Origin of the sequence: Fulvivirga imtechensis AK7 (assembly GCF_000331535.1) — a bacterium.
Classification (GTDB): Bacteria; Bacteroidota; Bacteroidia; order Cytophagales; family Cyclobacteriaceae; genus Fulvivirga; species Fulvivirga imtechensis.
In genome coordinates this window covers 1-81164 of the sequence record NZ_AMZN01000045.1, presented here as the reverse complement: position 1 = coordinate 81164, position 81164 = coordinate 1, and the positions used below count along the sequence as shown (strand labels likewise).

The 81164-nt window shown below is 44.0% G+C and carries 69 protein-coding genes and 1 pseudogene; 37 read left to right on the top strand and 33 right to left on the bottom strand.

The features are described 5' to 3' along the window. Window positions 1–240 precede the first annotated feature (240 nt). A complete protein-coding gene (locus tag C900_RS13240; protein ID WP_009580458.1) occupies window positions 241–1626 on the top strand; it encodes an MATE family efflux transporter in 1386 nt (461 codons plus the stop codon). A gap of 8 nt (window positions 1627–1634) precedes the next feature. Here C900_RS13240 and C900_RS13235 read toward each other — a convergent pair whose 3' ends face one another. Beyond that, entirely contained in the window at window positions 1635–2735 is a 1101-nt protein-coding gene (locus C900_RS13235; protein WP_009580457.1) for a glycoside hydrolase family 130 protein, read from the bottom strand. Window positions 2736–2804: 69 nt separating this feature from the next. Further along, complete coding sequence (locus tag C900_RS13230; protein WP_009580456.1) at window positions 2805–3194, bottom strand: DUF302 domain-containing protein; 390 nt, start codon at window positions 3192–3194, stop codon at window positions 2805–2807. 196 nt (window positions 3195–3390) lie between these two features. On the opposite strand from C900_RS13230, the gene C900_RS28445 reads away from it, so the two are divergent. Next, a complete protein-coding gene (locus tag C900_RS28445) occupies window positions 3391–3822 on the top strand; it encodes a rhodanese-like domain-containing protein (protein ID WP_051052841.1) in 432 nt (143 codons plus the stop codon). Window positions 3823–3939: 117 nt separating this feature from the next. Next, window positions 3940–4851, top strand: a complete 912-nt coding sequence (locus C900_RS13220) for a sterol desaturase family protein (RefSeq protein WP_009580454.1) — start codon at window positions 3940–3942, stop codon at window positions 4849–4851. A 144-nt stretch (window positions 4852–4995) separates the two neighbouring features. On the opposite strand, the gene C900_RS13215 is transcribed toward C900_RS13220, so the two are convergent. Together C900_RS13215 and C900_RS13210 are read right to left on the bottom strand one after the other, a co-directional pair. Further along, on the bottom strand, window positions 4996–5847 hold the full coding sequence (locus tag C900_RS13215) for an NmrA family NAD(P)-binding protein (RefSeq protein WP_009580453.1): 852 nt from the start codon (window positions 5845–5847) through the stop codon (window positions 4996–4998). Window positions 5848–6020: 173 nt separating this feature from the next. Then, window positions 6021–7328, bottom strand: a complete 1308-nt coding sequence (locus C900_RS13210) for an ABC transporter substrate-binding protein (protein WP_009580452.1) — start codon at window positions 7326–7328, stop codon at window positions 6021–6023. Between the two features lie 559 nt (window positions 7329–7887). On the opposite strand from C900_RS13210, the gene C900_RS13205 reads away from it, so the two are divergent. From C900_RS13205 to C900_RS13190, 4 genes are all read left to right on the top strand, one after another. After that, a complete protein-coding gene (locus C900_RS13205) occupies window positions 7888–8556 on the top strand; it encodes a response regulator transcription factor (RefSeq protein WP_009580451.1) in 669 nt (222 codons plus the stop codon). Next, window positions 8553–9911 (top strand): sensor histidine kinase, encoded by a 1359-nt coding sequence (locus C900_RS13200; protein WP_009580450.1) that lies wholly within the window; start codon window positions 8553–8555, stop codon window positions 9909–9911. Before C900_RS13205 ends, C900_RS13200 begins: the two co-directional genes overlap by 4 nt. 270 nt (window positions 9912–10181) lie before the next feature. Next, window positions 10182–14510, top strand: a complete 4329-nt coding sequence (locus C900_RS13195; RefSeq protein ID WP_009580449.1) for a CusA/CzcA family heavy metal efflux RND transporter — start codon at window positions 10182–10184, stop codon at window positions 14508–14510. 9 nt (window positions 14511–14519) lie between these two features. Continuing rightward, window positions 14520–15653 (top strand): efflux RND transporter periplasmic adaptor subunit, encoded by a 1134-nt coding sequence (locus C900_RS13190; protein WP_009580448.1) that lies wholly within the window; start codon window positions 14520–14522, stop codon window positions 15651–15653. A gap of 65 nt (window positions 15654–15718) precedes the next feature. Here the strand turns inward: C900_RS13190 and C900_RS13185 are convergent, their stop codons facing one another. Next, window positions 15719–16174 carry a DinB family protein gene (locus C900_RS13185; protein ID WP_009580447.1) on the bottom strand — a complete coding sequence of 152 codons (456 nt, stop codon included), beginning with the start codon at window positions 16172–16174 and terminating at the stop codon, window positions 15719–15721. A 140-nt stretch (window positions 16175–16314) separates the two neighbouring features. Here C900_RS13185 and C900_RS13180 point away from each other — a divergent pair, with 140 nt between their 5' ends. Beyond that, window positions 16315–18342 (top strand): dipeptidyl-peptidase 3 family protein, encoded by a 2028-nt coding sequence (locus C900_RS13180; protein ID WP_040496748.1) that lies wholly within the window; start codon window positions 16315–16317, stop codon window positions 18340–18342. Between the two features lie 438 nt (window positions 18343–18780). On the opposite strand, the gene C900_RS13175 is transcribed toward C900_RS13180, so the two are convergent. Both C900_RS13175 and C900_RS13165 read right to left on the bottom strand, forming a co-directional pair. Beyond that, window positions 18781–19530 carry a bleomycin resistance protein gene (locus tag C900_RS13175; protein WP_009580445.1) on the bottom strand — a complete coding sequence of 250 codons (750 nt, stop codon included), beginning with the start codon at window positions 19528–19530 and terminating at the stop codon, window positions 18781–18783. A 345-nt stretch (window positions 19531–19875) separates the two neighbouring features. After that, a complete protein-coding gene (locus C900_RS13165; RefSeq protein ID WP_009580444.1) occupies window positions 19876–20133 on the bottom strand; it encodes a hypothetical protein in 258 nt (85 codons plus the stop codon). Window positions 20134–20228: 95 nt separating this feature from the next. On the opposite strand from C900_RS13165, the gene C900_RS13160 reads away from it, so the two are divergent. Then, window positions 20229–20708, top strand: coding sequence for a MarR family winged helix-turn-helix transcriptional regulator (locus C900_RS13160; protein ID WP_083867494.1), 480 nt, complete (start codon window positions 20229–20231; stop codon window positions 20706–20708). A 21-nt stretch (window positions 20709–20729) separates the two neighbouring features. On the opposite strand, the gene C900_RS13155 is transcribed toward C900_RS13160, so the two are convergent. From C900_RS13155 to C900_RS13135, 5 genes are all read right to left on the bottom strand, one after another. Continuing rightward, on the bottom strand, window positions 20730–21071 hold the full coding sequence (locus tag C900_RS13155) for a response regulator (RefSeq protein ID WP_009580442.1): 342 nt from the start codon (window positions 21069–21071) through the stop codon (window positions 20730–20732). An 18-nt stretch (window positions 21072–21089) separates the two neighbouring features. Next, window positions 21090–23255: a sensor histidine kinase, YfiR-like protein-associated gene (locus C900_RS13150; RefSeq protein ID WP_009580441.1), complete on the bottom strand. Its 2166-nt coding sequence runs from the start codon at window positions 23253–23255 to the stop codon at window positions 21090–21092. Between the two features lie 2 nt (window positions 23256–23257). After that, window positions 23258–23851, bottom strand: coding sequence for a TOL_0243 family YfiR-like periplasmic protein (locus C900_RS13145; protein WP_009580440.1), 594 nt, complete (start codon window positions 23849–23851; stop codon window positions 23258–23260). After that, the gene (locus C900_RS13140; RefSeq protein ID WP_009580439.1) at window positions 23839–25650 is read right to left on the bottom strand and encodes a TOL_0244 family TonB-dependent receptor; all 1812 of its coding nucleotides are present in this window, start codon (window positions 25648–25650) and stop codon (window positions 23839–23841) included. Before C900_RS13140 ends, C900_RS13145 begins: the two co-directional genes overlap by 13 nt. 366 nt (window positions 25651–26016) lie before the next feature. Next, window positions 26017–26829, bottom strand: a complete 813-nt coding sequence (locus C900_RS13135) for a helix-turn-helix domain-containing protein (protein ID WP_009580437.1) — start codon at window positions 26827–26829, stop codon at window positions 26017–26019. Window positions 26830–27014: 185 nt separating this feature from the next. Between C900_RS13135 and C900_RS13130 the strand changes: the two genes are divergently transcribed. Both C900_RS13130 and C900_RS13125 read left to right on the top strand, forming a co-directional pair. Then, on the top strand, window positions 27015–27482 hold the full coding sequence (locus C900_RS13130; RefSeq protein ID WP_157494016.1) for a hypothetical protein: 468 nt from the start codon (window positions 27015–27017) through the stop codon (window positions 27480–27482). 304 nt (window positions 27483–27786) lie between these two features. Next, a complete protein-coding gene (locus C900_RS13125) occupies window positions 27787–28206 on the top strand; it encodes a hypothetical protein (protein WP_040496743.1) in 420 nt (139 codons plus the stop codon). Window positions 28207–28370: 164 nt separating this feature from the next. Here C900_RS13125 and C900_RS13120 read toward each other — a convergent pair whose 3' ends face one another. From C900_RS13120 to C900_RS13110, 3 genes are all read right to left on the bottom strand, one after another. Next, complete coding sequence (locus C900_RS13120) at window positions 28371–28787, bottom strand: globin (protein WP_009580435.1); 417 nt, start codon at window positions 28785–28787, stop codon at window positions 28371–28373. A gap of 387 nt (window positions 28788–29174) precedes the next feature. Then, complete coding sequence (locus tag C900_RS13115; protein WP_009580434.1) at window positions 29175–30212, bottom strand: zinc-dependent alcohol dehydrogenase family protein; 1038 nt, start codon at window positions 30210–30212, stop codon at window positions 29175–29177. Between the two features lie 56 nt (window positions 30213–30268). Continuing rightward, complete coding sequence (locus C900_RS13110; protein ID WP_009580433.1) at window positions 30269–30925, bottom strand: class I SAM-dependent methyltransferase; 657 nt, start codon at window positions 30923–30925, stop codon at window positions 30269–30271. Between the two features lie 141 nt (window positions 30926–31066). Between C900_RS13110 and C900_RS13105 the strand changes: the two genes are divergently transcribed. From C900_RS13105 to C900_RS13035, 15 genes are all read left to right on the top strand, one after another. After that, the gene (locus tag C900_RS13105) at window positions 31067–32836 is read left to right on the top strand and encodes an adenosylcobalamin-dependent ribonucleoside-diphosphate reductase (RefSeq protein WP_157494015.1); all 1770 of its coding nucleotides are present in this window, start codon (window positions 31067–31069) and stop codon (window positions 32834–32836) included. 118 nt (window positions 32837–32954) lie between these two features. Then, complete coding sequence (locus C900_RS13100) at window positions 32955–33950, top strand: GyrI-like domain-containing protein (protein WP_040496742.1); 996 nt, start codon at window positions 32955–32957, stop codon at window positions 33948–33950. A 113-nt stretch (window positions 33951–34063) separates the two neighbouring features. Continuing rightward, entirely contained in the window at window positions 34064–34468 is a 405-nt protein-coding gene (locus C900_RS13095) for a hypothetical protein (protein WP_157494014.1), read from the top strand. A 129-nt stretch (window positions 34469–34597) separates the two neighbouring features. Next, the gene (acsA, locus tag C900_RS13090) at window positions 34598–36340 is read left to right on the top strand and encodes an acetate--CoA ligase (RefSeq protein WP_221408133.1); all 1743 of its coding nucleotides are present in this window, start codon (window positions 34598–34600) and stop codon (window positions 36338–36340) included. A 35-nt stretch (window positions 36341–36375) separates the two neighbouring features. Continuing rightward, complete coding sequence (gene pdhA, locus C900_RS13085; protein ID WP_245558431.1) at window positions 36376–37338, top strand: pyruvate dehydrogenase (acetyl-transferring) E1 component subunit alpha; 963 nt, start codon at window positions 36376–36378, stop codon at window positions 37336–37338. Then, a complete protein-coding gene (locus C900_RS13080; RefSeq protein ID WP_157494013.1) occupies window positions 37325–37774 on the top strand; it encodes a DUF5655 domain-containing protein in 450 nt (149 codons plus the stop codon). Before pdhA ends, C900_RS13080 begins: the two co-directional genes overlap by 14 nt. Continuing rightward, window positions 37767–38771, top strand: a complete 1005-nt coding sequence (locus tag C900_RS13075) for an alpha-ketoacid dehydrogenase subunit beta (protein WP_009580421.1) — start codon at window positions 37767–37769, stop codon at window positions 38769–38771. The genes C900_RS13080 and C900_RS13075 overlap by 8 nt, the downstream gene beginning before the upstream one ends. Then, complete coding sequence (locus C900_RS13070; protein WP_040496739.1) at window positions 38758–39972, top strand: dihydrolipoamide acetyltransferase family protein; 1215 nt, start codon at window positions 38758–38760, stop codon at window positions 39970–39972. Before C900_RS13075 ends, C900_RS13070 begins: the two co-directional genes overlap by 14 nt. Beyond that, the gene (locus tag C900_RS13065) at window positions 39969–40223 is read left to right on the top strand and encodes an acyl carrier protein (protein ID WP_009580417.1); all 255 of its coding nucleotides are present in this window, start codon (window positions 39969–39971) and stop codon (window positions 40221–40223) included. Before C900_RS13070 ends, C900_RS13065 begins: the two co-directional genes overlap by 4 nt. Before the next feature lie 112 nt (window positions 40224–40335). After that, the gene (locus tag C900_RS13060; protein ID WP_083867491.1) at window positions 40336–40905 is read left to right on the top strand and encodes a DinB family protein; all 570 of its coding nucleotides are present in this window, start codon (window positions 40336–40338) and stop codon (window positions 40903–40905) included. Window positions 40906–41020: 115 nt separating this feature from the next. Continuing rightward, window positions 41021–41776: an SDR family oxidoreductase gene (locus C900_RS13055; protein WP_009580413.1), complete on the top strand. Its 756-nt coding sequence runs from the start codon at window positions 41021–41023 to the stop codon at window positions 41774–41776. 393 nt (window positions 41777–42169) lie between these two features. After that, window positions 42170–43558, top strand: a complete 1389-nt coding sequence (locus C900_RS13050; protein ID WP_157494012.1) for a DUF6799 domain-containing protein — start codon at window positions 42170–42172, stop codon at window positions 43556–43558. 126 nt (window positions 43559–43684) lie between these two features. Continuing rightward, window positions 43685–44581 carry a hypothetical protein gene (locus C900_RS13045; protein WP_009580409.1) on the top strand — a complete coding sequence of 299 codons (897 nt, stop codon included), beginning with the start codon at window positions 43685–43687 and terminating at the stop codon, window positions 44579–44581. A 137-nt stretch (window positions 44582–44718) separates the two neighbouring features. Continuing rightward, window positions 44719–45168: an Hsp20/alpha crystallin family protein gene (locus C900_RS13040; RefSeq protein ID WP_245558430.1), complete on the top strand. Its 450-nt coding sequence runs from the start codon at window positions 44719–44721 to the stop codon at window positions 45166–45168. A 56-nt stretch (window positions 45169–45224) separates the two neighbouring features. Then, complete coding sequence (locus tag C900_RS13035) at window positions 45225–45899, top strand: BON domain-containing protein (RefSeq protein ID WP_009580405.1); 675 nt, start codon at window positions 45225–45227, stop codon at window positions 45897–45899. Window positions 45900–46223: 324 nt separating this feature from the next. On the opposite strand, the gene C900_RS13030 is transcribed toward C900_RS13035, so the two are convergent. The 3 genes from C900_RS13030 to C900_RS13020 form a co-directional block, all read right to left on the bottom strand. Further along, on the bottom strand, window positions 46224–47660 hold the full coding sequence (locus C900_RS13030; RefSeq protein WP_009580403.1) for an MATE family efflux transporter: 1437 nt from the start codon (window positions 47658–47660) through the stop codon (window positions 46224–46226). Continuing rightward, window positions 47647–48492, bottom strand: a complete 846-nt coding sequence (locus C900_RS13025; protein ID WP_009580402.1) for a VOC family protein — start codon at window positions 48490–48492, stop codon at window positions 47647–47649. The genes C900_RS13030 and C900_RS13025 overlap by 14 nt, the downstream gene beginning before the upstream one ends. Before the next feature lie 466 nt (window positions 48493–48958). Further along, complete coding sequence (locus C900_RS13020) at window positions 48959–49678, bottom strand: aspartyl/asparaginyl beta-hydroxylase domain-containing protein (RefSeq protein ID WP_009580400.1); 720 nt, start codon at window positions 49676–49678, stop codon at window positions 48959–48961. Window positions 49679–49752: 74 nt separating this feature from the next. Here C900_RS13020 and C900_RS13015 point away from each other — a divergent pair, with 74 nt between their 5' ends. Then, window positions 49753–50742, top strand: a complete 990-nt coding sequence (locus tag C900_RS13015; RefSeq protein ID WP_009580398.1) for a sulfotransferase family protein — start codon at window positions 49753–49755, stop codon at window positions 50740–50742. Window positions 50743–50913: 171 nt separating this feature from the next. Here C900_RS13015 and C900_RS13010 read toward each other — a convergent pair whose 3' ends face one another. The 4 genes from C900_RS13010 to C900_RS12995 all read right to left on the bottom strand — a co-directional run bounded on the left by C900_RS13010 (window position 50914) and on the right by C900_RS12995 (window position 56463). Further along, window positions 50914–51678, bottom strand: a complete 765-nt coding sequence (locus tag C900_RS13010) for a class I SAM-dependent methyltransferase (RefSeq protein ID WP_009580396.1) — start codon at window positions 51676–51678, stop codon at window positions 50914–50916. Between the two features lie 452 nt (window positions 51679–52130). Further along, window positions 52131–54548, bottom strand: a complete 2418-nt coding sequence (locus tag C900_RS13005) for an FtsX-like permease family protein (RefSeq protein WP_009580395.1) — start codon at window positions 54546–54548, stop codon at window positions 52131–52133. Window positions 54549–54641: 93 nt separating this feature from the next. Then, window positions 54642–55427, bottom strand: a complete 786-nt coding sequence (locus tag C900_RS13000) for a LytR/AlgR family response regulator transcription factor (RefSeq protein WP_009580394.1) — start codon at window positions 55425–55427, stop codon at window positions 54642–54644. After that, a complete protein-coding gene (locus tag C900_RS12995) occupies window positions 55417–56463 on the bottom strand; it encodes a sensor histidine kinase (protein ID WP_009580393.1) in 1047 nt (348 codons plus the stop codon). The genes C900_RS13000 and C900_RS12995 overlap by 11 nt, the downstream gene beginning before the upstream one ends. A 617-nt stretch (window positions 56464–57080) precedes the next feature. Between C900_RS12995 and C900_RS12990 the strand changes: the two genes are divergently transcribed. Beyond that, window positions 57081–59357, top strand: a complete 2277-nt coding sequence (locus C900_RS12990) for an aconitate hydratase (RefSeq protein WP_009580392.1) — start codon at window positions 57081–57083, stop codon at window positions 59355–59357. Window positions 59358–59673: 316 nt separating this feature from the next. Continuing rightward, on the top strand, window positions 59674–60063 hold the full coding sequence (locus C900_RS12985) for a hypothetical protein (RefSeq protein ID WP_009580390.1): 390 nt from the start codon (window positions 59674–59676) through the stop codon (window positions 60061–60063). Between the two features lie 325 nt (window positions 60064–60388). Here C900_RS12985 and C900_RS12980 read toward each other — a convergent pair whose 3' ends face one another. Continuing rightward, complete coding sequence (locus tag C900_RS12980) at window positions 60389–61498, bottom strand: TolB family protein (RefSeq protein WP_009580389.1); 1110 nt, start codon at window positions 61496–61498, stop codon at window positions 60389–60391. 52 nt (window positions 61499–61550) lie between these two features. Here C900_RS12980 and C900_RS12975 point away from each other — a divergent pair, with 52 nt between their 5' ends. Further along, entirely contained in the window at window positions 61551–62813 is a 1263-nt protein-coding gene (locus C900_RS12975) for a M20/M25/M40 family metallo-hydrolase (RefSeq protein WP_009580388.1), read from the top strand. Window positions 62814–63132: 319 nt separating this feature from the next. Here the strand turns inward: C900_RS12975 and C900_RS12970 are convergent, their stop codons facing one another. From C900_RS12970 to C900_RS12960, 3 genes are all read right to left on the bottom strand, one after another. Further along, on the bottom strand, window positions 63133–63489 hold the full coding sequence (locus C900_RS12970) for a cupin domain-containing protein (RefSeq protein WP_009580387.1): 357 nt from the start codon (window positions 63487–63489) through the stop codon (window positions 63133–63135). A gap of 7 nt (window positions 63490–63496) precedes the next feature. Continuing rightward, window positions 63497–64192: a DJ-1/PfpI family protein gene (locus tag C900_RS12965; protein WP_009580386.1), complete on the bottom strand. Its 696-nt coding sequence runs from the start codon at window positions 64190–64192 to the stop codon at window positions 63497–63499. Window positions 64193–64276: 84 nt separating this feature from the next. Further along, window positions 64277–65065 carry a helix-turn-helix domain-containing protein gene (locus C900_RS12960; protein WP_009580385.1) on the bottom strand — a complete coding sequence of 263 codons (789 nt, stop codon included), beginning with the start codon at window positions 65063–65065 and terminating at the stop codon, window positions 64277–64279. Window positions 65066–65234: 169 nt separating this feature from the next. On the opposite strand from C900_RS12960, the gene C900_RS12955 reads away from it, so the two are divergent. The 7 genes from C900_RS12955 to C900_RS12920 all read left to right on the top strand — a co-directional run bounded on the left by C900_RS12955 (window position 65235) and on the right by C900_RS12920 (window position 77183). Then, window positions 65235–65471: a hypothetical protein gene (locus C900_RS12955; RefSeq protein ID WP_009580384.1), complete on the top strand. Its 237-nt coding sequence runs from the start codon at window positions 65235–65237 to the stop codon at window positions 65469–65471. 268 nt (window positions 65472–65739) lie between these two features. Next, window positions 65740–68031, top strand: coding sequence for a TonB-dependent receptor (locus tag C900_RS12950; RefSeq protein ID WP_009580383.1), 2292 nt, complete (start codon window positions 65740–65742; stop codon window positions 68029–68031). Between the two features lie 2 nt (window positions 68032–68033). Further along, a complete protein-coding gene (locus C900_RS12945; protein WP_009580382.1) occupies window positions 68034–69356 on the top strand; it encodes a sialidase family protein in 1323 nt (440 codons plus the stop codon). Between the two features lie 1046 nt (window positions 69357–70402). Next, window positions 70403–73144: a hybrid sensor histidine kinase/response regulator transcription factor gene (locus tag C900_RS12935; RefSeq protein ID WP_009580381.1), complete on the top strand. Its 2742-nt coding sequence runs from the start codon at window positions 70403–70405 to the stop codon at window positions 73142–73144. A gap of 196 nt (window positions 73145–73340) precedes the next feature. Beyond that, window positions 73341–74684 (top strand): sugar porter family MFS transporter, encoded by a 1344-nt coding sequence (locus C900_RS12930; protein ID WP_009580380.1) that lies wholly within the window; start codon window positions 73341–73343, stop codon window positions 74682–74684. Continuing rightward, window positions 74681–75577, top strand: coding sequence for a carbohydrate kinase family protein (locus tag C900_RS12925; protein WP_009580379.1), 897 nt, complete (start codon window positions 74681–74683; stop codon window positions 75575–75577). Before C900_RS12930 ends, C900_RS12925 begins: the two co-directional genes overlap by 4 nt. Window positions 75578–75644: 67 nt before the next feature. Next, window positions 75645–77183 carry a glycoside hydrolase family 32 protein gene (locus C900_RS12920; protein ID WP_009580378.1) on the top strand — a complete coding sequence of 513 codons (1539 nt, stop codon included), beginning with the start codon at window positions 75645–75647 and terminating at the stop codon, window positions 77181–77183. A 607-nt stretch (window positions 77184–77790) separates the two neighbouring features. On the opposite strand, the gene C900_RS12915 is transcribed toward C900_RS12920, so the two are convergent. The 7 genes and pseudogenes from C900_RS12915 to C900_RS12895 form a co-directional block, all read right to left on the bottom strand. Then, window positions 77791–78045 carry a DUF4287 domain-containing protein gene (locus tag C900_RS12915; protein ID WP_009580376.1) on the bottom strand — a complete coding sequence of 85 codons (255 nt, stop codon included), beginning with the start codon at window positions 78043–78045 and terminating at the stop codon, window positions 77791–77793. Further along, a complete protein-coding gene (locus C900_RS30615) occupies window positions 78042–78179 on the bottom strand; it encodes a hypothetical protein (protein ID WP_009580375.1) in 138 nt (45 codons plus the stop codon). Before C900_RS30615 ends, C900_RS12915 begins: the two co-directional genes overlap by 4 nt. A 30-nt stretch (window positions 78180–78209) precedes the next feature. Further along, window positions 78210–78344, bottom strand: a pseudogene (locus C900_RS31020) (cupin domain-containing protein); the annotation flags it as partial. A gap of 482 nt (window positions 78345–78826) precedes the next feature. Next, window positions 78827–79195: a helix-turn-helix domain-containing protein gene (locus tag C900_RS12910; protein ID WP_009580374.1), complete on the bottom strand. Its 369-nt coding sequence runs from the start codon at window positions 79193–79195 to the stop codon at window positions 78827–78829. A gap of 11 nt (window positions 79196–79206) precedes the next feature. Beyond that, entirely contained in the window at window positions 79207–79503 is a 297-nt protein-coding gene (locus tag C900_RS12905; protein WP_009580373.1) for a type II toxin-antitoxin system HigB family toxin, read from the bottom strand. A 298-nt stretch (window positions 79504–79801) separates the two neighbouring features. Further along, window positions 79802–80806 carry a DNA-methyltransferase gene (locus tag C900_RS12900; RefSeq protein ID WP_009580372.1) on the bottom strand — a complete coding sequence of 335 codons (1005 nt, stop codon included), beginning with the start codon at window positions 80804–80806 and terminating at the stop codon, window positions 79802–79804. A 1-nt stretch (window position 80807) separates the two neighbouring features. Then, window positions 80808–81164: hypothetical protein (locus tag C900_RS12895; protein WP_040496735.1), on the bottom strand; the 357-nt coding region annotated here is incomplete at its 5' end.

Sequence of the window (81164 nt, the reverse complement as noted above, 5' to 3'; positions counted from 1 at the left end):
TGACATGGGTGGTTTACAACCTCTGTTTCCTCAGTTTCTGCTATGGTAATGATGGTGTATTGTCATTACCCTCAAAATCAACTCAAAGTTGTTGGTTACCTCGGGATGACACCCTTAACTTTTAATAGCATTGTATGAGAGCAGGAATCTCCTGGTCTTTTACATCATGCTTATTTTAATTAACTTTTATTGTCCGGAACCTGTTAACTTTACAAAAAATTACATCTTTTCTTTCTGGCATTGGCACCTCAAAAAAAGAAAAAATTTACAGAAGGCAAGATCTTCCATTCATTGGCTACCCTGGCGTTGCCTATCATACTCGCCAATATCCTCCACACCGCCTATCAGTTGATCGACACTTTCTGGCTCGGAAGGCTGGGGGCCAATGCTGTGGCCGCAGTAAGCATCAGCTTTCCAATCCTTTTCCTTATTTTGTCGCTTGGAGGCGGCCTGACTCTGGCCGGAACGGTGATCGTTTCTCACCACAAGGGGGCGGATGACCAGCGACAGGTAAATTTCAGCTCATCTCAAACGGTGTTTGTTATTTTCTTTATCTCTATCCTGTTGGCTGCCACTGGCTACTTCGCGGCACCACCTTTGATGAAGCTGGTAGGTGCGGGGCCCGAGATCCTTGCTGATTCCGTGGCTTACTTCCAGGTCTCTTCTCTGGGCTTTGTATTTCTTTTCATGTTCTTCGTTTTTCAGTCGCTGATGCGGGGAATCGGCAATGTACTGCTCCCCATGTACATCATCCTTGTCACCGTATTCCTCAACCTGATCCTCGACCCGCTATTCATTTTCGGTTATGGTCCCATTCCAGGGTATGGCGTGGCTGGTGCTGCTATAGCCAGCATTATCACTCAAGGCCTGTCAGCGGCAGCAGGACTTTTCGTCCTCTTCAGGGGAAAGATGGGGATCAGGATCAAGTGGTCATATATGAAATTCGACTTTTTATGGACTAAAAAACTGTTTGAACTGGGCATTCCAGCCAGCCTGGAGCAATCATCAAGGGCCGCGGGGATGACCGTTATGGTGATGCTGGTAACCAGTTTCGGAAGTGATGTGGTGGCTGCCTATGGCATTGGCGCCAGGTTATTGAGCCTGGTGATCATACCAGCGTTGGGTTTTGCCATCGCTACCACCACCCTGATAGGACAGAATATCGGAGCTGCAAAGATCAAAAGGGCTGAAAAGATCGGCAACCTCAGCACTAAAATCGCCTTTTTCGGACTAACCGGAGTGGGTATGTTGCTATTCGCCTTTGCGGAACCACTCACCGCGTTCTTTGTTCCGAATGACCCCAAGGTGATCAAGGATGGCGCTCTTTTTATCAAAGTGATGGCGCCAAGCTTTGGCTTGCTGGGAGTTCAGCAAGTGCTCAACGGGGTATTCAACGGAGCCGGGTTTACCAAGGCTTCCATGCTCATCTCTATTTTCAGCCTGTGGATCATTCGCTTTCCCATCGCCTTTGTGATGTCATACAAAACACCTCTGGCGTTTGAAGGTATCTGGTGGGCATTTCCCATTTCCAACCTCCTGGCAGCCGCAGTGGCATTTATCTACTATAAAATGGGCTATTGGAAAGTCAGGGCCATCAGAAGAAGGCATCACAATGTAATCGCATGATGGGTGCTTCACTTGCCTGACACTACTCCCACCATACTATCGGCAGTGCCATAAAAGAGGTACCACTTGTCGTGAAAATATACTAAACCTTCTATGAAAGTAGTACCGTCTGCATACTGCCCCGACTTCTCAAAAGGCATTTCAGGTTTTATGAAAGGCCTATCCGTCCGGTCCAGGAGCTTCCAGGGCTCATTCGCATCAAACAAAGCCTGTCCACCAGTGTATATCCGATTTCCCAGCTCCTCAACACCAATCTCTTTTGAGTTACCAGCATTGTATAGCACTACTATCCCGCCATCAGTGAGCACAGGAGGCGGACCGGCTTCTACCAACCATGAGTCAAAATATCCGGGCCGGGGACTCATTACCGGTACAAGATTGCCCTCGTGATTTTCCACCGGTTCCCAATGAACCAGATCCTCGGAGCTGGCCAGCCAGATGTGCGGCACACCAAAGTACATCCAATACCGTCCCTTTATCCTGGCAGCTATCAGTTTGCCATCCTTCATCTCTGTAACTATGGCACCTGATTTCGTCTCACGATTGTGGTATTTCCCATTTTTCCAGTTTCTGAAAACAGGGCCATGCTTCACCCATTTTCTCAGATCTTTGGATGTGGCCACCGCCAGGCGCGGATATTCCCTGTTCCATTGCGTATATGTAAGCACAAAAGTACCATCAGTGGTCTCCACGATCCGCGGGTCCTCAGTACCTCCCGTCCATTCAAATTCCTTTTGGTTATCATTATCAGGAAAAAACACCGGTTCTTTTTCCCTGGTGTAGGTCTCTCCGTCTGCGCTTACCGCCATACCCAGCCTGGAGGTATGTCCCCCGATCTCCTTTTCACCCAGCCTTTCTTCCGCCCGGTACAACACATATATTTTTCCATCTTTTACTACGGCAGCAGGGTTAAATGTGGCCATAGACTCCCACTGCACTTCTTTTCCTGTCATGGGATCTTTAAAAACGGTGGATGTGGTAGGGGCTATGATGGGCTGCTGATCTTTTGTCCTTACGAAAGGACCCAGCATCCAATCTTTTTCCTGCGACAGGACATGCTGAAATGACAGGGTCCAGCCGAGTACCACCAGTGTAATAAGTTTTTTCATACCAGTAAAACGTTATACCATTAACAAATATAACCGAATTACTGTAATACCCTGACAGTCTTCAATTTACTACACCTTCTCCAGTACCAGCTTCAATTTATCCCTTACTTCACCGGCAATCCCTGCCAAATCTTCGTTTTCCACAGCCTGCATAGAAGCTATAGGATCTACCACTGCCACTTCAATAGTATCTACATCTTTCTGCTGTACAATAACATTGCATGGCAGCATAGTGCCTATCTTGTCTTCTGCGCGCAACGCCTTGTAGGCAAACTGCGGATTACAGGCTCCCAGGATCCTGTAAGGCTTGAAGTCTACACCCAACTTCTTCTTAAATGTTTCCCTGACATCAATCTCGGTCAGCACTCCGAAACCTTCCTCTTTCAAAGCTTCCGTTACCTTTTTGATGGCTTCTTCGAAGCTGATATCTTTAAATTCTTTGCTACTGTAATACTGCATACAACCTCCATTTTTTTACGTATAAAACCTATTAAACTCCAAAGTGTTCAGAGGACTCCTCTTGTTCTAATAGCGGCCCTACCACCATGTTAGTCGACTTAAAAATAAAGAGTCCACACGTTTAGGTAAGTAACAATAGTTACAATATACCACCGGCATTGTTGTACTTTTGCAGTAATCGTAAATTAGAAAGACTATGATAAGAACTCTGCTATTGATCATGATTACCACCAGCCTTTCCCTGGCAGGTTGTAATACAACCACCAATCCGTCAACAGAGGAAGAAAAACAGGCCGTACAATCGGCCGGCATTGAGCGGGTGAGCAGTGATAAATTTGAAAAAATGATACTGCGACATGGTGAGGCCGTTCAGTTGCTCGATGTGCGGACTCCCGAGGAGTATGCCGGTGGCTGCCTGGAAAATGCACGCAACATCGACTACTACGATCCTGATTTCAAGAATAAGGTGGCTGAACTTAAAAAAGATGAACCTGTGTTTATTTACTGTGCAGTCGGTGGCAGAAGTGCTGCGGCCGCCAAAGTTTTGCAAGAGCAAGGGTTCACCTGGGTAATAGACCTCGCAGGTGGTATTACCGACTGGAAAAGAAGTGGCAGGAGTGTTAAGTAGGCAGTTGGCAGAAGCAATAGGCAAACAAAAGGTCGTAATGAGTCGTGAGTACTTAGCAGAGAAGACTACGAGGCAAATGACTATCTCAGGACTCAAGACTCAAGACTAAAAACAGACATGAATTATTACCAACTTATCATCGATTCGTATTCGGGCTATGCCAACTATCTGTGGCAGGAGATCACCTCGCCTTCCTGGCATAACTATTTTTACTGGCTTATTGGTGTGTCTCTGGTGTTTTTTGGGGTGGAATGGCTCAGGCCATGGAGGAAAGACCAGCCTCCGTTTAGAAAGGATTTCTGGCTGGACGTATTCTACATGTTCTTCAATTTCTTTTTGTTCTCATTGATTATCTACAATGCAGCCTCCAATGTGGTGGTGCAGTTTTTTAATGATACACTGGCCTCCATCGGTATTACTAACCTGGTCGCCTTTGAGGTGATGAGCTGGCCGCTATGGGCTCACCTGCTGCTGGGTTTTGTAGTTCGCGATTTTGTACAGTGGTGGATACACCGGTTGCTACATCGCGTGCCTGCACTTTGGGAGTTCCACAAAGTACATCACTCCGTAGAACAGATGGGCTTTGCCGCGCACCTGCGCTTCCACTGGATGGAAAACGTGGTCTACCGTTCGATAGAATACATTCCGCTGGCCCTCATCGGCATCGGTTTGAGGGACTTCTTTATCATTCACATCTTCACACTGGCAGTAGGGCATTTTAACCACTCCAATTTCAGATTGAACCTGGGACCATTAAAGTACATCTTTAACAACCCACAGATGCACATCTGGCACCATGCCTATGACCTACCCAAAGACAAGCAGATGGGTGTCAATTTCGGCCTTACACTGAGTATTTGGGACTACCTGTTCCGCACCAGCTATATTCCCTACGAGGGACGGGATATCCGGCTGGGATTTCCTGGTGTGGAGCAGTTTCCAAAGGGGTTTGTGGGGCAGAATTTGCATGGATTGGTGAAGAGGAGAAAGGCTGGAGTTCCGACAAGAGCAGTTAGGAAAAAACAGTAGTCGGTAGTTGGCACCTAACGGAAGACGGGTGAATAAGCTCGATGCTGTAAGCGCTCAAAACTGCTCTACCCTCATTGGGTGGGCTCACGGTAAATACTTCAGCCAAGCCTCTAGCCAAGTTGTAGAGGCCTGGCGTCACTCAGGCTATTTTTCTAATTTTTCTTTTAGGTACTGGTATAAGGTCGTTGGTAAACAAACAGCATCCGGGTTTTCAGGCACCACAATATCGTCAATCACTGCTTGTGTCATATCCACTAGATTGGCTGTTGTGCTGGCTGTGAATCCCGCAGAGGCAAGCGTTTCATTCCACTTTTCTTTTGGAACAGGCTGTAGCTCCACATGCTTATCCAATAGCTTTGAAAATGTTTCAGCTACCTGGCGAGAGCTATATTTTTGCGGTCCCACAAGTTCAAAAACGTCACTGGATCGAGATTTGTGGGCGATTACTTTTGCTATGAATGTAGCCACATCAATGGGTGAATTCATATCAACTTCCAGGTCTTCCGGGAAAAAAGTAGGCAAAACACCGTATTGTTCAACAGTCTCTAAAAAACCCAGCCAATTACTGAAGTAGTAAGATGGACGAATAAATATTTTCTCGATATCCAGATCAGCAAATCCCTGCTCAAGCATTCTCGACATGAGAACATTCCCTGTGTTTGCTTCGACATGAGCGCCTATACACGATAATCCGACAACTCTCTTAATACCATTTGCATGAATGGCTTGCTTATAATTATTGATGATCTGCTGTGTTTCTCCAATAATGTCGTTGGAAGCCGGATCTTCTGGTGTCAGCAGAAATACCGTATTACCCCCTTCCAGAGCATCTGTTAACTGCTCCGGGTTAAAAAGGTCTGCCGTTCTAATTTCCACCTGGCTATCAAAACCCGGATTCCGACTTCGTATAACTGCCCTAACGGGTAAGTTATGGCTTATTAATTCTTTAACGATATTTGAACCAACTTGTCCTGATGCTCCTAAAATGATGTTCATATTCTGTCGTTTTTTGGTTTCACCCAAGATAGATGCACCAAATGACAACACTATGTCAGTAGCTGAATAAAAATTTTTACACGTATTCTAAAATTCTAGTGGGGGTGATGGAGAAAGTATTTAGCACCCTTGAACTGACGGGGCAAAGCTCAATATTTTAAATCAACAAAATGTCACTCCGTAATAGTAAATAGATCTCTTTCGAATTTGCCATTTACAATCTGCCATATCCAATATGTTCGGTCAGGCACATCTCCAAACTCGTCAAAGTCAAGGGAACTATTTATACCACTGTAGTTAATATCCTTTCCTTTTCTGATCAGTTTTTCAATTTCCTTAAAATCGTCAGCAGTGACCTTTTGACCCGATTGCGATACTTTACGTAAATGAGTAGCTATTGTATTCGGCACTGTTGATTGTCCGTCAAGCATCGCTAATGTCAATAGGTAGACGATGTCATATGCGTCAGCAGTTCCCTCTGCTACGGGTTTCCGGCCATACCACTTTTCGAATTTCCTTTCAAATTCCGTACCTGCCAAACTTTTAAAGGCAGTGCCATACATACCCTCTATCACAGTCAGATCTGCTTTTTCCAACAGTTGGCTATACTTGATGGCATCTGAGCCAATGAGCACCGGTTTATGATCCTTAAAAAGTCCGCCTTCTTCAATCTGATAAGACATATTTGAAATTCCATCAACGCTACAGACTACGTATAATACATCCGGTTTCTCTTTCAGAACTTTTCTTAGATGCGGAATCAGATCATAATTATCGGGATTAACAAGCGGACTAAGCCGGTCCTCACCAACTATTTTACCTCCGTATTTTTCGAAATTATTTCTAAACTCATTGGCAAGACCTTCGCCATGGTAATCATCCATATAAAAAAGCGCTGCTGTTTTAAGACCTAATTTGTTGGCAGCAAAAGAAGCTGCTATTTTTCCCTGCCGGATATCGGTAGACGTTGTTCTGAATATGAGATCTTTATCATCCAGCTTCGACACCCGAGTAGAGGTGGAGTTAGGCGAAATTAATACTGCAGGATACTCATGTAAGACCTCGCGTGCTATTTTTATGGTATTTGTAGAGCTCATTGGCCCAATCAAACTGGTTACCTGGTACTTCACAATAAGCTCTTTTGCCTTTTCCACAGCAAAATTCCCATCACCTCCGTCATCAGCCGAAATCAGATAGAGTTTCTTCCCTAATATCCCTCCTGAATCATTGATTTCATCGATAGCCATTTGGGCTCCTTGCTGCAACTCCTGTGTATATTCAGGGTCAGATGAAAAAGGCATTATTAGCCCCAGATTAATAGTTTTACCTGAAAAAGCAACTGTACTATCCACTTGTATGGGCATGCTAGATTTCTCAACATCTACAGCCGCAAGCTCACGAATATCAAGATCTGATATTTCGTTATCCTGAGAATAGAGATTCGAACATATAAAAAGTGTAATAATAAATAGCCTTCTCATTTCCCAGTAAATTTTTAAGTCAAGAATTTAAATTACCCGCGCCAACAAATTTGTAAGATACAAAATCTGAACGACAATGTAGAACTTCATTTTCTAGAACAGTACATTTTACTTTTTTAGTTTTCAAATTGAATAATCTGAAGTTATACTTCAATATGAGAACATACCATTTGTCTGGTATGCTATTCCTTGATGATATTTGAACCAACTTATCCTGATACTCCTAAATGAGATTCATATTTCTTATAGTTTATGGCTTTTGACTAAGATAAATCTACCCCATGGCAACGTCATGACCGTAGTTGAATAACCATTTTTTTACTACATCATTTTGAAATTTTATAGAGCCACACAGTTACGTATCCAGAATCTCCCGCTATGGTGCCTGTAAACTTGTTTTAGAGGGTTAAAATACATGATGCTGTCGCTATCTTCCTGAGACCATAGTAAGATACCTTGGGCAGGAGCTTTTTGCATCCAATTTAGGATTAAAGAATTTTAAGCAAATTTTAAGAAACCGCTAAAAAGAACTTAACTTATAAGAGAAGATATTTGTATTATGAGAATCCTGATCGTAGAAGACGAACCCGGCATAGCGAATTTCCTCAGGCAGGGTCTGGAGGAAGAATCTTTCGCTGTGGATGTGGCAGAAGAAGGCACTCATGGCCTGCAGCTCGCCCTCTCCGGCAATTATGATCTACTACTGCTCGACTGGATGGTACCGGGGATCAGTGGTATTGAGATCTGCCGACAGTTCAGAAAGGAACATCCTAATGTTCCTATCATCCTTCTCACAGCCAAAGACACCGTGCAGGAGACGGTTTTCGGCCTTCAGACCGGTGCCAACGACTACATTAAAAAACCCTTTCATTTCGAAGAGTTGCTGGAGCGCATCCGGGTACAGCTAAGACCAAAATCGGGTGAACATTCTAAATTTACCCTCGGTCCCATTATTCTGGATACGAGCACGCACCAGGTGCTCAAAAATGGAGAAGAAATACAACTGACACAGAAAGAGTTTGCCCTGCTGGAGTACCTGATGAGGAACAAAGGCAGAGTATGTCGCAGGACCCGGATCATTGAAAGTGTGTGGGATATCCACTTCGAATACAACACCGGGGTCATTGATGTGTACATTAATGCATTGAGAAGGAAGCTGCATCTCAGCGAAGACAAGAACTATATTCAAACCGTTAGAGGAGTGGGTTATATCGCCAAAGAAATATGAAATCTACTTTTAAAAACCGTATTGCACTGTATTACATGATAGCTACGGCAATTATCATCGCTTTTGTCTTTGGTATTGTTTTCTTCATTGTCAAGGGCACCGTATATCAAAACCTGGACAATGACCTGTCTATTGAAGCTCAAAAACATACTCAAGAAATCGCTTTCAAAGGCGATAGCATCTATTTTATAAATAAAGCGGAATGGGCAGAACGGGAACATCGCCAGGCGGAGGTCAATCCGGTGTTTATCCAGGTGCTGGATAGGCATGGTCGGCTTATGGATAAATCTCCGAACCTGAAGGAACAACGGCTCCCGTTTTCGAGAACGGATTTCGGTGTCCACTTCGATACCGAACTTAATGACAGGGCTATTCGTCAGGTACAACTTCCCGTTGAGAAGAACGGTGCCATGAAAGGATATATTCTGGCAGCCGTATCGTTAGAATCCTCCAAAACTGTTATTCAAGACCTGAAAAATGTCCTTCTCATCTCCTACCCTGTGGTACTGATCGGAGTATTCTTTATATCGCGCTTTCTTGCAGGCAGGAGTATTGTCCCGGTGAAGGAAATTACGGACACTTCAAAACGGATCACTCAAAAAAACCTGAAGGAGCGTGTGCCTCTGCCAGCCAACCGGGATGAATTATACGATATGGCCTCCTCTATCAACGCTTTATTACAACGTATTGAAAATGCTATGCTAAGAGAGCGGCAGTTCACATCTGATGCTTCACATGAGTTAAGAACGCCTCTGTCGTCTTTACGGGGCACTTTGGAGATCCTGATCAGAAAACCCCGGTCTCAGGCCGAATATGAAGAAAAGGTCCGGTACAGCCTGTCTGAAATAGACCGTATGACCTCCATCATCGAACAGCTTTTACTACTGGCCCGCTTTGACGAAAACGGCAAACCTGAACAAATAGCACTGGTCACTCTTATTGACGAGATCGTTGACAGGTATACAAAAGAAATAGTGCAAAAAAGGCTTAGAATAAATTTTACCTCTCAGGTTAAGGATGCTCTTGTCCCCCGGTATTATTCTAACCTGATCCTTGACAATGTAATCAACAATGCAATAAAATATTCCAAAGATAACTCAGAACTGCTCATTAACATTTACTCCGCAGATAACCACATCGTATGCCAGGTAAAAGACAACGGTATCGGTATCAAAAAAGAGGATCTTGAGCATTTGTTCAATCCCTTTTTCCGTTCCGATGCCCTCAACCACAGGCACATTTCCGGGACAGGCCTCGGCCTGTCTATTGCCGGTAAAGCAGCAGACGCCATCGGTGCCAAAGTATTAGTAAATAGTGAGTTGAATATGGGTACTACAGTGACGGTAAAGTTCTGAGAACTTAAAAACCATAAGCCTGAAGATGGAATGAAAAATGCTCTCTCCGATTGGTTTGTGCTATTAGACACACCTGTGATCTTCATTTTTACCTTCATAAAGTATGGCTAGTATTGAAAAAGAAAACAACTAAATACCTCATCATCTACAACAACGCTCATTGCTCCACCCTTACACACTACATATTTTTAAGGAAATCTTAAGAAACGGCTGAGCAAAGTCTTAGGCAACCGGAGCTACCTTTGATTGATCATTTAAAACTTCAAAAAAATGCTTGAGCGCATCATTAACTACAGCATTCACCACAAACTCATCGTATTTCTGTTCACCGCAGTCATTATAGGGTTTGGCATCTATTCGCTCATGAATATTCCTATCGGAGCAGTACCTGACGTTACTAACAACCAGGTGCAGGTGATCACGACTTCCCGCAACCTTGCTACTCAGGATGTCGAAAAGTTCCTTACCTACCCGGTAGAACTGGAAATGGCCAACTTACCCGGGGTCCGTGAGATCCGCTCTGTTTCAAAGTTTGGTCTATCTGTGGTAACAGTTGTTTTCGATGACGACATGGGTACCTACCTGCCCCGCCAGTTGATTGCCGAAAAGATCAAAAATGCAGAAGAAAAAATACCAGCCGGTTTTGGGCAACCGTTTATGGGGCCCATCAGTACAGGACTTGGCGAAATCTATCAGTACATAATCGATGTGAAGCCGGGCTACGAAGACAAATACTCCATCACCGACCTCCGCACAATCCAGGATTGGGTGGTGAAGCGCCAACTGGCAGGGATACCGGGCGTGGTAGAAGTCAACACCTGGGGCGGATACCTGAAGCAATATGAAGTATCACTGAGCCCTGAGCGGCTGCGTGCCATGAAACTTTCCATTTCGGAAGTTTACCAGGCACTTGAACAAAATAATAGTGTTGCCGGAGGCGGATATATTGAAAAACTCAATGAGAGCTACTTCATCCGGGGAGAAGGGCTTGTCAAATCGCTGGAAGACATTGAAAATATCGTGCTAGCCAACCGGAATGGTGTACCTGTTTTCATAAAAGACGTTGCAACTGTGCGTTTTGGTCATGCCACCCGGTTTGGAGCGATCACCGGTAATGGAGAAGGCGAGAAGGTGCTTGGACAAGTTATGATGCTCAAAGACGCTAATTCTAAGGCGGTCATTGAAGCCGTAAAAGCCAGGGTTGACGAAATGCAATCCTCCCTCCCACCGGGAATCGTGATCAACCCGTTCCTGGAGCGCAGCGAACTAATAAGAAAGACAACCTTCACAATAGCAGAAAACCTCGTCCTGGGCTGCTTGATAGTAATATTTGTTGTGGTACTGCTACTGGGCAACATCAGATCCGGTCTGGTAGTGGCATCAGTCATTCCACTAAGCTTATTTTTCGCCCTATCCCTGATGTATATTTTTGGTGTTGATGCCAACCTGATGAGCCTTGGTGCTATTGACTTTGGTATCATCATTGACGGAGCTGTGATCATTGTAGAATTCATTGCTTTTAAGATCACTAGTGAAAGGAGCAAGTTGCTTTCGCTGCCGTCATATGAAAAACAGACATTTATTGATAAAATCACTTATCAGGGAGCGACTAAAATGATGCACTCTGCTGTTTTCGGGCAGCTCATTATCATCATAGTCTTTATACCCATCCTGTCTCTTGTTAATGTCGAAGGAAAAATGTTCAAGCCTATGGCGCTGGTTTTCACTTTCGCTCTTACCGGCGCTATGATCTTGTGTTTTACCTATGTCCCGGTAATGGCCTCTCTTTTTATTAAGCCTTCGGATCCTGAGAGAAAAACTGTTTCCTCTCTGCTCATTTCATTCCTGGAAAGGAAATATGAGCCTGCCATTACCTGGGCATTACGTAAAAAGGGGATGGTACTAAGTCTCGCCATCAGCCTGTTAATCGTTGTGGCGCTGATATTTTCCAAAATGGGTGGCGAATTTGTTCCTACCCTTGATGAAGGCGACTTTGTGATCCAACCTGTCTTAAAAACAGGCACCTCATTGAGCAAAACCATCGAAATGACCACTCGTATGGAAAAGATCCTCAAAACTTTTCCGGAAGTAGATCAGGTGGTAAGTCGAATCGGAGCGGCTGAAGTGCCTACGGATCCGATGTCAATGGAAGAGAGTGACGTGATCATTAAGTTGAAACCGCGAAGTGAATGGGTATCTGCTAACAGCAAAGATGAGCTGGCGGACCAGTTTAAGGAAGCTTTATCAGAGATCCCGGGTATTGATTATGAGTTTACCCAGCCTATTGAAATGCGCTTCAATGAACTCATTACCGGTGTACGGGCGGATCTTGCCATCAAGATATTTGGCGAGGATCTTGATGTGCTGTACAAGAAAGCTTTGGAGGTCCAAAAAGCTATTCAACACGTAGAAGGCGCAGCGGACATCACCGTGGAAAAAGTGGCGGGCCTGCCCCAGATGTCCGTGCAGTACGACCGTCAGAAGATCGCAAAATACGGACTCAACATCAAAGATCTCAACAGGGTAATCACCATGGGTTTTGCTGGTGTACCAGCCGGAACAGTATTTGAAGGAGAAAAGCAATTCGACCTGGTCGCCCGATTTGCCCAACAACACCGTCAGAATATCAAAAACATAGAAAGGGCTTCAATACAATTACCGGATGGCAGCCACTTACCCTTGAGTGAATTCGCAACCATCGGCTATACGAAAGGACCTGCAAAAATATCCCGTGACAATACGAAACGTAGGATTGTTATTGGTGTAAACGTACGTAACCGTGATCTTGAATCCGTGGTAACTGATGTCAGCAATATCATCGATCGCGAGATCACTCTCCCCATCGGATATACTGTAGCCTACGGTGGCCAGTTTGAAAACCTGCGTACTGCCCGTGACAGGCTGATGATAGCGGTCCCGATTGCCCTGGTACTGATCTTTGTGTTGTTGTACTTTGCCTTCGACTCGGTAAAAGAGGCTTTGATGATCTACAGTGCCATTCCCTTGTCAGCGGTTGGTGGCGTGTTGTTGCTATACCTGCGGGGCCTGCCTTTCAGTATTTCAGCAGGTGTCGGGTTCATAGCGCTTTTCGGAATAGCCGTACTCAATGGCATAGTTCTTATAGAACATTTTAAGGAGTTGAAGGCTCAAGGTATAATAGATATCAACAGGCGGATCATCACCGGTACACGACAACGACTACGTCCTGTTTTACTTACCGCCTCGGCTGCCGCCCTGGGCTTTCTGCCCATGGCGATTTCAAATTCGGCCGGGGCTGAAGTACAGCGTCCGCTGGCCACAGTTGTAGTGGGTGGGCTCATCACAGCCACAGCACTTACCTTGATTGTGCTACCGGTGCTTTATGCGATTTTTGATAAGAAAGAGTACCTTCCTGAAAATAGAAAACTTCACCCGGCTGTAGTAGTGGTCGCTTTACTGACAGCATTGCCTTTTACTTCCTATGCACAAACGCAACCGATCACTGTTAATGAGGCCGTTCATATCGCTTTAAAAAACAATAAAGGCCTACGCGCATCCGCAGAGCGCATAGATCAGTATCAACAACTGGCGGGCACAGCATTTGACCCCGCCAAGACAGAGGTTTATTACGCTTACGATGAGAACAACTTTGCCAAAAATGGTCTGCCATTAAAGGTTTGGGGTGTTAGCCAGTCACTACAGTTTCCAACCGTCTACAACACCCGAAAAAAAGTGCAAAAAAACAGGATCGCTATGGCACAGCAACAGTACCTGCTGGATGAACTGCAAGTGACTAAAGAGGTATCAAAAGCCTGTTATCAGGTGATGTACTGGCAAAGCCTGGTCAGCAACTATCAGTACCTGGACAGCCTGTATAGTCATTTTGCATTTGCCGCCAACCGCAGGTTTGAGCTTGGTGAAACAAACTACCTTGAAAAGCTGACAGCAGAAACCAAGCAACGGGAAATGGCGCTGCTACTTCAACAAGGGCAGGAAGGTATTAGAAAATCATATATCCTGCTTCACCAATGGATGCAGACGGACTCGGCATACTACATTTCGGAGACTACCATGTCGCGCCTTACTTTGGAAATTGATACACTTATCCATCCTGGGTTAAGATATTTCCAGGAAGCACGGCAACTTTCGAAAAGCAACCTTGCTTTGGAGAAACAGCAACTCCTGCCAGATTTAAGGCTGGAAGCTTTCCAGGGGACCAATAGTGGCATTGACGCCAGGCGGTACTCCGGGTTTCAGGTAGGTGTAGCCATACCGCTGTTCTTCGGCGGTCATAAAGCCAGAATCAGAGCAGCAAGCACAGAGGTCAGTATCAGGGATAGCGAGTCCGAAAATTATAAGATCCAATTAGATGCTAAATACCAGTCGCTACTATCCGATATGAATAAATATGGGAAAGCACTGGAATACTACAATGGCATCGGAATAAATCTGGCCAAAGAGCTGGTCCAAAATGCAACTAAAGCTTTCCAAAACGGTGAGATTGACTTTTTGCAATATATCCAGCTATTGGAAAGCGCTAAAGATATAGAGATAAACTACCTCGATAATCTTTTAAAGTATAATACAACCGTTCTGGAAGCCAATTATTTACTTTATTAATCGACTGACATGAAAAATATTAAGTTAAACAGACTGCTTGCCATAGGAGTCATCAGCTTGTGGTCATGCAATGATAAAGCGCCTGGTGTAACTCCCGAAGAAGGTGATACAAATATCATTAGTGTTACTACTTCTCAGTTCACCTCCTCAAATATGGCGCTGGACACGCTAACGGTGCATAATTTTCATCGTTCCGTTATTGCCAACGGGATGATTGACGTCCCTCCTGAGAACAAGGCTTCTGTCAGCGCTTACTTTAGTGGTTATATCAAGGAAATTAAGCTACTCCCGGGGCAGTTGGTCAAAAAAGGGCAGGTGCTGTTCACCCTGGAAAACCCGGAATATGTACAAATTCAACGTGAGTACCTGGAATCCAAGGGACAACTGAAGTATCTGAAGGCTGACTATGAACGCCAAAAGGCACTGGCCAGCGACAAAGTGACCAGTCAAAAGAGTTTTTTGAAAGCTGAGGCGGATTACGAGGTTATTTTGGCTACTCATCAGTCACTGAGAAAGAAACTGGTTATGATGAATATTTCGCCCGACCGTGTAAGCGGGAATAATATCCTTTCTTCCATCACCGTAACCTCACCTATCTCCGGTTTTGTTACGTCTGTGAATGCCATTAAAGGGATGTTCCTCACTCCTTCTGACATTGCGGTGACCATTACCAACACAGATCATTTGCACCTGGAGTTGAATATATTTGAAAAAGATCTGTTAGCCATTCGGGAAGGACAAGCCATCAAATTCCGCATTCAAAACACTGATGAGGAGTTTGATGCCACCGTGTACCTGATCGGAAAATCCGTCGATCCTGAAAAGCGAACTGTTGCCATACACGGACATCTTAGGGATGAAAGCCGGATACACGCATTTGCTCCGGGTATGTACATAGAAGGTGAAATCCAGACATCTGTTCATTCAGCCCCGTCCCTGCCGGCAGAAGCAGTGGTAAATGTTGAAAACAACTATTATGTATTGGTAAAACGAGGCGTGCAGGATGAAGCCCTTATGTTGGAAAAGAGGGAAGTAATGGTGGGCACAAGTGACAATGCCTATACCGAGATCCTTAATGCCTCAGACTTTAGGAAAGGAACTGAGTTTCTAACGAAAGGAGCATTTAATCTGGTGCTGGAGTAGTTAGCAGGTATTGCCCTGCTACGGCTATACCAGCCGTTGAATCACAGTTCATTTTTAAGACCCGTTTAATTCCCGTATTTGTTGACGATGGCCATCTGCCCGGCATGATAGGTTGTGTGAGATATAATTCTGCCAAAAGCTTCAGCTTTTGTTTTGGTGCCAAATTCCCGGGTTGAGATGACCACTTGCCAGTCGTCATCTGTTTGTCGTTCAACAATATCCCGGAGCCGCCCAAAAGAGTGAGTCACATACTCCTTTAACTCCTGCAGGTTGGTCCATTCACCCGTATCCTTTTGAGCCACGACCGTCTTTGCCTGTACCTTGATATCTCTACCGCCAAATACATTTTTGGCAAAAAGCAGTTCCACATCACCGATATGGCGAATTAAAAAACCAACACTATTGGGCACACCTTCCAGCTTCTTTTTTAAATCAGCTTCACTCAAACTACTCAACTGATTAGTAAACCTGGTCCGGGCCTCTATCCACAACTCAATAAGTATTTCTGTCTTAGTTTTCATACTTAGTAAAACGCAAGAGAAACTCCACAAGTTATCAACATTGGTAATGGGCGTGCCCCTTAAGGATTCTCATCTTTGCTATATTCCCTTCACTCTTGTATATTGTCCGCCATTATTCATTAAAAAAAACCTAAACAAATATGAAACTCCTAAAACCAACTGCATGGTTACTCCTGCTTACAGTGGCACTGCTGAGTTGTAGCGAACCTGCACCACAACAGTCTGAGGCTCCGGAAAAAGAATCATTCGAATACCTGGCTGAACAATTCGCAGATCTAAAGATCATTCGCTATCAAATCCCTGATTTTGATAAGTTAACAACACAACAAAAAACGTTGGTCTACTACCTTACACAAGCCGGTCTGGCAGGTCGTGATATCATGTGGGACCAAAACTACAGGCATAATCTCAAGATCAGACATGCCCTGGAAAATATTGTGAAGAACTATAGCGGTGATAAAGAAACCGATGACTGGAAAAATTTCATGACCTATGTGAAAAGGATATGGTTTTCCAATGGTATCCACCACCACTATTCCAACAACAAGATCATGCCTGACTTTTCCAGGGAATATTTCAATGAGCTGATGTCGGCTACGTCTACAGAACTTGACAAGTCTGTTGTTGAAGTGCTGTTCAATCCCGACACAGATAACAAAAAAGTAAATCTGGACCCTACCAAGGGCTTGCTGAAAGGCTCCGCAGTTAATTTCTATGCTCCGGACATCACCGAGGAAGAAGTGGATGCTTTCTATGCCACTAAAGTAGATACCAAAGATCCCACTCCGGTATGGTACGGCCTTAACTCCAGGATGGTCAAAGAAAATGGTGAGCTCAAAGAGCAGGTTTATAAAATTGACGGTCTGTATGGCCCAGCCATAGAAAAAATCACGTACTGGCTCGAAAAGGCTACTACTGTGGCTGAAAATGAACCACAAAAGAAAGCGCTTGAGTTGCTGATCGAATATTACAAAACCGGAGATCTCAAAACATGGGATGAATACAACATAGCCTGGGTCAACGCTACGGAAGGTGATATTGACTATATTAATGGGTTCATAGAAGTATATAATGACCCCATGGGATACCGTGGATCCTACGAGTCTATTATAGAGATCAAGGATTTTGAAGCCTCGGAAAGAATGGCTACCCTCTCTGCCAATGCACAATGGTTTGAAGACAATGCCCCCATTCTGGATGAAAACAAGAAAGAAAATGTAGTAGGCATTACCTACAAAGTGGTAAATGTAGCAGGTGAAGCCGGTGATGCCTCTCCATCTACGCCTATTGGAGTGAACCTGCCCAACTCCGACTGGATCAGGGCGCAGCATGGTTCGAAATCTGTCAGCCTGGGCAATATTGTGTCTGCCTATGACGGTGCTTCCGGTACTGGTATGCTTGAGGAGTTTTCATATAGCGAGGAAGAAATAAAACGGGCGAAAGAATATTCCGAATTAGGTGACAAGCTGCACACTGCACTGCATGAGGTAATTGGACATGCCTCAGGAAAGCTTAATGAAGGCGTGGGAACGCCTAAGGAAACCCTAAAAAGCTATGCCTCAGCCCTGGAAGAAGGCCGTGCTGATCTTATAGCCTTATACTACCTCATGGATCCAAAGTTAGTGGAACTGGGATTGATCCCCAGCCTGGAAGTAGGGAAGGAAGAGTATGACAGCTATATAAAAAACGGATTAATGCTACAGCTAAGAAGGCTTCAGCCAGGCGAGGTGATAGAAGAAGCACATATGCGCAACCGTCAGATGATAGCCCAGTGGGCGTATGAGAAAGGAAAAGAGGACAATGTGATTGAGAAAAAGACCAAAGATGGAAAAACCTATTTTGTGGTCAATGATTATGAAAAGCTGAGGACACTTTTCGGAGAGTTGTTAAAAGAGATACAGCGAATTAAATCAGAAGGAGATTATGAAGCGGGTAAAAACCTGATAGAGAACTATGGCGTACAGGTAGACCAGGAGCTTCATAAGGAAGTACTCCAAAGGGCTGAAAAGCTGAAAACCGCTCCTTATGGAGGGTTTATTAACCCTGTGCTGGTGCCAGTGACAGACGAGTCGGGGAATATAACCGATGTGAAAGTAGAATACCCTAAGGATTTTACAGAACAGATGCTATTTTACGCTGAAAATTATTCCAATCTGCCCGTGGAATAATAGCTAGTGTTGAGTTAGGCATACTTAGCCATACCAAGCTTTGTTCTTTTTGTCCCATGCTGCCTTAAAAAAAACTTACGTAGTGCCTTTAAGAAACGTCAATCTCCGCGTTACGCTCGTTCCAAAAATGCTCTCGTACCTCAGTACGCTCCGCTTTTCGGAACTTCACAAGCCTTGACCTTGACCTTTTCTTAAAGCCACTTAGAAGTTTTCTTACAACTACGTAGCTTCGGCTATGCTTATATTGTTTGTGTTGCCTGGACAAAAATAACTGCAACTTATATGGCACAGTACACTTGACTCAACACTAGCAGGAAAAACGGCAAAACCCGCTTCGGAAGTGCCTGAAGCGGGTTTTGTTGGTACTTCTCAAAGCGGCTTGCAACGGTAACTCTCTGACTGCCTGAAAACACAATCCGAATTAACCTGGGTTAACACTTATATTTGTTTTAACTCTGATGACAATGTGTTAAATAGTTGTACATCCGCTGCAATGGTCGATGTATCTTTTATTTGCGTCAATAGGGAGTTTCCTCGTTTTAATAACTCCTGTATTTTATTCATATTTCCATCACGGTAGGCAATGTCCAGCCGTAATGCTATTAACCTGAAAAGCATTCTCTTTTCTGTGCCATTGTCAGTCGTCAATATTCTGTCTATTAGGTTAGCCGCTGCTGTCAGATCATCTTTGCCGTTTGCCAGTCTGCAGGCTAACTCGAATGCTTTCTCCAGGGCGGTACTTTCCTTTGGTTTTACGTCATTTTCCTCGAATAGCACGCTGTTTTCTTTTACAATAGGTTGTCCTATTCTGATATAATTTCCTGAAGGATCAACAATTACAAATTGACGTACACCATACGCAGGAATATCCTTTAAAGGATTTATCCTTGGAATGCCTTTAAGAGGAATTTTACCATATTGTTTTTTCAGTCCTGACCTGCAGTTGGTGTAAAATGTTTCGATATCATCAACTCTGAGATAGCATGAACTAAAATTTGACTCCGGTTTGAGCTTCAACCCAAAAAAATGGACTTCAATACCCTTTATTTTGAGCCCAATATAATTATTTGGGGCTTTTTGCTGATAAGTGATGGTACAACCCAAAGCCCTGTAAAACTCAGTGGTATCCTTTATAGAATTACTGGGAAGCATAGGTATTGCAAATTCTCTTATTTCATTCTTTGCCATAGTTATCCGGGGGACTATTCTTAATAATGTCTCTAAAAAACGTCTATGTCTGGATTATGCTTGCCCAAAAAAATGTTCTTGTATGGGACTCCCGTCTTTGGGACTTCACACCGGTGTGCCTTAGCGGTGCGAAAGCGCAAGCCCTTACTCTGCTCATGCGGTTATGCGAAGGCAAGCTTGACCTTAACGTTTTCTTAAAGCCACTTAGAGTTTTCTTACAAGCGTTAAATAATATTGTTGCTTTCAGCATCAGATAACGATAATAACCAGTCGTTGGTTGGTTAAACAGGTAAGTTATTTTCCTACCGCAGATACCTGAAGAAAAAGTAAGAACTCAGAACACGGCTACCCCTCCAATTCCGAGCAATAGAAGCCTATTCTGAGCACGCTATTTTCTATTTCTGCAGGTTGGATATTACGCTTACATTCTACCCGCAATACATTTTCATGGTCTTTAAGATCGACATTTACCTGTAGCACTCCCTCAATTCTCTCCAGCTCCCTGCATGCCAGTCGCGCCTTTCGAATGCTATTGAGGTTGGTCCTAAAAACCAAAATTTGGTCATATATGATCATTTCATCTACTAAATCTTTTGGTGCCATAGTTGTTGTGAGTTTTTGAAATAGTTATTTTTGTGATTAATTATTTTAGCTTAGCAAATAATTATCTTAGCAACAAAGATAAAAATAACTGATCAATGAGCAAGAAAAGAGCAGGAGAAAGTTTGCGAGAACAACTTAATATGGCGGGACGCCAGTTTTCCGATTCTACGATTCTTTTTCACGAATTCGTAGCCCATAACGCCGGGCTGGCAGGGGCAGACCATAAGTATCTCAGTATATTGCTACAGCAAGGTGCCATGACTGCCGGAGAGCTGGCTGAGCATACGGGCCTTACTACCGGGGCCATTACCGGGGTGATCGACCGGCTTGAAAAAACAGGTTTTGTAAAAAGGGACAGAGACCCGGATGACAGAAGAAAAGTGGTGATAGTACCCGATCAACAGAAAGCTCAAAAGGTATTCGGGCCGGTATTTGGTAGATTAATTGACCAAATGACAGTGCTTTACGATCAATTTAGCCCTGAGGAGCTAGACACGATCTGCAGCTATATGGAAAAAACAACGGTTTTGATCAAGGAGCTGGTACAGGAATTAGGCTCTAATAATAAGAAATAGGCTACCCGGATCACTTTATCGTTAGATCAACCTGGCTACTTTTGCAAGCAGGTCGCTCATTTGAAAGGGTTTGGCTATATAATCATCAGCGGCAACTGATTTTGAAATGATGCCAACATCACGATTGGCAGAGAAAATGATCACAGGAATAGCTTTGGTCTCCTCATTATTTTTTAAGGTCTTACAAACCTCGCTGCCGTTGATCCCCGACATCCACAAGTCAAGAAGGATCAGGTCGGGATAGTCATGCTGTATCTCCAAAACTGATTCGCCATCTGTAGTGGTCTCCACCTCATATCCTCCAACGTCTTCAAGCATAATTTTCATTACATCCAGAATACCGGGATCATCATCAGCGACCAATATTTTTTCTGACTTTATTCATTCTAAGATACTTTTAGTATTACGTGAGCTTACATGGGTTTCAAGCGGTAAGGAAAAATAAAAAGTTGAGCCTTTGCCTTTTTCACTTGCTACCCAGGTCTTTCCATTTTGACGATGAATGATCCCTGCCGAGATATATAGCCCCAAACCTAAGCCTGGATAGGTCTCATGACCGGGGTCCCCTACCCTGAAAAACCGTTCGAACACCCGAGGAATATCTTCTGGCGCGAGTCCCAATCCAAAATCCTTTACAGAAAAAATCAATTCACTGCCCCGCACCTCTGTTCTAACGATGATACTGTCTGCCCTGGGTGAATACTTGATGGCATTTGTCAGGTAGTTGGTGATTACTTGTCCCAGTCTGTCTCTGTCACCCAGTATCAGTCTTGTTTCGTCCAGATCGGTCTCTATCCGGTGCCTCCTGCTTGTACGCTGCACCAATTCTGTGACATCCCTTACCAACTCATTGAAATCAAAGTATTCTTCTCTGAACTGCAGCTTACCCTGCTCAATACGGGTAACATCCAGCAAGTCAGTAATAAGATTGTTGAGCCTGTTGATCTGAGCATCCATTTTCACCAGCATCTCTTCTGCAAGCTCGTCATCGCTATTTTTTAAGCGGTTCTGTAATAGCTCAGCATATGCTTTGATACTGGTAACGGGCGTTTTTAATTCATGGCTTGCTATGCCTATAAAATCATCTTTTTGCTGTTCCAGTTCTTTCAGCTTTGTAATATCACGCGAAACAGCGATCAGCCTCTCCACATGCTCCTCTGTTCCATAAATAGGTGCAATGAGTACATCCCACCACCTGACACCGATGCGGCCGGTGTCCGAGCTACACTGAAAATGTGCTATCCTGCCATTTTGAGCCTTTCCAATGGTATCCAATACCATGTCGCTATATTCTTCGTGCCATAAGAAGCGTACATGCCTGCCATGATACTGGTCAAAATCATTAATATCCAACATCTTTAGTCCCTGAGGGTTCATAGATAAGATCTCACCCTCAATATCCAGCGCTATCACACAATCAGGACTGCTCTCAAATAATGTACGGCTAAATTCTTCACTGAGCCGCAGCGCCTCTTCCACCTCCATCAGTTCGCTGACATCCGTATTTGTTCCAAACCAATGCAAGATCTCTCCACTTTCGTTGCGAATAGGAATGGCACGGGAAAGAAACCACCTGTAATTACCATCTATACCTCTGAGCGGGAAGGTATCCTCCCATATATCTCCGCTTTTAATCGCAATGCTGAATTTCTCTACTACACGATCAACGTGGTGGGGATGGTGCAACTTTTTCCATCCCCACCCGCCTACATCCTTAAAAGAGGCGCCTGTATAGTCATACCATCGCTGATTATACCACGTAATAGCACCGGTTTCATCTGTCATCCATGCCAGTTGAGCAATATTATCGGCAATGGTACGAAATCGTTTTTCACTTTTTTGCAGGGCCACGCTCTGCTCCTGGATCTGCGTAAGCATATGGTTGAATGCATCGGTAAGCACGCCTATTTCATCTTCACTTTGTTTAACCACCCTAACCGAATAATCTTTATTTTCTGATATTCCATGCGCAATATTGGCAAGATCTATTATAGGCTGTGATATGCGCTCCTGAAGCTTGGAAGAAAGCAGCCATGCCAATAGGAGTGAAAGAATGAACACCGAGAGCACAATAGCCCCAAAAACGAGGAACTGCCTGCTCAATACTTTCAGATTGTACATCATATAAAAGGTGCCTATACGATGCTCCCCTAATATTACGGGAATAAATCCATGCAAATAGAAATTATCAAAGTAATAACCATCTCTTACTACCCTTCCGGGCAAAAGTTCGTTTTGAAACTCTTTCGGGTACTTGGAAAATAGCTCTCCGTGCTCATCATATAATGCAGCCGCAACTATGTGCTCCTGTCCTCTGAGGGCCAGCAAAAGGTCATAAGCTTCTTCTTTACTATCAAACGCAAGGGCCGCTGTACTGTTATAAGCGATAACTTCACCCAAAACAGCCATCCTGTCGACCGCGGTTTCTCTGAAAGTGAAAAATTCATAGGCAAAATATGCTGAACCAGTTACCAGTAGCACAATTGTACTGGTTAACAGAATAGCCCTGGTGATCTTTGCTTGTATGGGTTGTTTGCCTTTTGTCATTGTCATAGACTCTTGTCAATGGACACCACCTCTGCCAATCGAAGCAATTTAGCGCTGATTTCCAACTGCGCATTTTTAAATGGAACCTGGTTGATCCTTAATTGGATCTTCTTATCCCTCTCTACGAATTCAATCATTCCTCCTGCCTTTGCAAAACCTCCTATATCACTGACAGTTAATACATTTTTATCTTTAAGTTTGCTTAATATGTGCTTTAACCGGTCTCGATTGTTTTCACTAATGTATAGGATATGACAGTCAACTTCCTCAAGTCTGGAATACCTTACTACCTCCAATGGATGACCGTGTATAACCTCCCCTTTTACTACTTCGTCAAGAATATCGCCAAAAGGATCGTGGCCCAAAACACCAATTCGAAACGCAGTATTCTCGTTTCGAAAAACCTGCTGGGGCCATTTTACAAACTGTGTGAAATTATAAAGGAAAACAGCTTTGACGCGATATTCCGGCACCTCTGTACTCTGTGGAACAGGCTTGTATGCAGTTATTAAAAAAACACAAAATGTACTCAGGCTGATCAAAATCCGCTGCCTGAAAAAATAATATCCCGGTATGGTCCTTTTTACATTCGCCATGTAACTGTGCCATATATGTTTCTGGGTATTTGAGATCTTCCAAACTCTTCGAGTTTCTGATCCAGAAGATTTCGTCCTGAAACAGAAAATTCCAATTGCTGATATTTCCAGGCTATCCTGGCATCAATAGTGAAGTATTCGGGTGTTGCCAGCGAGGGGCTTGCCTCCAATTCACTTGTATATCTCCCCACAACATCTACAAAAAAGTTTGCAGGCAGATCCATCATGGATTGTATCATAAAATGATGATCAGCATCTAATGACTCAAAGGTATCGCTTCCATCGAAGACTGTAGGTGCGGTTTTGTCAATAGAAATATTGAGATAGGTATAACCTCCCCTCAGCCTCCACCATTTGCTGATCTGAGAGTCGAAGGAAAGCTCTGCTCCCCATGAGCTTGCTTTTTGATTGTTCTCAATGGTAATCGTGGTATTAACAAGGTCAATACTCCGCAGATCTTTGTACTTATTATAAAATGCTGCCAATGAAAAATTCACATGCTTAGATACCAGCATACGATGTCCCGCCTCAAAGGCAGTAACCTTCTCCCAATCGAAGTTATTTTTGCCATCGAAAGGGACGACCATATCGGCATCAAACCTGCCAGGAGACCGCAGCGCATGCGATACCGCTGCCCAAACAGTGTGGTCGCTGTCAGGCATCCAGGATATCCTGCCACTGGGCTGAAATCCCAGACCGGAGTAATAGTTGTCAGATAGCTTCGCTCCAAATATTAGTTTCACCTTGTTGGGGATAATACCCACCTCATCACGAGCAAAAACGTTAAAGAAACTAAAATTCAGATCTGCAGGATCAAATTCAAGAAGTGGTGCCGCATTATTGATCCTATCTCGCATATGACGATACCCCACCCCCCATACGATCCTGTGTCTATCTCCAAAGGAAAAAAAATGACTAAAGTCAATATCATAAGTGGTGAGTTGCTGGTTAAAGGTAGTTAGAGGCTGGTCTCTCCATGTTCGGTCAAAATAAACCTGCAAATCAAAGTCAGACCGTTCGCTTATAGTGTGTTTCCAGTCTATCATAAGGTTTTGTCCATCCAGGTAGGAGCTATCGGGGCCATTTTCACTGCCTTTATAAAAGTCGCCCTGAAGAGTGACAGTATTTTTCGCGGACGGCTCATAGTCTACTCTAAAACCCGCCTGGTTCATTCTCCAACTGTCGGTTGCGTCTTCATCATCGTTGTTATAGGTATGATTGTAGTCCATTCGCTGTCCATATACCCTGTAATGCATTTTTTCACCTAGCTTACCCCCGTATCTGACATCGATCTGATGATTGAGCAATGTTCCTGCCGAGCCTGATACATAAAAACCTTGTGTATCAGTCGCACTTTTCCTGACTATGTTTATAACACCATTTACCGCGTTTGCGCCCCATAAGGTACCTCCGGGGCCGCTTATCACCTCTATTTTGTCCACATCCTCCAGGACTACATTCTGTATGTCCCAAAATACCCCGGCAAACAGTGGCGTATAGATGGTTCTTCCATCAAGCATAACAAGAAGCTTATTGGCCATGCTATTACTACTTAGCGGAGCTCCATTAAACCCGCGTGCGGTAATTGCCCACCCATGAGAGCTGCTTTGAGCTACCTGTAAATTGGGAGCCAACCGCAGCGCCTCCGGAAGGCGGGCAGCAGCAGAACGCCTGATAAATTCATTAGGAATAACCTGTATTGCAGAAGCCGTTTCGTGTAGCTTTTTAGGCCGGCCGGAGACGAGGGTTACCTCCACATTCATCAACTCTTCCAGGCTGAGCTTTTTTAAGTCACTCACATTATGTTGTGCTATGAGGGGATTACCGATGAACCACAAGAGGGGGACCGCCAGCGCAGCAACGTGTCTGAACAAACTGAATTGCCCGTGGCAACAGCCATAAAAGGCGTAACAGATTGAATGACATTTCATATTATAGATGGTATTGGTCTCCAATAGAAAATTTCAAACTATTAAATTGTCAGGTCTAAACCAAATTTTCAAAATCGGTTACGCTTAACTTCTGTCATTCAACCGTACATCATGTTACTACGGCAACATATCAGAAAAATCAGGTCTTTATAACGCTTAATGTCACTATTATGTTTAGCCTGTTCTATGCTCGACAGGCGACTGATTCATTCGGAGTATTATACTGTGGATTGTTTAAAATTCTCCCGGAGCCATCCCCGTGAGCTGCCTGGTTACTTTCACAAAATGTGAAAAGTCTGCAAAGCCATACTGCCAGTGAGTAAAGTTATAACCCTCTGCTTTATACTTCTCAAGGCCCTTTCTGAACCTGAGCAGCTTCTGACAAAATTTTGGTGAATAACCAGTGACCTCCATAAAGTAGCGATAGAGCGTAGGATATGAGACAGCCAACTCCCTGCATATCACATGTAGATGCTCACCCCTTTGAAAAGTCTCCCGTTGAAACATGACCAACCCCTCCTGTACGATATGGAATTTGTAGTTGCATTCCCGGCCAAGTACAAATGGCGTCAGGAAACTCTCAAACCAACGCACCCTTTCCTCAAAGCTTTCACACTCCCTCAACTGATCTTCAAGAAAAACATTTTTGAATAGGTAATTGATGTCGACAGTGGCATTTTCCAGCTCCCGGTGCTGTGTTTTAAGTAATAATGATATAAAACCCGGTTTGAGGGAAACAAAAAAGTTGCGCATGCCCCCAGGGTGCCGGCTTTTTCTTACGTCTAACGAATGGCCCAGAAGCCCTGAACCGTCCAGGACTGTTTCTCTGTCGCTTGGATCAACGTAGCTCCAGCCAGGTCCGTCAAGGTGAATACATATGGAGGCATTCAAAACAGGTATTGAAGTGTGCCAAATGGCTTTTCCCGTAGGAACGTCCAGAAAAACTTCGTTATAATGATCTACATACGGCTGTAAGTGCGAGGAAGGCCTGGCGGTCTTTAAATAGGAAGTTTCTTCATGAGGAAATATAACGTTGATGCGACTCATCGGTATCAGCAAGTAGTGGAACTGGTGGCACTGTTGTTCTTACGTATGGACAGAAATTTGGTTATTTCAATTTATGATTTATGATTTACGACTTGTGAATGGAAAGAGTAATAGGCAGATTGATAGATTTTTACACCAAAAGTGTAACGTCAGCCGGCTAATATTGCCAAAAAGATCCAAATGTTATGAAAAGCAGACAAAGAACAATGCACTACATACAGCAAATCGAAGGCACACTGCAGCAGATATTTCCCCTGCTATGCCCTAACAGGGAAAAAGACTGGCTGGATGGCTGGAGTTATGATATGATCTACTCCAAATCGGGCTTTGCAGAAGCGAATTGTGTGTTTAGCACATCCATTCATGGAAGGGAGACTACCTTCTGGATGGTAAGTCGCTATGAGCCGGATCAGGGGATAATTGAATTTGTAAGGCTCACCCCAAAAGAGATGGTCGTCAAGATCTCTATACGGGTGCATCAGGAAAACAAAGGTATCACACCTGTAGAAGTGACCTACATTTATACGGCTCTGGCTGAGGAACAGGAGAAATACCTGAAACAGCAGTTAGCCGAAGATTTCAGGAAATCGATGGAGTGGTGGGAAAAAGCAATGAATTATTATTTGAGGACTGGGGAGATGTTAGGGAGGTGAATTAGTGCGTCTAAGAAAGTGTCAATGCCTATATTACGCTTATCCCAAAAACGCTCACCCCTAATCTGTAAATCTGTACGGGACTCCGCTTTTTTGGCTTTTAAATTTTGACGCTTTCTTAGGCCACTTAGCGTTTGTTACAAGAAGGAATTGACCTTTGTACAAGAATTTGCAAATTTTCTAGTGTCATGCATCCCCGAAAACAGTTATTTTGCGACCTACTCCCGGATTTATCACGTATGAGATTAGAATGAGTGCGTATAATTAGCTAGTTTTCTACTCATTTTAAAAACCAACTCGACCAATGAACTCCTTTACCTTCTCTAGTGGGCGTGATTTTTCAATAGCGCTAAATATGAATCATGAATTCCGAGGGAATTTTATAATTAACAAGAATGACATTTTAATAGAAACACCCTTTATCGGTATTGCCCTTGAGACTATTAATCATTATGATTTCTCTTTTATAATCAACTGGGAGCATATTAAGGATCCTTATATTAAGTGTTATACAGCCTTCACTGGTGAAATAAATTATGGAAGCATCATTCCCCCCTCACTCTTTCTAAAATGGTTGCTAATTTGTGAAAACACTCTTGCCCCCTCACTCAGTTACATGAGAAACGGCACCTCCACACTTTTTAATCGCTCTAATGGGCTTTCACAAGACTTTGAAGAAACAAAGCTGCCATTCCCAAATCAAACCATACTGCAAACAACTTAAACTTTCTTAGACAGTGTCACTAAGAAAACGCCAATGCTTATATTAGGTTAGTCCCAAAAATGCTCATCCCATACAACTGTAACAACTGTACGGGACTCTGATTTTTGGGACCTCACAAGCTTCATTAACTCCCAAAAAATACAGCATGATCTCAAAATTTGTATTCAATACCCCTCCGTAATTAAAACTATACCCTTGTCCAACACCTCATTCCAGGCTGCTTTAATCTCCACGTTGAAATCTCTGTCATGCTCAGCGATGGCTTTTATCAATGCTGCCTTCCAGAGGGCGTAGAATCGTGGCTCTATATTCATTCTGCCTCGGCTGTGACTCTCTTTGATGCGTTTTAATCCTGTCTGACCGGCAATGTTCCCTGCGGCATACATGATCATTAAATTGATACCGTGCCTTAACAGCTTGCGTTGTTGTTCGAAATCGGTATTTCTAAACTTATCTGCCACATCCCTGCTGCTGGAAAGAAAATTTTCATAAAACGTTTCCAGCAGCTTTCCACTACTCAAGCATCGTCCATAGCTGTTTTGAACGAGCGTAATCTTACCAATCTCCATTGTTTGTTCCATTATTATATTGTTAATTAAGTGTCTCTAAGAAAACGCCAATGTCTGCGTTACGATCGTTCCAAAAATGCCCTCCCCGACAGTTGTAACAGTTGTATGGACTCAGCTTTTTGGGACTTCATCCCGCTAATTGGCGAGAACGGTTTCTTGAGCCATTATTTAATTTTCCTTTCAAACACTTCTGGCTCTATCGCTTCAAAAAGACCGTTTGAATCAGACAACCGTCAATTCACTAAATTATACCAATCCACTAAATACTTTTGTAACGTTTGTTACAGAGTCAAGCTCCATGCCTTATCAACTGTTAATATTATAATGATTATTAGGATCCGGGCCATTAGCATGACATGAAGGGTTAAAGTGCAGAACTGACCACTTTGAAAAAGAGGTTTAGCCCTGATTGTTGAAAACCAGTACCTTTCCACCTCTCACATGTTTATGTTTGAGATCAACAAGAGCTTCATTGGCCCGTTCAAAAGGATAGCGCTCAATAACAGGACGAAGAGGAATAATCGCTGCCAGCTTTAAGAACTCCTCCACATCCTTACGTACAATATTAGCCACCGACTTGATCTCTTTTTCCATCCACAGGTGATCCTGGTAATGTAACTCAAGGAGTGCTTTTTGATCTGTCGATTCCTTGCGAATAGCATTGATCACCAACCTGCCTCCCGGTTTGATACAGGATAATGAGGCAACTACTGTGCTCCATACAGGAGTTGTATCGATAATAGCATTGAGTTTATGAGGTGGTTTATCCGAGATATCACCGGCCCAGGCGGCTCCCAACTCTAAGGCAAAATCCTGCTCGTATTCGCTCCTGGCAAAAACAAAAATTTCAGAGGCCGGGAATAGATAGCGAGCCATTTTTAAGACCTGATGCCCCGAAGCTCCAAAGCCTGTCAATCCAAGCGTCTGTCCGTTATTTAGGTTCGCCAGCTTTAGTGACCTGTAACCAATAGCGCCTGCACAAAGCAATGGTGCCGCTTCCTCATCGGAAAAATCAGCGGGAATGTGATATGCAAAATGTTCGTTTACCACAATAAATTCGGCATATCCACCATTGCTATCACGTCCGGTAGCCTTGAAACAAGGGCAAAGATTTTCCAAGCCCGCCTTGCAATATTCGCATTCACCACAGGCAGAATAAATCCAGGCAATTCCTACACGATCACCTTGTTTAAACCTACTGGCAGTGGCACCCTGCTCTTCCACAATTCCTACTACCTGATGTCCGGGTATTACAGGAAAGGCCGGAGGGGATGTCCTGCCTTCTATTTCGTCCAGTTCAGTATGACATACACCACAACACGATACTTTGACCAATATTTCATTGTCAGACGGAACAGGGACCGGTACATTTCCCAGATGAAGAGGGTGTTCATCCTTCGTAAGATCAGTGATATTTTTTAGGAGCCATGCTCTCATTTCGCATACCGGCAAATGAATTATAAATTTAATGAATTCCCGGACCAGATGCCTAACTACTCTTCTTCAACCTGTTTTTTTCGTGTAGCCCTTACCACTACAAATGAGCCTTCGCCATATCCCCGCCTGGATGGTTGAAGCTCTTTAATTTCATCCAGTGAACCAAATAAGGTCTGACGTATAATTGTGTGCTTAAATCCGGCATTTTTTAACTCCTGTAACACTTTCTTAACAGTAAAAAAATTAGCGTTTTTATAGAAGGTACTTTCAGGCTTATGCTCCTCATAATAGCTGCCTATAATGCTCTCCTTATCAATAAAACCCACCACCAATGCTCCATTGTTGTTCAAAACGCGATTGGCCTCCTTAAAAGGGATGTGTAGATTCTCAAAATAGCTGATACAAAAGTTCATCAGCACAAAATCAAACCTGTGGTCTGCATACGGCAGACTTTCTGCCACACCATCCATTGTCTCCAGGCCTCTCTCCAGGGCTACTGATCTCATATTTGCAGATGGCTCAACACCTTCCTTTATATCCAAAGCTTTTGAAAACCGACCGGTGCCTACTCCTACTTCTATACCTTTGAGCTTTTCACCTGTAGGGATCATCTCCCTCAATATCTCTACCTCTGATCTGAATACCCAGGGGTACCGGTCATACCATTCGTCATACTCGGCTACATGCTCATCAAAAGAAAATTGCTTTTTCATATCTGTTTGTTGCTTTAGTTCACTGCATTAAGAACGCTAACAACTTCATCATTTGAAATGACAACTATCATAGCGAGCTCCAACAGTTGTCATACGGAATATCAGGAATATCGACTTGCTTGCACCTAATGATTTGTAGCTGTGACCACAAAAACACCCCATAGTGTAAAACTTGCTAAAAACGCCATAAAAGTATTGGAAAGCCGGTACCTGAGAAGGGATAAGTATGGCAACCTCATTGAAACCCCGAAACAACTATTTCAGCGTGTAGCGCATGCTGTAGCACAGGCCGAATTGCAATGGGGTACAGATAAAGATGCTTCCTGCTGGGAAAGACGCTTTCTTGATGTAATGATGGATCTCCGTTTTCTTCCCAACTCTCCCACGCTGATGAATGCCGGTACCCCGTCCGGTCAGTTGAGCGCCTGCTTTGTACTGCCGGTATATGATCATTTGGCGGATATCTTCAGCGCCCTCAGGCTGGCAGCATTGATCCAGCAACATGCCGGAGGCACAGGATTTAACTTCAGCCACCTCCGGCCAAAAAATGACCGGCTCCACCGTACACAGGGCACAGCGGCAGGCCCTGTTTCCTTTATGAAAATATTCAATGCCACAACAGAATACGTTAAACAGGGTGGAAAACGAAGAGGCGCCAATATGGGCATCTTAGGAATTGACCACCCGGATATCGAGGAATTCATAACCTGCAAAAGAAAAGAGGGAAACCTGAGAAATTTTAATATTTCCATCGGCATATCTGATGCCTTTATGGCGGCTTTGGAGCAGGATGCATCATGGAAGCTCATACACCCCAATACACAACAGGTGGTAAAAAAGATCAAAGCACGGCAATTGTGGGACCTGGTTACCGAAAGCGCATGGACCAGCGGCGACCCGGGACTTATTTTCCTGGATACTATCAATACCTTTAACCCCACACCGGATATTGGAAAAATTGAGGCTACCAATCCCTGCGGAGAGGTTCCGCTGCTGTCCAATGAGTCGTGTAATCTGGGATCAATTAACCTATCCAGGTTTGTAGATGACCACCAGGGACAGACCACGCTGGATTGGAACGGGCTCGCGCAAACAGTAAATATTGCTGTGCGTTTCCTGGACAATGTTATTGAGATCAATAATTACCTGTCACCGGAAATGAGAAAAATAGCTCTGGGAAACCGGAAGATCGGTCTGGGCGTAATGGGTTGGGCAGAGGCACTAAGCAAGTTGGAGATCCCGTATGAGTCTAATAAGGCGGTACACCTGGCAGAACGGCTGATGAAATTTATAGCAGAAAATAGCTGGAATGCCTCTAAGGGGCTATGCAAAGAGCGTGGAGTATTTCAAAACTGGGAGAAAAGTATATACTACCCCAATTCACCTGTCAGAAATGCGACACGCACAAGCATTGCCCCAACCGGCACCATATCCATCATTGCTGATACATCCTCATCCATTGAGCCTTTTTTCGCATTGGCCTATCAGCGACAGCATATCCTGCAGGATGAAACGCTGGAAGAGATCAACAATAGCCTGATCCGCTACATGCAAAGGCATCAAATCGAGCCCTCGGTTGTAACTGAACATATTCAACAAACCGGCACCCTCAGTGGTCTTGTTTCAATCCCGGAAAAGATGAAGAATATTTTCAAAACAGCATTGGAAATAGCGCCTCTGTGGCACCTCAGGCACCAGACTGCTTTTCAAAAGTACACAGATAATGCTGTCTCAAAAACTATCAATCTACCAAAGGAAGCCACCAGGGAAGATGTGGATTTTATTTACAAAACGGCATGGCGGGAAGGGCTGAAAGGGATAACGATCTTTCGCTATCATTCGCGGAACAGCCAGGTAATACAAAAAGGTATTCTTAGCGATGTGAATGGATGTAAGGTGTGCATCGAATAAATATCTTACTTGGACCAAGACGAAAATCATAAGGTGCCCATAACACTTATCATCGATTTTCGGCTCCCACGAGTGCTAGCTTTGAAATATAAGATCAACTATCAAAACTATTCACCCTATGAAGCGATGGCAAAAAGTGGGTTTAGTGATACTAAGCATTGTATTCATACTTATCGTGATGATGGTATGGTACCTTACAACCCATTCTATGGAAGTAGCCAAGCCCTTTGAAGTTAACACATCCGCACAACCATACCATGTATTGGTAGCGACACAGGGCAGCACTTACAAAGACACTGTTGTCCAATTGATAATAGAAAAACTAAGAGAAAACCCCGTTTACATTAAGGTAGTTGACGTTTCAGCGTTGCCTGATTTGACCGAGGAAGGCTGGGCCGCCATGGTGATCCTCCACACCTGGGAGTATTCCAAACCGCAGCCCAATGCCAGAGCTTTTGTAGATGATGTGAGATCTAAAGAAAAATTGATTGTGCTCAGCACTTCAGGAGAAGGCACTTATACTTTAAAAGAGGTGGATGGAATATCATCGGCCTCTCAGCTTTCGGATGCTTCGGAAAAGGCAGAAGAGATTACGAAAAGAATAAAGCAACTACTCACTAAAAACAAGTCTATTATGGAAACTAAAGTAAAATATGATGTTAAAAAGATCAGTTGGCCTGAAAAAACCTTTGTCACAAAAAGGGAAACAGTAGCATTTGACAGTCTCTCGAACTTCTTTACAAAAAATTACGATGCTATTTATGAGAATCTTCAAAAAGCAGGCATACAGCCTTCTGATCCTCCATGTGCTATCTACTACAAAATAGATGAAGAAAAGAAGGAAACAGAACTGGCCGCTGCTGTTCCCGTTCAGGGCAAAGTGCCCGATATTAAGGGATTTGGCAAGCTCACGATCCCTCCGTCAACAGTGATCACCACCACCTACTATGGTCCATACGATGACGGTATGAGGCCCGCTTATGCAGCGATGGAAGAATACCTGAACGAAAACAAGCTAACAAGGGAACTGATGATAGAAGAATACCTGTCGGACCCCATGATAGAGAAAGATACCAGCAAGTGGCAGACCAATATTTATTTTATTGTAAAGTAAGCCATCCAAATACATAAAAAACCGATATCTCCCGATCGTTTGGGGCCATGTTTTCTCCGCCACATAACCTAACGATCAGGGGGATATCACTTGTTTAAACCAAATCCCGAATCATGAAAACAACTATTATTATACTCTTTTGTGCGATTATGTTTGGCGCTTGCAACTCTGAAAGAAGATTTCAGCCTGATACCTTGCTTAAAGACCCTGCTATGCAGGTAGATATATTTGATGCCATCCTCTCAGATTCTGTTTATCTTGAAAAATTTCTTAACCAAATGCACTCAAAGTATCCTCCCATGCATGCTATGCGGGCCAGGATGATGAGAAGGATGTACCGATTTTCCGAAGTGGACAGCCTCGTAATAGCGGATACCCTCATCAGGAGGAACATGCTGAAACTTATGCTGAACCAGGCAGACCGTGATTCTGTTTTCTGCCGACAAATGAGTCAATCTATTATGAAACATCGACCGTTACGCAAAAGGCTCCGGCAGCATATGGGCGTACCGGAATAGCAGCACCAGACTTTAAAGCAGCGCCTGTGTTTTATGAGCAATGTCATAAAGCCTGCAGGATATCTGTCATTGTTAACATGACGGCATAGGCATATTTTTACTTTATACGAAATAAACCTTGCTATGCTCATGTCAGAAGTAAATCACCAAACCATTGTAACAGTGCCTCACCTGAAGGATTATGATTCGTTGCAAGACTCCTTTAGTTGGAAGAAAGTACATGAAAAGCTGGAAGGCCTTCCTGATGGACAGGGTATGAACATTGCCCACGAAGCTGTGGACCGACATGCCGCAGGAGCGCTAAAAAATCATGTTGCCATTCGTTGGGTCATGAAAAATCGCTCCACAAAAGATTTTACCTACAATGATCTCCACAGATCTTCCAATCAGTTTGCCAATGTGTTGACCATGCTGGGAGTTACAAAAGGAGAAACTGTTTTTACGCTTCTAAACCGTGTCCCTGAGCTATACATTGCAGCTTTGGGAACGCTGAAGAAGACAGCCATTTTCTGTCCGCTTTTTTCTGTGTTTGGACCCGAGCCGGTATACCAACGGTTATCAAGAGGTGAGGCAAAAGTAGTGGTGACTACCCTGGATCAGTTCTATAAAAAAATAAAGCCTCAACTCGACCGGCTTCCAAAGCTGCAAAAAATATTACTGACAGATGCAGAAGCACATATCAACGACCATGTATTATCACTCCCCTACCTGATGTTGAAAGCCTCCTCCGGCTTTACCATTCCTCCTACAAACGAGGACGATCCGGCTCTTTTGCATTTTACCAGCGGCACTACGGGTATGCCTAAAGGGGCGCTGCACGTACATAAAGCAGTATTAATACATTTTATTACAGGCCAGTTGGTGTTAGACTTCCACCCGGATGATATTTACTGGTGTACGGCTGATCCCGGATGGGTAACTGGCACCAGCTACGGAATCATCGCACCGCTGGTCAATGGCGTAACCAATATCGTGGATGAAGAAGAATTTGATGCCGCCAGGTGGTACTCCATCCTGGAAGAGCATAAGGTAAATGTTTGGTACACTGCCCCAACTGCCTTCCGCAGGCTGATGAGGATGAACATTAAGCCTCGTAAACAATACAACCTGGAGCACCTGAGACTGGTGTTAAGCGTTGGCGAACCACTTCATGCCGAAGCCGTGCGCTGGGGTGAAGAAACCTTTGAGGTGCCTGTACTTGACAACTGGTGGCAGACCGAAACAGGTGGCATTATGATCTCCAATTATCGAAACATGCCGGTAAAACCAGGCTCTATGGGCAAACCTTTGCCTGGTATAGAAGCGGCCATTGCAGAGGTTACGGATGACAAATTTCGTATCATTGATAAACCAGGTAAAGACGGACATCTGGTATTGAAAAAAGGCTGGCCTTCCATGTTCAAAACATACCTGCATGAAGAAGAACGTTACAACAAGTGCTTTCGGGGTGAATGGTACGTCACAGGCGACCTGGCAAACCGTGATAAAGATGGATATTACTGGTTTGTTGGCCGCGCAGATGACATCATAAAAACCTCCGGCCATATGGTGGGGCCTTTTGAAGTGGAAAGTGCTTTAATGGAACATCCGGCTATTGCCGAAGCGGCAGTGATAGGAAAACCCGACCCTACGATCGGGGAAATGGTAAAGGCTTTCGTTGTGCTAAAACCCAAAAATAAGGCAGACGATAATCTAAGATTGGACATTATCGCCCATGCACGCAAAAAGCTGGGAGCTGCAGTGGCTCCTAAGGAAATTGCCTTTACAGACCATCTCCCGAAAACACGCAGCGGAAAGATATTAAGAAGGCTTTTGAAGGCGCGGGAGCTGGGTTTACCAGAAGGCGATCTGTCAACACTGGAACGGCCATGATCGGGCAGCCTGCATCTAAAATCAAAAAGCTGCCGATGAATAAACAGCTTGGACAGGCACTCCTCTATCAGATGATGCTGATCAGGAGGTTTGAAGAAAAGTCTGCCGAAATGTACACCAAAGAAAAGATCAGGGGTTTTTTACACCTGTACATCGGAGAAGAGGCGGTAGCCACAGGGGTAATGCATGCACTGAAGCCGGAGGATAATGTGCTTTGCACCTACCGGGAGCACGGCCAGGCGCTGGCCCGAGGTGTGGATCCTGGCGCTATCATGGCAGAAATGTATGGCAAACAGGAAGGCTGCAGCCGCGGGCGGGGTGGATCTATGCACTTATTTGATGTATCAAAGAAATTTTTCGGAGGCAATGCCATTGTTGGGAGTCACCTGCCACTGGCGGTGGGGTTGGCCCTGGCAGACAAGAAAATGGAGCGCAAACAGATCACCTGCTGCTTTTTCGGTGAAGGAGCGGCAGCAGAGGGTGAATTTCACGAGGCCATGAACCTGGCTTCGCTATGGGAAGTACCTGTACTATTTGTTTGTGAGAATAACCAGTATGCTATGGGCACCGCGCTTCGATATTCACACGCCAACATCGATCTGGAGAAAAAAGCGCCAGGGTATGGCATCAGCTCAGCAACGGTGGATGGTATGGACCTGTTAGCAGTGATGAAAGCCGCTCAGGATGCCTCAAAGCAAGTGCGAAAAACAGGGAAACCGTTTTTTCTGGTCTGCAACACTTACAGGTTTAGAGCACATTCGATGTTTGATGCCGAACTGTACCGCGAAAAATCTGAGGTAGAGGACTGGAAAAAGCGTGACCCGATAGCGCAATTTGTAAAATACCTGAAAAAACATGAGCTCCTTTCCGATAAGGAAATGAAAATCATGGCGCAACGCATTGAAGAAGAGGTGCAGAAAGCAGTTGATTTTGCAGAAGCAGGAACCTGGGAGCCTTTTGAAGACCTTCTAAAATTTGTTTACAGTGAAAACTCCTAAAATAACTAAACTATGGACCTGCCCTCAATGTGGGCGGCTATTCGAACGTAAAGAACAAACGCACTCCTGCAGACCCTTTCCTTTGGAGCAACATTTTGAAAGAAAACCTGTGGGTAAAAAATTATACGAAAAGCTCAAAGCCCAAATGGAGCACGACCTGGGCCAACTCAGAGTGGAATCGTTGGAGTGCTGTATACACTTTGTCAGCACATTCACCTTTGCCGCTGTAAAGATCTTAAAAGATAAGGTCAGGGTGGACTTCAGTCTGGCCAGGCAACTGGCACACCCCAGGGTTAGCCGCGCGGTAAAGATGTCATCGCATCGGTACCTGTATTTTGTTGAGATCACAAAAGAGGAAGACATAGATCAGGAGCTGATGGAGTGGATAAGAGAAGCTCGTGACAAAAAGAAGAAACACGTAATATCAAATGAATGACAACGGCACCATAATAACACTCACTTACCGGGAAGCTATCAAGCAGGCTATACGTGATGCATTGAACAGAGATGAAAAAGTGTTCCTGATGGGTGAAGATGTTGGTCGCTACGGTGGTGCTTTTGCCGTGAGCAAGGGTTTGCTCAAAGAGTTCGGGCCTGATCGCATTATGGACGTGCCGCTTTCCGAATCAGGATTTGTGGGTGCCGGCATCGGTGCTGCTCTCGGGGGTATGCGCCCCATTGTCGAGATCATGACGGTGAACTTCAGCCTGCTGGCGTTCGACCAGATCGCCAACAATGCTGCCACCCTACTGCACATGTCGGGCGGACAGCTCAATGTACCCGTGGTCATCAGAATGAACAGTGGTACGGGTCGACAGCTTGCTGCACAGCACTCCCACAGTTGGGAACCGCTATTTGCCCATATTCCCGGGCTGAAAGTGCTTTCCGTAGGTACCCATGAGGATGCCCGGGCTATGCTACTCACAGCATTAACCGACCCTGATCCGGTCATCATTTTCGAGTATACATCCATGCTCAATATAGAGCAGGAAATTTCTTCTGAAGTGCAACCTGTGGACATCAGGCGGGCAAAAGTCAGAAAAGAGGGGCAGGATATTTCGATCATTACTTATGGTCCCGGGGTTTATAAAACGCTGGAAGCTGCAACAGAATTATCAGAAGCAGGTATAGATGCCGAAGTGCTGGATCTAAGAGTATTGAGACCTCTGGATGAAAAAACGATCATGGCGTCAGTAGCAAAAACACACCGGGCATTAATTGTAGAAGAGGCCTGGCAATCGGTCAGTATTTCTTCGGAAGTAAGCGCCAGGATCACCGAAAAGTGCTTTTACGAGTTGGATGCCCCGGTACAACGGTTGTGCGGCATAGAAGTACCCATGCCCTATCCTAAACATCTGGAAGATGCCTCCATTCCTCAGAAAGATCAGATTGTAGCCATCGTAAAAAAGATATTACAACATGAAGGAGTTTAGAATGCCAAGTTTAGGAGCCGATATGGAGGCAGGTTTTCTCCGCGAGTGGAAAGTAAAACCTGGTGACTACGTACAGCGTGGTGATATAATTGCAGAAGTCGAAACACAAAAGGGCATCATTGATATAGAAGTATTTGACGAGGGTATCATTGGTGAATTAGTCATCAAAGAAGATGACAAGGTACCTGTGGGAACGCTAATGACTTATATCCACACTTCTGAGAAAGAAGTAGAAAAAGAGCCGGAGTTGGTTAGAGAGGAAAGCAAAATGACTGCTGTTCAGGTAAAAGAGCCTGTAAAACAAATGCGTGAACCGGTAACTGCTCCCGTTCATCGTATACGGGCCTCTCCGCTGGCAAAACGTATTGCGGCAGAAAAGGGTATAGATATCTCTAAGGTCAGGGGCAGTGGCCCGGAAGGCGCTGTTATCAGAGAAGATATAGAAAAGGCTGTTCAGGAAAAGGTGACACAACCTCATAAGGAAATTCCACCGCCTATAGCAGAGGAAATAGCTCCTCCATCAGTCTCCGTTCAGTCTTATACTGAAAACATCCGGATGGCAGTAGCTGCGGCTATGAGCAGATCCAACCGGGAAATACCACATTATTACCTTCAGACAAAAGTGGATATGACTGCAGCGCTGACATGGCTTACTGAAGCCAACAGGCAGCGATCGTCCAAAGACCGGTTGCTTCCGGCCGTACTGTTGCTCAAAGCTGTGGCCAAGGCTCTGACTGACGTGCCAGATCTTAATGGCTGGTGGGAGAACGGACTGCAGCGAAAAAAAGATATCCATATTGGCTTTGTCGTATCGCTCCGTACCGGAGGCGTCATAGTGCCAGCCATACACCATGTAGATGAAAAATCACCAGATGAGCTGATGAAAATGCTCTCTGATATTATCCCCAGGGCACGGGCGCTGAAGTTGAGAAGCTCGGAATTGGCAGACTCTACCATAACTGTCACCAGCCTGGGAGAAGGAGCAGTGGAGACCGTTTATGGGGTTATCTACCCTCCGCAAGTGGCATTGGTAGGCTTTGGTGGCATTACCGAAGAGCCCTGGGCTGAAAATGGTATGGTGGGAGTAAGGCCGGTAATGACAGTGACACTCGCTGCCGACCATAGAGCCACCGATGGCAACATTGGAAACCAATTCCTGACAGCACTCAAACAGCACTTAAAACAACCAGAACAGCTATGAATGAAGAAGAAATCAAAAATACGATTTTCCACCTGCTAATGAATATTGCACCAGACACGGAACCAGGACAACTTCAGCCTAATGACAACATCCGGCAAACCCTTGCTATTGACTCCTTTGACTACCTGCAGTTTATTGTAGCCATGGATAAGGCCTTTGGAATGGAGACACCTGAGGAAGACTATGGGAAAATTGAGACATTGGACAGCCTGATGAATTATATTGGTGAGCATCAGCATTCTCATGGCTAATGCGGAAATATCTTCTATAATGTCGTAAAGGACTCCTAAAATGTCGTGATGCACCTCTTTAGATAGGTTCGGGTTTAGTTAATTTGGCATTTTCAATTAACATAGTAAAAAAATGATACAACAACACAAGCAAAGCTCGAATAAGCAAAAGGAATCAGAAGAGCTTGTAAACTGCTTACTTGTACAGTTCCATCAAACCCTCGATCAATGGGTCAATGAGCTTCAATATTACGATCATGAGCAACTCTGCCTTCCGCCTGACTCCACAAGCTGGTCGTTAGGTCAGGTGTATCTTCACCTTATTGAAGAGACCGATTACTACTTCCAGCAATGCAGAAACTGCCTTATCAGTAATGAAAACGCGTCCGGGAAGATGTCAACTGAAGCAGGAATTTGGTTTCAAAATAACAGTTACCCCCACCAAAAACTGCAGGGACCTCCCGACCTTCCTGTTCCTCCTCAGCCTGATAATAAAGCTCAACTCCTGGAAGGTATGCAGTATATAAAAATAGAAGCCGGTACATTAGCAAAGGAAATCACCACAAGTGCATATAATGGCAAAACAAAACATCCCGGTCATGATTATTTCAGTGCCGTAGAGTGGTTTCAGTTCGCGGAAATGCATCTGCGCCACCATTTTCGACAAAAAGGAAGCATTGATGAGTTTCTAAAAGACAGATAGCAAGATTCAGACCATAACTGCCATCATGATGTAAATCACCCCTGCCCCTAACAATAATCATAACACAACGCTGCGAACAGTTGTAATATTGTCCAAACCAAAGACCACAAAAATTATGGACAAAATATTCGAAAATAAAGTAGCACTAGTAACAGGCGGCGCATTCGGTATCGGAAAGGCTACCGCCATACTCTTTGCAAGAAAAGGCGCAAAAGTGGCTGTTGCCGACTGGATAGAAGATAGCGAAACTATAGATATTATTAAAAAAGAAGGTGGTGAAGCCATTTTTATCAAATGTGATGTCTCCAAGCCGGCTGATGTAGCTGAAATGGTAAACAAAACCGTTAAAGCGTTTGGCCGCCTCGATTATGCGGTGAACAATGCAGGTATTGAAGGTGTCAATGCACCTGTCCATGAATGTACGGAAGAAAACTGGGATAAAACCATCAATATCAATCTCAAAGGCATCTGGCTTTGTATGAAAAATGAGATACCCGTGATGCTGAAGCAGGGAAAAGGCGCTATTGTCAATATCGCCTCCATTGCCGGGCTTGTGGGTTTTCCAGGACTACCAGCCTATGTGGCTAGTAAGCACGCTGTGGTAGGCCTTACCAAGACTGCTGCTCTCGAAAATGCCAAGGCTGGTATACGCGTTAATGTAGTTTGTCCAGGAGTGATCAAAACCCCAATGGTGGACCGAGTTACAGGAAAAGATAAGACCGTTGAAAAAGCATATGAAGACATGGAGCCTGTAGGTCGCATGGGACAGCCTGAAGAAGTAGCCGAAGCCATTATATGGCTCAGCTCAGATGCCGCCTCCTTCGTAACAGGTGACGCCATGGCTGTTGATGGCGGGTGGATAGCTAAATGACATAGCAGTTCTCAGTTCTCAGTTCTCAGTTTTCAGTTCTCAGTTCTCAGTTCTCAGTTCTCAGTTCACGGTTCTCAGTTCACGGTTCTCAGTTCACGGTTTGTAGTTTGTCAGTCTTACCGTTCACAGTTCGGCAGTTCTGAGTTTCACCGTATTCAGTTGTCGCCAGAGCCACATACCAGTAACAAGAAGCCAGAAATTGGCGTTTTCTTAAAGACTCTAATTCGCGATAGTCTAATGGCAGACTTCGTATATAATGCATTTATAATAAGTGATTACCCCAATAAATGTTCAGTCCCGGCAGGTAACGAGAGTCTTATAAGTGAACGACCTGTGTCATAGCCAAATCAACGTGTAGTCCCGAGCTTTGTATCAACGAAACCAATTAATATTATGAGATATTTAGCTTATTTATGTCTGTCTATAATGATGGCTTTTTCATTACAGGCACAAGAACACGACCAGGATCGTTACAGAGACCAGGATCGCCTTCATGAGCATCTTTTAATTCAAGATGGACAAGTGCTGCGGGTAACGGATAACAGTCAGGTAAAGCTACGTGAGCAGTTGGCGCTGGAAGACGGTTCTATAATATATCCTGATGGCAATTTCCGAACTTCAAACGGCTTACAGCTTCGCTTGCATAACGGACAGTGCCTTGATCTGGAAGGCAATCTATACCCATCGCAAGAGCAACTTCGCCAGCATATGCAAGTACGAGAACAGGCCGAAAACCAGGTGCATTACCTGTACAAGGATGGCCTGATGTTCAGGCTTGAAAATCAACAACAAACTCAGCTAAGAGAACGTGTAGCATTAGAAAACGGAGCGAGCATTGCCCCTGACGGCACTTTCCAACTCAGGAATCAACAGCAAAGGCGTCTCAGAGACGGTGAATGCGTGGATCCTGAGGGTAACATTTACAACACACAAACACAGTTCCGTCAGCACACGCAATTAGGTCTGCAGGCTATTGCTCAGGAGCATTTTATGTATCAGGACGGGGAAATGTATCGTATCCAAAACCAGCAGCGAACTCAATTACGGGAAAATGTTACCTTACAAAATGGACTAACGGTATATTCCGATGGCAGCTTTCAAATAAAAAACAAGGAACGGGTTCAGATGGAAAATGGAGAAGTTGTGGATGCTGAAGGTAACCATTATGCCTCGCAAGAGCAGTTCAGAGAAGAGGCTCAGATCCGTCAACTGGCGATGAAACAACAGCATTTTGAAGTGCAGGATGGCCAGATGTACATGGTGCAAAACCAGGTAAGGGCACGTGTGCAAGAACAAATAAATATGCCAAATGGCATGAAAGTAAACCCCGATGGCACGTATCAACTGAAAAATCAGCAACAAGCCAGACTGAATCAGGGTGAGCTTTTAGATACGGAAGGAAACCGTTACAGATCTCCGGAGCAATTCCGTGAGCAGATGCAGATACAGTTGATGGCCATGTCAGAGCCTCATTTTATGTTTCAAAATGGCAATGTCTATCGTTTTCAAAATCAGGTGCAGTTGCAGCTACATGAACCCTGGAGACTGGAAAACGGCATTACGGTAAGGCCTGATGGTTCCTACCAGCTTAAGAACGGCAAGACAGAACGATTGCGAAATGGTGAATGCCTCGATTTAGAGGGCAAGCGTTATGAAACACGAGAACGTTTCAGAGAAAAAATGGAACAACGCTTGCGGGATCGCATGGATATGCGGGAGCGGGAAAAACAAGAGCGTAAAGAAGGCGCAGGCGCCAAAAAACGCATGGGTGATCAGCGCTGATCAGTAGGCAGTAGGCAGAGGCAATTGGCAAGTGGAGCCACATGCTTTAAGCCTCAACTTGCAAGTTTCAAGCTGGAGAAACTAAACCAATAAGGGTTAACAATTAACCTTACACAATACTGACAAATGAAAGTGATATTTATCGCCATGCTGCTGATAGGTTCCTTCGAAATAGTCAGCGGGCAGTCTTCCATACGTTCCTATGATATAGACTCTGTATCATCCTATGTTCGTTTTGGTGTGCGGTATAAAAGTGATTATTTCTACATGGGAAGGGCCGATTCTGCAAAAGCGCCGTACCTGACCTCTTCTATTGGCTATTACCATAAGTCAGGACTTTTTGTTAGTGGTTCGCTTTCTTACCTGACGGCTGATGATAATAACAGAGTAGATCTGTATACATTAGCAGCGGGATATGACTACCTTGGCGATAAATTCATTGTCGGCATAGCTATAGATGAGTACTTTTTCAGTGATGAAAGCTATTCCGTGCAAGCTGAAATGAGAACTTATCTTTCGGGGTATCTTGGCTATGATTTTAGGACTTTCATGATCTTAACGGACGCCAGCCTGGGCCTCAGCAGCAACACAGACTTCTTCGTAGGAATTGAGCTTAGCCGAATGTTCTATACTATGCGTAACAGGCTTATCATTACACCATCAGTTTATACCAATTTTGGCACACAGCAATACTACAACGAATACTACACCCAAAGAAGTACAACCACCGGATCCGGTAAAGACAGAAAAGGGCATGGCCCGGGCTCAGGGTCTGGTAATGGCGGCACCGGCTCTACAACCATCATGAATGTAGAAATTCTGGAATCGGAAAAATTTCAGGTGCTGGATTATGAACTGGGGTTACAAGCCAGCTACAAACTGAACAGACTGCGTTTCTCAGCATCAGCCATAGTATTATTTCCCGTAAACCCATCAACAGTAGTTACTGACCAAGCAACTTATGAAGAGGACCTGGATACAGGCTTTTTATGGACCCTGGGTGCAAGATATGTTTTGAAATAATACAACAAAATTCATCACCAAACGGGACCAAAATCCCCCCTTCCGCTGATATCCGTCATCGCAAGAGGGTGCCTTCTTCTCTAATTTTACAATACAATAAACTTAACATAACAAAGGAGGATATAATGAGCTTAACAGTGAAACCCAAAACAGGAGTACCCGGTTTCTTTACCGATTGGCTGCACCCCGACAGTATTTTCAACAGGGATGTGTTCGATATAGAGTCGATGTTGGCCTTGAAGCCGCATTTAAACCTGCCACCGGTAAACATAAAGGAAACATCAAAAGAATTTACCCTTGAATTGGCTGCTCCAGGATTAGAGCGAAAAGATTTTAAAATTGAGGTAGAAAATAATAACCTCAGAATAAGTGTGGAGAAACGAGAAGAAAAGCGGGAAGGAAAAGAATCTGAAAACTATTGGCGCAGGGAATATTCTTACCAGACGTTTAGCAGATCATTCGCTTTGCCTGAAGGTATCAAGGAAGACAAGATCGATGCCAGGTACGCCAATGGCTTACTGACTCTGCACCTGCCCAAGGAAAAAGTAACTGCAGCCAGGCCTGCACATAAAATAGCCGTAACCTGAGCACATAGCTTAGAAAGTGGTGAAGGAAAAATTAATGAACTAAAAATTTATTCAAAATGAAAACCAATGATGAACTTCAAAAAGATGTAATGGCGGAGATCAGGTGGGAACCGCAGTTGCATGATGTACATACGCAAATTGGGGTGGCAGCTCATGATGGTGTGATCACACTTTCTGGTATGGTAGACACCTACACCAAAAAACTCGCTGCGGAACGTGCAGCACAGCGTGTTCATGGAGTAAAAGTAGTTGCATGTGATATCGAGGTAAAGGCAGGAACTCCAGGCAAAAAAACAGATACAGAGATAGCGGAGGCGGTGCGCAATGCCTTGCGCTGGAATACTGCTGTCAATGAAGATAAGATAGAGGTAAAAGTGGATAATGGCTGGGTATATCTGGATGGTGAGGTAGAATGGAAGTATCAAAAATCCACCGCACAAAGCAGTGTAGAAAGCCTTGTTGGGGTAAGAGGGGTAACTAACAATATCTCCATTAAGCCTTCAGTTATTGATACAAAAGATATCAAAACCAAAATAGCCGCGGCCTTCCACAGACATGCCACTTTAGACTCTAATGCCATCAGACTGGAGGCTGCCGGGTCTAAAGTTTCCTTGAGAGGAACTGTCAGGTCCTGGGCGGAAAAAGAAGAAGCCGAAAGAGTGGCCTGGTCATCACCGGGGGTACTTACTGTAGACAACCAGATCGAGATCAATACCGAGATCTTTGTTTAGAGCTATTCACGCTGAACCCGGTCAGGAGCCCTGCCAGGTGAACCGTAATTCACTTCGGCAGGGCTTTTGGTGTTGGTGTTAATGGTTTAATGGTTAATGGTTATTCGTTTGAATAATGTCTGACGTTGGGATTAGCTTTCAGCTTGGGACTTGGTTATTCGTTAATTGTTGTTTAACAATTGATATTTTGCTTATAGCTTGCAGCTCTCCGTGCTTCCGACTTCCTTTTGTCTACTACCGATTGATATGTGTTTGATGTTCAGGCTGTATTGTTTTAAAACTGAGAACCGGCGAACTATAAACTGTGAACGATGAACTAAAAAACTATACCACTGCCTTTTTCCAACTACCCCGTGTAAACAGCCACAGTGTGAATAATCCTACCAATGTTTCTGAAACAAACACACCCCAAAACACCCCTGATTGTTCCCAACCAAATGTTATCGCCAACAGGTAGGACAAAGGGATCTGAATCAACCAGAAAAATACCAGGTTGATCTTAGTCGGTGTTTTTGTATCTCCAGCTCCATTGAATGCCTGTACAGATACCATCCACCAGCCATATACCCAGAAAGAAAATGAAAGTATCTGTAACCATTCCGAACCAATGGCGATTACCCGCAGATCATCTGTAAAAATCTTCATTAAAGGTTCGTTAAAGAAAAAGAATGTCACCGATACGCATACGAGGAAAATCATATTATACAGACCAGTTTTCCAAACAGCGCTCTCTGCACGCTCAGGGTGTCCTGCACCCAAATTCTGGCCTACCAGTGTGGCTGCTGCGTTGGACAACCCCCATGCAGGCATCATGGTAAACATCATAATCCGCAACGCAATCGTAGCTCCTGCCACTGCCTCGCTGCCAATGTCAGCAAGTATTCTCATCAGAAATATCCAGGATGTCATACCAATGATCATCTGACCGATGCCTCCCAGTGATGTGCGAAATATATTCAGGATCACTTTGCTATTCCATTGGATCTGAGTGGTCTTTACAGCTATATGCTTCCCGCCCCTAAACAATGTCCAGAGCTGTACAGCCACACCGATGCCTCTGCCAATGGTAGTTGCCACAGCAGCTCCTTCAATACCTAAAGCAGGTACAGGTCCCAAGCCAAAAATGAGCAACGGGTCCAATATAATATTAATGCCATTCGAGATCCAAAGTATGCGCATAGCAATGGCTGCATCTCCGGCACCACGGAAAACCGCATTGATAACAAACAGCATCATAATAACGGCATTTCCACCCAACATCCATTGTGTATAGCGGTATCCCTCGTTAATACTCCAGCCATCAGCGCCCATCAGCGTAAGCAGGTCCTTAGCAAAGAAAATACCCGCAAAAGTAAATGGCAAGGATGCCAGCAACCCAAGAAATAGCGCTTGAATGGCAGACACGGCCGCTTCCTCCTTCTTTTTTTCTCCAATTCGTCTCGCAATAATGGCTGTAACAGCCATAGAAAGACCCATACCTATAGAGTACAGGAGAAACAGATAAGTTTCAGTAATACCAACAGTAGCTACTGCTGATGCTCCTAATTTGCCAACAAAATAAATATCAACCACAGCAAACGTGGATTCCATCACCAACTCCAGGATCATCGGCACAGCCAAAAGGAAAATGGCGTGCTTCATTCCTATCTGGGTATAGTCTGCTTCAGTTCCCCTGATGGCATTTTTTAACTCCTTCCAGATCGACAATCGTTGTATGGATGCCTGCTGTGGCAGAGTCGATACATTTTTATCCTCGTTCATAAGCTTCTTCGAGCTGTTCTATATCAAATTTCCTCATTTTCAGGAATGCTTCCGTCACTTTTTGAGCTTTTTTCTGATCATTCATATAATGTTCCAGCACAGCCGGAATAATCTGCCAGGAAACACCGTATTTATCTTTTAACCATCCGCACATGCTTTCCTCTCCTTCTTCTGTCAGCTTATTCCAATAGTGATCAATCTCTTGCTGGTCTTTACATTCCACTACCAGCGAAACCCCTTCACTGAAACTAAACTGGTGTGACAATGAACTGTCCATAGCAGTAAAAGGCTGTTTACGGAGTGTAAACTGCGCATGTTTCACCATACCCTCTGTATCTTGATCTTCGGCTGTATATTTATATAAATGGTCAACGGAGGCATTATCGAAAACAGATGTATAGAAGTGTATGGCCTCCTCAGCCTTGCCTGCTTTGTCTTGAGTAAACATCAGTGAAGGAATAAACTTTTGGTCTACGGTATTACCCAGCGACAGTTGCCAACTAACCCCAAAACGATCTTGTACCCAACCATATTTCTCACTCCAATCGTATTTATCCAGTGGCATTAGCACCTTGCCACCTTCAGTTAGTTTTTCCCAGGCACCTTCTATTTCATCTGCTGTTTCGCAGGCTACCATAAAAGATATGGATGGATTGGGTTTAAACTGTGTCCCTCCGTTCAGAGCCATGAATTTTTGGCCTTTCATTTCAAAATTTACAACTATAGGAGTATCAGAAACTACTTTTGAATTCCTGAATGTAGCACAATAGAAGCTTGCTGCTTCGCTTGCATTTCCGTCAAACCATAGACACGGGTAGATTAGATTTTTCATGATTATATATTTAGTGTTTGTAAGAAAACTCTAAGTGGCTTTAAGAAAACGTTCCCGCCAAAGGGCGGGACGAAGTCCCAAAAAGTGGAGCGTACTGAGGTACGTGAGCATTTTTGGGGCGAGCGTAACGCAGGCATTGGCGTTTTCTTAGAGACACTATTTAGTTATTGAGCATTGGACCGAAGTCGAAGTCCGAATGCATCACTGGAGATCTCAGTTATTACTCACCTTATTTGCCAACTGCTTTGACCAACTGCCGATTCTGTTTATCCTGTGCCTGTACCGATCGCCATTAAGGATTGGCAGGCTCTATTGGTTAATAATTCAAAGATATAGATGAAGTTTCACACCGGAAGTGGGTGATTATGACAAAAGGAGAGGCCAATTGCGACATGGGTGGCTGGTGGCTGGGTTCTGAAGGTTGGTGGCTGGTGACACGTACCGTCCTCCAGTCATTGACAACCAATTACTTTGGACTTAGGGATTCGGTATTCATCTTTTCTCTCATATTCATAGCGATCGCCAGGCTTTTTTTCGTTCCTTGTGCTTCCAGTTGTTCTATGATCATAAGTTTGGTGGCATTATCGTAGGTCTCCATTTCGGTTGGCGCACTTTCGTCTGGTTGAATGACCCCTGCATTCACGAACAGCTCTCTTAGCCAGTCATTCACCTGACAGTCGATCACCAGGTGGACACGATCCGTTTCGCCATGATTGATTACGCTGTGGGTTTTGCTGAAGTCGGCAAACCAGCACTCTCCTTCTTTCATGTTAAGGATTTCATTTTCCACTGAAAATTTCACCTGATCATTGGTCAGTACCGGGATATGCAGCCTTACAAAGCCATCCCAGAAGACCAGATCAAAATCTTTATGAGGTTTTATTTCTGACCCCGGGGTGAGACGCAGGTATCTGACGGCACTTTTTGGCGCCTGAATGGCATCGATAACTGACCTGGTATAAGTCAGATGCGCAAGAATGGCTTCATCGGCAAAGTCCACCGAACTGGAATTTCCTGCCGAAATGGAGTGATTTTTACCCTGAGGTGACCGTAAGGGAATCCCGCTCCAGTTGCCGGTGTAGTAGCCGGTATTGAAGTGATCAGTCCATGCAGCAGCACATATGACCAGTTCTTGTTGAAGCAGTGAGACTTCAAATTCTATGGGTAACTTTGCATATTTTTTCATTTACTTCAACAGTATCATTTAATTTAATGATTTTTATGTTTTAGACACGTAGTACCAGGAAAAAAATGAATTTAATGAACCCAGCAGACCTTTGCAAACCCACCTCTTTCCCCCACAAATGGATCCCGGTTTCATTGAGTGAGCAGAAAAAACTAGTAACGTGGGTATACGCAGGTAACAAACACTTAGACGAGCCCTTCTTTGAGGATAGCGTTAAGGTCATTAAACAGACATCTCCTGAAGTAAAGGAAACCTCAATAGATGAGCTTTTAAAGCAAAAAACCCGCACTGATCAACAAATACTGCCTACAGCTTTTATTTTCCATATATCCAGGTGTGGCTCCACGCTGATCATGCAGATGCTGGCCCAATCAAGAAAGAACGTCATTTATGCAGAACCACCGCTATTGGATGATATTTTATCTTCAACATTAAGAAATGAACAGAAAATAGCAGCCTTGCAGGCAGCGGTGGCCGCAATGGGTCAGAAAAGGACCGATGATCAAATAAACCTGTTTATAAAATGGGACAGTTGGCATCTGGCCTTTTATCAATTGATCAGAAAGGCATTTCCGATGGTTCCGGTTTTGTTTTTGTACCGGCAGCCGTTAGAGGTGTTAAAATCTCATCGGAAGATGCGAGGCCGTCATATGGTACCAGGTATGCTGAAGGCCGATGTATTCAACATTAAAAACATTCCCCCGTACGATCTGGATGGCTATTCTGCAGCAGTCCTTTCCCAACTGTACCAATGGATGATCTCATATAGTAGCCATGAAAATACTCAACTCATAAATTACTCAGCCCTTCCCGGCAAGCTATTCCGGGTTATTGAAAGCCTTGGATTATACTATTCCGATGATGAACTCGAAGCTATGAGGCAACGGACCAAAACCCACAGCAAGCAACCGTTAAAGGCTCCCCGGCCTGATTACCAGTTTGAAAAAGAGCAGCTTGAGCGGTTAGAAGGACTGTCGCTGTCTCTAAGTGATTTATTCTGGCAATTGGAACATCTTGTCAGCTCCAAAAGGTCACCGGAATCATCTTTGAATGATCTAGGGTAACAAAAAGGAAACGAAGTAGTGGCTTTAAGAAAACTCTAAGTGGCTTTAAGAAAAGGTCAAGGTCAAGGCTTGCGAAGTTCCAAAAAGCGGAGCGTACTATAAGGTACGAGAGCATTTTTGGGACAAGCGTAACGCAGACATTGACGTTTTCTTAGAGACAAGAAGTAATGGTTAATTTTGCAACATGAAAGTTGAGCAGATCATATTATTTTCCAGTTCCTGACATTCACTTAACTGATTCATCATATATTGCTCAAAAAGAGGAGCCTTTTCAGGATATGACATAGTGAGTTCGGATAACCGTCCCGCTATTAATTTGTTATTGTGAGCATTCATCCTGGCCAATACTTCCTTATCCCATACCAGATGATCAACAATTGTCAGTCCGGCTTTTTCGATCTGATCATTCAGCTCACTCGCTGTGGGTAATTCATCAATTTTATCCTCCCCGGCAGTGCACACGACCTCTAAAATGATCCGGCCGCTTTTCGATAGACAATCTTTTAATTGAAGTAGTGTTTCCTCCACGTCTCCAAGAAGCTGCGAGTCATAGCCGTAGATTATCATATTTTGTTCACGCACATTTGAGAGCTGATCTCTAATATCCCCTACCATGAATTTTATTCTGTTTTCCAGGTCATTTTCCCGTGCATGCGCTTTCGCCTCATCAATAAATTCGGGTACCAAATCGATTCCCAGGCCTTTGAAGTCGAACTCCAATGCCATCTTTATGAGAACTGCACCTTTACCACACCCAAAGTCAGTAATCAAGCCAAGATTTGCATTACCCACATTTTTCCTGATCAGTTTGATAATATATTCAGGCATACTTCCCAATTCCCACAGATCAGCCAATATAAAAGGGATATGCTGTTCCAATTTCCTGTCAATCAAATCCAGTGAGTTTAAAAACTCATCATTTCGGTGGTCTTCCATATTCTTTGTTTGCTCACTGCTAACATAATGATTTTGCAGCTAAGTATCCAGCATGGAACAGACCTAAAAAACCTCTTTTTAAGGTCATTCTGCCTGTCCCCGAACTTGCCTCGAAGAGGTACGAAGAATCCTACTAAAGTCAAGGGTAATATTTATAACTCAGGAAGATCCTTCCTCTCGCCAGGGATGACCGGTAAATTTAGTATTGAGACATCAGTATTGAGTATTGTTCTTATTGCTGTTCTTCTACTCAATACTCATTACTTTTTTTGCCAACTGTCGACTATTAAAGCTTTCGGGATAGGATGACCGAGCGTTTATATCGAACTCACGCTAAATAGTGTCTTTAAAAAAACGTCAATGTCTGCGTTGCGCTTGTCTCGCTCTTTGGCAGGAATGTTTTCTTAAAGCCACTTAGAGTTTTCTTGCAAAGACTAAATAGACAATACCAACTATTCATATCCTAATGCTTCAGCAGGATTTGTATTAGAAGTTCTCCAGGAGAGTATACTTACAGTAGCCAGTGCAAGCAACATGATCAACAGCCCCGGGACAAGAAAATAATAGTATCTGATGTCTATCTGATAGGCAAAATTTTTCATCCACTCCGTGACCACATAGTTGGATACAGGAATAGCAACAATGAGGGCAACGATAATCAGCTTTAAATATTCTTTTGAAAAAAGAAGTACAATTTGTGGCACTGTTGCACCCAAAGACTTACGAATGCCTATTTCCTTTGTTTTCTGCGAGGCTGTAAAAGCAGATAGCCCTATCAGCCCAAGAACTGAAATAAAGATACAAACAAAAGATAAGATCTGTATCAGCCGGTGTTGTACCTGATCGCTCTGGTACTGCTGGCGCAAGGATTGGTCCAGAAATTCATACTCAAAAGGCTGTGATGGCATATATTCATTCCAGGTAGACTCTATATAATTAATTGTTTGCGAGATGTTATTACCCGAAAGCCGGACCATCATGATGTTGTTGATGTTTTTAGAATAAACCATAATAATGGGTTCAATGCCATTATGTAGTGAAAGGTGATTAAAGTCCTTGATAACTCCTATAACCTCGCCCCAATTTTCATCATGAAAATAGGCCACTCTTTTACCGACAGCATCGTTAGCCCATCCCAACTCGCGAGCCGCGGTTTCATTGATAATAAAGGACATATAGTAATCTGATTCGTTGTTGCGCCTAAAATCACGCCCACTGGAAAGTGACAGCCCCAGGGTGTTTAGAAAATCATCACCGACCATCAGGAAGCAAAATTGCTGCTGCACCATGCCACGCGCTTCATCTTCAACTTTTAGTACCTGGTAACTCTGCACATTATTCGGAAGCTGAGACGCTGAAGTAACAGCCACAATATCAGGGTTACTCATCAACTTGTTTTGAAAAACTTCTGTGCTGTTGACATACCTGCTCTCTGGCAAGGGCAAAACCAGTATGTTATTTCGATTAAATCCTGGATCCATATTCCGGAGAAATTCAACTTGCCGCCCCATGATCACAGTACATATTACCACGGTAAGTGAGAGAAAAAACTGAAAAACAATAAGGCCTTTTCTAACCCACCCCCCGGATAGTTTGATAGATTTGTTTCCTTTTAATGCATTGGTTACCGGAATTGAGGGTATGTATATAGCAGGATATATACCTGAAACAATGCCAATACCTAAACCGAGCGCCAATAGGCCCGCAAGAAGTACCGGGTTATTGATAAAATTAAGATCAAGGTTTCTCTGTATCAGGTTGGTAAAACCTGACATTTCCACAATATAATAACTTAGCGCCACAGCCAACACCATTGCGGCAAGACTTATGATCACTGCTTCGGACAATACAGCAAAGAATAACCTGGAGCGGCTTAAACCCAACACCTTTCTCATTGCCATTTCCGCAGTTCTTTTTGACGCCCTGGCTGTAGACATATTCACATAATTGATGCAGGCCAGTAAAATAATAAATGCGCCTATTGCCACGGAACCATAAACAAACTTTAAATCACCTTGTGGATAATCGGCACCTTTGGTAGAATGAAAATGAATCATGTCTAACCGTTCCAAATAAGGAGTTACTTTTCCCTCTATCTTATTACCGAACAGCCTATACGTTTTATCATAGATGGCCGGGAACCTATCATAGAAAATATCGGGATCTGTTCCCTCTTTAAAAAGTATATAAGTATATACCTCGGGATTCCAATAGGCTTCGGAAAGTTGTAGATCACCGACAGGATCCCTGGAAAGAATTTCCGAAAGGACAATATCATATTTTACATGGGAATTGGCTGGCAGGTCTTCAATAACAGCAGTAACTTCGTATATCTGACTGTCGGGCATCATCAGTATCTGACCCAGTGCATCTGCTTCTCCAAAGTACCTTTTGGCTGCTGAAGCGCTTAGCACCACATTATTTGCACCGTTCAGAGCCTTTTCACCATTTCCGTTCAGAACCTTATGGGTGAAGACTGAAAAAAATGCGGAGTCGGCGCGAACCACATACTCTTCCCTGAACTGTTTTACCGTACCATCAGTGGTTATATGGCGCACCAGTGGATCAGAATACTCCTGAATTCTGGCGATCGCCTCTATTTCAGGCAATTCCTGATAAAGAATGGTTGATAATTCCGGTGCCGAAAGCGCGACATCAAATACCGCACCTTGCGCTTCCAGTTTCTGTGTATATCGATATATGCGCTCATACTGGTGATGATGTTTATCATATTGAAGATCATATTGCAGAATGAGCAACAATACGACTCCCGTAGTGATCCCGAGCGCTAAACCTCCTATATTTAGTAAGCTGTAAAAGCCATCCTTTAAAAAAAGCCGAAGCGAGAATACTAAATGATTTCTGAGCATATATTTTGTTTTTCACCAATATACGGTTCCTGCCAATACATATCAGATTTTTGCAGTAAGCTGTAAGTATTTTGCAGGGAAATGCATGCTCAACTATTTAAACCTTTCAATAAGTTCCATTTTATATGTCCTGCTCACTTTTACCTGCTCCCCTGTGTTCAGTATCACCTTTGTATCTGTAGCAGAAGTGTTCTCAACTTCCGCTATACAGTTCAGGTTAACAATATATGACTTGTGAATTCTGACAAAGATGTTTTCCGGCAACTTCACCATCATGTTCTTCATCGTTTCTCTTATAAGGAAGTAGTTGCTATGAACGTGAATTTTAATATAATAATCGTACGCCTCTACATACCTGACTTCTTCCACCGGAACGAGATGGATATTCCCGCCTGTTTTGATCACAATCTTTTCTCCGCTGGCCCCTTTGGTATAGTACACAGAGTCTTTATGACGTTCATTTTTCTTTGTTTCCGCCAGCAGCGCCTGAATTTCAGCCCTTCCCCTTCTATGGCCGATTTTTTCTCTTGCCCGATCAATGGCATCATAAAAGCGATGGTCACTGAACGGTTTTAACAGGTAATCCAACGCATGCACTTCAAAGGCTTGAAGCGCATACTGGTCATAAGCAGTAACAAAAATAATCGCGGCAGGATGTTTCTTAATATGACGGAGTACTTCGAAGCCGTTGATCTGTGACATCTGAATGTCCAAAAGCAGTAGATCAGGATTATATTCGTTGATGCTATAAATGGCATCTATACCATTACTGCAAACACCTACAAGATCAATATCTTCAATCTTACTCACCATTAAAGCAAGCCCTTCTCTCGCTTCCTTTTCGTCATCGACAATAATGCATGTTATCTTATTCTTCATATGGTATATTAATCACCATTCTCACCCCATCCCTCTCTTCTATTATTTTAAAGCTATATCTCGTCCCATACATTTGTCTTAACCGGTGAATGGTGTTATAAAGGCCAATACCCTTTTTACAGGCAATATCGTACGGAGCATCAAAAACACCAGGGTTACAGACCTCAATTTCAAGCAAATTTTCCTTCCTGCAAATATCAATAGTAATAAGCAAAGTGTTGCCTTCATCAGGTATCAGATGTTTAAATGCATTTTCTACCAAAGGTTGTAGTATCATCTGAGGAATTTTCGCGTTTCTTGTGGCATCATCAAGCTGAATTTTCACCCCCACATCCGTGTAACGTAATTTTTCCAGTGAAATATACTCCTTTAAAAAAGAGAGCTCGTCTGCAAGTGTTATCTTCGGTTGCTCACCTGCAGACATCGACCTCCTTAGCAGATGACTCAAAGAAGCGATCATTTCCGTTGCCCTACCTTTCTCATTTTTTCGGATCAACATACTGATATTATTCATTGCGTTGAACAAGAAATGTGGTTGTAATTGGGCAGACAGCACTTCTAAAGAAGATGATTTCAACATGGTGTAAGCATCCACCAGCTCCTTCATTTTTATCTCGTAGAGTCCTTTATAGTAAATAAGGGAGAGTGTTATAAAAATACCGCCATACCAGCAAATGCCTTCAAATGCTATAAACCAATAGTCTTTAAAATATACAAAAAGAGTATGTAGCGTGTAATGCTCCGGAAGAGCAAACAAACGCTCTCCCATTAAAACAACGAAACCAGATATCCAATGATATAAGAAGCCAAATATAATGGCTGCTACCAGGTGTTTAATTATCAGATGTTTTCCTTTGATCAAATGAGAGAACAAATAAATCAACCCGTGAGACAATAAGGCCAATGTAAAGATATGTGCTCCGGGAAAGTAGATGATGTTTTCTACACCCTCGTAACTAATTGCTTTGTAAGCAATAGCGAGCAGAAATAGGGCTACCCAAAAAAGCCCGTGATATTTTATGCATTTTTGAATCAAATGAGTTTTTCTTCAATAATGAACAGGCAGTTAAAGTAATAACTTTTTCCCATAAAATATCAAGGCTTTTTGCTATCGCTTCCAACAACTTTGTTAAATGCACATCACCCCCGCAGTGGAAATGCCATTGCCAAAAACCGCTAATTAGTGATTGTAAGAAAACGCTTGTTGTTATCGGGCTTGCCACGGGGAGGAATCGAAGCGATCCCCTCTTAATGGACACCAAAGAAGAGGAGATTGCCGCACTTCGTTACCAATGACAATTTTTCATTACATGCTGATAGTCAGATAATTATTCAATTCCCCACTTCCGTCATCCCGGACGTAACGCAGTGAATCCCCTCGCTACCGGCAGTGTGGTTTATGACTTCTGTTCCTACTCTGCTTCCTCTGTAGTTAATGGTGGTATAATGTCATTATCCACAAAATCAACTGAAGTTGTTGGTTGCCTCGCAATGAGGATAAGTTTTAAGTTTTTCTTACAATCACTAATTATTGGTATTATTTAGGATGCTATTTAAAGAGGATATAAATTAGCAACTACCCTGCTTACCAATCTGAAAAAAGAATTTAATTCGTATTTTTGCAACTCATTTCAAACCCTTAAATACGCGAATATGGCATTTGATATTGACATGATCAAGGCAGTATACTCCCAGATGGGAGAGAGAATTGAAGCTGCCAGAAAGGTGGTGAACCAGCCACTTACCCTTGCTGAAAAAATATTGTATTCCCACCTTCATGAAGAGCAAACTTTGGAGAACTTCGTGAGAGCCAAATCATATGTGAATTTTGCCCCGGATCGCGTGGCCATGCAGGATGCCACTGCCCAAATGGCGCTTTTACAGTTTATGCAGGCTGGAAAGAAAAGGGCTGCAGTGCCTTCAACCGTTCACTGCGACCACCTGATATTAGCCAAAGATGGCGCTCAGGAAGACCTGAAGAATTCTATCAGCGCCAGTGGCGAGGTATTTAACTTCCTGGAGTCAGTATCAAATAAGTACGGTATCGGATTCTGGAAACCAGGTGCAGGTATTATTCACCAGGTAGTACTGGAAAATTATGCCTTCCCCGGGGGGATGATGATCGGTACCGATTCCCACACTGTAAATGCCGGTGGATTAGGAATGGTAGCCGTAGGTGTTGGTGGTGCCGATGCAGTAGACGTAATGGCAGGCATGCCGTGGGAGTTGAAATTTCCAAAGCTGATCGGAGTTAAACTTACCGGTGAGCTCAACGGATGGGCTTCTGCGAAAGATGTGATCTTGAAAGTGGCCGGTATACTTACCGTAAAAGGTGGTACCGGAGCTATAGTAGAATATTTTGGTGAAGGCGCTAAATCTTTGTCATGTACAGGAAAAGGCACCATATGTAATATGGGCGCTGAGATTGGCGCTACGACTTCCACTTTCGGTTATGACGAAAAAATGGAAGAATACCTGCGCGGAACGGGCAGAGAGGATGTAGCTGATATGGCCAATGCGGTTAGTGAACACCTAACTGGCGATGATGAAGTATACGCTAACCCCGAAAAGTATTTTGATCAGGTAATTGAGATCAATCTTTCAGAGTTGGAGCCTCACATCAATGGCCCTTTCACTCCTGACAGAGCTACTCCCCTGTCAAAATTTGCCGAAGAGGTGAAGAAAAACGACTGGCCTGTAACCCTGGAAGTAGGATTGATCGGCTCTTGTACGAACTCGTCATATGAAGATATTACCAGATCAGCATCGGTTGCTCAGCAGGCCATTGATAAAAACCTGAAAGCGAAGGCTGAATTTACGATCACCCCGGGTTCGGAAATGGTACGTTATACTGTTGACAGAGATGGCTACCTGGCTACGTTCGATAAAATGGGCGGTGTGGTGCTGGCCAATGCTTGCGGGCCCTGCATCGGGCAGTGGGCAAGACATACCAACGATCCGAAAAGAAAGAATTCTATCATCACTTCTTTCAACAGGAACTTTGCCAAAAGAAATGACGGTAACCCCAATACCCATGCTTTTGTAGCTTCACCTGAAATCGTAACGGCTTTTGCCATTGCAGGTGATCTGACTTTCAACCCTATGACTGATACGCTTACCAATGAAAACGGTGAGCAGGTGAAATTGGATGAACCACAAGGCATACAGTTTCCTCCTAAGGGTTTTGCTGTGGAAGACAGCGGCTATAAAGCCCCTGCAGAAGATGGAAGTCACGTAGAAGTAAAAGTAGCTCCTGATTCCAAACGACTGCAATTGCTTGATCCATTTAAGCCTTGGGATGGACAAAATATCACTGGTATGAAGCTTCTGATCAAGGCAAAAGGCAAGTGTACCACTGACCACATATCAATGGCAGGCCCATGGTTGAGATTCCGTGGCCACCTCGATAATATTTCAGACAACACCCTGACCGGAGCTGTAAACTTCTTCAACGAGCAGACTGATTCTGTGAAGAACCAGCTTACAGGAGAATATGGTGCCGTTCCTGCTGTACAGAGAGCTTATAAAGCGGCAGGGGTTCCTACCATCGTAGTGGGCGACCACAACTATGGAGAGGGGTCATCGAGAGAGCATGCAGCCATGCAGCCAAGACATTTGGGCGTAAGGGCGATACTGGTGAAGTCATTTGCCAGGATCCATGAAACAAACCTGAAGAAGCAAGGTATGCTTGGGTTAACGTTTGCGAATGAGAGTGACTATGATAAAATACTGGAGGATGATACGATTGACATCATTGACCTGGATCAGTTTGCTCCTGAAAAACCGCTGACATTAGTACTGAAGCATGCTGATGGCTCTCAAGATACCATTAAGGTTAATCACACCTACAATGAACAGCAAATTAACTGGTTCAAAGCAGGTTCTGCGCTTAACCTGATCAAGGAAAGAGAAAAGCAGCAACACGCTTAATATCTTTTCTGAAATTTTAAAAAAGGGCCGTCTTAAAAGTCAGTCGTCATTCCAAACTTGCTTTGGAATCCCCTGGAAATGAGCAGAAACTAATCAGGGGATCCTGAATCAAGTTCAGGATGACGTCAGAAGGAGACTTTTAAGACGGCCCTTTTTTATTTACACACACAATATAAGTAAGCAATTTGGCCGGTCCTATTCCTGAAATAATCACATTCCTGAAGGGTGCGGGTTATCTTGCAGAAAAGAAAGCGCAAACGATAAACAATGCCCACCAGCACACTGTTAGTTTGATAGGAAACTAACCACCGGAAATATGAAAAATTACATTTTAGTATATAAAATAGCCGATCCTAAAGAGACTATGTATTTTGAAGATACCGTCATGCAGGAATATCACGACCATAAGAAGGAAGTAAGGCATGACATCCCATACCTGGCTATTGCAGCCAGGGACCTGCCGGATGTGGAAGAAAGTGTTAATTCCATCATCGATGAAATTACACTGGGAGCATCCGATTATGTTTCTCTTTACTATGTAAAAGAAGAAGAAACTGAAAAGATCAAACGGCTGATGGTCCGTGGCCCTGCTGACCGTGCTGAGCAACACTTGAAAGTGATCAGTTCCACCGAACATGAGAACCTGCTCGAAGATCTTTTCGATATAGATTTTGTGAAGATGAGATTTCAGGAAGCAGAGGAATAGTAGCTGAGGGCGGAGCGATGAGCACTAAGGGATGAGGGATGAGGGGATGTGGGGATGAGAATGAAAGGTAGCCCTTTGGACTTCGAATTTCTTATACTACACAATGCTTATTCATCGGATGAGACTTGTTTGGCACAGACACTCATCCGATGAAATTCGCATCACAACCGACCACTGGTTACCGATTACTACCTCGGTCTTCCGTCTTCCGCCTTTCCGACTTCCGACCTTCATTGCGAGGAAAGCTTTACTAGTCCTTCCAGGCTTAGTAAAGCAGGCTTCCGACTTCGGACTTCCGTCTTCGGACTTCGGACTTCTGTCTCCCCTACTCCACCCATTCAGCTACAAATAAGTTCGTATCGCGTGTACCTTGATTGTTTCTGTTAGAGCTGAACACCAGATACTTACCATCGGGAGAGAACATAGGAAAAGCATCAAAAGTATCATCATGAGTGATCTGTTCCAGCCCAGTGCCATCAAGGTTGATCATATACAGGTTAAATGGAAATCCCCTCTCCGTCTCGTGATTGGAAGCAAAGATCACCTTCTCTCCTGAAGGGTGGAAAAACGGGCACCAGTTGGCTTTGCCAAGGTTAGTTATCTGTTTCAGGTCGCTACCGTCCACATTGCATACATACAGCTCCATTTGGGTCGGCATTACCAATCCCTCAGCCAGCAACTCTTTGTATACCCTGATCTCCTCTTCCGTTTTTGGCCGTGAGGCTCTAAAGATCAACTTTGTACCGTCAGGTGAGAAAAATGCCCCTCCATCGTAACCCAGCGCATTTGTTACCTGCCTCACATCTGAGCCATCTATGTTCATGGTATAGAGCTCAAGATCACCTGAACGTAGTGATGTAAACACGATTTTGTCACCTCTTGGAGAAACCGTAGCTTCAGCATCATACCCCGGCTCATTGGTTAGTTGCTGTAAAATATTTCCTTTAAGGTCTGTAACGAAGATGTCAAAATCATCATAAATTGGCCATACGTATTTACCGTCTGATCTGCGCTCAGGCCTTGAGGGACAGGCTTCATCTCCCAAATGCGTAGAGGCATACACCACACTTGTATCACCCGGCATAAAATAGGCACAGGTAGTCCTTCCCTTTCCGGTACTGATCATTGGAGGCCTGCTCTCTTTCATGCCTTCTCCAAAAGGATGAGTATAAAATATCTGATCGCACTCCACCTCCCACTTCTCGTTAGTTGATTGAAAAACCAGCATCGTGTTATCAAAACTCCAGTAGGCTTCGGCATTGTCTCCTCCAAAGGTCAATTGTCTGATATTTTTTAAATGCTTTTCACCAGGATAAAGCAACGAGTCCCCGGCAATTACCTCTTCCTGCTCCTGAGTTGTAGATTCAACTGTTCTCTCAGTAGCTTTACCACATCCGGCAAGTAAAATCACTAGAAAAAAATGATAAGTCTTCATCGATTAACCTGTATTGTTTAAATTCGGTTCCGAATATAATGGCTAGATCTTCATGAAACAATCTGATATTCAACTATCCACATTTTTCACCTTCTTTTTGGCGTTATTGATTTTCTGCGCTTGCCAACCTAACGAATTGAGCAGGCAGGATTTAACCAGCGGCTTAAAAAAACATACTATCTTCCTGGCTAGTGATGAGCTTGAAGGCAGAGAAACAGGGTCCCGTGGCGCAGAGGAGGCAGCTCGATACATAGCGCAGCAGTTCGAAGCCAGTCATTTAACCCCCGGGGGCACAAATGGATATCTTCAGGCCTTTGATGTTACCCCATCGATGAATCCGCATGAAAAGCCTGAAATGAATGCAGATGGGGATTCACTGACCATAAAAGCCTTAAATGTAGTAGGTATGATCGACAATCCCGGTGATCAGGTGATAGTTATTGGCGCCCATTACGACCACCTGGGCTATGGTGGCTTCGGGTCGCTGCATCGGGGTGATACCCTCATTCACAATGGAGCAGACGATAATGCCAGCGGAGTGGCGGTATTGCTTATGCTGGCTGAAAAGCTAAAAAGCAAGAAGCTGAACCAGGACATCATGTTCATAGCTTTTTCAGGCGAGGAAAAAGGCTTATGGGGCTCCAATTATTTTGTGAAAAATCCTACAATTGAACTTAAGAACATCAAGGCGATGATCAATATGGATATGGTGGGCCGGTTAAATGAAGAGCGATCACTTGTAGTGCACGGCACCGGCACCTCCCCTGTATGGGAGCAGTTGCTTGGCGCTCACAATACTGACAACCTTTCTCTGATCATGAAGCCATCCGGCATGGGACCCTCGGACCATACATCATTTTACCTTCAGGATATACCGGTGCTGCACTTTTTCACAGGTCAGCATGAAGACTATCATAAGCCGACTGATGATGTCGACAAGCTCAACTATGAGGGCATGACAGACATTGCAGAGTACATTACCCGCATCACCATTTCATTGGATAGTGCGAGTAAAATGGAGTTTACTAAGACAAAAGACGAATCTCAGGACACACCAAGATTTAAGGTGACGCTTGGTGTAATTCCGGACTACCTGTATGATGGAAAAGGCATGCGCATTGATGGTGTAAGCGAGGGTAAGCCGGCCTCAAAAGCAGGTTTGCAAAAAGGGGATGTTGTAGTAAAACTGGGCGGTGAAAATGTTGAAGACATGATGAGCTATATGAAGGCCCTTTCCAGGTTCAACGAAGGTGATACCACTACTGTGGTGGTAAAAAGAGGCGAGGAACAGCTAAATTACTCCATTGAATTTTGAACCTTTGAGCTGTTGGTGCTTGGCACTTACACCATATAAGAGCTCCATCCGTTACTTATGAAGAAAGACAGGGCCAGAGGGTGGCAAATCTTTGTAGCCAGAGGCAAAGTACGAACCCGGGCGCTATTTTCATTGCTTAGCCTCAGCCTGTAACGCTCCGGGCCGCGGGCCCCGCATCACCATTCGGAACGGTGTTCGATCCCGAACAGGCCAACGCTGCCCGAAGATACAACAAGGTCCTCATGACGATGCTGATATCACACCTCTGTTTTTAACGGTCATCCCATCATTTCATCAGGGATATTTTGCCCCACTCTTGTCATGAAATAATCTCCACCTCCTCCGGCACCATAAACAGAAGCGTACAACCTGTTTCTGACTTTACTGAGTGTTTAAATCCGGCCGGGGTGTACAGGTAATCACCTGCATATAAGGTAGTACCTTCCAGTATGCAGCTACCCTCTAATACCAACAGCTCTTCGCCTCCGGGATGGTTATGGTAAGGGTAGGAGGCTCCCGGCTCAAATCTTAGCATAAAGGTGGGCGGCCTTTGTTGCTTTTCGTCATACCTCAATACTTTAACAGATATGCCTTTTGTGTCTACATCTTCTTCTACCAAGGCTTTCCAGGCTGTGGTATTGCTTTTGGTAATATAATCGTTGATATCAGTACTCATATTTTTGCTATTTTAATTTGTTGATCAATAATTGCTCTTCTACATACTTGCGATGTGCTTTGCTGGTCATTTGTTCTAGTAAGTCCAGAGAAGCGATATAGCTGACCAGGTTGCCGTTTGAGGAAATGAATTTCCCATCCTGCACCACAGATACTACCCTGTCGTCCATTACGATCAGGCTCGGATATGCCTCCTGCAGCGCTTCTGAGCCTGAACAATACGTCACCACTTCCTTCTCATCTGCTATACCCGACTCGCCCAGCATAAAAGCTCCGGCACAATGGCTCGCGATATAATCAGTGGTCTTATTTTGTTCCCTGATGAAATTGATAAGCACACTATCCTTCACCTGCTGGTCCGGATCATTGGAGCTGGGCACCACGAGCACATCCAGATCAGGCGGGGCTCCGATGATGAAATCAGGAGATATTTTCAACCCCTCCTCTGTGGTGTACACACGATCTTCTTTTGCTATCAGCGCCAGGTTAAACAAAGTGTTCCCTGAGGAGTCGTGCTTTGCAAATACATCCATGGGAGCCACTACCTCGTTTGTCAGCACTCCTTCAAAGATCAAAATACCAATAGTAGGCAGTGAAGGATCCATTTTCTTTTCCATACTTGTTGTTTTAAGGTTTTGTGAAAAATTGTTTTCACATGCCGCCAAAGTGAACAGCAGACATGCGTTTAGCATTATTTTCTTCATATGCTTTGTGAATTAATTGATAATACAAAGCTACCCGCAGGCAAGGCTGCAAAACATAGAGGATCTTTGGATAAGCATGTAAGATCACAGTGCGTACTCGCCTTGGTAGGCTTTCGGAGATTTACCGGTGTGTTTTTTGAAGAAATTGGAAAAATAAAAAGGATCGCTAAAGCCTAACTTGTAGGCCACTTCTTTTACCGTCAGGTTCTCATAGGTGAGCAGCCGCTTGGCTTCAGAGACAGTCAACCCGTAGATCACGTTTTGCGCAGTTTTACCAGCATGAAGCTTAGCTTGTTCGTTGAGCCTGGCTTCGGTGGTTCTCAACATGAGCGCCAGTTGGCTCACAGTATAGTTTTTCTCATAGTTTGCCCTCACCAGCTCAAGGAATCGCAGAAACAATGCCTCGGGTTTCCATACCTCACCTCCCCGGCCTACTTTTGTTCTGTTAATCTCCACCAAGATGAGTTCAATACGTGAATGCACAGAGATCAGGTACTGGTACGGCTGCCGGTTCAGTTCTTCTTTGATAAGCTTTAACTGTCCGGCAATAAAATCACTATCCAGTGGTATGACTTCATTCATAGAAAAATGGCAGAAAAGTCCATTGTGAAAAATAAGTTCTATATCAGTATCATCTTTACAGAAAAAATCCAGCGTAAATTCCAGAACGTATCCCCGGGCATTGTTTTTACTCTTCAGATAGTGGATCTGCCCTGATGTGATCGTGATCAGACTGTTCTCCTTAAGCTCAAAATCACCCTCGTCAACGGTTAGGGTAATATCTCCGGATGCACACCATACGAGTACATACTTTATTACCCTTCTGGGCTTCTCCAGGGCTTGATACCCTTCTAAGGGAAAAATCTGAACCATTTAACGATTTGGATTTTGACACAACTAATATCGCAAACGAAAGTCTTCCTGAAAGGGTTTTGGCTTTTAAATTCAATACTGCTATACATGTCCTGACAATGATCAATATTTAAAGTAACCAAAATCATGTTTCTATAAAGTTGTGTGCTTTAATATTGCAGTAGCATCAATGAAATCACACGCACAAATAGCACTTGGATTCCTGGCCTTCATTATGATGGTTAAAGCGATGATGATCCCGGTCGTTTACATCGACTTTAAGATCAATCAGGACTATATCGCCAGAGTGCTATGCATCAATCGTGACAAGCCGGAGCTCAATTGTAACGGACATTGTATCCTGATGCAGAAATTAAAGAAGACGCAGGAAACCGAGCAGTCGCAGGAAAATCAGACTAACAAATAGCAGAACCTGGAGACCTTCTGCGAGGCGTTGCATAAGTTCAGGGCCCGTACTTTTCCTGCCAGAACTCTGGCATTCAATACTTACGAGGAGCTAATCATTCCCGGCTATTTAGCAGATATTTTTCGTCCTCCAAGGCAGCTAAGCTAATAAGAATTTTACCTGTTTAGCCTTCGTTTTGAATAACCAAAACCGGCTATCCCTGGTGCTACTATGCTTCTACTGAAGCTGGATCACAAATCAAATTTATAATTCTTTTAAGCTTTTTATCATGGATCATATTTTTAAAATATATCTGCTTGTCTTGCTATGGGCGGGAACAGGCTGCTCACTCTACGCCCAAAATTTTATTACCGGAAAAGTGATTGATTCAGAAACGCAGGTATCACTTCCCGGTGTACATATTACTATTTCCGGGACGACACAAGGGACCACCACAGACCTGCAGGGTAATTTTACTTTGGGAGTACCTGCCGGCAATCAACTTACATTCTCTTATGTGGGCTATGAACCCGAAACTATTTCTATAACAGAAAAGGCGCTCACCATCCGCCTGAAACAATCATTTGTACAATTGAACCAGGTGGTGGTATCCGCCAGCCGGGAAAACCAGCTTCGAACAGATGTACCTGCCGCCATCGGTAAAATATCTCCGAATCTACTGGAAGATACTAAGGCGGCCAGCCTGGAGCAGGTGATCAATAAAGTCAGCGGTGTCTACATGGTCAACCTCGGTAATGAACAGCACAGTATGAGCATTCGCCAACCGCTGTCACTTAAAAGCCTCTTTTTGTACATGGAAGACGGCATTCCCATTCGGCCAACGGGGGTATTCAATCATAATTCTCTGGTAGAAATGAATATGGCCGCATTGAAAAGCATCGAGGTGATCAAAGGCCCCGCTTCTTCCATATACGGTAGCGAGGCCATCGGAGGATCCATTAACTTCATTACACAGAGCGCCTCGGCATTTCCCACAGCCAATATATCTATACAAAAAGACAACCTGGGGTACAATAGACTAGACATCGGGGCAGGAAATACTTTAGGAAAGTTCGGCCTTTATGCCGGTGGGTATTATGCCTACCGAAAAAACGGATACCGCGAACACTGCGACTTTAACAAACTCGCCCTTAGCCTCAAAGGTGACTACCAAATTGATGCGAAAAATAAGCTGACAACAAGTGCAACCATAATTGACTATGGAACTGATATGACCGGAAGTATTGACAGCATCAACTTTTACAGCATGGAATACCCCAGTATGCACACTTTTACAGAGCGTACAGTGAAGGCACTCAGGCTGAGAAGTACACTGGAACACTTATGGAACGACAGGAATAAGACCAAGTTTACCCTGTTCTACAGGGATAACAGCATGGGGCAAATCCCGGCTTACCGCGTGAAGAATGATCGTACCAATCCATTAAAAGCTTCCGGGGAAATTAATGAAAATAGCTTTCGCAGCTATGGCGCCCTGGCACAACACATGAAGACGTTCGGCTTTTGGGATGCCAGTGTTATTGGAGGGGTCAGCATAGACTTCAGTCCTAATTCCTATTATGCCGAATTTATCAACATCGCCCGCAACGAAGAGGGTGTGTATACAGGATACAGCAAGCCTGATTCCCTGCTGACTGACTATGAAGTGAGCCTGTTCAATACCGCTGTTTATTCACAGCTTGAGATGAGCCCGGTCCAAAGATTACGCGTTGTATTGGCGCTCCGTTACGACAGGTTTGACTACAGTTATGAAAATTTTCTTACCCCTGATGCATTTTCAGGAGCGCCAAACTCAGATGATACTTTTGAAAACCTAAGCCCAAAAGTGGGTTTTACTTATGATTTTGGTCGAGACAGGGGATTGTATGCCAACTATAGCATCGGTTTTGTACCTCCACAAGTCAGCGAATTGTACAGAGGAGTGAAAGTACCTGTATTAGAACCATCGGTTTACAAAAACCTTGAGGTTGGCGGCTGGTTCTCCATCGTGGAAAAAGGCTATTTCGATATCAGCTTTTACCAAATGAGAGGGACTAATGAAGTGATCAACGTGCTGCTGGATGACGGCACTCGTGAGAACAGAAATGCCGGAGAAACGCTACATCAGGGCGTGGAGTATGGTTTCCGCTATGTGCCATTGAACAACCTGCACATCCGGGTCGGGGGTACCAATGCCACTCATGAATATAGTGATTATCAGGAACTCGGAGAAAGTTACAACGGCAACAGCATGGAATCAGCGCCCAACTGGATAGCCAACACAGAAGTGCAATACAAGCCTCCATTCCTTAAAGGCTCCAGGATCGGACTGGAATGGCAGCATGTGGGACCATACTATATGGACGCTGCCAATACAGAAAAATATGAAGGCTTTGACCTACTTAACATGCGCGTGGGATATACGCTTAAGGGCTTCGACATCTGGTGTAACATCATGAATATCACCAATGAACTGTATGCGACCAATGCCAGCAAATCGCGCTTTGGCAAGAACTATTCACCGGGAGATCCGAGGACTTTCAGCATAGGTATTGGGTATAAATTTTCAAAAAAGAATTAGCCATGCAACCGATCAATAAAATCATAACCCTGGCGGTATTCCTGGTCTCCATTACGGGAATGATCTCCGGCTGCCAGATCAGCACCGGCTCACCGCATGCCCGGGAAACTTCTTCCTTGATATCAGTCGATACTGCTGACGCCTCCGGGGCCTATTTCACAATGGATCATCTACAGCAACCTGTACTATGCTGGACCGAAAAGATCAGTGATAAGGAAGGCCATGTGATGAAGTTTGCCACGTTCGAAGCATTACACCAACGCTTCGGAGAACCTGTCACTGTTACTTCTTCCACAGGTACACGTGCACATGATGAGAGCATGAATAAAATAGCCTTCAAAGAAGACGGTACTGTTGTAGCCATGTTTGCCATTAAACATCCAACAGAAGAAAATCGTTTTGCTGGTTCCATAATGTATTCGCTCTCCTCTGATGAAGGTAAAACCTGGACCAGCCCCGAATACCTGCATGATGATACGGCAAAAACCTATGGCAGAAGCTTCTTTGACATAGCAACACTTCCCGATGGTGAAGTTGGGGCGATATGGCTGGATGGCCGATTTGGTGATGCTTCTACAGGGTCAGTTATATTTTTTGATAAAACGGAAGAAGGTACAGGGTTTGGTCTCGACAAACAGGTAGGTGAAAGCACCTGCGAATGTTGCCGGACAGACCTGTTTGTTGACCCGGCCGGAAATGTCCATATCGCCTATCGGGATATACTCTTCCCTCCCACTCTTATGGGACAGGTCAGGGATATGGTGCACAGTATTTCCTATGACGGAGGCCAGACCTTTAGCAATGCAAAACGGATCAGTGAAGACAACTGGGCAATAGAGGGTTGTCCGCACACAGGTCCTTCCCTGGCAGTCAACCGGCATGGGCTGCACGCTGTGTGGTTTACAGCCGGTGGAGATGAAGGCGTTTACCATGTGAGTTCTACTGATAACGGCCAGACCTTCACCACTCGCGAAAAGATCAGCAAAACAGCACGGCATCCTCAAATGATCAGCCTGCCTTCAGGCGCTCTGGCAGTGGTTTGGGATGAATTTCAAGGTCACTCAGAGGAGCAGCATCATAGCGGCTCACATGGAAACAATGCACACCATGCTCAAAAAAACTCAGGATCGCTGATTATGATGCAGGTAAGGGAGCCTGGCAGCAACATCAAAACAATCAATGTCACACGTAACGCTGCTGAAGCATCGCACCCTGTGGTGACGGTATTACAAGATCACAAGCTGCTGGTAGCTTGGACACAAAAAAAACATCAAAAAAAAGGGATTTACTATGCTACAGTCGATTTGAAGGTGTACTTACCCTGATAGCTGGTAAATAGCTCAGTCGTACCTTAGTAGTATTTAAAAAAATCCTGCCACCGTTCTTAAATACGGTGGCAGGATTTTTTTAAATGAGCTGAATTACTGATCAGTCTGGCATGGCCTGCAAGCTTCAGTGCGATACTTTATGGATATCACAGGCTGTAAGTAGTGTCTCCAAGAAAACTCCAATGTCTGCGTTATGCTCGTCCAAACATGCTCTTCCCGACAACAGTAACAACTGTACTGGATTACCTTTTTTTGGCACTTCGTCCCGCCCTTTGGCCATAGCCGTTAACTTAAGAGAAAACGAGCCCCAGAGGCCCCCAGAGGGGGTAAATCTTTGTAGCCCGGGGTGAAGCCCCGGGTTTAAACGAGAAGTTGAGTGTGCCATAGGAAGGCCCAACCATGGAACACAGGCTTCCTTGGCACACATGGCAGGAATGAGTTCGAAGCATTTACCTTAGTAAGCATGGATGCGCCAAAATAGCCTTCTCATCTTCCCAAGCTTGAATGTGGCGCATAAAAAAATCTAATCCTATCCCGGGGCTTCACCCCGGGCTACTAATATTGCATCCCTACCGGGATGCTTAAGTTAACGGCTATAGCCCTTTGGCGGGAACGTTTTCTTAAAGCCACTTAGGGTTTTCTTACGAATACTAAGTAATAATTTAACGTAGGTTCGATATAAAATACTTAAAAAAGGGCAGTCATCCTGACGTGAGGAAGGATCTTACTAAGTTGTTGGTAGTATCCTTGAACTTAGTAAGATTCTTCGTACCTCCCGGAAGGCAAGTTCGGGACAGGCAGAATGACCTTAAAGAGGTTTTTTTGATCTGTTTTTAGATACGAATACAATTTAATCGGTACTATTACATCGAACTCCCGTTAAGTTAAAATCCCTATTCGAACTTCGGCCTTTCAACTGTCGCACCTTATTCATCAGATGAGGCTTGCTTTGAGGAGACACTCATCGGGTAAATTGTTCCGACTTATGCTTAATTTCAGACGAAGAGGAAGCATACTCGCAAAAAAGATGTTAAATTGACCTCATGATGGCGAGAATAGTGTGCTGTAAAGTGTGGCCGGCATTGGCATTGATCTCACTTTCAATATTGTGTTATAGTTGCAAAAGCGGTAATGAAGAAATTGTCATAGGATTTTCCCAATGTACAGGTAACGACCTGTGGCGAAAAGCCATGCATGATGACATGTACAGGGAGTTGTCGTTTTATGATAACGCAAGGTTAATCATAAAAGATGCTGAGGATAATAATACAAAGCAAATTCAACACATCAAAGAGTTTATACAGGCCGATGTTGACATACTCATTGTATCTCCCAACGAAGCCGGGCCTGTTACGCCTTACATAGAGCAAGCCTATAATGCAGGCATCCCTTTGATCATTACAGACCGCAAGTCGAATTCTAACCTGTACACGGCATACATCGGTGCGGATAATTTTGAAATAGGTAAGGCTGCGGCCGAATATGCCTTACAATCGTTCGTTCAAGACTCAGTCAAAATACTTGAAATATGGGGGCTGTCAGGCTCCACCCCGGCCATTGACAGGCACAGGGGATTTATTGAAGGCCTGGCGGGTAATGATGCTTTTGAAATTGTGGCCACCATTAACGGAGAGTGGCAATATGAGAAGGCGCACGCCAGTTTAGGTACCGCTATTGACACGCTGGATATTGATCTGATCTTCGCCCATAACGACCAAATGGGTAAGGCCGCACACGAAATTTTGCTCGAGAAAAAAAGAAGAAAAGAGGTCAGTATCTATGGCGTTGATGGGCTTCCTGGCAGCGGTGGTGGCCTGGAAATGGTGACCGAGGGCGTGCTTGACGCTACCTTCCTCTACCCTACCGGAGGTGATGATGCCATACGGCTGGCTATGGATATCCTGAAAGGCCGCCCGGTGGCTAAAGATCATAGATTGCTGACTACGGCCATTCATTCAGACAATGTTCGTACGTTGAAGCTTCAGGCAGACAAAATATTGAGTCAGCAGCAGAGTATTATGAGACAGCAAAAGTTGATAGCCGAACAGCATAGTCTTTACAAATCCCAACGCATCATTTTATATATGGTGTCAGGTGGTTTGGTCCTTATTCTTGTGTTGGCTATCATACTCATCAAATTATTGCATTCGAAGCAGCAGATCAACAAAAAGCTCAAGCAGAAAAACGAACAGATAGAGCAGGCCTCTCAGCAGGTAAGAGACGCCAACGAAGCCAAACTTAAGTTTTTTACCAATATCTCTCACGAATTCAGAACTCCGCTGACTTTGATCCTGGGACCTGTGGAGGAGATGCTGCGGCAGAAAAACAGGTCGCTAAAAGAAAGAGAGGAACTGGGAATGGTATATAAGAATGCGCAAAGGCTGCTCAGGCTGATCAATCAGCTCATGGATTTCAGAAAGATTGAAAACAACAAGCTTCAGGTCCGCGCATCTTCCAATGAGCTGATGACCTTTATCGAAGATATTGTGAGCCTCTTCAGAAAGGTGGCTAACGCTCAAAATATCGATTTACAATTCAAACATGAAGCAAGTGCTATTGAAGTGTGGTTCGACAAGGATATGATCGATAAGGTGCTGTTCAACCTGCTTTCCAATGCTTTTAAATTCGTTTCCGAAAAAGGTTTCGTTCACATTACCGTCAGCGAGGGTGATACTACTGTGGATATTGAAATTGAAGATAATGGCCGGGGTATGTCTGATGAGCATGTACTGCATGCGTTTGACCGGTTTTATGTAGGGGAAAATAACAAAGGAAAAGGTACCGGATTGGGACTGGCTCTGTCCAAAGATCTTATCGAATTGCATCATGGGTCAATAAGTGTACAGAGTAAACAGCATGTCGGCACAAAATTTACCGTAAGGCTAAAAAAGGGAAATGCACACTTCAAAGAAACGGAGCTTACTCATGAAGAGCCTGCAATCATCAACGATGACAATCACATGGGGCTTGGGGAGTTCAATACGTATATGCTGTCTTCTGCCCATGCTTCCGAAGCAAAGGAAAATACCATACTCATTGTTGAAGATGACGAACATTTGCGACAATTTTTGATCAACTCCCTCAGTGAATACTTCAGTGTAATCACCGCCACCACAGGAACAGAGGGCTTAAAACAGGTACTGGAACAGGTTCCCGACCTGGTCGTAACAGACCTGTCTCTGCCCGAACTGGACGGCTTTGGTCTGGTCAAAAGGATAAAGAGCGACATGCGAACATCACACATTCCGGTGATCATGCTCACCTCTACTCACCAGGAAAGCAGCCAACTCGAAGGGCTGAGGTCGGGTGCGGAACTGTACATCACCAAGCCTTTCCGGCTGAGTTTGCTTTTGGAAGGTATAAAAACACAGCTTAGAAATCGCGAGATCCTTAAAAGCCACTATGCAGAATACCATACGAATGGCAGGGAGAACTCCCAGGCAGATGTAGATCTGAATGCACGTTTCCTGAGGCAATTTAAAGCCCTCATTAATAACAACCTGGCGAATACTGACTTCAATGTAGAGTCCATCAGTGAAGAACTTGGTATGTCCAGAGTGCAGTTATACCGCAAGGTGAAAAACATGCTGGGGTGTAGCGTGCATGACTACCTTAATGATGCAAGGCTAAGCAAAGCCAAAAGCCTGCTGCAGGGCAATGGATTGACCATTTCAGAGATAGCCTATGAATCGGGTTTTTCTTCACCGGCCTACTTTTCCACTGCCTTTAAAGCAAAGTTCAAACTCACCCCTTCAGAATACAAAAACAGCCTGTCTGCCAACTGATTCAATTTTGAACATTTGAAACAAAATCTAAAGCCCCATCCCCATTGTGATCGGTATTTATTCCGAAAAGCGGCCTAAAATTGTCATTCAGCCCTATTTTTCAATACTTACAAAACCATAATCTTTTGAAATAAGATTGAAATCGTTTGCAGCAATCCGTTCTTAAATTGCCTTTACCATTTAACCCCATTCTCCAATGAAGAATTCACGAGTATTATATTGGTCTGTCACCATCGCGCTGGGCGGTTTCCTATTCGGATTCGACACAGCCGTGATCTCAGGCGCCGAGCAGGCCATTCAAAAGGTATGGCAGCTAGACGACTTCAGCCACGGACTGGCTGTGGCAATTGCCTTATACGGTACTGTAATAGGCGCGTTGTTCGGAGGCATTCCGGCTGACGCCATTGGTAGAAAGCAAACGCTTTTCTGGGTTGCTGCACTGTACCTGATATCAGCCCTTGGTTCAGCGCTGGCCACCGACCAGTATCTATTTATGTTTTTCAGACTAATCGGTGGCATAGGCGTGGGCGCTTCGTCAGTAGTGGCGCCTATGTATATCTCGGAAATCGCTCCGGCTAAAAACAGGGGCACTATGGTGGCCATGTTCCAGTTCAATGTGGTCTTTGGAATTTTGATCGCCTATGTCTCCAATTATTTACTGGAAGGCATCAACGAGCAAGCCTGGCGGTGGATGCTGGGGATTGAAGCCCTTCCGGCTCTGTTTTTCCTGATCATGGTATTGCGCGTACCGAGGAGTCCGCGTTGGCTGCTGGTAAAAAAAGGCAATGAGGAAGAAGCCAGGGAAGTGCTGGAACTGATCAACCCCGCCGAAGTGGAGAATTCTATTACCGCTATCAAACAAAGTATTTCCAAAGAGGTAAAAACCGGTTTCAGACACATAATGACTGGCAAATACAATTTTCAACTTTTATTAGTCTTCCTGTTTGCCATGTTCAACCAGCTTTCAGGGATCAACGCCATCATTTACTACGCCCCGAGGATATTCAACCTTACCGGGTTGGGCACCAGTTCGGCATTGCTTTCCACTTCAGGTATAGGACTGCTCAACCTCATTTTTACCATGATAGGCATGGCCATTATAGACCGGGCAGGAAGAAAGCTATTGATGTATATCGGTTCTTTTGGGTTGATCGCTACACTCGGACTGGTTTCGTACTCTTTTTATGCCGAATCTTTTGGGGCCGTTCCCTTGTACCTGTTTGCCTATATTTCATTCTTTGCCATGTCGCAGGGGGCAGTAATATGGGTCTTCATCTCGGAGATCTTCCCCAATGATGTCAGGGCGCTGGGCCAGTCTTTCGGATGCTTTATCCACTGGTTTATGGCCGCGGTGATCGCCAATATCTTCCCGGTAGTGGTCAGTGCATTCGATCCGTCCATGATCTTTGCTTTTTTTGGGCTGATGATGTTCTTCCAACTGATATATGTATGGCGAATGATGCCTGAAACCAAAGGAAAATCGCTGGAAGAGCTTTCGGAAGAGCTTACTGTTAAGAAAAAAGAACTCGCAACGTTATGACACCTTCAAAAACACCGGTCGTATGCTTTGGAGAAGTTCTTTGGGACAAACTGCCGGGTGGTATGATGCCCGGGGGCGCTCCGATGAATGTGGCTGTTCACCTGAACCAGTTGGGGATCTCCGCTGCCATCATCAGCCGGGTGGGTAATGATGCGCTGGGGGACGATATCGTACGCTATATTGCAGGAAAGGGAGTAGATACTTCATACATACAGGCCGATGACGTGTATCCCACCGGAACCGTTGATGCAGACACCTCCGATCCGAAGGATGTGAAGTACACCATCAATGCTCCGGTAGCCTGGGATTTCATTTCAGGAGATGACGACCTTGAAAATGCCATTACAGGATCACAGGTTTTATTGTATGGTAGTCTGGCCAGCAGAAATGAGATATCGGCAGCAACCCTGGAGCGACTGCTCAGGAGAGCCGCTTATTGCGTGTTTGATGTCAACCTGAGGACGCCTCATTATACTCCCGATCGCATCGAGCAACTGATGAAGGCTGCGCACATGGTCAAGATGAACGATGCAGAGCTGACTTTGATATCTTCCTGGTATTCCGGCAGTACGGATGTAGCAGAGCAAATGGAGGAGCTATCGAAGCGCTTTCAACTGCAAACGCTCTGCGTCACTTTTGGCGATCAGGGAGCAAAGCTTCTGGAAAACGGTCACCTGTACAGCCACCGTGGTTACACTGTGGAAGTGGCAGATACCATCGGCAGTGGCGATGCCTTTTTAGCGGCATTGCTAACCCAACGCCTGGGCAACCGCCCCCCCGAATCGAGGTTGAAATATGCATGTGCCGTGGGCGCTTATGTAGCTTCGCAAGTGGGCGCTACACCAGTGATCACCGAACAGGTTATCCAGGAGATACTATTGACTGATTATTAGGGATTGATGATTTACGATTGAAGATTTACGATTAACGATTAACGATTAACGATTAACGACTTTACGTATGAAATATTTTTTACCCTTGATCCTGATCTTATTCATACAGTGCTCGAAAAGCTCTATGGAAGGACAAACAGAAGACACCGTTGAAAAAGACGGCTACTATGCTGAAAAGTACCGGCCCCAATTCCACTTCTCTCCCGAGGAAAAATGGATGAATGACCCTAATGGAATGGTCTATTTCGATGGGGAATATCATCTCTTTTATCAATACTATCCGGACAGCACTGTGTGGGGGCCGATGCACTGGGGTCATGCCATAAGCACAGACCTGGTACACTGGGAACATTTACCGATAGCTCTGTATCCCGACAGCCTGGGGTATATCTTTTCCGGCAGCGCGGTGTATGACAGCCTGAATACTTCCGGACTGGGCACAAACGAAAATCCTCCTTTGGTAGCCATATACACCTATCATGATGCTGTGCTGGAAAAGGAAGGAAGTGATATTTACCAAACCCAGGGAATTGCCTACAGCACCGACAGAGGCAGAACATGGACCAAATATGACAGCAATCCGGTATTAAAGAACCCGGGGATCAAAGATTTCCGGGACCCGAAAGTTAGGTGGCACGAGTCATCAGAGAAATGGGTCATGGCTTTAGCCGTAAAAGACCACATCAGCTTCTACTCCTCCCCTAACCTGCTCGACTGGATCAAAGAAAGTGACTTTGGCTACAATTTGGGCGCTCACGAAGGTGTCTGGGAATGCCCGGACCTGTTTCCTCTTAACTACAATGGTGATGAAAAATGGGTACTTCTGGTCAGCATCAACCCAGGCGGGCCTTATGGCGGTTCTGCAACACAGTATTTTGTTGGGAGTTTTGACGGAATAACATTCACCACCGATCAGGACAGCACACTGTGGCTCGACCATGGCGCAGACAATTATGCCGGTGTGACCTGGAGCAATGTTCCCGGTGAGGAAATGATCTTCTTGGGATGGATGAGCAACTGGGCGTACGGTCAGGTAGTACCCACTGAAAAATGGCGTAGCGCGATGACTGTACCAAGAAAGCTTAGCCTATATCAGCAAGGGGAACAAATACGAATCAAAAGCGAACCCGTAGAAGCGCTAAACAGCTTACGGAGTGAAGCAACCGAAACTCCCGATATGGAATTGACCAACAGCGAATATACTCTTAAGAAAAGTATAGACCTGGCAGAAATTAATATAGATGTTGTGCAAGCCAGCATGGGTGTACTTGATTTTACACTGGAAAATGAGGCCGGAGAGTCGATAACATGGTCTATTGACCCTGGAAAGAATAAGGTCATATTCGACCGGTCGAAAGCAGGAAACACCTCTTTTTCCGAAACCTTCAACGAGGCCCATCACGCACCGCTGATCTTTGATCCCACCGCTTTCAATATCCGGATTTTCAAAGATGAATCTTCGGTGGAGATATTTATCAATAATGGAGAGCAGGTGATAACAGAGCTATTTTTCTCAAAGGAGCCACTGAACAAGCTAACCATCAAAGCGTCAGGAGAAGCACAGTTGAAGAACATTAAAATATACCCGGTCCACTCGATCTGGTAGCGATCAACCCCTATCCCCCTTATGAAGAAAAGGCCTGGGCAGTTTTTGTCCGGGTCTTTTTGCTTTTTTTGCAGATGCAAAATGTCCATACGAGCCCTTGTCCGATTGAAGGTACAAGTTGTGGCCTTGCGTTATGTCGTGTGGAGAGTCTGTTGGTGGAGCCAACAAAGGGGTATGTAATGAAGAGGACCTACCTTTCCCATTCCAGCAATGCTATTAATTTAAGAAAAAACTGTTTTAAGAAATATGGTCATCTCGCCTGTCCCGAGCTTGGCCTCGGGGACCAGAGGGAGAGATCCATGCACCTTTGAAGCAGTTACTTCTGCAAGCCTCTACCCGACATGAAATGTATAAAATCGGGATGGGATGATATCCTTAACTTAAGCACATTGCCCTCCCAGAAGCTCTCAGGAGGAAGATGAGTGGGTAATGCAAAATGAAACACATGTTTCTCCTGTTAAACCAGCGAATGTTATGGGAGCAATACCTTAGAACACCTGACTCATATTTAATCAAAACGCTTGAAAGCAATCTCCCTCCAGGTTTATTTTGTGGGTATTTCAGCTATTTGCTTTGAGCTGGCGGTTAGTTATTTTTATAATGGACTTTATGCTCGTTTACCCTTGATATAGGCATAGACAGCAGTAGCGTGTCCGTGGCCTAAGTCGTAGTCTTCTTTTAGCCAATTGATTATTTCGGTGGCTTTTATATCCTTTTTTATTTTGCCTGCTTCGGTAAACCCCTTTTCAGCGGCGAGTGTTTCAAAATCAGAAGGGGATTTTCCGGTTTTTTCCTGAATGTTCTTCAGGTAGGTTTTGAAATGACATCTTTTTTTTGATTTGGTTTTCAATTTAATGTTCATACATAATATTGGTCAAAATGCGCATAAAATGCTGTATCTTGCGCAGCATCCAGTTGTCCCCCACTATTTATGCGATCCGCCAGCTCAATAAAAAACTCGTCTCTATTGAAACTGTCACTAAAGGATATCAACATTCTACTATTCGGTTGCAAGGCTCGAAACCCAAGGGTTTCCCTTGGCTTAACGACCACTGTGTCATTGACACTCAATTCACATTCTTCACCACTGACATGAAACTCGAAGCCCCCACTTAAAATAGTAAATGTTTCGGTAAGTTCCTTGTGGTAATGAAGGTTCAGATTTTTGCCGATGCTTTCTAGTGTTGAGTTAAGTGTACTGTGCCGTATAAGTTGCAGTTATTTTTGTTCCAGGCAACGCAAAAAATATGAGCATAGCCATAGCTACGTAAGTATTTTTTAAGGCAGCATGGGACAAAAAGAACAAAGCTTGGTATGGCTAAAGTATGCTTAACTTAACACTAGTCACTAATAATAGTATTTTTTGAAGCTTTGTATGAGACAATACCCCCTCAAATTCCTCTAAAATCCCTAGTAACAATTTCCTTCGATAGTACATTTCGCAAAGTTACGAGATAGCAATGCCAACTGCTATAGTACAAGTAAATACGGTAAGATTCTACGTCATGACATGAAACCTAACGTCCAGATATGACGCGGGCCCCTGGACTTATTTAAAACCATTTTTAAAGTAGCGGATTTGCAGTTCAGTTTCAAATGGGCAGTTTGAGGCATGCGTTCATATCGTTTGTTGCCAACCCTTCTCATTTAGTTATTTGGTAATCCCTGATTAGCAGCCCGGCTGATAAATTGAGTCTCGCTGCAAGGTTTCTAATCATGTCTACAGTCAATTTCCTTTTCCGATTCAAAATCTCGGACACTCTACTTTTCCCACCGATTTCCTTTATTAGATCAACTTGCTTTAAATGCATTTCTTCCATTCGTATTTTAATGGCTTCAATTGGGTCGGGAGCTTCGATCGGATAATGTTTCTTTTCGTATTCATCAATCAAAAGTCCCAACACGTCAGCCTCATCGCTTTCTGGTGTTCCAATTTTCGCATCAAATATTACCTCAAGTCTTTCAAGAGCTTTTTGATAGTCTGCTTCAGTTCTGATAGGTTTAATATCCATGTCTGTTATTTTTAAATCGCGTTAGCATCAATTTTATCATATTCTGCGTGAGTTCCGATGAACCGGATAAATATCCACTGCTTTTCAAAGTTGAACTTTGTTACGAGTCTGTACGAATTTCCTTTAATGTTGAAAACTACTCTACTATCTTTTAATATAGACGCATTAGCATAAGTGTTTTTGACATCGCTTGGATCTTTCCAGTCGCAACTCATAGCGGTATCATACCAGGTTTTTAGGTATTGTTCAACGTCTGCATGTTTTTCCCAATATTTTCTTAAAGTACTTTTCGCAAATATCCTTTCCACTAACTTCTGTTGTTTACGAGCAAAGATAACGAATAGTTCTTGAATTGGGAACTTTTGATGTGGAATTTTGCAGTATGGTTGGCAACGTTTTGGCAATAAGAAACGTAGGGCATTTCGAAGCACCTAACTGTCAAGCTACCGAGCCGTTTATTAAATGTTACGTCGTTCAAATTTAGCACTTTCTGCCCTATGTTTTTTATTGCGTGTTGTGCTTTCGTGCTTCTTCTTTTCTGTCCGTGCGTTGGCTCAGACACACTCTTTGACAAGCCTTGGCTTGTGCGGCTGCTTTGAGTCGGGTTTATTTTCCGTAAGCTTCTCTCGGTTCATAGAATAAAGTCGGGATCAAATCTCTAATGTCCAATCCTACATGTTTGCCTGATAATAATTTCTGATGAATTTCTTTAATCAGATCATGATTTATACCATTCAAGAATCGGAAAGCGGAATTTGCTAAATAATTATGGTCAGAGTCAAAAGAAATCCACCTTCTATTTAGTTGCTCTGCTACCCAGCCGGTAGTATTTGATCCTGCGAAAATATCAAGTACAGTATCCTCTGGATCAGTTAAATATTTTATGAAAAATCCAGGCAATTCCGCAGGAAATCTAGCAGGATGCCCTTTCTCTCCTAAATTTTTGCAATGTTTCAAATATTGAGAATTACTCTCAGTATTTGGAATTGGTAAAATATTTGGAGGTATAGCTCCACCGTTGTCCTTGTTGAAACCTTCACTAATATCATGTCCTGAGGGTCGAAGTTTAGGGTCATAATATTTGGTGCCTAAATCTAAAAGTTTCTTCATTCGGTCAGAATAGGCAATCAAAACATTTTTGACATCAGCTTTTGGGAATTCTTTTTTAGATAACCACCAAACTGTATTTACAGAATCTTTTACTCTTATCTTTCTTTTATTAACCCATTCTATTGGTGAAGGTAATTTTGCTGGATTAAACCAAAAAAATTCCTCTGCAAGATGCCAATTTTGTTCATCACATGCACGAATGAGGAATCGGTAGTTATAAAGAGAGCGTACAGGAACTCCTTTTTTATAAGCTCCGCCTAAATCGATTACTATACTACCTGTATCTTTAAGGATACTATGTGCTTTTTTGGTAAATGTCAAAAGCCAGTTTACATATTCATTTTGGTCTTTGTTTCCATATTCCTTTTGCCTAAGAAGTGCAAATGGTGGAGAAGTGACAATTAAATCAATAGAGTTTGGAGCAATTTCATCTAAAAGGTTCAGTGAATCACCAACATAGGCTTTTCCAAGATTAGTTTTATATAGATATTTAGTTTTCATTTTAATATTCTTTGAGGTTATAGACCCAACTTGTCATTATCTTCCATAGCACTGTTACTGCAAAGTATACTTCAGAGTCTTGATTTTTTAAATTTTCAATTTCACTTAAATGCTTTTGGCTACCTTGCTTGCCTAATATATATGCGATCCATTGTTTTGAATCTAAATCTTTCAATGTTGGCAGCAAATCATTTAAATTAAGATTTTCTGCTATTGATAAAGCCCATGCAACACCGGGTTTTTCTGTTTCTGAAGCAGAATCGAATGTATTTATTATTTCAGGTATGTAATCTTTCGTTAGTTTGGCTAGTGCCCTAGTGTAATGATTTTTTATAAACCGAACTATTTCCTTTGTAAG

Coding starts and splice junctions, on each gene's coding strand:
- C900_RS13235 (WP_009580457.1), bottom strand. CDS start 2,735: ATGAAAAAACTTATTACACTGGTGGTACTCGGCTGGACCCTGTCATTT.
- C900_RS13230 (WP_009580456.1), bottom strand. CDS start 3,194: ATGCAGTATTACAGTAGCAAAGAATTTAAAGATATCAGCTTCGAAGAA.
- C900_RS28445 (WP_051052841.1), top strand. CDS start 3,391: ATGATAAGAACTCTGCTATTGATCATGATTACCACCAGCCTTTCCCTG.
- C900_RS13220 (WP_009580454.1), top strand. CDS start 3,940: ATGAATTATTACCAACTTATCATCGATTCGTATTCGGGCTATGCCAAC.
- C900_RS13215 (WP_009580453.1), bottom strand. CDS start 5,847: ATGAACATCATTTTAGGAGCATCAGGACAAGTTGGTTCAAATATCGTT.
- C900_RS13210 (WP_009580452.1), bottom strand. CDS start 7,328: ATGAGAAGGCTATTTATTATTACACTTTTTATATGTTCGAATCTCTAT.
- C900_RS13205 (WP_009580451.1), top strand. CDS start 7,888: ATGAGAATCCTGATCGTAGAAGACGAACCCGGCATAGCGAATTTCCTC.
- C900_RS13200 (WP_009580450.1), top strand. CDS start 8,553: ATGAAATCTACTTTTAAAAACCGTATTGCACTGTATTACATGATAGCT.
- C900_RS13195 (WP_009580449.1), top strand. CDS start 10,182: ATGCTTGAGCGCATCATTAACTACAGCATTCACCACAAACTCATCGTA.
- C900_RS13190 (WP_009580448.1), top strand. CDS start 14,520: ATGAAAAATATTAAGTTAAACAGACTGCTTGCCATAGGAGTCATCAGC.
- C900_RS13185 (WP_009580447.1), bottom strand. CDS start 16,174: ATGAAAACTAAGACAGAAATACTTATTGAGTTGTGGATAGAGGCCCGG.
- C900_RS13180 (WP_040496748.1), top strand. CDS start 16,315: ATGAAACTCCTAAAACCAACTGCATGGTTACTCCTGCTTACAGTGGCA.
- C900_RS13175 (WP_009580445.1), bottom strand. CDS start 19,530: ATGGCAAAGAATGAAATAAGAGAATTTGCAATACCTATGCTTCCCAGT.
- C900_RS13165 (WP_009580444.1), bottom strand. CDS start 20,133: ATGGCACCAAAAGATTTAGTAGATGAAATGATCATATATGACCAAATT.
- C900_RS13160 (WP_083867494.1), top strand. CDS start 20,229: ATGAGCAAGAAAAGAGCAGGAGAAAGTTTGCGAGAACAACTTAATATG.
- C900_RS13150 (WP_009580441.1), bottom strand. CDS start 23,255: ATGACAAAAGGCAAACAACCCATACAAGCAAAGATCACCAGGGCTATT.
- C900_RS13145 (WP_009580440.1), bottom strand. CDS start 23,851: ATGGCGAATGTAAAAAGGACCATACCGGGATATTATTTTTTCAGGCAG.
- C900_RS13135 (WP_009580437.1), bottom strand. CDS start 26,829: ATGAGTCGCATCAACGTTATATTTCCTCATGAAGAAACTTCCTATTTA.
- C900_RS13130 (WP_157494016.1), top strand. CDS start 27,015: ATGAAAAGCAGACAAAGAACAATGCACTACATACAGCAAATCGAAGGC.
- C900_RS13125 (WP_040496743.1), top strand. CDS start 27,787: ATGAACTCCTTTACCTTCTCTAGTGGGCGTGATTTTTCAATAGCGCTA.
- C900_RS13120 (WP_009580435.1), bottom strand. CDS start 28,787: ATGGAACAAACAATGGAGATTGGTAAGATTACGCTCGTTCAAAACAGC.
- C900_RS13115 (WP_009580434.1), bottom strand. CDS start 30,212: ATGAGAGCATGGCTCCTAAAAAATATCACTGATCTTACGAAGGATGAA.
- C900_RS13110 (WP_009580433.1), bottom strand. CDS start 30,925: ATGAAAAAGCAATTTTCTTTTGATGAGCATGTAGCCGAGTATGACGAA.
- C900_RS13100 (WP_040496742.1), top strand. CDS start 32,955: ATGAAGCGATGGCAAAAAGTGGGTTTAGTGATACTAAGCATTGTATTC.
- C900_RS13095 (WP_157494014.1), top strand. CDS start 34,064: ATGAAAACAACTATTATTATACTCTTTTGTGCGATTATGTTTGGCGCT.
- acsA (WP_221408133.1), top strand. CDS start 34,598: ATGTCAGAAGTAAATCACCAAACCATTGTAACAGTGCCTCACCTGAAG.
- pdhA (WP_245558431.1), top strand. CDS start 36,376: ATGAATAAACAGCTTGGACAGGCACTCCTCTATCAGATGATGCTGATC.
- C900_RS13075 (WP_009580421.1), top strand. CDS start 37,767: ATGAATGACAACGGCACCATAATAACACTCACTTACCGGGAAGCTATC.
- C900_RS13070 (WP_040496739.1), top strand. CDS start 38,758: ATGAAGGAGTTTAGAATGCCAAGTTTAGGAGCCGATATGGAGGCAGGT.
- C900_RS13065 (WP_009580417.1), top strand. CDS start 39,969: ATGAATGAAGAAGAAATCAAAAATACGATTTTCCACCTGCTAATGAAT.
- C900_RS13060 (WP_083867491.1), top strand. CDS start 40,336: ATGATACAACAACACAAGCAAAGCTCGAATAAGCAAAAGGAATCAGAA.
- C900_RS13055 (WP_009580413.1), top strand. CDS start 41,021: ATGGACAAAATATTCGAAAATAAAGTAGCACTAGTAACAGGCGGCGCA.
- C900_RS13050 (WP_157494012.1), top strand. CDS start 42,170: ATGAGATATTTAGCTTATTTATGTCTGTCTATAATGATGGCTTTTTCA.
- C900_RS13045 (WP_009580409.1), top strand. CDS start 43,685: ATGAAAGTGATATTTATCGCCATGCTGCTGATAGGTTCCTTCGAAATA.
- C900_RS13035 (WP_009580405.1), top strand. CDS start 45,225: ATGAAAACCAATGATGAACTTCAAAAAGATGTAATGGCGGAGATCAGG.
- C900_RS13030 (WP_009580403.1), bottom strand. CDS start 47,660: ATGAACGAGGATAAAAATGTATCGACTCTGCCACAGCAGGCATCCATA.
- C900_RS13025 (WP_009580402.1), bottom strand. CDS start 48,492: ATGAAAAATCTAATCTACCCGTGTCTATGGTTTGACGGAAATGCAAGC.
- C900_RS13020 (WP_009580400.1), bottom strand. CDS start 49,678: ATGAAAAAATATGCAAAGTTACCCATAGAATTTGAAGTCTCACTGCTT.
- C900_RS13015 (WP_009580398.1), top strand. CDS start 49,753: ATGAACCCAGCAGACCTTTGCAAACCCACCTCTTTCCCCCACAAATGG.
- C900_RS13010 (WP_009580396.1), bottom strand. CDS start 51,678: ATGGAAGACCACCGAAATGATGAGTTTTTAAACTCACTGGATTTGATT.
- C900_RS13005 (WP_009580395.1), bottom strand. CDS start 54,548: ATGCTCAGAAATCATTTAGTATTCTCGCTTCGGCTTTTTTTAAAGGAT.
- C900_RS13000 (WP_009580394.1), bottom strand. CDS start 55,427: ATGAAGAATAAGATAACATGCATTATTGTCGATGACGAAAAGGAAGCG.
- C900_RS12990 (WP_009580392.1), top strand. CDS start 57,081: ATGGCATTTGATATTGACATGATCAAGGCAGTATACTCCCAGATGGGA.
- C900_RS12985 (WP_009580390.1), top strand. CDS start 59,674: ATGAAAAATTACATTTTAGTATATAAAATAGCCGATCCTAAAGAGACT.
- C900_RS12980 (WP_009580389.1), bottom strand. CDS start 61,498: ATGAAGACTTATCATTTTTTTCTAGTGATTTTACTTGCCGGATGTGGT.
- C900_RS12975 (WP_009580388.1), top strand. CDS start 61,551: ATGAAACAATCTGATATTCAACTATCCACATTTTTCACCTTCTTTTTG.
- C900_RS12970 (WP_009580387.1), bottom strand. CDS start 63,489: ATGAGTACTGATATCAACGATTATATTACCAAAAGCAATACCACAGCC.
- C900_RS12965 (WP_009580386.1), bottom strand. CDS start 64,192: ATGAAGAAAATAATGCTAAACGCATGTCTGCTGTTCACTTTGGCGGCA.
- C900_RS12960 (WP_009580385.1), bottom strand. CDS start 65,065: ATGGTTCAGATTTTTCCCTTAGAAGGGTATCAAGCCCTGGAGAAGCCC.
- C900_RS12955 (WP_009580384.1), top strand. CDS start 65,235: ATGAAATCACACGCACAAATAGCACTTGGATTCCTGGCCTTCATTATG.
- C900_RS12950 (WP_009580383.1), top strand. CDS start 65,740: ATGGATCATATTTTTAAAATATATCTGCTTGTCTTGCTATGGGCGGGA.
- C900_RS12945 (WP_009580382.1), top strand. CDS start 68,034: ATGCAACCGATCAATAAAATCATAACCCTGGCGGTATTCCTGGTCTCC.
- C900_RS12935 (WP_009580381.1), top strand. CDS start 70,403: ATGATGGCGAGAATAGTGTGCTGTAAAGTGTGGCCGGCATTGGCATTG.
- C900_RS12930 (WP_009580380.1), top strand. CDS start 73,341: ATGAAGAATTCACGAGTATTATATTGGTCTGTCACCATCGCGCTGGGC.
- C900_RS12925 (WP_009580379.1), top strand. CDS start 74,681: ATGACACCTTCAAAAACACCGGTCGTATGCTTTGGAGAAGTTCTTTGG.
- C900_RS12920 (WP_009580378.1), top strand. CDS start 75,645: ATGAAATATTTTTTACCCTTGATCCTGATCTTATTCATACAGTGCTCG.
- C900_RS12915 (WP_009580376.1), bottom strand. CDS start 78,045: ATGAACATTAAATTGAAAACCAAATCAAAAAAAAGATGTCATTTCAAA.
- C900_RS30615 (WP_009580375.1), bottom strand. CDS start 78,179: ATGTTGATATCCTTTAGTGACAGTTTCAATAGAGACGAGTTTTTTATT.
- C900_RS12910 (WP_009580374.1), bottom strand. CDS start 79,195: ATGGATATTAAACCTATCAGAACTGAAGCAGACTATCAAAAAGCTCTT.
- C900_RS12900 (WP_009580372.1), bottom strand. CDS start 80,806: ATGAAAACTAAATATCTATATAAAACTAATCTTGGAAAAGCCTATGTT.